Genomic DNA, 115343 nt, shown 5'->3' with positions numbered 1-115343 from the left:
TGATAACGAAGAGGTCCAAGGTTCAAGTCCTTGTAGCCCCACCAGTTCTCCGGAACAGCACGACAATTCCATCCCGTCGCCGATCACCTCGGTGGTACTCGGGGCCTTAGCTCAGTTGGTAGAGCGCCTGCTTTGCAAGCAGGATGTCGGGAGTTCGATTCTCCCAGGCTCCACTCGCATCAGCCCCTGGTTGCCGACTCCGTCGTCTGCCCAGGGGCTTCGTTCTGTGCCCATGCGCGCCGCCGCCCCTGCGGCGCGATCGTCGCGGGCGGCTCGGTCGGCCAATCTGCCTGCGGGTTGCTTCTTGTCGAGTGGTCACGACATGCCGCGTGTGGTTGGCCGAGGTGGTTGGAACTGTCGTCTGCGCGTCGTCTGAGCGACAGGTTGCGACCTCTCGGTGGCTGCCCCGGGGCGTGTTGCGCAAGCGCATGGCGGACGGGAGGCGCGGGGTCAGGCCGGTCTGCGCCTCCAGGCAGGTAGGTGGGCGCGCTCCAGGCCGGTCGTCGTGCGCGGGTCTGTGGACGCCAGGCCCGGGGAACGACGAAGGGCCCCGGCAGCAGCCGGGGCCCTTCGTACGAACCGGGAGGTCAGGCGGCGGGCTTCTCCGCCGTGTCAGCGTCGTCGGCGACCCACAGGTCGTCGTCGGCGCGGAGCGTCTGGTACGCGGCGTACGCAGCACCGGCGACGGCGACGACGCCGACGATGATGAGTGCGACTCCGCCGAAGCCGAGACCCTTCTTCTGCTGCGACGGGACGTACTTCGCAGCGGCCTTCTTGGCCTTCTTGCCCTTCTTCTGGGCGTTCTTCACGATCTTCTTGACCCGGGGGTCCTTCGCGAGGTCGGTCACGCTCAGCACCGAGCCAGCGGTCGAGACGAGTCCGGGGACCACCTCGGACTGGAACTTGTGCGAAGCGCTCTGCGCTGCCGAGGTGGCAGCGTGCACGCCGGTGGCGAACGCGGGACGGATCCCGTTGTCGATCGCGTTCTGCACGCGGGGTGCGATGTCCTTGCGAGCTGCGTCCGCGGCGTTCGACCGGGCCTCAGCCAGGATCGCGTTCGCGTGCTCGAGGACCTTGCGCTGCTCGCCGAGGAGCGAGGCGGTCTGGCCCTTGAGCTTCTTGATCTGCTTCCGACGCTTTCGCGGGATCTCGATCGTCGTCATCTGGTACCTCCATCGGATCGGCGTGACCCCATCCTGCCACCACACTGCCTGACAGGTCACGGAACCGCAGCTGTGCAATCCGTCCGCGGTCAGGAGTACATGCGAGAATCGGAACATGTCTCTGCACACCGCTGTCGCAACGATCCACACCAACAAGGGCGACATCCGCGTCAACCTGTTCGGCAACCACGCACCGAAGACCGTCAAGAACTTCGTCGACCTCGCCACGGGCCAGCAGGAGTGGACCCACCCCGGCACGGGCAAGGTCTCGACCGACAAGCTCTACGACGGCGTGATCTTCCACCGCATCATCAAGGACTTCATGATCCAGGGCGGCGACCCGCTCGGCCAGGGCATCGGTGGCCCCGGGTACCGCTTCGACGACGAGATCTCCCCGGAGCTCACGTTCCAGAACCCCTACATCTTCGCCATGGCGAACGCCGGCATCCAGGGCGGCCGCGGCACCAACGGCTCGCAGTTCTTCATCACCACGGTGGCGACGCCGTGGCTGCAGGGCAAGCACACCATCTTCGGTGAGGTCGCCGACGACGAGTCCCGCGCGGTCGTCGACGCGATCGAGGGCGTCCAGACCGACGGTCGTGACAAGCCCGTCGAGGACGTCGTCATCCAGAGCATCGACGTCGAAGGCGTCTGACCAGCACGTGACCGACCAGGCGTACAACCCGAACAACACCTGCTACCGGCATCCGGACCGGCAGAGCTTCGTGCTCTGCCAGCGCTGTGGGCGGACGATCTGCCCGGAGTGCCAGACGCCGGCGGCAGTCGGGGTGCACTGCCCGGAGTGCGTGCGTGAACAGCGCGCACAGTTCGCAGCGAACCGCCGAGCGTCCGGAGCCCCCAGCGGGCTGACGGTCGCTCGGCGGCGTTTCGCCATGCTCGACCAGAAGGGCACGACCGTCATCGTGGCGATCACGGTGGCGATCTGGTTGCTCGACCAGGTCAGCGGGCGGTTCTTCACGAGCTTGCTCGCCTACAACTCGTTCCTGCTGCCGACGCAGCCCTGGCGTGTGGTGACCTCGCTGTTCGTGCACTCGGGCATCTTCCACATCCTGTTCAACATGTGGGCGCTCTGGATCTTCGGTCGCATGCTCGAGAACATGCTCGGCACCTGGCGGTTCGTGGCGCTGTACTTCATCACGGGGATCTTCGGGTCCATGCTCGTCACCTTCCTGGCGCCGGGGACGACCGTGCTGGGTGCTTCGGGTGCGATCTTCGGGCTGTTCGCCGCGTTCTTCGTGCTGCAGCGCAGCCTGGGGAACAACGCCGTGCAGCTCCTCGTGCTCATGGGACTGAACCTGGTCATCGGGTTCCTGCCCGGCGTCAACATCTCGTGGCAGGCGCACGTCGGCGGGATCATCGGCGGCTTCCTGATGGGCTTCGTCTTCGCACAGACGCGCAACATCCGGAAGCGTCGGCTGCAGATCGCGCTGATCATCGGCGCGGCGGTGCTCGGCATCGCGCTCACCGCTGTCGGGTACGCGGTCACGATCGGCTGACGCGGCCACAACGCTCCCCGAACGCCCCGTCGCACTGCGGCGGGGCGTTCGTCGTTCCCAGGGCTGTCCGCGTCCTGCTCATCCACAGCTGTCCACAGCGGCACTGGGAGTTATCCACAGGTGTGGAGAAGTTGGTGAGTTACACCAGTGTGATTATCCCCACTGTGGAATCGGTTGTGGATAACTCCGGGGTCGGGGTGTGGATGACGGTGTGGAGAGTGGGGAAAAGTGTGGAGAACGGCGGGATCCTCGAGGATGTGCGTTCCCGGAACGCCCGAGCTTGTGGAGAACGACGACGCCCGCCGCACCTTGCGGTGCGACGGGCGTCGGGAGGACAGCGGGCTGGGGGTCAGCGCCAGCGGGTGGTCATGAGGAAGCCGACGAACATGATGCCGAAGCCGACGACGATGTTCCACGAGCCGAGGCTCGGAACCGGCAGCGTGGCGTTCGAGATGTAGAAGACGATCACCCACACCAGACCGATGAGCATGAAGCCGAACATGACCGGCTTGAACCACACCGGGTTGGGGGCGTCCCCCGCGGTGTCGACCGAGTCAGCTCGGGTCGTCCGGGCGGGCTTGGTGCGGTCCTTGTCCTTGGCCATGGCCGGTATCCTACCGTGACCACGTGTGTGGATCGGCCCGCGGACCGCCGCACACATCTCCCACGAGTACGGTGAACCGCCATGACCAGGATCCTCGTCGTCGACAACTACGACAGCTTCGTCTACACGCTCAACGGGTACGTGCAGCAGCTCGGCGCCGAGACCGACGTCGTGCGCAACGATGCCTTCCCCGAGTCCGAGATCGCCGACCGCATCGCCGAGTACGACGGCGTGCTGCTGTCGCCCGGCCCGGGAACACCGGCGGCTGCCGGCGTCTCGATCCCCACGGTGCACGCGGCCATCGCCGCCGAGACCCCGCTGCTCGGTGTCTGCCTCGGACACCAGGCCATCGCGGAGGCACTCGGCGCCACGGTCACGCACGCCGAGGAGCTCATGCACGGCAAGACCTCCGAGGTCGACCACGACGACAGCGCGCTCTTCGCCGGCGTCCCGCACCCCTTCACGGCCACGCGCTACCACTCGCTCGCGATCGTCGACGGCACCGTCCCCGACGAGCTCACCGTGACCGCGCGGACCGAGGGCGGGGTCATCATGGGCGTCCAGCACCGCGCGCACCCCGTGTTCGGCGTGCAGTTCCACCCCGAGTCGGTCCTGACCGAGGGCGGGTACCGCATGGTCGGCAACTGGCTCGAGACCACCGGGCTGTCGGGAGCCGCCGAACGCGCCGCCGACCTCGGGCCGCTCATCGCGACGCACCGCGCCTGACGAACGCCCGCGGCGGCAGACGCCGTCGTGTCATCGAGACGCCGCCGGATCCGGCGGCGTCTCGTGCATTCGGGGGCGTCGTGCCGACACGACGGCGTCTTCCGGCACTGGACCGCACCGTCTGCGTGACGTGCCGTCGGTTGCGGGCGTGCGCCCTGCCTCCAGGCCGTCAGGAGCGAAGGCGACGAGCGGACGTGCCTGTGGGCACGGAGGACGGACGGGAGGCCCGTCACCCGTCCGTCAGGTCGGTCGCGTCAGGAGACGGTCGGCTCAGCGGCCGTCGTCGCCCTGGTCGTCACCGCGATCGTTGTTCGCGCTGTTGCCGCCGCTGTCGTTGTTGTCGTTGTCGTTGTTCGACGACGGTGCCTTCGGCGGCGCCGCAGCTCGCGCGCAGTAGGTGAGCGTGACGGCGCTGCCCTGGGCGACGTCTCCGGCAGGGGTGTCCTGCTGGGTGACGAGTCCGCCGGTGCACGAGTAGGACGGCGCCGGGTTCACGGTGAGCCCGAGCTGCTCGACGGTGGCCTTCGCCGCCGAGTACTGCTGCTGCGTGACGTCGGGCAGCTGCACCTTGCCGTTGGAGATCGTGAGGTTGATCACGATGCCCTTGGTGTGCAGGGAACCCGACTCGGGGTCGGAGCTCAGCACGGTGCCCTCGGGGACGTCGGCCGAGTAGTCGCTCGAGATCGCGCCGAGACGGAACCCGGCGTCGTCGAGGGACTGTTGCGCAGCCGCTTGCGACTGCCCGTTGAGCTCGGGCACGGGGACGCGTTCCGGGCCGAGGGAGACCACGACGTTGACGTTCTGGTTGCGCCCGACGTTCACCCCGGAGCCCGGGTCCGTCCGGATGACGGTGCCCTTGTCGACGCTGTCGGAGTTCTCCTCGACCTTGACGGGCTTGAGGTCCTTCTTGTCGAGGGCACTGGCCGCGGCGCTGTAGGTCGACCCTGCCACGTTGGGCACGCTGACCGAGGACGACACCGGCGGCTTGCCCGGCTGCAGGTTCGCGACGAAGAACACCACGGCGACGATGACCGCGACGGTGAGCAGGATGCCGACCCAGATCCACGCCACCGGGGGACGGTTCTGCGTGCGCTGCGGTCGGTGCTCGGCGGTGTCGTCGTCGAGTTCACGGAACGCCGATGCGGCGTTGGTCGTCGTGCGGGGGTCGACGCCGAAGAGCACGGTCGAGGCGTCGTTCGCCGCGTTCTGCTGCTGCTTCTTCGTCGACGCGGGCACCCGGCCGGCTGCGGCCTGCTGCAGGTCCGAGCGGAACTCGGCCGCGTTCTGGAACCGGCGCGTGCGGTCCTTGACCAGGGCGTGGAGGGTCACGGCGTCGAGGGCCGGGGACACGTCGGGCGAGATCGTCGACGGTGCGACCGGCTGCTCGCTGACGTGCTGGTAGGCGACCGCCACCGGGGTGTCCCCGAGGAACGGTGCACGACCGGTGAGGAGCTCGAAGAGCACGACGCCGGTGGAGTAGAGGTCGGTGCGGGCGTCGACGGTCTCGCCGCGGGCCTGCTCCGGTGAGAAGTACGAGGCGGTGCCGAGGATCGACGTGGTCTGCGCGACCGTCGCCGAGGTGTCGGTGATGGCCCGGGCGATGCCGAAGTCCATGACCTTGACCTGGCCGGTGTGGGTGACCATGACGTTGGCGGGCTTGATGTCACGGTGGACCACGCCGGCACGGTGCGAGTACTCGAGCGCGGTGAGGATGCCCTCGGTGATGCGTACGGCTTCGTCCGGGGCGACGGCGCCCTCCGCGATGATGTCGGAGAGCGGACGGCCCTCGACGTACTCCATGACGATGAAGGGGACCTGCACCTCGGCGCCTGACGGCTCGGACACCGTCTCTTCGCCGGCGTCGTACACGCGGACGACGGTGGGGTGCGCCATGCGTGCAGCGGCCTGGGCTTCCTGCCGGAACCGCGTGCGGAAGGCCGGGTCGTTGGCGAGGCTCGGCTTGAGGAGCTTCACCGCGACCTTGCGGCCGAGGCGGGTGTCGTTGCCGAGGTGCACGGTCGCCATGCCGCCCCGACCGATGACGTCACCGATCTCGTAGCGATTGGCGAGGAGCGTGATCCCCGCGGTCACACCTTCTGGCACGTACTCCTCCGTCTGTTCGTCCGGGCTAGTGTACGGCAGCACCACCTGGTGAGACGCTGGTCAGGGAGGGGTCGACCGAACCGTTACCGAACGGTGTCGACAGTCCCCGTCCGGGGGTCGTTCACAGGTCGTCTTGCGGGGTCTCGGTGGGGTTGATCCCGTCGTCCGGGTTGGTCGTCTCCTGGTCCGTGGGCTCGGTCCACTCGACCTGCGCGCCCGGCGAGGACGCGGAGACCACCGAGGAATCGGACTGCGGCGACTTGCAGGTCACCTTGTACGACAGGGTCACCTTGCCGTACTGGGCGCCGGCGACGGTCACCGCGGTACCGGAGGTGGAGCCGGAGCTGCTGCCGTTCGAGGGGACGGTGCCGTTGTCGATCGTGTACGTGTAGCTGACGTCCGAGTACCCGGCGGGGCAGCTCGTGTACGCGGGCCAGCTGAAGGTCACACGACCGGACTCGCTGACGGTCCCGCCGGTGGCACGCTCGGGCGCCGCTGCGGTCAGCACGTCGCCGAACGCCTTGACGGTGACGAGGGTGCCGGGAGCCAGGCTGCCCTCGGGGCTGAGCGACTCGACGGTGCCGACCTGGTCGGACGACGTGGCGTTCGACCCGGCGACGACCTCGGCCTGCAGGCCCCGCGCGCGGAGCTGGTTCGCGACCTGCTCGGCGTTCTGCCCCTGGTAGTCCGCCGCCGAGACCGTGACGCGGGTCTCGGTCGGCTCGGGGGACGGGGTCTGCGTGGGCGTGCGGGTCGGCTTCGGCGCGCTCGAGGACTTCGTGGGCTCGGGTTCCGGGGCGTTGTTCGCGTTCAGGGCGTACGCGGCGCCGGCGGCGAGGGCGAGCACCACGATGATGCCGACGACCCACCAGATCCAGGCGCGCTTCTTCTTCGGTTCCTCGGGCTCGTCGGAGACGGGCGAGCGGGGGGTGCCCGGTCCGCCGGCCATCGCTCCGGCCTGGGTGCCGAGGAGTGCGGTCGCGGCGTCGTTCCCCTGGCCCTGGGGCGGGTTGAACGCGACGGTGCCGTTCTGCGCGATCGCGGGGACGGCCACGGTGGCTGCGGCGACGTCACCACGGCGGAGCGCCTGTGCGGCGCGGGCGAGGTTCGCGGCCGTCGCGGGACGGTCGGCCGGCTTCTTCGCGATGCACGAGATGACCAGGGCCGAGACGGGCTCGGGGATGTCCCCGGGCAGCGGCGGCGGCTGCTCGTTGATGTGCGCCATCGCGATCGCGACCTGCGACTCACCGGTGAACGGACGACGACCCGCCAGGGCCTCGTACGCGACGATGCCGAGCGAGTAGATGTCGGTCGACGGCGAGGCGGGGTGGCCGCTCGCCTGCTCGGGCGACAGGTACTGCACCGTGCCCATCACCTGACCGGTCGCGGTGAGCGGGACCTGGTCGGCGATTCGGGCGATGCCGAAGTCGGTGATCTTGACGCGGCCGTCGGGCGTGATGAGCAGGTTGCCGGGCTTGATGTCGCGGTGCACCAGGCCGACCGCGTGTGCGGCCTGCAGGGCGTTCGCGGTCTGCGCGACGATGTCGAGCACCTTGTCGACCGGGAGCGTGTGCTCGCGCTCGATCATGGTCGACAGGGCTTCGCCGGGGACGAGCTCCATCACGAGGTAGGCACTGCCGTCCTCCTCGCCGTAGTCGAAGACGTTGGCGATGCCCTCGTGGTTGACGAGGGCGGCGTGCCGGGCCTCGGCGCGGAAGCGCTCGAGGAAGCCGGGGTCACCGAGGTACTCGTCCTTGAGGATCTTGAGTGCGACGGTTCGGCCGATGACGAGGTCGGTCGCCTGCCACACCTCGCCCATGCCGCCGATGGCGACCCGGGAGGAGAGCTGGTACCGCCCACCGAAGGTGAGTCCGCTGGTGGGTCTCATTTGTTCAGCACCGCCTCCATGACTTTCTTCGCGACCGGGGCCGCGACCGTGTTGCCGACTCCGGACTGCCCGAGCCCGCCGCCGTTCCCGACGACGACCGCGACGGCCACCTCCGGGTCCTTGGCGGGGGCGAACCCCGTGAACCAGAGCGTGTAGGGATCGCCGGTGCCACCTTCGGCCGTGCCGGTCTTGCCGGCGACGTCGACACCGTCGATCTTGGCATTGGTACCGGTCCCCGCGCTCACGACGCTCTGCATGGCCTCGGTGAGGTCAGCGGACTCGGAGGACGACAGCGGATCACTGTACTGCTTCGGGGAGAAGGACTCGACCGTCTTCAGGTCGCTCGTGGTGATCGAGTCGACGAGTGAGGGCTGCATGACCTTGCCGCCGTTCGCGATGCCGGCCGACACCATCGCCATCTGCAGCGGGGAGACCCGGACGCTCGCCTGGCCGAAGGCGCTCAGCATGAGCTGGGCCGTCGAGTCGACGTCGGGGTACTGGCTGGCGGTCGCCGCCATCGGGATCTCGATCGCGTCGCCGAAGCCGTACTTGTCGGCCATGCTCTTGATCGCGTCGTACCCGAGCTTCTGGCCGAGTTCGGCGAACGGGATGTTGCACGAGTACTGGATGGCCGTGCGCAGCTTGACCTTGTCGCCGCCGCCGCAGGTGCCACCCTCGGCGTTGTTGATGTACGAGCTCGTACCGGGCAGCTGCAGTCGCGACGGGTTCGGGAACGTGGAGTCGAGGTTGTACTTGCCACCCTCGAGTGCCGCCGAGGCCACCACGAGCTTGAACACCGATCCGGGGGTGTACAGGTCGCCGCCGATGGCACGGTTCTGCAGCGGGGCGGTGTCGGCCCCGAGCAGCGCGTCGTACTGCCGCTTGACCTCGGCCGTGTCGTGCGAGGTGAGCGAGTTCGGGTCGTAGCTCGGCTTCGACACCATCGCGAGGATCTTGCCGGTCTTCGGCTGGATCGCGACGACGGCGCCGCTGTTGGTGCCGAGCGCGTCGTACGCGGCCTGCTGCACGTCCGGGTCGATGGTCAGGTTGACGTTGTCGCCCTGGACGTCCTGGCCGGTGAGGATCGAGTTGAGGTTCTGGAAGAACGAGGCGTCCGAGTTGCCCGAGAGCACGGTGTTCTCCGCGCTCTCGATGCCGGTGTTGCCCTGCCCGATCGTGAAGTACCCGGTGACCGCGGAGTACAGGTCGCCGTTCGTGTACTTCCGCTGGTACTGGTACTGGTCGTCCACCGGGGTCGACTCGGCGATCGGGCTGCCGTCGACGAGGATCGCGCCGCGCTTGGTGGAGTAACTGTCCAAGATGGTTCGGGAGTTCCGGGAGTCGGCGCGCAACGAGTCGGCCGCGAAGAACTGGATCGACGTCGTCGACACGAAGAGTGCGACGAACATGAGCACGATGACGGTCGAGACACCGCGGAGCTGTCGGTTCATCGACGACGCTCCTTCCTGGTCGCGCGCGCAGACCGCCCGCTCGCGGCGGGGATCGCGCCCTGCTGGACGCGTTGTTCGGCTGGGATGGAATCGGTGAGTCGCAGCAGCATCGCGGCGATGATCCAGTTGGCGATGAGCGAGGAACCACCGGCGGCCATGAACGGCGTGGTCAGACCGGTCACCGGGATGATCCGGGTGATGCCGCCGACGACGACGAACACCTGCAGGGCGATGATGAAGCCGAAGCCGACCCCGAGCAGCTTGCCGAAGTCGTCCTGCGCCATGAACCCGACGCGGATGCCACGCGAGGCGAACACGATGAAGAGGGCGAGGATCGCGAAGACGCCGATCAGGCCGAGCTCTTCACCGAGCGACGCGACGATGTAGTCGGCGTTGGCGACCGGCGTGATGTACGGCCGGCCCTGCCCGAGCCCCGTGCCGGTGATCCCGCCGTTCGCGAAGCCGAACAGGCCCTGCACCAGCTGGTAGCTCGCCTGGGTGTCGCGGCTGAAGACCTCTTGGTTGAACGGGTCGAGCCACTGTTCGAAGCGACCGCGGACGTACTCCAGGACGCTCTGCGCGACGAGGGCGCCACCGATGAACAGCGTGAGACCGATCGCGACCCAGCTGATGCGTGCCGTGGCGACGTAGATCATCACCAGGAACAGGCCGAAGTAGAGCAGGGCGGTGCCGAGGTCGCGCTGGAACACCAGGACGGCCATCGCGGCGCCCCACATGACCAGGATCGGGCCGAGGTCACGGGCACGCGGGAACGTCATGCCGAGGAACTTCTTGCCGACGATCGACAGCGAGTCACGGGCGGTGACGAGGTACCCGGCGAAGAACAGCGCCATGGTGATCTTCGCGAGCTCACCGGGCTGGAACGAGAACGGGCCGATCTTGATCCAGACACGCGCGCCACCGATGTTCGTGCCGATCCCCGGCAGCATCGGCAGGAGCAGCAGGACGATCGTCAGCGCCATGAAGATGTACCGGTACCGCTGCAGGAACCGGTGGTTCCGGACGGCGACGAGCGTGATGATCGCCAGGACCATCGCGAGCATCGTCCAGACGATCTGCTTCACGCCGATGGCGTCCCAGCCGGACAGGCCGTTGTGGACGTCGATGCGGTAGATCTCGGCGATGCCGATGCCGTTCAGGACGAGCGCGATCGGCAGGATGAACGGGTCGGCGTTCTTCGCCACGACCCGCAGCACCACGTGCATGACCAGCGCGAGGCCGAGGATGCCGCCGCCGACCCAGAGCACCGACTGGTCGAACAGCCGGCCCTTGGTGCCGAGCTGCACGAGCACCATCGCACCCGCGCAGATGCCGCACGCGATGACGAGCAGGAAGAGCTCGAGGTTCCGCGCGCGGGCAGGCTCCCGGAGCTTGATCGTGATCGCCTGGGTGAAGGACTGGGCGGCCGTGGCGTTGCTCATCGCGCGCTCCGCGTGGGGCTCGGCGACGGCGAGCGGGTCGGCGAGGGCGACGGGGACGAGCTGGCGTCGCCGTCCCCACCGGTGCCGGCCTGGTCCTCACCGGTCGCGGCGGCCTTGCGCAGGCGCTCGACGATGTCACGGGCGTCGGAGAGTGACTGCGCGTTGATCGTCGAGCGGACGTTCTCGCGGGTGTAGTCCGGCAGCGACGAGACCGTGATGTCGCTGTCCTCGTACACGTCCGACAGCGCCAACGGCCCGATCGACTGCTGCACGCCCTTGTAGATCGCGACGGTGCCCCGGTCGGTGCCGACGTAGTAGTGGTCCTGCGTGATCCGCCAGCCGACGAACACCGCGCCGACGAGCACCGCGACCGCGACCACGAGCGCGACGGTCCAGGACACCCGACGACGGATGCGACGTCGGCGGTCCTCGGCGATGAGCTCGGCGAAGAACTGGTCGGACTCGGGTTCGAAGTGCGAGTCCTCGGGGGCGGTGGTGACCTTGAGCGGGTGCAGCAGGATCGTGGGGAGGCGGATCGGCTTGCGGCCGGTCGACGCCTCGAAGGTGAGCGGTGCCGCGGCGGAGCCGACCGTGGTGGCCGCGTCGTCGTCGTCCTCGGGTTCGGTGTCCGTGACGTCCATCACCACGACGGTGACGTTGTCGGGGGCGCCGTGGTCGAGCGTCTCCTTCACCAGGCGCTGCGTGACCTGGTTGGCGTCCATGTTCGAGGCCAGGGCGTGGCGGATGCGTTCTTCGGCCAGGTACGAGGACAGGCCGTCGGAGCAGAGCAGCCAGCGGTCGCCCGGCTGGATGTCCATGATCGCCGTGTCGACCTCGGGTGCGGCGTCGACGTCGCCGAGCACGCGCATCAGCACGGAGCGACGCGGGTGGACCGCGGCTTCCTCCGGCGTGATCCGGCCGCTGTCGACCAGCCGCTGGACGAAGGTGTGGTCCGACGTGATCTGCTGCAGCTCGCCGTCGCGGTGACGGTAGATGCGGGAGTCGCCGATGTGCGCGATCGCGATCTGCTCGCCGACGCGGATCATCGCGGACACCGTGGTGCCCATGCCGGTGAGCTCCTGGTGCTCGAACACGGTCTCGGTGATCAGCTGGTTCGCCGCGATGAGCGCCGACTGCAGCGCGAACTCGGCGTCGTGCGCCGACGGGAACTCGCGGTCGACCTCGCGGATGCGTCGGATCGCTATCGCCGAGGCGACGTCACCGCCGGCGTGGCCGCCCATGCCGTCCGCCACCGCGAACAGGTGCGCCCCGGCGTAGCCGGAGTCCTGGTTGTTCGCGCGGATGCGCCCCACGTGGGACACAGCGGCGCTCAGCGTGCGAGCGGTCATGCCGGGTTACCGCCGCAGCTCGAACGTCGTCGTCCCGATCGTGATGGGCGTGCCCTCTGCCACGAGGACGGGAGCGCTCACCTTCTGACCGTTGACGAAGGTGCCGTTCGTGGACTCGAGGTCGGTGAGGAGCCAGCCGTCGGCGCGGAGGTCGAGGCGGGCGTGGTTGGTCGAGGTGTAGTCGTCACGGATCACGACGTTCGACTCGCTCGAACGCCCGATCGTGATGGGGCCGCCACCCAGCGGCATCTCCATGCCCTCGCGCGCACCCTCGGTGATGACGAGTCGGGCCGCGGCCGGCGAGGCGGGCCGTTGCCCACTGCTCGGTTGACCGATCACGTCTGTGAAGGCACCGCTCGAGGCGGGCCCGGGGGCCGCCGCAGCGGGGACGGTGGGGGTGCTGGGCCCGGACGGCGCCGACTTGGGATCGGTCGGGATCGTGCGGACGCGCTGGCCGAAGAGATCGCTGCGCAGGGCGAACACGATCACGAAGACGAACAGCCAGAGCACCGCGAGGAACGCGAAGCGCAGGACGAGCAGGGTCAGGCCTGTGGTCATCGAGCACCTCCGTCGTTCTCCGGGATCACCCGGAACACCATACGGGTACGACCGATCTCGATGGTGGAGTCCGGCTCAACGATCGCCTGCTGGAAGTGCTGACCGTTCAGTTTCGAGCCGTTCGTGGAGCCGAGATCGGTGGCCTGGGCGTGCTTGCCGTCCCACAGCACCTCGACGTGCTTCCGGCTCGTCCCGGTGTCCGCGATGGTGATGTCCGCGTCGCTGCCGCGCCCGATCACCGTGCGCCCGCGGTGCAGTCGGTGTCGCTGCGAGCCGATGTCGAGCACCGGGATCCAGGCCACGTCGCGCTGCACGGTGGTGGAGTCGACCTGCAGGATGCCCGTCGAGAGCGTGCCGTCCTGCTGGAGCCGGATGGTGACCGGGCCGGAGAACGAGTAGTTCTGCGCGACGGCGTGTTGGTGCACCATCTGGGTCAGTTCGTCGATGAGCGGGCGACCGACGTCGTTCATGCGCGTGCAGTCCGGCGGTGCCAGGCGCACGGTGAACTCGTTCGGCACGAGGATGCGCTCGCGGGAGACCACCGCGGCCTTCGTGTCGAGCTCGCGCCGCAGGGCGCTCGAGATCTCGACGGGCTGCACCCCGGAGCGGAAGGTCTTCGCGAACGCGCCGTTGACGGCGCGTTCCAACCCTCGCTCGAAGTTGTCCAGCAGGCCCATGCGTCTCCCGTGTCGTCGGTCGTCAACCACTGCATGGTAGTGGTTGGCGTTGACACCCGTCTGTGCGTGGTAGTGTTTCGGGGCTGGCGCGAGTGGCGGAATTGGTAGACGCGCACGGTTCAGGTCCGTGTGCTGGAAACGGCGTGGGGGTTCAAGTCCCCCCTCGCGCACCAGGCGAAAACAGGAAAGGCCCCGGAGGAATCCGGGGCCTTTCCTGTTTCTCGGCGCGGGCCGGGGACGGCGTCGACGCGTCCGGCCTCAGCCCCGGTCGGCGTCCGTCGTGTGGTCGGCATCCGGCCTGGAGGCACGGCTCGGCCCCGACACGCCGGTTCCGTCGAACCCGTGGTCGGCTCTCCGGGCCTGCTGCGGGGCGAAGAACGGGCGCGCGCTGGGCAGGAACAGCAGGACCGCGGCGACGACCGACAGCGCGATCGTCAGGACCGCGAGTTCGCCGCCGGTGACGCTCAGGAGCGCGCGGAAGGCCGCGACGACGACGAGCACGATGCGCGCGACGCGGGAGCCCGCGGCCATCCGGAACACCGCCCACGTCACCAGGGCCCAGAGCACCAGGGCGACGATCCCGGCGAGGACCGGCGCTTGGCCGACCGCCGCGTCCGTCGCGAAGAACTGGAGCACCGTGGCCGCGACGCAGGCTGCCACCCACACCAACCACAGCACGAAGGACACGGTGACCACCTGCGGTCGGTCCGGTCGTCGGAGGATGAACGTCCTGGTCATGCTGCACCGTCCTCTGCCGCTCCCTGGTGCGGCACGTCGAGCGTACCGAGCGGACGGGGTCCTGCCGAGGTGCCCCGCTACGGTGACCGGGTGACCGACGAACGCTCCACCGTCCAGCGTCCCGGAGTGGACGTCCCCGACGACCGCGGTCGGACGGGCCTCGACGCCGTGGGCCGTGCCCTGGACCGCAACCCGGACGTCGTCGTGCGGGACGTCGAGGTGGTGTCGAACGGGTGGCACGTGCTCCGCCGCACGACCCTCGACGTCCGGCGCCGTGACGGTCGGTGGGACCGGCAGCAGCGCGAGACCTACGACCGCGGGAACGGTGCGACGGTCCTGCCGTTCGACGCCGAGCGCGGCACCGTCCTGCTCACGCGGCAGTTCCGGTGGCCGGCGTACGTGAACGGACACCCGGACGGGATGTTGATCGAGGCCGCGGCGGGACTGCTCGACGAGGACGACCCCGAGACCGCGGTCCGGCGTGAAGCCGCCGAGGAGCTCGGCATCCGGCTCGGCGCGCTCGAGCACCTGGGCGACGTGTTCATGAGCCCCGGTTCGGTCACCGAGCGGGTCCACTTCTACCTCGGCGCGTACACGCCGACCGACCGGGTCGAGGCCGGGGGCGGCATCGAGGACGAGGGCGAGGACATCGAGGTGCTCGAGGTGCAGCTCGACGAGGCGCTCGCGATGGTGGCGGACGGTCGGATCGCCGACGGCAAGACGATCATGCTGCTGCAGTGGGTGGCAATGCGGTCAGTGGCACTGCGGCGGGTGTCACCCCGACAGGGCTGACCCGTCCAGGCCCACCGCTCGTGCGATCGTCGTGCGGACCAGGGCCTCGCGGGTCGGGCGGTCGAGGTAGTCGACCAGGGCGTACCCGTTGGTGGCGTCGACGAGCGCGAAGAGCAGGCGTCCGACGCCGTCCGGGTCGTCGGTGTGCAGCACACCCGCGCGCACCCCGTCGACGACGACCGTGGTGGCGAGGCGCTGCCAGTCGTCCATGACGTCCCGTGCCGCGGTCGCCAGTGCCGCGTTCGTGCGGCCGATGCTCCACGCGTCGGCCCACAGGGTGGCGACGTCGTCGCGGGCGGGATCGGCGATGCAACCGAGCAGGGTGCGGAGGCCGGAGACGGGGTCGGGCGCAGCGGCGACGATCGCGCGGACCTCGGCGACCTCGGCGTCCGCGACGGTGCGGAACGTCTCGCCGACCAGGTCCTCCATGCTCGGGCGGTAGTGGGCGACGAGCGAGGGCGCGACCCCGATCACGGCGGCGACCCCGCGGAGCGTCACCGCCGCGAGGCCCTCGGCACGCGCCAGTTCGACGGCGGCCGCCGTGATCTGGGATCCGCGTTCGGCCGGGCTCAGGCGCCGGCGGGCCGGTGTCGACGGCATCGTCCCACCGTATCCGCGCATCACGCGCCCTCGACCACGAAGGCTGCCCAGAGGTCGGCCCGGGTCGAGAAGACGGAGAGGTCACGGTCGAGGAGCCGACCGGCGTGCTCGATCCGGGCGCGGGCGGTGTGCCGGTGGATGCCGAGGACCCGTGCGGTGCGGTCGTACTCGCAGTTCTCCTGCAGCCAGGTCCGGACGGTGCCCGTGAGCTCGGTGCCGGCGGTGCGGTCGTGGTCGAGCAGTGGCGCGAGGAAGGCGCGGGCGACGGCACCGGCGTCCACGTCGACGTGGGCGAGGTGGGCGAGCACCCCCTCTCGGGCGAGGTCGCCGAACTCGGTGGTGCCCGGGCGTCCTTCACGACGTCGGTCGAGTGCCTGCACGGCCTCGGTGCGGGCGCGCCCGAAGGACCGGTACGCGGCGCCGTCGGACAGGCCGGCGCGCAGGTCGAAGCGGTCGACGAGTTCGGCGACGATCCCGGTGTCGTCCGCGTTCACGCAGAGGAACACGGCGTCGTCGACCGCGAAGAACAGGTGCCCCGGACGGTCCTGCACCCACAGTTCGAGCAGGTCCACCACGGTGTCGAGGTCGTGGTCGGGGACGTCGACAGCGGCGATCCGGACGGGTTCGGCGGGCAGCGGCCCCCACACCTCGCGGGACGTCGCCTGCACCACCTCGGGTTCGCCGACGGACAGCATCGTGAGGAGTCCTGTCCGCAGGAGTCCCCGGGCACGGGCGAGCTCGCGGTTCTGCTGCAGGGCGAGGCCGGCCAGGGCGATCACGGCCGTGACGACCTCGCGTCCGGCCCGGTCGAGTGCTCCGCCGTTCGCGATCGCGAGCACGCCGCTCAGGTGCCCGCCGCTGCCGAGCGTCTGCAGGGTGTACCCGACGCCCCGGTCCGTGGCGACCGGCAGGCTCGCCCGCTGCCCGGAGCGCAGCAGCCGCAGTGCCTCGGTGCGCAGGAGGTCGAGGTCGGCAGCGGGCAGCCCGGCGGCGGGGTGTCCGCGGTCGAGCCGCCCGGAGACGTCGAACAGGCCGACCCACCCGTCGAGCTGCCGGGACAGCTCGGCGATGGTCGCGCCGAGTCCGTCCGGTCGCATCGCGGCGAGCGAGATGGCGCGCTGCGCGGCGAGGGCCCAGGCACCGCGCGCGTTGGCGTCCCGCGCGACCGCTTCGGCGTTGGCCTGCGCGACCGCGATGAAGGACGTCTCGTAGGGCACCTCGAACAGCGGCAGTCCGTGCCGGGTGCAGGCGGTGACCAGGACGTCGGGGGTGCCGGCGCGGACGACCTCGGTGCCGAACCCGAGCGCCACGACACCGCGGTCCACGAGCCGGCGGACGTAGGCCTCGGCGACGTCGTCGCGGACGTCGGCCTCGGCACCGAACTGCGTGCCGGTCGTGAGCAGCCCCTGGCCTTCGGCGAGGAACGGGGTCGGGTCCTCGAGGTCCGAGCTGTGCAGCCAGGACAGCGGGGCATCGAGGGCGTGCTCGTCCGCGTCGGTGAGCGGGCGCAGGTGGAGTTCACGCCGGTGCAGCAGGGAGCGCAGCGTTGCGGGCATGCGGTCACCCTATCCACCGGGTCGATCCGCCCGGGGGTCGATGTACGCCGTGGACAGTACGAGTGTGCGGTGGTGGCTCCTACCATCGCGGCATGTCCTCCACCGCAGCGTCCGCGACCCGAGCGACCACCGGCGGCCCGTCGCTGCCCCAGGAACGACGGCTCGTCACCGCCGTCCCGGGTCCGCGATCGCAGGAGCTGCTCGCCCGGAAGGCCGGCGCCGTCGCAGCCGGGGTCGGCGTCGCCGTGCCCATCGCGGTCGTCGCGGCCGGTGGCGGCGTGGTGGTCGACGCCGACGGCAACTCGTTCGTCGACCTCGGGTCCGGGATCGCCGTGACGTCGGTCGGCAACGCCCACCCCGGCGTGGTCGCCGCCGTCACCGAGCAGGTCGCCGCCTTCACGCACACGTGCTTCACCATCGCCGCCTACGACGGGTACGTCGCCGTGGCCGAGGCGCTCAACCGGCTGACCCCCGGCGACCACGAGAAGCGGACGGCGCTGTTCAACTCCGGGGCCGAGGCCGTCGAGAACGCCGTCAAGATCGCCCGGAAGCACACCGGTCGGCAGGCCGTCGTCGTGTTCGACCACGCCTACCACGGCCGCACGAACCTGACGATGGCGCTGACCGCGAAGAACCAGCCCTACAAGAACGGCTTCGGGCCGTTCGCACCCGAGGTCTACCGCGTCCCGATGTCGTACCCGTTCCACGACGGGCTGTCGGGGCCCGAGGCGGCGAAGCGTGCGATCAGCCAGATCGAGAAGCAGGTCGGCGCCGAGAACACCGCCGCGGTCCTGATCGAACCGATCCAGGGCGAGGGCGGCTTCGTCGTCCCGGCACCGGGGTTCCTCACCGCACTGTCCGAGTGGGCCACCGCCAACGGCGTCGTGTTCATCGCCGACGAGGTGCAGACCGGGTTCGCCCGCACCGGGGCGATGTTCGCCAGCGAGCACGAGGGGATCGTGCCCGACGTGGTCACGACCGCGAAGGGCATGGCCGGCGGACTCCCGTTGTCCGGCGTGACCGGGCGTGCAGCGATCATGGACTCCGCCCACGTCGGCGGCCTCGGCGGCACCTACGGCGGCAACCCGATCGCCTGCGCCGCAGCCCTCGCGGCCATCGACGCCTTCGAGCACGACGGACTCGTCGAGCGCGCCGGGGCGATCGGTGCGGTCCTGCTCGACGCCCTGCGCAGCGCTCAGGCCGACGACCCCCGCATCGGCGACGTCCGCGGCCGCGGTGCGATGGTCGCGATGGAGCTCGTCGACCCCGCCACCGGTGATCCAGACCCCGGGCTCACCGGACGGGTGGTGCGGTACGCGTTCGAGCACGGGGTCATCGCCCTCACGGCCGGCACGTACGGCAACGTCGTCCGCTTCCTGCCCCCGCTGTCGATCGACGACGACCTGCTCCGCGACGGCCTGACCGTCGTCCTCGACGGGCTGGCCGCGTCGTGAGCGCGACCATCCCCGCGACTGCCTGGCCCAGCGTCCCCGACGCCACCGGACCAGCAGCCGAACAGGCGGTGCTCGACCGCGTCCCCACGGGCCTCCTGGTCGACGGTGTCTGGCAGCCGGCGGCCGACGACGCGACCTTCGCCGTCGTCGACCCTGCGACCGGCGAAACACTCCTGCACATCGCCGACGCCTCGCCCGAGGACGGCCGGAAGGCGCTCGACGCCGCCGTCGCCGCACGGCACGGCTGGGCGACCACGCCCCCGCGGCAGCGCGCGGAGGTGCTGCGCCGCGCCTTCGACCTGCTGCAGGAGCGACGCGAGGAGTTCGCGCTCCTGATGACGCTGGAGATGGGCAAGCCCCTGGCCGAGGCCCGCGGCGAGGTCGCGTACGGCGGCGAGTTCCTCCGTTGGTTCTCGGAGGAAGCGGTCCGCATCGGCGGTTCGTACGGCACCAACCCCGAGGGGACCGGCCGCGCCACCGTCGCGCACAAGCCCGTCGGGCCCGCGTTCCTGATCACGCCGTGGAACTTCCCGTTGGCGATGGCGACCCGCAAGATCGCTCCGGCGCTCGCCGCCGGCTGCACCGTCGTCGTGAAGCCGGCCGAGCTCACGCCGCTGACAACCTTGCTGTTCGCCGACCTGCTCGTCGAGGCCGGTGTGCCCGCCGGGGTCGTCAACGTCGTCCCGACCACCCGGGCCGCCGACGTCTCCGCGCCCGTCATCGCCGACCGCCGCCTGCGCAAGCTGTCCTTCACCGGTTCCACGCCGGTCGGACGCACACTGCTCGGCCAGGCGGCGCAGAACGTGCTCCGGACGAGCATGGAGCTCGGGGGCAACGCCCCGTTCCTGGTGTTCGCCGACGCCGACCTCGACCTGGCGGTGGAGGGCGCGCTCGCCGCGAAGTTCCGGAACACCGGCCAGGCCTGCACCGCCGCGAACCGGTTCCTGGTGCACGAGGACGTCGCCGACGAGTTCACCCGCCGGGTCACCGAGCGGGTCGCCGCGATGCGGGTCGGCCGGGGGACCGAGGACGGCGTCGCGATCGGGCCGCTCATCGACGCCCGCGCCGTGGACAAGGCGCACCGCCTGGTCACCGACGCGGTCGAGCGCGGGGCGACGGTCCGGACCGGCGGGCACCCGGTCGACGGGCCCGGCACCTTCTACGCGCCGACCGTCCTGACCGACGTGCAGCCCGGCAGCGCGATCCTCGACGACGAGATCTTCGGGCCGGTGCTCGCGATCCGCACGTTCCGCTCCGAGGACGAGGCCGTGGCCGCCGCGAACGACACCGAGTACGGTCTGGTCGGCTACGCGTTCACCGAGGACCCGGCACGGGGGCAGCGCCTGATGGAGCGGCTCGAGACCGGCATGCTGGGGCTGAACACCGGGGTCGTGTCGAACGCCTCGGCACCGTTCGGCGGCGTGAAGCAGTCCGGCCTCGGTCGCGAGGGCGGCGGCGAGGGCATCGCCGAGTACCTCGAGACCATGTACACGCTCACCCCGGACCCGTTCCGGCACACCGACAGCACCACGACCGCACAAGGAGCAGCTCGATGATCGAGAAGGACGTCGTCGTCATCGGAGCCGGTGTCGCCGGTCTCACCGCCGCGAACCGCCTGCGGGCCGCCGGCCTGCGGGTCGCCGTGCTCGAGGCCCGCGACCGCGTGGGGGGCCGCACCTGGACGAACGACATCGACGGGGTGACCCTGGAGATCGGCGGGCAGTGGGTCTCGCCCGACCAGACCGCACTGCTCGAGACCCTCGACGAGCTCGGCCTGCAGACGTACGACCGGTACCGCGAGGGCTCCAGCGTCTACATCGACGCCGACGGCACCCGGACCGAGTACACCGGCGACATCTTCCCCCTGCCCGAGGCCACGGCAAACGAGATCGAACGGCTCGTCACCGTCGTCGACGAGTACGTCGCGAAGGTCGACCCGGCGCGCCCCTGGGAGACCCCGGACGCGGCCGCCCTCGACGAGGTCTCGTTCCGCGCCTGGCTGCACGACCTGAGCCCCGACCGGGTCGCGACCGACAACGTCGAGCTGTTCATCGCCGGCGCCATGCTCACGAAGCCCGCGCACGCGTTCTCGGCGCTGCAGGCCCTGCTGATGGCGGCGTCCGCCGGCAGCTTCACCAACCTGGTCGACGCCGACTTCATCCTGGACAAGCGGGTCGTCGGCGGCATGCAGCAGGTGTCCGAGCGGCTCGCCGAGCGCCTCGGCGACGACGTGCACCTGAACGCACCGGTCCGGACGCTGCGCTGGGGCGACGACGGGGTCGTCGCGCTCGCCGACGGCGGGATCGAGGTGCACGCCCGACAGGCCCTCGTCGCGGTGCCGCCGCCCCTGTACTCGCGGATCTCGTACGAGCCGCCGCTGCCCCGACGCCAGCACCAGCTGCACCAGCACCTGTCGATGGGCTTCGTGATCAAGGTGCACGCCGTCTACGACCGTCCCTTCTGGCGTGCGGCGGGCCTGTCCGGCACCGCGTTCAGCCCGTACGAGGTCGTGCACGAGGCGTACGACAACACCTCGCACGGTTCCGAGCAGGGCACCCTGGTCGGGTTCGTCTCCGACCAGCACGCCGACGACCTGTTCGCGCTGTCGACCGAGGAACGGCGGGCCCGTGTGCTCGCCTCGCTGGCGCACTACTACGGTGACGAGGCCCTGTCGCCGGTCGTCTACTACGAGAGCGACTGGGGCACCGAGGAGTGGACGCGCGGCGCCTACGCGGCGAGCTTCGACCTGGGCGGGCTCGTCCGCTACGGCGCCGACCAGCGTGCCGCGGTCGGTCCGATCCGCTTCGCCTCGAGCGACCTGGCCGGGCAGGGCTACCAGCACGTCGACGGTGCCGTGCGCATCGGTCGCGAGGTCGCCGAGGAGATCCTGGCGGTCGTTCCGCAGGCCGCTGCGACACGGTAACCGCCTCGGTGGGTCACGGCTGGGTGACCTGTCCAGGTACTGACGTACCCAGGCGCTCGCGCGTACCGTCCGGGCCATGAGTGACGCAGCGAACGGGTCCAGCGACCCCACGAAGGACCAGGAGCAGTACACCGAGGACCTGCCGGACGGGTCGCCCACGGGCGACGCGACGGAGGACCCGCAGCAGGACAGCGACACGGACTCGGGCGGCGAGCCCGCCGACCCGCAGCAGTAGCGGCGACCGACGGACGGACGGGAGGCGCGGTGCCAGCTGGCACCGCGCCTCCCGTCCGTCGTGGGGCCGGCTGCAGCACACCGGCGTCTTGATCGGACGCAGTCAGGTCAGCGAGACGCCGCCGGATTCGGCGGCGTTCTCCGCGTTGCGCGGTGTCGAAACGTGACGACGGAGTCTTGCGATCGCGATGCGCTCCGCTGATGACCAGACGGACGGGAGGCCCGTGGCGGATTCGCCACGGGCCTCCCGTTCGCGGTCCCGTCAGCCCAGGGCGACGAGCTGCGCCGCCGCCGCGGGTCCCGCCGAGGCGATTGTGCTCCTCGCGACCGCCGCAGCGTCGTTTGTGCGCGGCGCGGTCCTGCCGGTGGACGGCGGGCGGATTGCGGTCTGAGACCGGACCACGCGCGACCGGACCAGGTGACGGACGGAAGGCGCGGTGCCGGCTGGCACTGCGACCTCCGTCATCTAGGACGAAGCGAACTCGAGGCATCTCGACGACTCCATGGACGTGTCGCCACTCGAGGGTGCCGACGTTGCCCTGCACCAATCGAACCGAAGAGGACGGTCGTACCACCGCCAAGGAGGAGGGATCCTGTCGTGAGCCAGAATGTCTCCACCCTGCTGATCCTGCGTGCCTCTGACTGGTCGGTGTATGAGACCACAGGCGAGTACCCAGCGGGCGGGCCCTCTAATGGGCCTTCGCGAGAGATGGCAGAAATTACACCTGCATTGAGGATCGCCTCGCCGGTTTCGTCCACTATCTCAATCTTCCGGTCCAAGGCAGCGATCGGATAGCGATTGATAGCGATGCCCCCGATGCGCGAAATCGCTAAGGCATTCGAGGGCAATGTGTGTATTACGGGCTGTCGAATGAGGTGTTGCGATCCCGATGATATCGAGTTCGCAATCCCAGGGGTGATCTCAAGTCGAATCAGAGGTTGCTTCACGCCAACGTCTGCGGGACGGCTGATATGAAATGGTTCGTCGACGCGAATAGCCAAGTACTCGGTGTTCGCTGGGCCGTCTGCGGCGAAGACTTTGAGGCGTGATGATTTCGCTGTAAGGACCCGTAGTGACTTTTTCCGTGGCCCGCCGTAGTACAGCGTCGCTGGTGACGGCGCGGAGGCAAAGTCGATTCGGGCTGTGAGCCGTTTGATGTGCGCTTCGGCAAGATTGAAGTACAACCACTTCGGCTCCAGGCACTCCGCCGCGGTATTGCAATCGAAAAGCAGCGAGTCAGCTGGGCTCTGGATCTCGATTGCATAGGTATTGCGTGGACGGGGGCCCAGGTGCGCCTCGGTTACGATAGTGGCGTTCAATCGCTGTCGAGTAGATGATGTGACCTCAATTGAGGAGGCCCGCACTCCAGCGACTTTGGTCCCGTTGTTCGTCGATGTGACGGCGTGTGGTGGCCCGGGGTCAGTGAGCACATATGAGAATCCAGCGAGCGCCCCAAGCACTACGAGTATCGCGCCAAGTCGCCAGTGCACGGGTGGATTTGAGGTGGAGGTTCTTCGTAGGCCACTCTCGGCTCGTGGGCTTCCGTGGTCGACCGATCGGTGTCTCGATGTTGGTTTGGCTACGAGGAAAATCATTGCAATCAGGAGGGCCAGGCTGCGCACCCGTACACCGTAGCATGTCAAATATCAAGAGCATCGCTATTGTTCTGTTCCGCTGAACGCCTGGCGTTGTTTCGGGGGGAGAGACGTAAGACGGTGACTATCGGATCAGGGCCTGCCGTCGAGCCAAAGTAGTCGACCGCTACGCCCCCAACAGCGTCGGTGAGCCGATGCGGATCAGCTTCTTGTTCACGAACTCGTCGGCCCCCAGGGGGCCGAGCTCGCGGCCGAAGCCGCTGCCCTTGACGCCACCGAACGGCAGCTCCGGACTGTCCGCGCCGACGATGTTCACGTAGACCATGCCGGCCTCGATCCGGTCGGCGACCCGGAGTGCCTGGTCGGCGTCGGTGGTGAACAGGTACGAGCCGAGGCCGTACGGGGTGTCGTTCGCCAGGGCGATCGCCGCGTCCTCGTCGGCGACGCGGTACACGGTGGCGACGGGGCCGAAGAACTCCTCGCGGTAGGCGTCGTTGTCCGGCGTGACGTCGGTCAGGATCGTCGGCAGGAAGGCGTTGCCCTGGCGGTCGCCGCCCGTGACGACGGTCGCACCCTGGGCGACCGCGGCAGCGAGCTGTTCCTGCAGCCGGTCGGCTGCGGCCGGGGACGACAACGGGCCGAGTTCGGCACCGGGCACGCTCGGGTCCGTCGGTTCGACCGCCGACATCGCCGCGGTGAACTTCGCCAAGAACTCGTCGTACAGGCCGTCGACCACCAGGAACCGCTTCGGGGCGTTGCAGACCTGGCCGTTGCCCTCGAGCCGGGTGGTGACGGCGGACTCGACGACGGCGTCCAGGTCGTCGGTGGACAGCACGATGAAAGGGTCGGAGCCGCCGAGTTCGAGCACCACCTTCGTCAGGTTCCGGCCGGCGATCTCGGCGACCGCGGCACCGGCGCGCGCCGAACCGGTGAGCGAGACACCCTGCACGCGCGGGTCGGCGATGACGTCGGCGACCTGGTCGTTCGTCGCGAACACGTTCGTGTAGGCCCCGGCCGGGAAGCCGGCGTCGTGGAAGATCCCCTCGATGGCCAGGGCGGACTCCGGGCACTGCGGTGCGTGCTTCAGCAGGACGGTGTTGCCGATGACCAGGTTCGGGCCGGCGAACCGGGCGATCTGGTACGCGGGGAAGTTCCACGGCATGATGCCGAGCACGACGCCGATGGAGGCCTTGCGGATGAACGCGGACCCCTCGGACCCGTCCGCCAGGGTGATCGGCTGGTCCGCCAGGAACGCCTCGGCGTGGTCCGCGTAGTAGTCGTAGATGTCGGCGCAGAAGTCGACCTCGCCCTCGGCCTGGTCGATCGGCTTCGCCATCTCGCGCACGATCGTGGCGGCGAGCTCGGCGTGCCGCTCCCGGTACAGGTCCGCGACCCGGTGGAGCAGGGCCGCACGGTCGGCGACCGTCGTCGTCCGTGACCACTCGGTGTGGGTGCGGTCGGCGACTGCGACGGCGTCGTGCAGCTCGGCGTCCGTGATGGTCGGGTAGGTCTCGAGGGTCGTGCCCGTGGTGGGGTCGGTGACGGCGTACATGGCGTCCTCTCGTGGTGGCCGGTCAGGCCTGGTCGGTCAGCTGCTTGTTCACACCGGTGACGGGCTGGTTCTCGTCGAAGCCCTTCGGTGCGACCCGGAAGCCCTTGGTGATGACGAGCAGGTAGACGAACCCGATCGCCGCCCACACTCCTCCTGCGATCAGGGCGTCGGCATGGAGCTGCGACCAGAGCACCCCGGTCAGGAGCATCGCGACTCCGGGCAGCACGATGTAGCGCCAGCGGTCGCCCGCCGTGTGCCGACGCCCGTTCCGGATCGCGAAGTGCACGATCACGGTGGCGTTGACGAAGGTGAACGCGATGAGGGCGCCGAAGTTGATGTAGGCCGCGATCGTGTCGAGCGAGAAGCTCATCGCCAGCAGGGTGACCGCGCCGACGAAGACGACGTTGAACACCGGGGTGTGCGTGCGGGGGTGCACGTAGCCGAAGACCCGCTTCGGCAGCACGTTGTTCCGGCCCATCACCATGAGCATGCGGGCGACGCTGGCGTGCGACGCGAGACCCGAGGCGAGCGCGGCGACGAACCCGGCCGACACCAGGACCGCCTGGAACACCGGGCCGCCGACGAGCAGGCCGATCTGGGGGAGCGGGTCGTCGGTGAACTCGCCGAACGGTGCGTTGGTGGGGAAGCGGAGCTGGGCGAAGTAGGCGGAGACCAGGAAGATCGCGCCGCCGAGCAGGACGGTCAGCATGATCGCCTTCGGCATGATGCGGATCGACTTCGCCTCTTCCGTGTACATCGTCACGGCGTCGAAGCCGATGAACGAGAAGCACACCACCGTCGCCCCGGTGAGCAGGGCCGACATCGTCACACCGTCGTGCACGAAGGGTTCGGCGCTGACGATCGTGCCCGCACCGGCACCGTGGGTGAGCTCGATGACGGTGAAGACCACGAACGCGATCATCGCCAGGACCGCGCCGATGAGCAGCACCATGTTCAGGTTCGACGTGCCGCGCATCGACAGGCAGATCACCGTCGTCACGAAGACCGAGTAGACGACGACGGTCACCCACGGCGGCAGCCCCGGGAACACCTGCTCCAGGTAGAGCCGGATGATCAGGGCGTTCACCATCGGCAGCAGCAGGTAGTCGAGCAGTGACGCCCAGCCCACCATGAAGCCGAGGTTCGGGTGCATCGACTCCCGGACGTACGTGTACGCGGAACCGGCGGCGGGGTAGACGCGCACCATCTTCCCGTAGCTGATGGCGGTGAGCGCCATGATGACGAGTGCGATCAGGTACGCGCTCGGCACCGCGCCGTCGGTCTGCCCGGAGACGATCCCGAAGGTGTCGAACACGACCGTCGGGGTCATGTAGCCGAGGCCGAGTCCGACGATCGCCCAGAGCCCGAGGCTCCGCTTCAGCGACCCGCCGCGCACCGGTGCTGCCGGCGCGGTGACCGCGATCGGTGATGCCATGTGACTTCCCTGCTCTTCGGGGCCGGGCAGCGTCGCCCGGATCAGTTCGGAGCACCATACCGACGGGTCGGCAGTGGGCGGACCGGCCGCGGTGTACAGGTGATCGGGACCCGCTGTACACCGCGGCGGTGGTTCAGGCCACCGGTTGCTGCTGCGTGATGCAGTGCAGCCCACCACCCCGCGCGAACACCTGTCGCGCGTCGATCGAGCGGACCCGTCGGCCCGGGTACGCCTCGGCGAGGATGCCCCTGGCACGGTCGTCAGCGACCGGGTCCCCGAACGCGCAGGCGATCACGGCGTCGTTCACCACGACGTGGTTCACGTAGTTCCAGTCCACCGGTCCACCGTCGTCCGACAGCGTCGAGGGGGCCGGCAACTCGATGATCGTCGCGTCGGTCGCCTGCTCGAGCGCTCGCCGGATCTGGGGCATGACCAGGTGGTCCGGGTGGCCCGCATCCGGCTGGGCGTGCAGCAGGACCGTGCCCGGATCCGCGAAGGTCGCCACCATGTCGACGTGCCCCCGGGTGCCGAAGCCGTCGTAGTCGCGCGTCAGACCGCGGGGCAGCCAGATCACCCGTGTGGCGCCGATCGTGCGCGCCAGCTCCAGCTCGACGCGTTCCCGGTCGGCGTACGGGTTCCGGCACGGGTCGAGCTGCACCGTCTCCGTCACGAGCACGGTGCCGGCGCCGTCGACGTGGATCGCCCCGCCCTCGTTCACAAGCAGCGACGGGATCCGGCTGGCTCCCGCAGCACCGGCGACCGTGGCGGCGACCGCGGCGTCACGCGTCCAGGTCGACCACGGGTTCGCGCCCCAGCCGTTGAAGACCCAGTCGACGGCACCGAGCGCACCGGTCACGTCGTCGACGACGAACGTCGGGCCGATGTCGCGCATCCAGAAGTCGTCGAGCGGCGCCTCGAGCACGTCCACGCCGGACGACAGCAGGCGACCGGCATCCGCGCGTGCGACCGGGTCCACGACGACGGTCACCGGCTGGTGCTCGCTGATCGTGTTCGCCGTGGTCGCCCAGGCCAGGCGCGCGGCCTCGGCGCTCGCCGCGTCGTCGCCGAGCGTCAGGCCGGGGCGCGGGAACGCCATCCAGGTGCGTTCCTGCGGAGCCGTCTCGGGAGGCATCACCCAGGTCATGCGCGCGCCTCGCGTCCGGTGGTGGTCGGTTCCACGGCCAGGGCTGCGTCGATCGCGTCGCGTGCGCCGTACGCGTGGCGTTCCTCGTCGACGGGTTCGACGAGTCCGGCGTACAGGTCGGGGCGCCGGGTCACGTAGAAGGGGAACAGCCGGAGCCACTCCGTCCGGGCGTCGAGGTCGAGGTCGGCGACGAGCACCACGCTCGCGTCACGGGGAGCCTCGACGAGCACGCGGCCGAACGGGTCCGAGATGAACGAGGAGCCGTAGAACGTGATGTCGCCCTCGTCGCCCCACCGGTTCGGCACGACCATGAACTGCCCGGCCGTGATGCCGTTCGCCACGATCACCCGCTGCCAGATCGGTGCGGTGTCGAAGTCGGGGAAGGTCGGTTCGGAGCCGATCGCCGTCGGGTACACGAGCACCTCGGACCCGGCGAGGCCGTAGGACCGGGCCACCTCGGGGAACCACTCGTCCCAGCACGTCGGCAGCCCGAGGCGCGCGCCGAGTCCGGCCGGCTCGTACACGGGGAAGGCATCGTCGTCGGTCCCCGGGCGGAAGTACGTGTCCTCGTGGTAGCCGGCGCTGATCGGGATGTGGGTCTTCCGTGTCCGGCCGACCAGGGTGCCGTCGGGAGCGACGAGGACGGCGGTGTTGTAGCCGCGGGGGTCGTCGGGCTGGTCGTCGTCGTCCGGCCGCTCGTACAGCGACGCGTGCACGAACACCCCGTGCTCGATCGCCTGGGCACGCGCGAAGGTGACGGTCGGACCGTCCTGCAGCGACTCGGCGAGGTCCTTCGGGGTCCCGCTCGCCGGGGTGTCACCCGGGTAGCGGCGCAGCGTGAGTTCGGGCAGGAACACCGCGGTGGCTCCGTTCGCTGCGGCGGTTGCGATGCCGTCGGCGAGCTGGGCCAGGTGCTCGTCCGGGTCGGGGAGCCACCGCATCTGCACGAGGGCGACGCGGAGCGATCTGCGGGGTGCCCCGGTTTCGGCGTGCAGCGGCGACGGGATCGAGGGTGCGGTGACGACGTCCATGCGCCATTGTTGATCGCATGGTCAACTAGCGCAAGACCTTCAGCTGATGATGTTGACCGCGCGCGAGATGACCAACGCCAGCAGGATGAACCCGCTGAGCGCCTGGTACGCCATGATCGTCTTCGCCCGGACGGTCATCGGCATCGTGTCCGTCGGGCTGAACGCCATCATGTTCGTCATCGCCACGTAGAGGTAGTCGAGGTAGACCGGCCGCCAGTCCGCGGTCTTCGGGTCGGTCTCCTGCGGGAACTGGAAGTCCGCCTCGGCCGTCGACCACAGTTCGGGGCGCCGCCGTGCCACCGGACCCCCGCGGTCGAGTTCCCAGTAGACGAGCCCGAACACGATGATCGTGCTCACCCAGACCTGCAGCGCGGTGAGCAGCACCGCCGCACCGTCCGCGTGGCCGCCGAGCAGCTCGGTGATGGTCCGGATGACGGTGAGCTGACTGGCGACGGTGAGCAGGGCCGCCAGGGCGAACGACAGCCACCGGGACCATGTGGTCTCGCGCGTCAGACGCCGCGGGTTGAAGACGATGAGCGGCGTGAGCAGCAGGACGCCCAGGACGGGCACCACCCACGACGGGAAGAACAGCACCTCGTCGGGCAGGAACAGGCTCAGCGCCAGGTTCACCAGGACCGCGACGGCGACCGGTGCCCGGTGTTCGTGTCGCGGTCGGGTCCTCGTCGGGGTCACGGAGCGAGTGTCGCACGGGCCGACACCGTGGACAGCGGGTCGGCGAGCGAGAGCGGCTCGACCTCGGTGCCGAGCAACCGCCCGGCCGCCCGCAGCCCGGACAGCAGCGCACCGTGCACCGTCGCCGGGTCGTCGCTCCACGTGGCCTCGCCGGCGAGCTGCACCCGACCGGACGGGGTGCCGAGCAGGTCGTGGTCGTCGGTTGACGCCCCGACGTGCAGGTACGAGTACGAGCCCCGCGAGAACGGGTCCTCTGCCCACCGGGTGATCCGGAACGCCTCGGGCTGGGGGACGGACGGGCCGAACATCTTCCGCAGCGCCGCCACCCCCTCGTCGACGACCATGGCGTCCGGCAGGGTCTCGAGCCGACGGGCTCCGGCACCACCGACCAGGGCGGCGAGCACCGGCGCACCGGTCACCCGGGACATGTCGTACCAGGAGTGCCAGTCGACACCGGCGGACCCCTGCTGCCGGATCACCCACGAGTCGCCCCAGAACCGTGTGGGGAACCGCAGGAACACCTTGTCGTAGGTGCCCATCCCGAGCCGGTCGAGGGCTCCGGTCACCGGCGCGGACAGGGGCGGGTCGAAGACCACGTCGCCGGCCTGCAGCACCCCGAGCGGCACGGTGACGACCACCTGCGGGGCGGCGACGGTGGTGCCGTCGGCGAGCCCCACGGTCACGGAGTCGCCGGCCTGGGTCACCGACCGCACGACCGACGACAGCCGGACGTCGAGCCCCTCGGCCAGCGCGCGGGCGTACTGGGCGTAGCCGCCGGGGAACACCACCTCGTCACCGGGGACGTGCTCCTCGTCGAGTCCGTGCGCGTCGAGGACGGTCACGGGGGCACCGCAGAGGTCCTCGGAGCGGTGGGCCGTGTACTCGCGGACGCGTGCGGCTCGGTCGCCCTGCCACCGCAGCGAGTGGAGCACGGTGTCGACGGCGGCCGCGTAGGTCGAGGGCGGGGGCGCTTGCGCGACGACGGCGTCGAGGGCCGCGTCGACGGTGTGCAGGTCCGCCACGAACGCCGACGTGTCCTCGGCGGAGAGTGCGGCGCCGGACGGGTCGTGCCAGGCGATCGGCCGGCCGTCGAACTGGAAGCTGCCGACCGTGAACTCCACGGTGTCGATGCCGAACGCCGACGCCAGGGCCCAGAGCGGGTTGCCGTCGACCCCGTGGATCCACGAGGCGCCGAGGTCGACCGGAACCCCGAGTGACGCGTCGGTCCAGGTGCGCCCGCCGATCCGGTCGCGGGCCTCGAGCACGACGACCCGCTGCCCGCCCAGTGCGAGCGCCCGGGCGGCGGCGAGCCCGGCGACCCCCGCCCCGACGACCACGACGTCGGCGTCGAGACCGGCAGCCATCAGTGTCCTCCGGTCAGCGGTGCCATCAGCCGGGCCGCCAGACTCGGCCGCCCGGTCAGCGCTTCTTCGCGGTCGGCGAGGTCGGTCGCGACGAGTCCCGCGTTCGCCCCGAGGAACCGCAGCGGCTCGGGCTCCCAGTCGGGCGATCGGTGGTTCACCCACGGCAGCGCGGTCAGTGCCGTCGACTCCCCGCGCACGAGGTCGGCGAGGGTCCGGCCGGCCAGGTTCGTCGTCGACAGACCGTCCCCGACGTACCCGCCGGCGCTGCCGACGTGGCCGTCCCAGGTCACCGAGGCGCACCAGTCGCGCGGCACCCCGAGCGGGCCGCCCCACGTGTGGGTGACCGGGGCGTCCGCGACGACGGGGAACAGGTCCACCAGGGCCCTCCGCAGGTGCTCGAACACCCGCGGCACCCGGTCGTACCCGGGCGTGATCGAGGATCCCCAGTGGTAGCGGGCTCCGCGACCGCCGAACGCCAGCCGGTCGTCGGCCGTGCGTTGCCCGTAGACGAGCAGGTGCCGGTAGTCGGAGAACGTCTGCCCGTGCTCGAGCCCGATGCGCTCCCACGCGGACGCCGGCAGCGGGGCCGTCGCGATCATCAGCGAGTACAGCGGCAGGATCCGCCGCTTCGTCTGCTCCAGCTGGGCGCCGTAGCCCTCGACCGCGATCACCACGGCGCCCGCCGTGACGGTGCCGCGCGACGTGACCACACGCCCGCGATCCCACGACGAGACGGGCGTGTGCTCCGCGATGCGGACGCCACGGGCCTCCAGGGCGGCCGCGAGGCCACGCACCAACGCGGCGGGCTGCACGCGCGCGCAGTCCGGGGTCCACGCGACCCCCGCCGATCCGGCGGCGTCACCCGGTCGAGCGGCCCGCCACGTCACGTCGTCGCCCCATGTCGCGGAGGACGCGACCTCGTCGTGGGCGGCGCGCTCCTGCACGGCGGAGCGTGCGTACAGGACGGTCCCGCCCTTCACGTAGTCGCAGTCGACCTCGGCTTCGGCAGCTGCGCGGCCGACCTCGTCGACGGTGTCGCGCATCGCTGCGCGGAGCGCGAGGGCGGCGTCCCGCCCGTGCTCCTCGGCGATCGCGGAGGCGGACCGCGGGAACAGCGCCGAGCACCAGCCGCCGTTCCGACCGGAGGCGCCGAAGCCGGCGATCTCGCGTTCCAGGACGACGATCTGGAGGCCCGGGTCGGCCTGGTGCAGGTACCACGCGGTCCAGAGACCCGTCAGTCCACCGCCCACGATCGCGACGTCGGCCGTCGTGTCGCCGTCGAGCGGCGGCCGGGGCGTCAGGTCGTCGCGTCCGGTGGACGCGAGCTGGTCGAGCCAGAACGAGACGCCCCGGTAGCCGCTCACGGTCAGATCTTCGTCCAGGCCTCGGACAGGACACTGCGCAGGATCGACGTCATCTCGCGGAACTCCGGCTGCCCGATCGTCAGCGGCGGTGCGAGCTGCACGACGGGGTCTCCGCGGTCGTCGGCCCGGCAGTACAGCCCCGCGTCGAACAGCGCCTTCGACAGGAACCCGCGCAGCAGCCGCTCGGACTCGTCGTCGTCGAAGGTCGTCTTGGTGGCCTTGTCCTTGACGAGCTCGATGCCGTAGAAGTAGCCGTCACCGCGGACGTCCCCGACGATCGGCAGGTCGAGCAGGGTGTCGAGCTCGGCGCGGAAGAGCGGGGCGTTCTGCTGCACGTTGGTGAGCAACCCCTCTTCCTCGAAGATGTCGAGGTTCTCCATCGCGACGGCGGCCGACACCGGGTGCCCGCCGAACGTGTAGCCGTGGTAGAAGGTCGTGTCCCCCTTGGAGAACGGCTCGAACAGTCGATCGCTGATGATCGTCGCGCCGATCGGGGAGTACCCGGACGTCATCGCCTTGGCGCACGTGATCATGTCCGGCACGAAACCGTAGGTGTCGCAGGCGAACATCGTGCCGATCCGGCCGAAGGCGCAGATGACCTCGTCCGAGACGAGCAGCACGTCGTACTCGTCGCAGATCTCGCGCACCCGCTGGAAGTACCCGGGCGGCGGGGTGAAGCAGCCGCCGGAGTTCTGCACCGGCTCGAGGAACACCGCGGCGACGGTGTCGGGGCCCTCGAACTCGATCATCTCGCGGATCCGCTCCGCCGCCCAGAAGCCGAACTGCTCCTCGGTGCCCCCGGGGAAGCCCATCTCCTCGGCGCGGTACGAGTTCGTGTTCGGCACCCGGAAGCCGCCGGGGGTCAGGGGCTCGAACATCTCCTTCATCGCCGGGATGCCGGTGATCGCCAGGGCGCCCTGCGGGGTGCCGTGGTAGGCGACCGCGCGGGAGATCACCTTGTGCTTCATCGGCTTGCCCTGGAGCTTCCAGTAGTACTTCGCGAGCTTGAAGGCCGTCTCCACCGCCTCGCCGCCGCCCGTGGAGTAGAAGACCTTGTTGAGGTCACCGGGGGCGTGCTCGGCCAGCCGGTCGGCGAGCTCGATCGCGGCGGGGTGCGCGTACGACCAGATCGGGAAGAAGCTCAGCGTCTCCGCCTGCTTCGCGGCCATCTCGGCCAGGCGCTTCCGCCCGTGCCCGGCAGCGACGACGAACAGGCCGGACAGCCCGTCGATGTACTCCTTGCCGTGGCTGTCGTAGACGTGGTGGCCCTCGCCGCGCACCATGATCGGCACGTCGGCGCCGGCCTGGTTCGCACCGTGCCGGGCGAAGTGCATCCACAGGTGGTCCCGGGACTTCCGCTGCAGATCGGCGTCGTCGACCGGTGCGAACGGGTCGTAGGAGTGGAGGCGGGCGGCCGGGCCCGTCGAGGTCCGGCCTGTGGCCTGTTCGGAGATGGTCATCGCGTTCCCCAGTCGTAGAGCTGTTTGCGGAGTTGCAGGTAGACGAAGGTCTCGGTGCCGGCGACGCCCGGGATGGCCCGGATGGTGCCGTTGAGCAGTTCGATCAGGTCGTCGTCGTCCTCGCACACGACCTCGACCATCAGGTCGAAGCTGCCGGCGGTCATCACGAGGTAGTCGACCGCCGGCAGCTGTTCCAGGGCATCGGCGACGGTTCGGGTGTCGCCGCTGACCCGGATGCCGATCATCGCCTGGCGGTGGAAGCCCAGTTGCATCGGGTCGGTGACCGCGACGATCTGCATGACGCCGGTCTCGGTCAGCTTCTGCACGCGCTGCCGGACCGCCGCTTCACTGAGACCGACGGCCTTGCCGATCTCGCCGTACGGGCGGCGCCCGTCCGCCTGGAGTTGTTCGATGATCCGCTTCGAGGTGTCGTCGATCGGTCCCGGACGTCGTGGTGCTGCCGCCATGCCGGACAGCATGGCAGCGCGGTTCGGGGTGCGCAAGGGATTCCGTTGTGAACTCCGTGTTTCGCGACGATTTCCGTTGTTACAGTTCTCCACAACCTCCGGATCCTTCTTCCGCACCGCCGGAATCCGTGTCAGGATCACCGCCATGCTGGACGCACAGAGCACGGCGACGGCGGACACCGACACCCGGGTCCTGCGGAACTTCGTCGGTGGTACCTGGGTCGAGTCGACCGCCGACACCACGTTCGACCTGGTCGACCCGACCGACGAGCACGTCTACGGCACGTCCCCGGTGTCCACCCCCGCCGACGTCGACGCCGCCTTCGGTGCGGCCGCGACCGCGTTCGAGACCTGGCGCCGCACCACCCCCGGCGAACGGCAGCTCGCCCTGTTCCGGATCGCCGACGCGATGGAGCAGCGGGCGTCGGAGTTCGCCGACCTCGAGTCGCTCGACACCGGGAAGCCCCGCGCCACCCTGGTCGAGGACGAGATCCTGCTGTCCGTCGACCAGATCCGCTTCTTCGCCGGGGCCGCCCGGAACCTCGAGGGCCGGAGCGCCGGCGAGTACATGACCGACCACACCTCGTTCGTCCGGCGTGAGCCCATCGGCGTCGTCGCCCAGGTCACCCCGTGGAACTACCCGCTCAACATGGCGGTGTGGAAGTTCGCGCCGGCGCTCGCCGCGGGGAACACCACCGTGCTCAAGCCGAGCGACACGACACCCCTGTCGACCCTGCTGCTCGCCGAGGTCGCCGCCGAGTTCCTGCCGCCGGGGGTCCTGAACGTCGTCGTGGGGGACCGCACCACCGGCGCCGCGATGATCGACCACCCCACCCCGCAGCTCGTGTCCATCACCGGGTCCGTCCGTGCCGGCATGGAAGTCGCGCGCGCCGCCGCCGGTGACCTCAAGCGCACCCACCTGGAGCTCGGCGGCAAGTCACCCGTGATCGTGTTCGACGACGCGGACATCCCCTCGGCGGTGGCCGGGATCGTCGCCGCCGGGTTCTTCAACGCCGGACAGGACTGCACCGCCGCCACCCGGCTGCTCGTGCAGGACGGCATCCACGACGAGTTCGTCGAGGCGCTCGCCGCAGAGGCACGGCTCAACGCGAGAACCGGGTCGGACGGTCATTACGGCCCCGTCAACAACGCGAACCAGCTCGCGCACGTGCAGTCGTTCCTGGACACGCTGCCCGACCACGCGACGATCGAGCTCGGCGGTGCACGACAGGGCGACCGCGGGTACTTCCACGAGGCCACGATCGTCGCCGGCCTGCGCCAGGACGACCGTGCCGTGCAGCAGGAGATCTTCGGTCCGGTGCAGACCGTGCAGCGGTTCTCGACGGAACAGCAGGCCCTGACGTGGGCGAACGGCGTCGAGTACGGCCTGGCGAGTTCGGTGTGGACGACCGACCACGCGCGGGCGATGCGCTTCGCCCGCGACCTGGACTTCGGCTGCGTGTGGATCAACACGCACATCCCGATCGTCGCCGAGATGCCGCACGGCGGGTTCAAGCACAGCGGGTACGGCAAGGACCTGTCCCAGTACGGCTTCGACGACTACACCCGCATCAAGCACGTCATGTCCTACATCGGCTGAGGCCGACCACCCCCTGGAGGCACCATGGCAATGACCGGAACGTTCGCCGAATCGGGAGCCGATCTCCGGCTCGACCAGATCACGAAGTCCTTCCCCGGCCACACCGCGGTGGACAGCCTCGACCTGACGGTGCCCGCGGGCTCGTTCTTCGCGTTGCTCGGCCCGTCGGGCTGCGGCAAGACGACGACCCTGCGGCTCGTCGCCGGGCTCGAGGAACCCACGAGCGGCACCATCACCATCGGCGGTCAGGACGTCACCGACACGAAGCCGTACCAGCGGCCCGTCAACACGGTGTTCCAGAACTACGCGCTGTTCCCGCACATGAGCGTGCTCGACAACGTCGCGTTCGGGCTGAAGCGCCGGCGCATCCCGGACCCGATGACGAAGGCCACGGAAGCGCTGCGGCTCGTCGAGCTCGAGGGGTCGGCGTCGAAGCGCCCTGCCCAGCTCTCCGGTGGCATGCAGCAGCGCGTCGCCCTGGCCCGCGCGATCGTGAACCGGCCGGCCCTGCTGCTGCTCGACGAGCCCCTCGGCGCCCTCGACCTGAAGCTCCGCCACCAGATGCAGCTCGAACTGAAGACGATCCAGGCCGAGGTCGGGCTCACGTTCCTGCACGTCACCCACGACCAGGAAGAGGCGATGACGATGGCCGACACGGTCGCCGTCATGAACGGCGGTCGGATCGAGCAGATGGGCAGCCCGCAGGACCTGTACGAGCTGCCGCGCACGGCGTTCGTCGCGAACTTCCTCGGCCAGTCGAACCTGCTCGAGGGCGAGGTGCGCGGCACCGACGCCGGCCTGCTCGTCGTCGCGACCGCGGCCGGCTCCATCGCGGTGCCGGCCGACCGAGCCGTCGCCACGACCGGTCGCGTCGTCGTCGGCGTCCGGCCCGAGAAGCTCAAGATCCGCACCGCCGAACCCACCCCAGAGGCCGGACGGAACATCCTCGGCCCCGGTCGGGTCGTGGACGTCTCGTTCTCCGGCGTCAGCACCCAGTACCTGGTCGACGTGCCGGGCGCCGGGCGCGTCTCGGTGTTCGCGCAGAACTCGAAGGGCGGGCCGCGGATCGCGACCGGCACCGAGGTCTGGCTCACGTGGGGCGTCGACCACGGTTTCGGCCTGGAGGCGCACCCCGCGTCCGACGCGACCGTCACCACCCAGGACGACCCGGGCCTCCAGGCCGTCCCCGCCACGGCAGGATCGCTCGCGTGACCGGCGCGGTGCCCGGTCCGGACCTGCTGCGCGGGCTGACGTCGGCCCGCGTCAGCCGACGCGGCCTGCTGGCCGGCGGCGGGGCCGCCGCGCTGGCCGCCCTGCTCACCGGCTGCAGCATCAAGGGCTCCGCCGCCGCCGGCGCCGAGGACACCGTCGACTGGGCGGCGTTCTGGAAGGACGCGAAGGCGACCGGCACCCTGAACTTCGCGAACTGGCCGCTGTACATCGACTCCGACCACGGCAAGTCCGAGTCCCTGGCGCTGTTCAAGAAAGAAACCGGCATCGCGGTCGACTACCAGGCGGTGATCCAGGACAACGCGACCTTCTACGCGACCGTCTCACCGATCCTGCGGGCGCACGGTGCGACCGGCTACGACCTCGTCGTCATGACGAACGGGTTCGAGCTGACCCAGATGATCAAGAACGGGTTCGTGTGCGAGCTCGACCACTCGCGGCTGCCGAACTTCGCCGCGAACGCCTCGGACTCCGTGAAGGACCCCATCTACGACCCGGGCAACAAGCACTCCGTCGTGTGGCAGACCGGGTTCACCGGGCTCGCCTACAACCCGAAGTACACCGGGCGGAAGATCACCTCGCTCAAGGACCTGCAGGACCCGGCCTTCAAGGGGCGCATCGGGCTGATGAGCGACAACACCGAACTCGGGTCGCTCGGACTGCTCGCGCTCGGCATCGACCCGGAGACCTCGACCCCTGCCGACTGGCGGAAGGCCCAGGCCTGGCTGCGCGAACTGCGGCCGAGCGTCACCGGCTTCTACGACCAGAGCTACATCAACCGGTTGGAGAACGGCGACACCTGGATCACCCAGGCGTGGTCGGGCGACGTGTTCCAGGCGCAGCAGTCCGGGTTCCCCGACCTGGAGTTCGTCACGCCGGAAGAGGGGCAGATGACCTGGCACGACAACATGCTCATCCCACGGCAGGCCGAGAACCCGGTGTCGGCGCTCGAGTGGATGAACTTCTACTACACGCCGAAGGTCGCCGGGATCGTCGAGGACTGGGTCAACTACGTCTGCCCGGTGCCCGCGGCCGAGGACTACGTGCGGGACGAACTCGACGACGCCACCGTGGCGGACAGCCCGCTCGTGTTCCCCTCTGCGGACGTGCTGGAGCAGTCGCACGAGTTCCGGGTGTTCGAGAACTACGACGAGTACTCGGAGTGGAACGGCATCTTCAACGCGGTGGTGCAGTCGTGAGCGCGGTCGGGGTGGCGCCGGGGCTCGGTCCCGGTGGTCCTGGTGGTTCCGCCGGTCCTTCCGGTTCCGCGCCGGTGCGCCGGGGGCGCCGTCGGAGCACACCGTTCTTCCTGGCGCTCGTCGGCACCGCGTACCTCTGCGTGTTCTTCGTCATCCCGCTGGTGTCCGGGCTGATCGTCTCGCTCATGACCGGCAACCCGGACGACGGCTACACGTTCACCTGGAACTTCGGGATCTACGGCTCGCTGTTCGTCGACCCGCAGGTGCCCTACCTGACGTTCCTGCTCCGGTCGCTCTGGTACGGCGCCGCCGCCACGATCGCCTGCATCATCGTCGGGTACCCGGTGGCGTACTTCATCGCGTTCCGGGTGTCCCCGCGGTGGAAGAACCCGCTGCTCATGCTCGTGTTCATCAGCTTCCTGGTGTCGTTCATCATCCGGACCGACATGTGGGCGTTCGTGCTCGCGTCGCAGGGGCCGGTCGTCACGACGCTGCAGGCGCTCGGGCTGGCCGGCAAGGACTTCCACATCCTCGGCACTGGCGGCGCGGTGATCTTCGGTGACGCCTACAACGACCTGGCCTTCATGGTGCTGCCGATCTACGCCGCCCTCGAGCGCATCGACCCTCGACTCGGCGAGGCCGCCAACGACCTGTACGCCGGCAAGTTCCGGGCGTTCTGGCACACCACGCTGCCGCTGTCCCGCTCGGGCATCTTCGCCGGGGTGCTGCTCGTCTTCATCGACAGCGTCGGCGACCCGGTGAACTCGGCCCTGCTCGGCGGCACGAACACGTACACGATCGGTCAGGCGATCCAGGACGCCTACTCCGGCAACCAGCAGTACAACGTCGCCGCAGCCCTGTCGACCGTGCTCATGGTCGTGCTCGGCATCATCCTGTTCATCTACGCCCGCGTCTCCGGAACCGACGACCTCGAGGACCTCGTATGACCGCCGTCGCACCGTCCCGATCCGCCGCCGCTCCGGCCTCGCCCGTGACCGGCTCGGTCGCCGGCCGCCCGCGTCGTCACGGGGTGAACCGCCGTGGGCCCTGGCTCGCCATCGTGTACTGGGTGACGATCGCGATCACCCTGGTGCCGATCGTCTACATGATCGTGTACTCGTTCAACGACGCCCCCACCAACCGGCTGTCGTTCGCCTGGAACGGTTTCACGACCTACTGGTACGCGAACCTGGTGAACGTGTCCGGGCTCGGGGCGGCCTTCGTCACCTCGGTGGTGGTCGCCTTCCTCGCCGCGGTCATCTCCGTCGCGATCGGGTTGCCCCTCGCGCTGGCCCTGGAGCGGTACCGGTTCCCGGGTCGCGGCGTCGTGAACACCGTCGTGTTCGCCGACATCGCGGCGCCGTCGATCGTCGTCGGTTCCGCGTCGCTCTCCTTCTTCCTGTCGGTGGGGCTCGGCACCGGGTTCCTGACCGTGCTCATCACGCACGTGGCGTTCGACGTCGCCTACGTGGTGGTCGTGCTGCGGGCCCGGATCGCGGGAACCTCGCGTGCACTCGAAGAGGCCGCGGGTGACCTCGGGGCGACACCGTTCCAGGCCTTCCGGCTCGTCACCCTGCCGCTGCTGGCGCCGGGCATGCTCGCCGCCGGGTTGCTGGCGCTGGCGATGTCGATCGACGACTACGTGATCACCTCGTTCGTCGCCGGGCCCGCGGTGACCTTCCCGCTGTTCGTCTACGGCGCCGCGAAGGCCGGGATGCCGCCGCAGGTGCTGTGCTTCGGGACGCTCGTGTTCGCGGTGGGGCTGCTCGTCGCGCTGCTGAACGGGGCGCTCAACCGGCGGCTGGCGCGGACGCGGGGGTAGGGCCGGCACGCACGGTGCGGGGTGCGCGATCGGCGCGGGGCGCACGGTGCGAGGTGCGTGAGCTGGTGTGGGGTTGGCCGCGTGGTGCGCGCTTGTAGTGGCGCACGGTGCTTGAAAGCTCGCACGGGGTGAAGAGGTGCGCACGGTGCGGAGGGGAGGCGTGTGGCGGGCTGGTGTCGTGCCTCCCGTCCGCCTGTGCGTGGCGTCCACAGCACGGTGCGGGGTGCGTGGGCTGGTGCGGGGTTGCGCGCGTGGTGCGCGCTTGTGACCGGGCACGGTGCGTGGAACCTCGCACGGGGTGAAGAGGTGCGCACGGTGCGGACGGGAGGCGCGTGGCGGGCTGGCGCCGTGCCTCCCGACTGCGGGTGGTGCGTCCACCGCACGGTGCGGATTTCGCGGGCCGGTGCGGGGTTGGCGCGGGGCGCACGGTGCGAGGTGCGTGGGCTGGTGCGGGGTTGCGCGCGTGGTGCGCGCTTGTGGCGGCGCACGGTGCGTGGAACCTCGCACGGGGTGACGCGCCTCGCACGGTGCGGGCGGGAGTTCAGTGCTCGTGACGCTCGGTGGACGTGCGTGTTACGGGCACGAGTCAGGCGGTGTGCCGCAGTGCGCACCACAGCCGCCGCGCGTAGGTTCCAGCCATGAGTGCAGAGCTGACGCTCGGCGCCGAGGAAGAGCTGCACCTCATCGACCTCGAGTCCGGCCGACTTTCCGCGAAGGCCCCGCGCCTTCTGCCCAAACTGCCCACCGACCGCTTCGGCGCCGAGCTGCAGCGCACGACGATCGAGACGAACACCCCGGTGGTGCGGACCCTCGACGACCTGCGGCGGGTGATCGTCGACCTGCGCAGTGAACTCAGCGCCGCGATCGCCCCGGCCGGGGTCACCATCGCCGCCGTCGGCACCGCGCCGAGGTCGGAGTACGCCGACTTCGAGCTGAGCTCCGGCGGTCGGTACGGCCGGATGCAGGAGCAGTACCGGATGCTCGTCGACGAACAGCTCATCTGCGGCCTGCAGGTGCACGTCGGGGTGAGCGACCGCGACCTGGCGGTGCTGATCGCTCAGCGGGTGGCGCCGGTGCTCCCGGTGCTGCTCGCCCTGAGCGCGTCGAGTCCGTTCTGGAACGGGCAGGACACCGGGTACGCCTCGTTCCGGAGCATCATCTGGCAGCGGTGGCCGTCGGCCGGCAGCTTCGGTCCGGTGGAGGACGCCGCCGAGTACGACCGGGTGCTCGACGACCTGATCGCCTCGGGCGTGATCGCCGACAAGAAGATGGCCTACTTCGACGTGCGGCCGTCGTCGCACGCGCCGACGCTCGAGCTGCGGGTCTGCGACGCGACGCCGGTGGTGGACGACGCCGTGCTCATCGCCGGACTCTTCCGCGCCGCGGTGCGCAAGGCCGAGAAGTCGGTCGTGTCGGGTGCCGAGTGGCACCCGCGCAGCGAACCCCTGCACCGTGCAGCGATGTGGCAGGCCGCCCGCTCTGGGTTGAGCGGGGAACTCGTCGGCTTGGGGCAGCACCCCGAACGGCTGCCCGCCGAGGTCGCGGTGCGCCAGCTCGTGTCCCGCCTGCGCCCGGAGCTCGAGGAGCTCGGCGACTGGGGGACGGTGACGGAGCTGCTCGACGCGACCCTGGCCCGTGGCAACTCCACCGACCGGCAGCGCACCGCCTACGCCGAGCGCGGGGAGATGGACGACGTCGTCGCCCTGGTGGTGGAGGACACCGCGGGACTCCCGTCCGGACGCGACGAGGACCCGGTGGTCCCGATCCCCGGGTACCGCGTCCGCGCCGGTGACGAGGCGGTCGGCCCCGGGGCGCGCCCCCGTCCGGCGTTCCGTGACCTGGCGGCGTTCTTCGACGGCTGGGACGCCGAGACCGCGATCGAGCGCTGCACCGCCCGCGACGTCTGGACCCGCGAGCACCACGTCGGCTTCGTGGTGGACGGCGGTGCGCAGGCGTTCGGCTGCGACCTGGTGCCCCGGACGATCAGCGCGTACGAGTGGTCGCAGCTCGAGCGTGGCCTGGGGCAGCGTGCCCGCGCGATCGAGCTGTTCCTGCGTGACGCGTACGGCGACCGGCGGATCGTGGCCGACGGCGTGCTGGACGCGGAGCACTTCGTCGGCGCGAAGGGCTGGGACCCGGATGCCACCCGGCTGCCGGCGACCGCCGTCCGTGCGCCGGTGCTCGGGTTCGACCTGGTGCGCAACGAGTTCGGCGGCTGGCGGGTGCTCGAGGACAACGTCCGCTCGCCCTCGGGCGTCGCGTACGGCATCGCCCTGCGCGAGCTGATGGACGACGTCGTGCCGGACGCCCCGCGCCCGGCGCACCTGCGCGACCCGCACGGCGTGATCGACCGGCTGCGCCAGACCCTCTGCACGAACACCACCGCGGTGACGGGCGCGACCGACCCCGTGATCGCGCTGGTCAGCGACGGCCCCGCCGCTGGCGCGTGGTTCGAGCACCGCAGGCTGGCCGACGGGGCCGGGTTGCGCCTCCTGTCCGGGTCGGACCTGGACGTCCACGACGGACGCGTGGTCGACGCGACGACGGGCGACGTGCTCGACGGGCTGTACCTGCGGATCGACCGCGACGTGAGTGCGCTGACTGCGGAGCACGCTCCGGACCTCGGTGCGCGGATCCTCGACGCGGCGGAGGCAGGACGCGTCTACCTGGCGAACGCGCCGGGCAACGCGCTGGTCGACGACAAGGCGATGTACGTCACCGTGCCGGACCTGATCTGGTTCTACCTGGACGAGAAACCCCTGCTGGCATCGGTGCCGACGTACCGCACGAGCATCGAGGTCGAACGGCTGTCGGTCCTGGACCGCGTCGGGGAACTCGTCACGAAGCCGGTCGACGGCGAGGGCGGACGCGGGGTCCTGATCGGACCGAGCGCGAGCGCCCCCGAGGTGGCCGAGCGACGGCGCGAGATCGCGGCCGACCCCGCCGGGTGGGTGGGGCAGGAGGTGGTGCAGCTGTCCTCGCACCCGACGATCGGACCGGCCGGGCTCGACCCGCGGCACGTGGACCTGCGGGCCTTCGTCTACGCGACGGGGACCGGACCGGACGACGTGCACCTGGCCGACGTCGCCCTGACGCGCGTCGCGCCCGAGGGCAGCATGGTCGTCAACTCGTCGCAGGGCGGCGGCGCGAAGGACACGTGGATCGTCGGGAACGCCCCGGCGGACACCGAACCCGCCCCGGCGGACACCGAGGGAGAGCGCTGATGTGTGGACTCGCGGGCGAGATCCGGTTCGACGGCCGAGCGCCGGACGTCGGGGCGGTCGCCCGGATGACCGGCTGCATGACGCACCGCGGCCCGGACGGCGACGGCCTGTGGGCTCGCGGCCCGGTCGCGCTCGGGCACCGACGGCTGTCCATCGTCGACCTGTCCACCGCGGGCGCGCAGCCGATGGTGCTGGCCGAGGCCGGGCTGACGATCGCCTACAACGGGATGGTCTACAACTACCGGCAGCTCCGCGACGAGCTGCACGGCAAGGGGCACCGGTTCGCGTCGACGTCGGACACCGAGGTCATCGCCCTGGCGTACGCCGAGTGGGGCACCGCGTTCGTCGACCACCTGATCGGGATGTTCGCCATCGCCATCTGGGAGCACGGCAGTGGCCGACTGGTGCTGGCGCGGGACCGGCTCGGCATCAAGCCGCTCTACGTCGCGCCCGTCCCGGGTGGGCTCCGGTTCGCGAGCTCCCTGCCCGCGATCCTGGCCGGCGACGCCGGCAGCGGAGGCAACGGCAGCACGAGCGGCAGCGGCGGCACGAGCTCCGGGGGCATCGACACGTCCGTCGACCCCGTCGCCTTCGCCTCGTACATGAGCTTCCACTCGATCGTCCCCGCACCCCGCACGATCCTGGCCGGCGTCGGCAAGCTCCCGCCCGCGACCGTCCGCGTGATCGACCCCGACGGCACCACACACGACACCGTCTACTGGGAGCCCCGCTTCGAGCGTGACCCCGCCAGGGCCGGCTGGTCCGAGCGGGACTGGGAGCAGGCGTTCATCGGCTCGCTCCGCACCGCCGTCGAGCGCCGGATGGTCGCCGACGTCCCCGTCGGGGTGCTGCTCTCCGGCGGGATCGACTCCTCGCTCGTGGTCGGGCTGCTCGCCGAGGCCGGGCAGCAGGACCTCGCCACGTTCAGCATCGGGTTCGAGGCGGCCGGCGGCGAGTCCGGCGACGAGTTCGAGTACTCGGACCAGGTCGCGAAGCACTTCGGTACCGACCACCACCGCATCCACATCCCCTCGTCGCGCCTGCTCGACGGCATCGACGGTGCGGTCGCCGCCATGAGCGAGCCGATGGTCAGCCACGACTGCGTCGCCTTCTACCTGCTGTCGCAGGAGGTCTCGCAGCACGTCAAGGTGGTGCAGTCCGGCCAGGGCGCCGACGAGGTGCTCGCCGGGTACGACTGGTACCCGCCGCTCGCCGACGTGCCGCGCGACCAGGCCGCCGAGGCGTACCGCTCCGTGTTCATGGACCGCCGGTGGCCGGCGCTGCAGGGCCTGCTCGGGGAGCGGTGGAAGAGCGACGACGACACCCCGTCGGCGTTCGTGGACCGCCAGTTCGCACGGCCGGGCGCGGAGACGAGCGTCGATGCTGCGCTCCGCAGCGACACGACGATCATGCTCGTCGACGACCCGGTGAAGCGGGTCGACAACATGACGATGGCGTGGGGGCTCGAGGCCCGCGTGCCGTTCCTGGACCACGAGTTCGTCGAGCTCGCCGCCGCGATCCCACCGTCGATGAAGCTCACCGACGGCGGCAAGGGCGTGATGAAGCGCGCCTCGCGCGGGATCGTGCCCGACGCCGTCATCGATCGCAGCAAGGGCTCGTTCCCGGTCCCCGCCATCCGGCAGCTCGAGGGCCCGTACCTGGAGCGCGTCCGCGACGCGCTGCACGCATCCGAGGCGCGCGAGCGCGGGCTCTTCGACCCCGCCACCGTCGAGCGGATGCTGCAGGACCCGAACAGCACCAGGACCGCGATCGGCGCGAACGCGCTCTGGCAGCTCGGCCTGATCGAGATGTGGCTGCAGCAGCAGGGGGTGCGGTGACCGTGGGTTCCGTCCGGACTGGAGGCGCGCAGGGCGTCGCGTCGTCGGCCACCGTCGAGCCGTCGGTCACCACCAGGGCCGCGGCCGACCTGGGTGCGCAGCTCACCGCCGCCTGGGGGTCGTGGGGACCGACCATGACCCGGAACGCCCGGCGGGTGGCGTTCGTGAGCGACCGGCACGGCACCCCCGAGGTGTTCGTGCAGGACGTCGTCGTCGACGGCGAGCTGCCGGAACCGGTGCGGATCGCGCTGTCCGACGACCCCGTGATCCGGGTGTCGTGGTCGTCCGACGGGGAGTGGCTCGCCGTCGCCATCGCGACCGACGGTGGCGTGAAGCAGCAGGTCTGGGTGGTGCGGCCGGACGGCTCCGACGCCGCGCAGATCGCCGGCTCGCGGTACCAGCACGCCGAACTCGGACCGTGGAGCCGCAGCGGACACCGGGTCGTCATCACCCTGCCGTCGACCGAGCCCGAGCAGCCGGCCCGTGCGTACCTGGTCGACCCGGTCACCGGGGACCGCGACGACCTGGCCGTGGGGGAGCTCATCCACATCCTCGACCTGTCGGTGGAGGAACGGCTCGTCGTGCTGAGCGACGGGCAGCGCGGCCAGGAGTTCGTCGTCGTGGTCGACCGGCTGACCGACGAGAGCCATGCCCTGTTCGCCGACGACCCCGACGGGTCCGCCGAGATCGCGTTCCTGCGGCCCTCGCCCGCGAGCGAGACCAGTCCGCTCGTCGCCTACGTCGCCACCGAGGCCGGACTGCCCCGCCGCGGACTCGTCGCGCAGCCGGTCGGCCCGCACGGCTGGCGCGGCACACCCCGACGGATCGTCGAGCGCGACGACGCCGAACTCGAGTACCTGGACGCCGACGACGCCGGCCGCACGCTGCTGCTCGTCTGGAACGTCGACGGCCGGAGCGAACTCGACCTCATCAACACGCACGACGCCTCGCGTACCCCGGTGCCGGACCTGCCCGGGTACGTCGTCACCGACCCCGTGCTCAGCCGTGACGGCCGGAGCGTGCTGCTCGCCGTCGAGGGGCCGACCCGTCCGCGCGAACTGTGGCGGCTCGACACGAACGCGCTGACCTGGAGCCGGGTCACCGACGTCCCGGTGCTGCCGGACGTGCAGCTGGTCGAGCCGACGCTCGAGCGGTTCGCCGCCCGTGACGGACTGGAGCTGACCGGGTGGCTGTACCGGGCCGTGGAGCCGACCGCGTCGGTGGCGGGAGCCGACGTCGGAACGCATGTCGGGCCTCCCGGCCGCGCAGCGCTCGTCCACCTGCACGGCGGACCGGAGTCGCAGGAACGACCCACGTTCTCGCCGCAGCACCAGGCGCTCGCCGCCGCGGGGGTGACCGTGTTCGCACCGAACATCCGAGGGTCCTCCGGGTACGGCCACGAGTTCGTGCACGCCGACGACCTGGCGCTGCGGTGGAACGCGCTCGCCGACGTCGTCGACTGCGCGCGGTTCCTGGTGACCAACGGGTACGCAGAGCGTTCCCGGGTCGCCGTCGAGGGGCGGTCGTACGGCGGGTACGCGACCCTCGCGTCGTTGGCGTTCACGCCCGAGGTGTTCGCGGCCGGGGTCGCGGTGTGCGGGATGAGCGACTTCGCGACCTTCTACCGGGACACCGAACCGTGGATCGCGGCTGCTGCCGCCACGAAGTACGGCCACCCCGTCGAGGACGAGGCCCTGCTCGCGGCACTGTCACCGATGCGCGCGATCGACGACGTCACGGCGCCGCTGCTCGTCGTGCACGGTGAGCTCGACACGAACGTGCCGATCGGTGAGGCGCACCAGGTGGTCGCGGCGCTGCGGGAGCGGTCGCACGACGTGGAGTACCTGGAGCTCGAGGGTGAGGGGCACGAGTACCGGCGGGCGGCGTCGCAGGCGCTGCTCGTGCGGCGGATGGTGCAGTTCGTGGCGGCGCGTTTGGGGTAGGCGGGGCGGGCGGGGCGCTCGGTCTGGTGCGAGGTTCCGTACTCCGTGCGGCGCACGTGCCCCCGCACCGAGTACGGAACCTCGCACGGGCCGTCGGCCCCCTCGCACCGTGCGAGCCGCGGCACGGCGTCACCGGGTGCAACGATGCGTCGGCGGCGCTCGCCGCGGGCGGAGAATGGTGGGATGACGACGACTGCGCCGACCTCGACCGCGCTGCCCCGACCCGGAGAGGTCCTCGTGGCCTCGACAGCGGACGTCGAGCAGGTCGTCCACCGTGCCACGAACCAGTACGCCTCCGGTGTCGTCGCAGACACCGCCGGGTGGGCGGACGGCGATCGTCGGCGGATCGAGGACCTCGGGTTCCGCGGCGGGGACTCCCGCGGCGAAGCGCTCCGGACCCTCGACCTGACCATCGCCGACGACGGCACCCCGACGCGCATGCTCGACGCACCCGCCATGGCCGCGCTGAACAGCCACCACGCGCGGTTCGCCGAGCGGCGTGGCGACGTCGTCCGCTACCAAACCGACGTGTCGGTGTGGACGGGGATCCCCGAGCAGCCCACCGCGCAGGACTGGGAGGACGTCCGGGCGCTGCTCGGGTCGGGCGGGATGCTCGGCGTCGGTGCGGCTGCCGTCCTGCCCGAGGGGTGGGAACTCGTCGAGGGTGCCGGCGGCGTGCAGCTGACCGGCGAGGCGATCGAGGGTGCGCCGGAGCCCGAAGCCGTCGTGCTGACGCCTGACGACGTGCCGGAGATGACCGCCCTGGTGGAGCGGACGAAGCCGGGGCCGTTCCTGCCGCGGACGATCGAGCTCGGCACGTACCTGGGCATCCGGCGGGACGGGCGGCTCGTCGCCATGGCGGGGGAGCGCCTGCACCCGCCGGGGTGGACCGAGATCAGCGCGGTGTGCACGGACGAGGCGTACCGGGGGCAGGGGTTCGGGCGGCGGCTCGTGCTCGCCGTCGCGCACGGGATCCGGGAGCGTGGGGAGACCCCTCTGATGCACGCGGCCGCCGGGAACACCGGGGCGATCGGGCTGTACCAGCACCTCGGCTTCCGACTGCGGGACCGTGGGGCGCCGCGGTTCGTGTGGGTGCCGTGAGCTGCGTTCCGGTCTGACGGGTCAGAACGCGGCGAGGGCGCGGTGGAGCATGTCGTGGCCCTGGGCCTCGAAGCCCTCGTCGCCGACCGCGTATGCCCAGGTCGCGGTGCCCACTGCTTCGCGGAGTTGGAGCCAGCGCCACGCGTCCGGAGTGCGCGGATCGTCGCCGTACCCGTCGAAGAACGCCGCCTCGAGGGCGGGATCGTGCTGCCAGTGCAGCACCGCGAGGCGGGTGAGGTCGAAGGACGCGGGGCGCCAGCCGAAGCGGCCGAAGTCGATGACGCGGAGCCTGCGGTGCCGGTCGTCGCGGTCGTCGCGGGCGTCGTCGTCCACGATCCAGTTGCGCGGGTGGAAGTCGCCGTGGGTCGGGACGAGGGACTGCGTCGTGCGGTCGGTCGGGAGTGCCCGCAGTGCTGCTCGCGCGCGGGCGACCACGTCGTCCGGGATCCGGTGCGGGGCGTCGAGCGCGGCCAGTGCCTTCGCCTGCTCGTGCAGTATGAACGTCGGGTCGTGGCGGGTGTCCTGGTCGTGCAGCCGTCGGAGCAGTGCTCCGGCCTGTCGGTGGACATCGGGGTCGTGCTCGTCCGGGGTCCCGAGGGCGAGGTGCCCGGGGACGCGTTCGAGCACGAGGACGCGGTGTTCCTCGTTCGCGGCGACGAGGGCACCGGTGTCGCCGATGGCTCGGAGGGCGGCGGTGGCGGTGCGGTGTGCTTCGAGCTCGCGGGGGAAGTGGGTGTTGGTCGGGCCGGAGGCCTTCACGGTGAAGCCGTCGTCGCCGGCCCGGACGTGCAGGACCCTGGTGTCGAGGAGCCCCCATGACTCGTCGGCCACGACGACGGCATCGTGGAGTGTCTGCTGCACGAACGCGACCTGGTCGTCGTCGAGTCCGGTGTCCCCCCAGTGCATGGCGGCACGATACCGTCCTGCTCCGCTGATCGTTCCGGGCCGGTCCTTATCGGTTCCGCCGTCGAACTTTCGACCCCCTCATCTGGGGGCGCAGGCGTGAGAGAAGCTCCGTAACGTTCTGTCTGGTTGCACAGCACCGTCGCAGGGACTGGTGAGCTGCAGCAGCCGCAAGAGGGGTTTCTTTAGCGTGTTCGCTGCGTCGTGGTCCGGTCGAGTTCGTGGAGTGATGCTGGCAGTGGTGACGTTGGTCGCCCTGCTGGGTTCGTTGTTGGTGGTGGTGTCGCAGCCGACACCGGCACAGGCCGTAGTGACCGGGACGGGCGGGCAGTACGTGCCGATGCCGTCCAACGCACGTGTGCTGGGCGGTGCGACCGAGAAGGGCGTGTTCCGCACCGTGAAGGTCGCCGGAGTAGCCGGACTGCCGTCGTCGGGGATCGGCGCGGTGACGATGATGGTCACCATCGCTGACCCGTCGGGGTCGGGGCAGCTGCAGATGCGCGCCGACGATGCTGACACGACGACGCTGATGATGATCTACAACTCCGGTGTCGGCGGGAACACGTCGAACACGAGTCTGCTCGCGGTCGCGGACGACGGCACGATCCAGGTGCGGACCGAGACGGCGCAGTCGAAGGTCGTCATTGACGTCACCGGCTACTACACGTCGACGAAGAACGGCGTCTCTGCCGGTGGGTTCGTGGCGATGTCCCCCTCCCGCGTGCTCGACTCCCGTGGCGGCATCGGTGCCGCGCAGGGGCAGATCCCCGCAGGTTCGCAGCGCACCATCCAGGCGACCGGGTCGAACGGCATCCCCGACGGTGCCGCAGCGGTCGCGGTGAACATCATCGTGATCAACCGCGAGGCCAAGGCCGGCTACGTCCGTCCCACCCCGACCGGTGAGACCCGCAGCACGGGTGTCCTCAACTACAACTCCGTCGAGGGCCAGTCGACCGCGATGAACGCGCAGGTCGCGTTGAACGCCGACGGCAAGTTCAGCATCGACACCGCTGAGGACGGCGGCAAGATCGACCTCGTCGTCGACATCCAGGGCTACTTCCTCAAGTCGAACCCGGGCGGTGGCTTCACCCCGCTGAACGGTCGACTCATCGACACCCGCAACGGTGGGAGCATCGCTTCGGGTGCCTCGTTCACGGTGCAGGTCGGCGGTGTCCAGGGCGCTCCGACGGTTGAGGGCGGCTTGTCGGCTGCTGCGGTGACGTTCACCGCGGTGAACGACAGTGGCGCGGACTCGTACGCGAAAATGTGGGCTGACGGGGCGGCTGAGCCGGAGTCGTCCGCGATCAGTTCAGACCGGACGTCGAAGATGACGAACACCGTGGTCGCGCCGGTCGGTGCGAACGGGAAGATCCGCATCAAGAACATGGGCACGGGGGCGATGAACTACCTCGTCGACCTGCAGGGTGCCTACAACTCGCTCCCCGGCGGCCCTGGCAACACGAACCGGACCGGCAAGCGGACGTCGGCGACGACGCTGCCGTTCCCGATCACCGATCAGACCAGCGCGTCCGTCGATGTCGGCACCGGCAACCTGCTGGTCACCATGACGGCGATGAGCCTGCCGGGCGTGACGCAGAACACCACGATCGGCGCCGCGTACAACTCGCGCAGCACCACCGTCGGTGACACCAACACGATGGACGCGAATCGGTGGCAGTACGCCCTGGCCGGCGCCGGGGATCTCACCGCCAACGCAGCCGGTGTCATCTACACGGACGCCGTCGGGACGGCGTGGCAGTTCCGTCCGTCCGGGGCGCAGGGTGCATTCACAAGCCCGGCCGGTCTGCAGCAGACCCTGACCCGCGTCGACAACAGCACGACGCACGAGTACACGCTGAAGGGGTGGACGTCGAACTCGACGACGCACTTCAACCTCGCGGGCCAGCCCACGTCGATCGTGGACCGGAACAAGAACCAGATCAGCTTCAACTCCGACGAGCCCGGCTTCACCCTGAAGTCCCTCGTCTCCACCGCCGGTGTGGCGGGGGCGCGGACGGCGAACTCGTCGTACGCGAATGGTGTGCAGACGTTCTCGCAGACCAGCGGTTCGAGCTCGCGGAGCGTGTCGTGGACGAAGAACAGCACCGGCGACATCACCACGTACACGGACGCGCTCGGCAAGAAGACCACGTTCGGGTACACCAGCGGGGACCTCACCTCGATCACGGCACCCGAGGGTGGCGTGACGGCGTTCACGTACGACTCGTCCGACCGGATCACGAAGGTCGAGCAGCGCAACACCACCGCCGGCTCCCCGGGTACCGCTGTGACGCGGTTCTCGTTCAAGGACGACACCACCACGCTGGTCGCGGACCCGCGGTCGGACCAGTCGATTGCGGTCGCCGACGCCAAGCACACCACGTACACGCTCTACGACACCGACCTCGTCAAGAAGGCCGTCGACGCGGCGAACCGTGAGCAATCCAAGACGTACAACCCGGCGAACAACGGGGTCGCGACGTCGCAGGTCGGCGCTGACGGAGCTGACGGTACTGGCACGACGACGAACAAGTACGACAAGAACGACGGTCAGTCGTTGACGCAGTCCCAGTCCAGCTCCGGATCGACATCGACAACGGACTACGGATCAGGCGCGGCGACGGCGTACCTGCCGTCGAAGGTGACGTCGAGTTCGAAGACGTCGACGTCGATGGGCTATGACGGTGTCGGCAACCGGACGTCCTCGCAGTCGGGTAGCGATCCCGCGGCCCTGGCCGAGGTGGCGTACAACAAGAAGGAAGACGGCGACAAGTACGCCTGGGGTGCGGTGAAGACCGCGACCGCTCCTGGGAACAAGGGCAACCCGACGAAGTACTTCTACGACACTCACGATCAGCTCGGCTCGATCACCCCGCCCACTGACACGACGCTCGGTGAGCAGAAGTACTCGTATGACGACTTCGGCCGGGTGCGCAATCACACCGACGGTGGCGGTGGGGTCACCACCTACACGTACGACAACAACGACCGGCTCCTGACGACGGAGTTCGACGACGGCACCGCGACGGTGACGAACACGTACGACGGCAACGGGAACCATCTCACCGAGACCTCCGCCACGGGCACCATCACCAGCACGTACGACCAGCGGAACCGGCTCACCTCCACGGTGAACACCGCCGGCGGCGGCACCGTGTCCTACGACTACGACCTCGCCGGGAACACCGTCAAGGTCACCGACGCACAGGGCACCGTCACGCACGAGTACGACCCCTCCGAGGTGCTCACGTCGACGACGTACCCGACGAACTCCGGTACGGCGAAGCAGCTGTACAAGACCGACGATCACGGCCGCCGCACGGACACCTGGCTCAATGCAACGCCGAACCCGGATCCCGCAAAGGACCCAGAGGTGTGGGCATCGCACCAGAAGCTGACCTACGACAAGTCCGGCAAGGTCACCCGCGTCCAGGCCTCGGCCGACAGCGCAGCCCCAAAGGTCATCGTCGACACCACCTACTGCTACCTCGAGGGTGTCGCCATCGGTTCGGCGTGCACGGCGACGGACGGGACGAACGACCGTGACCGGTTGCAGTGGCTGAAGGACAACATCAGCGAGCAGACCACCGAGTACGACTACACCACCAAAGCCTCCGACGGCACCACCTCGAACACGACCCGTCTGCAGAAGGCGACCCAGGCAGGCGGCGACACCAACAGCACCTGGACGTACACGTACGACTCAGCGGGAAACCGGCTCACCGAGACCGTGACAGGGGACCGCAGCACGTCGCAGGCGTTGAAGTTCAACGCTGTCGGTCAGATCACCAACAACGGGTACTCGTACGACGGCACCGGCAACATGACCGCCGCACCGGGCGCGACCTTCACCTACAACGGTGCTCAGCAGATGACGTCGTCGACGAAGGACGGTAAGAAGACCACCTACGCCTACGCGGGCGCGGACATGAACCGTCTCCTGTCGCAGCGAACCGAAGACGGGGCCGAGTACCGGTACACGTACGGGAAGGGCCTCACCTCCCGCGAGGTCTCCGGTAGTGGCGTTGCCTCCGTGCTCACGGACCCGTCGACCGGTCAGCCGTTGAACCTGCGAACCACGGACGGCGCCACATCGATGTGGGTCCTCGACGGCATCGGCAGCCCCGCCGCTGCGATCGCCGACACCGGGAAGAAGGCGTACACCGTCAGCTACGACCCCTATGGGACAGAAGTAGTGACCGCCGGTGAGGACAGCCAGCAGTGGAAGCAGAACCCGTTCGGGTTCAAGGGCGGCATCCGCGCCGGTGAGGACAACAGCCTGACCAAGTTCGGCTACCGCTGGCAGACAGCGACCACCGGCGGCTGGACACAACGCGACACGCTGGACTCGCCCCTCGACCCGAGTAATGCCAACCGATATGGCTTTGCCGGCGACGATCCCATCAACAACTCGGACCCCACGGGGAAGTACACTACTCAAACGTTCAGCCTCTGCGTAATCCTGTGCTACAACTACGGAACGGTTTACGCTGATGGCCATACGGGATATTCGTACGGCGTTAGTCTCTCAACCAACGTCGGGTTCAGCTCATCAATCAACTACCAGGCAGGCAGTGGGCTTGGAGGTAGTAAGGTGGCGGATGCAAGTTGCAACCTCGGGGGCACTACGTATGGCGAAGAGTATCCACTCGACTCAGGGAGCAATGGAGGCAGCTATGTCGGCCGGGAAGTCACTCGAGGATTTGCAAATATCGATTATGGTTGCGACGTAGGGATTTCATACTCCTATGCAGGATGAACAAACATATGTCGATCCACCAAGAGATTCAGGTCGGCATCTAAATGAATTAGCCGTTCTTGCTTTTATCTTAGCGTTTTTCGTCAACATTGTCGGGCTCATTCTTGGAATTCTCGCGCTGCGCCAAATCGCTAGAAGTGGTGAGAGGGGGCGTAAGTTGGCGATAGCGTCTATAGTTGTCGGCGGTGTACTTGCACTTGCGTTTTTCGGTGGGGCATTTCTCGTTTTTTCGTCCGTTTTGAGTCAGCACGGATGCACTTACCCCTGTTGAAGGGTGGTTAGGGTGTGTGAGCGTCACCAAGGCGCGCCATCGTGGCGTCCGGCGGGGGCGTCAATTCTCACCGGCCTGCCGGGTTGACCGGGCAGCTCACCGAACTTGTCGAGGGAGGCACCGGCAAAGCGTCTGGCGTACACGTACGACGCGGCCGGGAACCGGATCACCGCCAAGCGTGGCGGCAACGTCGCGAGCTCGCAGACGCTTACGTACAACACGGTCGGGCAGATCATTTCTGACGGGTACGCGTACGACGGTGTCGGCGACATGGTGAAGGCGCTCGGGCAGACGTTCACCTACAACGGCGCGCAGCAGATGACGTCCTCCACGAAGGACGGTGTCACCACCCGCTACGAGTACGCCGGCGGCGACATGAACAAGCTGCTCTCGCAGGCCACCGACGGGGAGCCGAGTACGACTACACGTATGGCACTTCCGACTCCAATGGTGTCCCCGTGATCGCCAGCCGCACCATCGCCGGCACCGGCACCGGCACCGGCACCGGCACCGGCACCGAGTCAGTCATCAGCGACCCCGGAACGGGGCAGCCGCTTGACCTGCAGGCAGGCTAGAAGCGGCCGTGCCCGTTCGGCCATAGGCCCCACTAGGAGAACGCAGTGAACTTCTTCAACGCCAAGCGACCAATCACAGTCATCGTCCTCGGAGTGGTGTTTGCCGCCTGTGGCGTTTTCTACGGTTCGTCGCCCTCCGAGTCGGGAGCCCGGCCGATTCAGCAGATCGTCATCGCGGTCATCCTCGTGCTGATCGGTCTGCTTTTCGTTGTGCAGGGGGTGGGCAGTAAACGCAGGTAGCGATGGGGATGCCCATCATCGTCGGCGGTCTCGCTGACCCATCGGCTATCGAGGCGCTTGTGTCCGGCGGTCGAGGAGGAGGTAGGTGAGCGTCGCGAGGGTGAGGGCGGCCGCGATCGCGAACATCGTGCGGCCGCCGAGGTCGAGGAGGGTGCCTGCGATAGCGGTACCGACTGAGGAGCACGCGACCTTGATACCGGCCATGCTGACGAAGATCTGCGCCTTTGCGCTGGGTGGTGAGAACGCTGCCCGAGCGGCGAGGCCCGCGGTGAAGAGAACCCCGGTCGCGACGCCGAGGAGCCCGAACGCAGCAGCACCGATGGGGACGGAGAAGATTGTCAGCCCGAGCGCGAACCCGACTGCGACGGTGATGTCGCTGCGGTCAGCACCTTCCGCGAGCCGGGCGGCCGGGAGCAGACGCTGCATCGGAGCTCGGCCGCTAGTTCATGTCACCGGCGCGTGGTTGCGGCACGGGCCTCGAGGGCTTCAAGAGGCAGCAGCCGATTTGTTCCCCGCGGGCAACGCGCTGCGGTCAGCTAACAATTGACATAACTCCGCCATATCGGCGCGTGAGGAGCGGCAATCGAGCAACCCCATGGGCGACATGAGCGCGAGGGCGGGCCGATGTCGAAGAAGGCGACAGCTCGTGATGGTGCAGCGTGGACCGGGGTCCGCGCACCGAGCCCGAGTCGTGGATTCTCTAGGATCGACCCATGTCCACGACCATGCCCGGCTTCGGGACGGAACGCATCACGCAGCTCGGCCTGCGTGACCGCGTCTACGACCGGGTGCTCGAGGTCCTGATGGGCCACGACGTCGAACCGGGCATGCGGCTGTCGATCGACGGCCTCGCCCGCTCCCTCGGGGTATCGCCGACCCCGGTGCGAGAAGCCCTCGTGCAACTCGAACGCACCGGCCTCGTCACCCGTGAAGCGAACAAGGGCTACCGGGTCTCCCCGCCCCTGGCCGGCGACCAGCTCGAGGCCCTGTTCGACGCCCGGCTGATCGTCGAGAGCGGCGCCGTCGAGCTCGCGGCCCGCGGCGACGTCGACGGCCTGCGCGAGCGACTCGCGGCAGCGCTCGACGAGCAGGCTGCGGTGGCCGCCGAGGTCGCGTCCGTCGGTGCTGCGCACGCTCCGGAAGAACTGATGGCCCGCTTCTTCCGCAGCGACTGGCAGTTCCACCAGCTGATCTTCGACGCGACACGGAACCCGTTCCTCGAGGAGATGTCCGAGATCATCACGACGCGCGTGCACCGCATGCGGCAGATCGTCGAGGGTGGCGGGGACGACACGGATCGTGCGGTCCAGGAACACCGGGCCATCCTGGAGGCGCTGGCTGCGGACCCGACGTCGGCCGTCGCCGCGATGCGGCTCCACATCGACGCCGTCCGGTTGCGTTCGCGCGCGGACGCGTCCCACACGAGCTGAGGCGGAGGGGTTGCGTTCCGGCGTCGTCCGAGTATCTTTCCTATAGGAAAGAGGTTCAAGGCTGAACCACCACGACATGCAAGGGAGCATTCCGTGACCACTCCACAGGACTGGGTCGACCAGGATTGGGATCCCACCACCTGGACGTCGGGGACCTGGCCGATCGCCGCCTGCCTGCACGGGTTCGCGCAGGTCACCCGTGACGGGACGGCCTTCCACGACGCCCCCGCCGAGGTGTGGGACGAGGTGTTCGGGCAGATCGAGGCCGTCGGCTTCTCACTCGCCGAACTCGCCGACAGCCACATCCGGCCCGCAGACCTCGAACCCTCGCGTCGCGACGAGCTGTTCGCCGTCGCGAAGTCGCACGGCATCGGCATCCCGTCGGTGCACCTGCAGCGCAAGAGCGTCATCCAGCCCGGGCACGAGGACGAGAACCTCGCCTACGCCCACCGCACCATCGACGCGGCGGCCGAGTGGGGCATGCAGGTCTTCTCGACGGGGCTGCACCAGCCGTTCACCGACGCCCAGAAGCGGGCGCTCTGGTTCTGGACGGCGCCGGGCCCGAAGGACCCCGACGACCCCGAGGTCTGGAACGCCGCGGTCAAGCGACTGCGGGAGCTCGGCGAGCACGCTGCGAGCGTCGGGCTGCCGATGGCGCTCGAGCTGTACGAGGACACGTACCTCGGCACCGCCGACAGTGCGGTCCGCCTGGTCGAGGAGATCGGGCTCGACAACGTCGGGCTGAACGCGGACGTCGCGAACCTCATCCGTCTGCACCGTCCGGTCGAGGACTGGCGGGAGCTGTTCGCGAAGACCATGCCGCACACGAACTACCTGCACGTGAAGAACTACACGCGTGACGAGGCCGGCGACGGCAGCTGGGCGACGAGCGCGCCGAGCACGATGGAGACGGGCCTCATCAACTACCGCCAGGTCCTGCGCGACGCCGTCGCCGACGGGTTCCGCGGGATCGTCATGACCGAGCAGTACGGCGGGGACAGCCTCGGCGTCTGCGCCACCAACCAGCAGTACATCCGATCCGTCCTCGCGACGACGAAGCTCGACGCGACGGCGACCCCGACCGCAGCAACCAGCACCGAAGGAGCAATCCGATGAGCACCCTCGACATCGCCGTCGTCGGGTCCGGCTACATGGGCGGTGGGATCGCCCAGGGCCTCGCCCTCGCCGGCCACACCGTCCGGATCGCCGACGTCTCGGCCGAGATCGCCCAGCAGAACCTGGAGCGGCTGCTCGGCGAGACCGCGCAGTTCGTCGCCGACGGGCTGTTCCCCGAGGACGCCGTCGAACGGGTCCGCGCACACCTGAGCGCTGCCGAGTCGATCGAGGCTGCCGTCGCCGACGCGGACTTCATCGAGGAGGCCGTGCCGGAGAAGCTCGAGATCAAGCACGCGACGCTCCGCCGCATCAGCGAGGCTGCCCGCCCCGACGCCGTGATCGGCTCGAACACCTCGACGATCCTGATCGAGTCGCTGGCCGAGGCGGTCGTGGGCCCGGAGCGATTCCTCGGCGTGCACTTCTCGAACCCGGCACCGTTCATCCCCGGCGTCGAGCTCATCCCGCACCCGACCACGAACGAGCACGCGATCGAGGTCGGCGAGACCGTCGTCGCCGCGACCGGCAAGCAGTCGGCGCGGGTGAAGGACTCCACGGGGTTCGTCCTGAACCGCCTGCAGTACGCGCTGTTCGAGGAGGCCACGAAGATCGCCGACGAGGGCATCGCGAGCCCCGACGACATCGACACCATCGTGCGGACCACGTTCGGGTTCCGCCTGCCGTTCTTCGGCCCGTTCGCGATCGCCGACATGGCCGGACTCGACGTCTACGCGTTCTGCTTCGAGTCGCTGCAGACCCGCTGGCCCGAGCGCTTCGCCACTCCGCCGTCGCTGCAGCAGCACGTCGACGCCGGTGAACTCGGCACGAAGTCCGGCGCCGGGTACCTCGAGGTCCCGGCCGACCGGACGCCCGAGCTCGTGGCCTACCGGAACAAGGCGTACGTCGCGATGCAGAAGCTCCTCGACGAGCTCGGCCCGGCACCGATCCACTGAGGCGGGACACCATGAGCGACCAGAACCAGTCAGCGGGCCAGCACCGGGACCGCACCGTCGTCCTCACCGGTGCCGCCTCACCGCGGGGCATCGGCCGCGCCACCGCCCACCACCTGGCCGAGGCCGGGTGGGACGTCGGGGTCATCGACCTCGACCAGACGGCGAGCGAGCAGGTCGCCGCCGAGATCCGGGAACAGCACGGCGTGCGGGCCGTCGGCGTCGGTGCGAACGTCGCCGACGAGTCCGCCGTCCGTGCGGCCTTCGACACGATCGAGGCCGAACTCCGGCCGATCACCGCACTCGTGAACCTGGCCGGGGTGTCGTCCGCGCACGCCTACCTCGACCTGCCCGAGGGGGAGTGGCACCGTGTGCTGTCGATCAACCTCGACGGCGTGCACTTCGCCAGCCTGCGGGCGGCGGAGTCGATGGTGCGGTCGGGTTACGGGCGCATCGTGAACCTGTCGTCGGTTTCTGCCCAGCGCGGCGGCGGCACCTTCAGCAAGACCCCGTACACGGTGGCGAAGGCCGGCGTGATCGGCCTGACCCGTGGCCTGGCGCGCGAGCTCGGCCCGCGCGGCGTCACGGTCAACGCGATCGCCCCCGGTCCGATCGACACCGACATCATGGGCGGCACGCTGTCCGAGGAGCGGAAGACCGAGATGGCCGCCGACGGCGTCCTGCCGCGCATCGGCACCCCGCGGGACATCGCTGCCGCCATCGCGTACCTGATCAGCGAGGACGCCGGATTCGTCACGGGCCAGACGCTCAACGTCGACGGCGGCCTGTACATGCACTAGGGCCAGCCGCCCACGGAACGCGCGCCGACCGGGCGACGCGATCCGTGCCTCCCGTCCGGACGACCGAACCGACCGCCGGACGCCAGAACGACCGCACCGTGCTCGCAAAGGAGCGAACCCGTGTCACTACCCCCTGCCCCCGCGCTCGGGTCGACGAACGACCCCGGCCTGAAGTCCGCCATCGGCAAGGCGACGAAGCACCTCATGCCGATGCTCGTCATCCTGTACTTCGTCGCGTTCCTCGACCGCACGAACGTCGGTTTCGCCGAAGAGGCCCTGCGCGTCGACCGCGGCATCTCGGACGCCGCCTTCGCCCTGGGCGCCGGCATCTTCTTCATCGGCTACGCGATCTTCGAGATCCCGTCGAACCTGCTGCTCAAGCGGTTCGGTGCGCGCTTCTGGCTCGCCCGCATCGCCGTCACGTGGGGCATCGTCGCCGCACTGTTCGCCTTCACGACGAACGACACGATGTTCATCATCCTGCGCTTCATCCTGGGTGTGACCGAGGCCGGGTTGTTCCCGGGCGTGATCATGTACCTGTCCGAGTGGTTCCCGAACAAGGTGCGCGTGCGAATGTTCGCGATCTTCTACCTGGCGCAGCCGTTCTCGCAGATGATCGGCGCCCCGCTGTCCGGCGGCCTCATCAGCGTCGGTGACCAGGTCACCCCGTTCCACGGCTGGCAGGTCATGTTCGCCGGCGAGGGGATCCTCGCGGTGCTGGCGGGCATCGCGGCCCTGGTGTTCCTGACGAACAGTCCGCAGCAGGCGAAGTGGCTCGAACCGGGCGAGAAGGCGTCGCTCACCGCGGCCATGGAGCGCGAGGACACCGCCCGCAGCGAGGACGGCCCGAAGGGCATCTGGCGCGCGATGGCGAGCGGGCGCGTCTGGTACTTCACGATCATCTACTTCTGCCTGCAGGTCGCCGTCTACGGCACGACGTTCTACCTGCCGCAGCAGGTGTCCTCGCTGCTCGGGCAGGACGTCGGCTGGCAGGTCGGTCTGGTGTCCGCGATCCCGTGGCTCGTCGGGCTCGTCGCCTGCTACCTGATCGGGTCGCGGGCGGACTCCGTCGGACGCCGCCGGCGCTGGGGCACGCTGTTCTACGTCACGACCGGCCTGTCGATCCTCGGCTCGGCGTGGGCGGGTGCGAACGGGCAGCCCGTGCTCGGCATCCTGTTCATCACCCTGGCCGTGGCGAGCTTCCTGGCCGTCGGCCCGATCACCTGGGCGTACCCGACGGCGTTCCTGACCGGTGCCGCGGCCGCCGCGGGCATCGGCCTGATCAACTCACTCGGCAACCTCGGCGGGTTCGTCGCCCCGATCATGCGCACCGCGATCAACGAGGTGGTGCCCACCGACAGCGGTGCGTTCGGCATCGTCTCGCTCGGCGTCCTGGCGTTCGTCGCCGCGGTGATGATCTTCTGCACCAAGTTCTTCCGCGGGGCCAAGGCCGACGAACTGCTCGACACCTCGCACGTCCGCACCACCGACCCGAAGGGCAGCAAGCGATGACCAGACTGTTCAACGACCCGGCGGACTTCGCCGACGAGGCGACCGACGGTTTCGTCGCCGCGAACGAGCGGTGGGTGCGCGGGGTGCACGGCGGGGTCGCCCGTTCCACCACGAGCCCCGACGGCACGGTCGCGGTCGTGATCGGTGGCGGCTCGGGGCACTACCCCGCGTTCGGCGGGCTGGTCGGGCACGGCCTGGCCGCGGGTGCCGCGATGGGCAACCTGTTCGCCAGCCCCAGCGCCCAGCAGGTCACCGGGGTCGCGAAGGCCGCGGAGCACGGGGGCGGTGTGCTGCTCAGCTACGGCAACTACGCCGGTGACGTCCTGAACTTCGACGCCGCGGCGCGCACGCTCGAGGCCGACGGCATCCCGGTGCGGACGGTCCGCGTCACCGACGACGTGACGAGCGCGCCCGCCGACGACCGCGCGAAGCGCCGCGGCATCGCGGGTGACCTCTGCGTCTTCAAGGTGGCCGGCGCCGCCGCCGAGCGCGGGGACGACCTCGACACGGTCACCGCCGTCGCCGAACGGGCGAACGACCGGACGCGCAGCTTCGGCGTCGCGTTCTCCGGGTGCTCCCTGCCGGGCGCCGAGGAACCCCTGTTCACGGTGCCCGAGGGCCGGATGGCGGTCGGCATGGGCATCCACGGCGAGCGTGGCATCGACGAGACGGACGTGCCCACCGCGGACGGGCTGGCCGAGCTGCTGGTGTCCCGGCTGCTCGACGAACTGCCCGACGGCGTGGCACTCGAGGGCCAGCGGGTGGTCCCGATCCTGAACGGCCTGGGCTCGGTCAAGTACGAGGAGCTCTTCGTCGTCTACCGCTCGGTGCAGCGGCGCCTGGCGGACGCCGGGGTCGTCATCGTGGAGCCCGAGGTCGGCGAACTCGTCACGAGCTTCGACATGGCCGGGGTCTCCCTGACGCTGTTCTGGCTCGACGACGAGCTCGAGGACCTCTGGGCAGCACCCGCGGACACGCCCGCCTACCGCAAGGGCGGTGCGGTCGCCGAACAGCGCGTCGACCCGTCCACCGTGGCGGCGGACGCCGAGGGCGTCGGCATCGGCCCGGCGACCGACGAGTCCCGTGCGGTCGCCGAGCAGGTCGCCGCCGGGTTCGCCGCGGTCCGCGCCGTCCTCGACGAGCACGCCGACGAACTCGGCCGCATCGACGCCGTGGCCGGCGACGGTGACCACGGCATCGGGATGCAGCGCGGATCGCACGCCGCCGACGTCGCAGCCGCCGACGCGGTCAGCCGCGGTGCCGGTGCCGGCACCGTCCTGCTGATCGCCGCGGACGCCTGGTCCGACAAGGCCGGCGGCACGTCCGGTGCGATCTGGGGTGCCGCCCTGGAGGCACTGGGTCGCGTGGTCGGGGACGACTCGCGTCCGTCGGGTGCCACCGTCGCGCGGGGGGTCCGCGCGGCCACCGAGGCCGTGCTCGCGTTCGGCGCCACCGTCGGCGACAAGACGATGGTGGACGCCCTGGTGCCGTTCGACGAGGTGCTCCGCACCCGGCTCGACGCCGGGGCGGCGCTCGCCGAGGCCTGGGGCGACGCCGTCCGTGCCGCCCGCGAAGCCGCCGACGCCACGGAGTCCCTCGTGCCGAAGATGGGCCGGGCGCGGACGCACGCCGACCAGGCCGTCGGCACCGCGGACCCCGGCGCGCTGTCCTTCGCCCTCGTCGTGGAGACGGTCGCCCCGTGATCACCGTCGGGGTGTCGCTGAAGACGTACTTCTCGCACGCCCGGACGCTGTCGTGGGCGGCCGAGGTCGCGGACATCGCCCGGCGGCACCCCGCGGTGCGCTCGGGAGCGGCGACGCTGTTCGTGGCGCCGACGTTCCCGGCCCTCGTCCCGGTGCGCGACCTGCTCGCCGGCACCGGTGTGCAGCTCGCCGCGCAGGACCTGTCGTGGGCCGACGCAGGCGCGTTCACCGGCGAGGTCTCCGGCGCCGAACTGCGGGAGATCGGCGTCGACCTGGTCGAGATCGGGCACGCCGAACGGCGCTCCCTGTTCCACGAGGACGACGCGACGATCGCGGGGAAGGTGCACGCGGCGTTCCGGAACCACCTGCGTCCGCTGGTCTGCGTCGGGGAGCCGGACCGGGCCTCCGATCCGACCGAGGCCGTGGCGGCGGTGACCGCGCAGCTCGACCGGGCCGTCTCGACCGCCGTCGCGGACGGTCTCGCCGGCCCCCTGACCGTCGCCTACGAACCGGTGTGGGCGATCGGCGCACCGGCACCCGCGCCGGACGAGCACATCGTGGCGGTGCTCGCCGGGATCGAGCAGCACCTCGCCACCCGGCCCGAGCTGCACGGCAGCACCGTCCTCTACGGGGGCAGTGCCGGACCCGGCCTGCTCACGCGGGGGCGGGGCCGGATCGGCGGGCTGTTCCTCGGACGGTTCGCCCACGACCCCGCAGCGGTCGAGGCGATCCTCGACGAGGTCGCGGCGCTCAGCTGAGCTGGTCGCGGACCGGCCGTGGGGCGCGACCGAGCATCTCGCCGAGCAGCGGATCGGTGCCGGCGAACAGGCCCCGCTCGGCGGCCTGGTACATGCCGAGCAGGAACCCGACCATGTGCGGGTCCTGCCCCGCGGCCAGCGCACGGGCACACCACTCGTCCTCGCCCAGGGCCTCGAACCCGATCGTCCGACCGGACACCTCGGACGCCTGCCGAGCCAGGCCGGCGAACGTCGGCGCGTCCGGAGCGGTGAGCGTCACCGGCCCGTCGAACGGCTGATCGGCGAGCAAGATCGCGGCGGCTGCCTCGGCGGCGTCCTCGCGGGCGGTCCACGACACCGGACCGTCGACGGGGACGGACACCGTGCCGGTCTCCTGCCACGGTCCCGTCATCCAGGCGGCGCTGTGCGCGTAGAAGCCGTTCCGCAGGCTCGTCCACGGCAGCCCGGAGTCGCGGAGCAGGTCCTCGGTGGCGGCGTGGTGCGCGGCGGGCACGAAGGGCGAACCATGCGCGGCGCCCTGGTGGCTCGTGTACAGGACCCGGCCGACGCCAGCGTCCACGGCTGCGTCGACCGCGGCACGGTGCAGCGCGACGGCGTCGGCGGCCGGGTCGCTCGACGAGACGAGCAGGAGCTGATCGGCGCCCGCGAAGGCCGCCGGCAGGGTCTCCGGTTCGGCGTAGTCGCCGCGGCGGACCTCGACGCCGCGGTCCGCGAACCGCTGTGCTCGGGCCGGATCACGGGTCACCACCGCCAGGTCGGACGGCGCGAGGTGCTCGAGCAGGTGGTCGGCGGTCGCGCCGTTGAGGGCTCCGGTAGCCCCGGTGATGACGATCATGACTTCTCCGTATCGATGGAAACAGTGAGTCCGTAGCGCTGGTAACACAGTGATAGCACAGATCCGTTATCGTTGTTCCGTGATCGAGCAGGGAAGCCAGCGCGACGAGACGCGTTCACGCATCGTCGAGGTCGCCGGCACCATGCTGCGTGAACGCGGTGCCGCGGCGGTGACCACGCGCGCGGTCGCGGACGGCGCAGGTGTCCAGGCACCGACCATCTACCGGCTGTTCGGCGACAAGGACGGTCTGCTCGAAGCGGTCGCCGAGCACGCGATGGCGACGTTCTCGGCGATGAAGGCCGACGCCGTCCGGGCTGCTCGTGACGAGGCGACCGATCCCGTCGAGGACCTGCGCACCGGGTGGTCGATGACGATCGGCTTCGGGCTGGCGAACCCCGACCTGTTCGTGTTGTTGAGCGACCCGGAGCGCGGCCGTCGGTCGGCGGCCGCCCGCGCCGGTACCGCGCTGCTCGCCGAACGCATCCGGCGGGTGGCCGAGGCCGGACGACTGGCCGTGCCGGAACACCGCGCGGTCGAGCTCGTGCACGCGGCCGGCACCGGTGCGGTGCTCGCGATCCTGGCCGCTCCGGCGGACGAGCGGGACCCGTCGATCGCCGACGACGTCCTCGACGCGGTGCTCGGGCGGATCCTCGTGCCGAGTGGGCCGACGACGGACGACGGCGGCGCGGCCCCGGGTGGTCGCGGTCGGGGGACTGACGCCGTGACGAGCGCCGCGATCACGCTCCGTGCCGCTGCGACCCGGCTCGATCGACTGTCGGCAGCCGAGCGGACGATGCTCGCGGAGTGGCTCGACCGGATCGCCGCGGACTAGTCCTCGCGGGTGCCCGCCAGCCCGTGGTCGTGGGCGTAGACGACGAGCTGCACGCGGTCGCGCAGCGACAGCTTGCCCAGGATGCTCGAGATCTGGGTCTTCACCGTCGACTCGGTGACGTACTCCTTCGTGGCGATCTCGGCGTTCGACAGGCCGCGGGACGCCCACCCGAACACGACGCGCTCCCGCTCGGTCAGGGTCGCGAACTCCGGCGGCTGCGGTGCCGGGGCCCGTGCCACGTCGGTGCCGAACAGCTGCGCGAGGTCGTTCGGGGCGATGACCGAGCTGCCCTCGTGCACGGCACGCACCGCGGCGAACAGGAACGGCGGCGTGGTGTCCTTGAGCAGGAACCCGCTGGCGCCGAGCCGGATCGCGGTCGCCGCCGCCGGGTCGAGCCCGAAGGTGGTGAGCACGACGACGCGCGGCAGCGGACCCGGGACGGCGCCGGAGTAGAGCTGCCGGACGGTCTCCACGCCGTCCATGCCGGCCATCCGCATGTCGAGCAGCACCACGTCGGGGTGCACCTCGGGGATGAGTGCGAGCGCTTCGGCCCCGTCGGAGGCCTCACCGACCACCCGCATGTCGTCCTGGGCGTCGAGCACCACCCGGAGCCCCGCGCGGAACAGCGCCTGGTCGTCGGTGAGCAGGATCCTGATCGGTTCGGTCATCGGACGGGTCCCCCTTGGACGTCGAACGGGATGCGGGCGCGTGCCGTGAACACGTCGTCCAGCACGGCGGCGTCGAACGACCCACCGAGGGCGCCGAGGCGCGAGTCCATGCCGTCGATCCCGCGGCCCGAGCCGGCGGTGGTGCCGTCACCGGCGACGTTCTCGACCTCGAGCACCAGGTCGGCGTTCCGCCAGGTCTCCCGCACGACGACCGGGTTGCCGGGGGCGCCGTGGCGCAGGGCGTTCGTGAGCATCTCCTGCAGCACGCGGCGGGCAGCGGTGCCGGTGTCCGGGCGCAGGGCCAGCGGGACCCCGCGCACCGTGCGGTCGACGTCGACCCCGGCGTCGCGGATGCCCTGCACGATCTCCTCGAGCGACCCCGGGCCGGTCGCCTCGGCGGAGCCGTCGATGTGCCCGAGGACCTGTCGGACCTCGACCAGGGAACTCCGGGCGGTGCTCGCGATGGTGGCGCTGACCGCTCGGATGCGCGCCTCGTCGTCGAGGAACGGCACCGAGTCGGCCTGCGCGATGATGACCGCGAGCGAGTGGCCGACGACGTCGTGCACGTCGCGGGCGATGTCCGCGCGGATGCGTTCGGACTCGGCGACGTCGATCGCGCGGGTGGCGGTGGCCTCGGCCTCGGTGGCGACGGCCTCGGCACGTGAGGCTGCGGCCTCGGCGTCGGCACGGCGCTCCGACTCGCGGTCGCGGGAGCGGAAGGCCCGGACGGCGACCCCGCCCGCCCAGACCCCGAGCAGCGCGGTCACCGGGGCGGCCATCGCCAGGAACGCCTGGTCGCGCGGGCCGTTGATGAGCACGAGGAACCGGAAGCCGGTCGACGCCAGGTAGACCGTGGCCCCCGCTCCGGCGACGACCGCGAGCACGCCGGAGACGACGACCTCGGTGCGGGTGCCCACGACCGCGGCGGTGCCGATCACGACGAACAGCGCGAGGTCCACCAGCGACGGGCGCTCGCCGCCGCCGACCTGGATCACCCCGAGGACGACGACCATGGCCATCGCGGCGGACGGGGAGATGCGGCGCAGGGCGATCGCCACCGAGGCCGACAGCACCGCGGCGAGGCTGGCGTGCTCGAGCTCGAGGTCGATGGGCAGCAGGAAGACGAACGCCGACAGGACCGCCCAGGCCACGTCGATGACGATCGACCGGGTGGCGAGCGGCCGGATGAACGTGCGCCGGTCCGTCACGGCTCGATCATCGCATGCCGCCCACGCCGGGCAGCGCGGACCGACGTCACGCGCCCGCGGTCATGGCGGCGAGGGCGATGACGGTCGTGGTGACGATCGCGGCGCAGAGCAGCAGCGTGGCGATCGTGTGCTTCGTCGAGGACTCCATGTCACCAGACTCGTGGCCCGGAGTCGCCGGGGCATCGGGCGCAGGGGCGAAGCGCTTCGTCCCTGCGGGTGAAGCGAGGGGTGATCACCCGGTACTCGGGGATCAGACGACGACGGATCCCAGCTGGCGGTGCGCGATCGAGACGGACTCGCCGGACACCGCGTTCAGCGGCGACGACAGGAACGCGACGAGGTCGGCGATCTGCTGCGGTGTCGAGTCGCCGGGGCCCCCCGGGCGGACCTCGGCGGACGGGGTGTCCGTCACGGTCCCGGGGTTGATGACGTTCACCGTGACCCCGGTGCCCGCCACGTCGTCGGCCAGGTTCTTCGCGATGACGCTCACCGCCGTGTTCCGGAGCGAGGCCGTGATGTTGCCGGAGAAGTAGGCGTTCTGCCCGCTCACCACGACCACGCGGCCGAACCCGGCCTCGCGCTGGGCCGGGAGCACGGCGTTCGCGACGCGGAGGAACCCGAGCGCCTTGCCGTCGATCGCGTCGAGGACCTGCTCCGGGTCGGACTTCCGGGCCCGGTCGAGGGTGCTCGCGCTCGGGGCAGCGGTCACGACCAGCACGTCGATGCGCCCGTGCCGCTCGAGGACGGCGGCGATGCCTGCGTCCACCGACTCCTGCGAGGCGGTGTCGATCGGCACGCTGCCGTCGGAGTCCTCGGCGCTGCGGGATGCGACGACGACGGTCGCCCCCTCGGTGCGGAGGCGGTGGGCGACGGCGGTACCGATGTACCCCTTGCCTCCGACGACGAGTGCGACACGGTTCTTGAGTTCGAGGTCCACGCGGCCACGCTATGCCGGGACGGTGCGGTCTGCCCGCCCGTCGCGCACCGGAGCCCCCACCCGATGGCGGGCAGGAGCTCCGGTGGTCAGATCGCGATCAGCAGTACTTGCCGGTCCACGAGGCACCGGTCAGGGCCCCGTAGTCCGGATTGGCGTACAACGTCGTCTCGCCGGCCGACAAGCACAGGCTCTTCGACGTGTACGTGTACTTGACGGTGATCTGGACCGGGTCCGACTTGCAGTTGTTGTAGGTGCCCTTCTCGTAGTGTCCGTCGTCCCCGCCGCCGATGTTCCCCGTCGTGATCGGGTAGAAACCGCACGGTGACGCGGCGTTCGCGGGACCGGCCACTGCCAGCGACCCGCCGAGCATCATGGTGGCGGCGAGTGCCGTGCCACCGATCTTCGTCCAGAGCTTCATCGCTCTCCCCCTAACAGCTTCCGACCTTGCTGGCCCCTGAGATCTGCTTGTCGTTCTCGGTGAATCCCAGTCGGACGTCGCCGGGCTGGACGCAGTAGTTCTTGCTCCCGCCCTTCATCGTCACCTTGATCTTCACATTGCCGCTGCCGCAATTCCCGTAATGCGCGACCTGGCGCTGACCACTGAACGGCGATATCGACCCGACCACTGGGACGTTGATCGCGAAGGTCGAATCGTAGTCCTCGATCTCTTCGCTGTACCCGCAGACCATCGCGCTCGCCGGCGCTGCGGTGACGGTACTCACACCGACGACTCCGCCGAGTGCGAGTGCGGCGGCCGCACTCCCCAGTGCTGCCTTCCGGATTTTCTGATGCAGATGCATTCTTCCTCCCCTCTGCGGGACTGCGGTAGGCTGTCCGCGCAACGAATTGTGCATCGTGCCCCGAATTCCGTTCGTGGAATTCGGAACAACAACGAACTTACTCTTGAAGAATCATCACGCAAGCCCGCCAGGTGTGCATGCGGTGGGTATCGCAACGGAACGAGGTGGACATGGGCTCACGATCAGCTGGCAATGTCGCGACGATCATCGCCGCAGGGTGTTTGGTACTGCTCCTCGTCGTCGTCTGGCTCCGCGGACAGCAGTCGATCGGAGACGGGTTCGCGATCCCCGTCGTGTCCGTACTCGTTCTCGGGTTCACCGGCTGCACGGTGTGGGCCGGGGTCGTCGCCTTGCGTCGACGCGGGAGAGGACGCTGACGCCCGTCTGCGCGATCTGGCTTTCCTTGGGACGGCGCTGAGGCGGTCGCGCCGACCATCGCACACGGACCCGCTCGATCGACGGGCACCCGCTGGAGTGAAGGAGAGCCACGTGTACTTCCACAAGCAGGAACTGCAGTTCAAGGCAACGCCCGACAAGCCCGACGCGATCTACGCCCGCAAGCTGCAGGAGGTGCTCGGTGGCCAGTACGGAGAGATCTCCGTCGCCATGCAGTACCAGTTCCAGGCGTGGAACATGCACATCCCCGGCAAGTACCGCGACATGGTGTTCGGCATCGGTGCCGAGGAGATGGGCCACGTCGAGATGCTCGCGACGATGATCGCGCAGCTGCTCGAGAAGTCCCCGCTCGGCATCACCGAGGACGCGCTGCAGGACGACCCCACGGTCGCCGCGATCGTCGGCGGCACCGATGTCCAGCACGCGATCGTCGCCGGTGCGGGTGCCCGCCCGGTGGACAGCAACGGCAACCCCTGGCAGGGCTCGTACATCACCGCGAGCGGCAACCTGCTCGCCGACTTCACGGCGAACGAGAACGCCGAGATGCAGGGTCGTGTGCAGGCCGCCCGGCTCTACCACATGACCGACGACCACGGCGTGCGGGACCTGCTGTCCTTCCTCATCGCCCGCGACACCATGCACCAGAACATGTGGGCGACCGCTGCCGCCGAGCTGCGCGAGAAGGGCGTCGAGGGCTTCCCCGTCCCGAGCAACTTCCCGCAGTCGAAGGAGAACCAGGAGGTCAACTACCAGTACCTCAACTTCTCCGACGGTGCCGAGGCGAAGAACGGCCCCTGGGCGAGCGGCCCCTCGTTCGACGGCAAGGGCGAGTACTCGTACCACGACGGCCCGACCACCTCGGTCCCGATGCCCCCGCCCACGCACCCCGACGTCCGGCTCTACGGCACCACCGAGCTGCCGAACGTCGTCGAGAAGACGGCCGGCCTGGTGCAGGACAAGCTGAACAAGGAGTAGTCCCGACGGTCGCCCACGCGACCGACGGAACGACAGGAGGCCCGGCGCACGACGTGCACCGGGCCTCCTGTCCGTCAGGTGGTCACCGCACCGACGGGGCGGACCCGCCCACGGTCATCAGTGCGCCCGTCTCGGGTTCTTCGTCACGTGGTGCCTCGAAGATGCCCGAGTACGCGCGGACCGCGCTCCACCCCGCGATCAGCAGGGCCGTGCCGAGGACCGCCGCGACCCAGGGCGCCAGGAGCGACTGCTCGAACAGCCGGGGCGCGGCGATCCAGGTCAGGAACGTGCCGGTCAGGCTGCCGGTGGCCCCGAGGAGCAGGGCGGTGCGCCGGTCCAGGCTCGTCAGCGCGAGCGCCGCGGTGACGACGAGGACCGCGACCACCGCGTTCAGCAGGACGGACGTCATCGCTCAGCTCCTCACTCGGCAGCGGTGCCGGAACTGACCGCGAGCTGCTCGGACGCGCCACCGACGGTGACGGCGATCTTCCGCGGCTTCGCGGACTCCTTGACGGGGATCGTGACGCTCAGCACGCCGTTGTCGTACCCGGCGGTGATGCGCTCGGCGTCCAGGCCGTCGCCGAGCGTCAGCTGCCGGACGAACGTGCCGGGCTGGCGCTCACGGGTGAGCCACTGCGAGCCCTCGGGCGCGCCCAGGGTGCGCTCGGCGCGGATGGTCAGGACGGAACCGTCCACGTCGATGTCGACCGAGCCCGGGTCGATGCCGGGCAGGTCGACGTCGAGGACGTAGTGGTCCCCGGTGCGGTACAGGTCCATCGGCATCGAGCGCGGTCCGGCGGCGGTGCCGAGGAGCGAACCCGCGAGTCGGTCGAGCTCGCGGAACGGATCGAAGTTCATCGTCATCGAAATCAACTCCTTCGTGGTTCTCGTTGAGTCCCCTCGACTCAACTGCCACCGTTTTAGCACTCGACTCTGGTGAGTGCCAAAAGATCGCTCGGAGGACGCCGAGAACTCAACCGAGCAGGGGCTCGAGCCGTGCGACCGCCGTCCGCAGGTGCACCAGGGCCTGGCCAGGGGACTCCACCCGGGCCGCGGGCGCGGACAACGTCAGCCCCGCCACGAGTTCACCGCGCTCGCCGCGGACGGGCAGGGCCAGGCACCCGAAGCCCCGCGCGAAGGCACCGACCTGCGACGCCGAGGCGCCGCCGGCTGCCTGCAGCCGTCCCATCGCGCTCGACCCTGGTGCCGATCGCAGGGCGGTCGCGTCGAGGAGCGGGAAGTCCGGGTCGACGTCGACGTCGCAGATCCCGTCGGCGTCGTACCGGGCCAGGTGCACCCCGGCGCGGACCGTCGAGCGCACGTCGGACAGCACGGACCGGACGGCGCGGGGGAGCGGTGGGACCGACGGGGCCGCGGCCGGGGCGACGCCGGCGAGCTCGGAGACCTTGTGCCCCAGTGCGAAGCCACGCAGGTCCGGCAGCCGCACCAGGTACTCGTCCTCCACGAGCAGCGTGATGAGCCGGTAGGTGGTCGCTCGCGGCATCCCGAGCGCGTCCGAGATCTGCTGGGCGGTGACGCCCGGCCCGGCGTGCGCGACCGCCTCGAGCACCGCGAGGGCGTTCTGGATCGCCTTCGGCTGCCGCGCGCGGAGACCGGGTTCGCTCACCGCACCCCCGTCCCGTGGCCGGGTCCGGCGGACGACCGGGAGGCGCCCAGCAGGTCCGCCTCGACCGGCACGTCGTACACCGCCCGGCTCCGACCCCGTCGCCAGGGTCGCCGACGGGTCGCCACCAGGAACGTGACGACGACCGCGGTGACCGCCCCGACGGCGAGGACGACGGCCGGCCACCGGGGCGATGCGGCCTCGACCCCGGCGTAGGTGAGCAGCACGGCGGTGAGCAGGACACCGGTCGTCACCGCGGTGGTCGCCACCCCGGTCGTCAGCTCGCCGATGCGTCGCAGGAACACCGGAGCCGCGAAGCACGTCATCGCGTACGCCGTCAGGTACCCGAGTGCCGCGACGACCAGTTCGGCCTCCATCAGGGACCAGGTCGGGATGCCGGTGAGGAGACCGAGGACGGGCAGCGCGGTCAGCACCGAGCACGCCAGCACGCCCGCGACGAAGGGTGTCCGGAACCGGGGCGACGCCCGCCCGAGCGCGGCCGGCAGCACCCCTTCACGGCCCATCGCGAACAGCACCCGGACGAGCGCCGTCGTCGAGGCGATCGCGCACGCGGCGAACGAGGCGGCGATCCCGAGGTCGAGCGCCCACCCGACCCACTGCATGCCGAAGGCCGTGGCGAGCTCGTTGACCGGCGACGCGCTCGTGGCGAGGTCGGCGCCGATCGCGGCGAACCCGGTCTGCTGGGCGGCAGCGCTCACGACGTAGAGCACGCCCGCGACCAGGACGGTCCACGAGATCGCGCGGGGGATCGCCTGGAACGGGCGCCGGGCCTCCACGCCGAGCACCGACGCGCTCTCGAACCCGACGAAGGCGGTGACCGCGAGCGCCGTGCCCACCGCGAAGGGCGCCGGTGCGGTCGGACCGAGTGCGAGGGCGGACGTGTCGACGGGCTGCAGCCGTGCGACCAGGGCGACGATCAGCACGACGATGACGGCGACGGACAGGGTCTCGACGAGCAGGGTGAGGCGCGTCGACAACCGCACCCCGAGGGCGATGACGGCGAACACCGCGGCGCCCATGGCGGTGATCACCACGACCGTGACCAGGGAGCCGGTACCGGCCAACGGGACGAACCGGGACAGCAGGTAGTCGAGGTAGTAGCCGCTGCCGGTGAGCGAGAACATCGCGATGAACCCGTAGCCGAGCAGCAGTGCGGCGCCCGCGACCACGCCGGCCGCCGGCCCCAGGCCGAGCGAGACGTAGGTGTAGAGCGAGCCGGTGCCCGCCACGCGTCGGACGAACTGGTTCACGGTGCGTCCGACCAGGAACGACAGCGCCATCGCGGCGAGCAGGGACCACGTCGCGCCCTGCCCGGCGACGGTCGCGACGAGCACCGGGATCGTGGTGGCCGCCGCCGACGGTGCGACCGCCGACACCGACTGCGCCAGCACGTCGACCGGGCCGACGCTCCGCCGGGACAGCCCGTCGACGGGGGAGCGCGTGCCGATGCCCGGCACCCGGGGCGGGTCGGCGATGGCACGGTCGAGCGCGGTCATGCGGCAACGGTACGGGCGCTGCGTTGCCCCGGTGTCTCGGTCGTGTTTCGCGGTGGTCTCGGGCAAATGAGACGCCTCGTCCGGGCCGTCCCATTCGGGTGCGTGCGGGTTTCACACCCGTGGAACGGGGGCGCAACGGCAGCGCGGGACCGTGGTCCCACCCCGACCCAGTCACCCGAACCGGAAGGCCACGATGTCCAGCATCACGAAGGACCCCGCGTCACTCGGAGCCGTACCCGCACCCCAGCGGACGATGCGCGGCTCGCTCGGCGTCACCGCGATCGTGTTCATGGTCGTCGCGGCCGCCGCCCCGCTCACCGTCGTCGGCGGTGCCGCCCCGCTCGGCATGCTGCTCGGCAACGGCGTCGGGTTCCCCTCGCTCTACGCCGCGTCCGCCGTGATCCTGCTCCTGTTCTCGGTGGGGCTGGCGGCGATGACCCGGCACCTGCCACGACCCGGCGCCTTCTTCACGTTCGTGGGTCACGGGCTCGGTCGTCCGGCCGGTGCGGGGGCGGCCACCCTGGCGCTGCTGACCTACACGACGATCCAGGTCAGCGTGCACGGCTACATCGGGTACCTGCTCGGGGTGACCGTCACGGGCCTCGGTGGGCCGGACATCCCCTGGTACGTGTGGTCCCTGGTCGTCGTGGCGCTCGTCGGGGTGCTCGGCTACCGGCACATCGACCTGTCGAGCAAGGTCCTCGGCGTGCTGCTCGTCGGCGAGGTCGGGATCGTGCTCGTCCTGGTCGCCGCGATCGTGTTCCGCGGCGGTGCCGACGGGCTCTCGCTCGCGCCGTTCGAACCGACCCACGTCATGTCCGGCTCACCCGGCGTCGGCCTCATGTTCGCGATCGCGGCGTTCATCGGGTTCGAGGCGACCGCGATCTTCCGCGACGAGGCGAAGGACCCGGAGCGCACGATCCCCCGGGCCACCTACACCGCCGTCATCGGCATCGGCGTGTTCTACACGCTGGCGTCGTGGGGACTCGTGATGGCCTGGGGTCCGGACGGCGTGCTCGCCGAGGCCGCGAAGGACCCGGGCGCGCTCATCCTCACCACGGCGGCGCAGTACATCGGCACCGCGGGCGAGGCCGTCATGAACGTGCTGCTGCTCACGAGCATGTTCGCCTGCGTCCTGTCCTTCCACAACGTCATCACCCGCTACCAGCACTCGATGGCGAACGCCTCGCTCCTGCCCGGTCGTCTCGGCAGCGTGCACCGCAAGCACGAGTCGCCGCACGCCTCGAGCGTCGTGCAGACCGTCACCGCCGCCGTGCTCATGGTCCTGTTCGCCGTCCTCGGCCTCGACCCGGTCCTGCAGGTCTTCAGCTGGTTCGCCGGCGTCGCCACCCTGGGCGTGGCGATCCTGATGGCCGCGACGAGCCTCGCCGTCATCGTCTACTTCCGCCGGAACCGCGCCGACCGCCGCATCTGGAACACCGTCATCGCCCCGGTCCTGGGGTTCGTCGGGCTCGTCGCCTCGGCCGTCCTGATCTGGGCGAACTTCCCGACGCTCGTCGGCGACGTCGACGGTTCCGGAGCGAGTGTCTTCGGTGTCGTCAGCACCGTGCTCACCGGCCTCGTCGTGGTCGTGCCCGCCGTCGGCGTGCTGCAGGCCGTGGTGCTGCGCCGGCGCGACCGCCGCCGCTACGACCAGATGCTCGACCGTCTCGCCAGCGACGGCTGACCGACCCACCCGACCCGCGCCTCCAGACCGAACCGAAGGAACCACCAGCATGACCCTCACCGATCCCGTCACCGCCACCACCCACCCGCTCGCGAACCTGAGCCCCGACGAGTTCACCGCCGTCCGCGACGTCGTCACGGCGCAGCCGGACTGGACCGACACCACGCGCTTCGTCTACGTCGGCCTCGACGAGCCGCACAAGCAGCAGGTCCTGGCCTGGCAGGCCGGCGACGGTCCCCTGCCGGACCGCCGTGCCCGCGTGATGCTCCTCGACATGGCGACCGGACGTTCCACCGACGGCGTCGTCTCGATCACCGACCGGATCGTCCTGTCCACCGACGTGCTCGACGGGTCCCGTGGACAGCTGCCCGTCCTCATCGAGGAGTTCGACGCCGTCGGCGAGATCGCGAACGCGGACGAGCGCTGGGTCGCCGCCCTGGCGAAGCGCGGCCTGACGCCGGACGAGGTGAAGTGCGTCCCGCTGTCGGCCGGGTACTACGACTACCCCGAGGAGGAGGGGCGCCGGATCCTCCGCGTGCTCGCCTTCCGCCAGGACCACCCCGCCGACCACGTCTGGGCGCACCCCGTGGACGGCCTGTCCGTGTACGTCGACGCCGCCAACCGTGCGGTGACCCGCATCGTGGACGTCGCGGAGATGCCCGTGCCCGCCACGTCCGGCAACTTCGACGACCCGGCGGTGCAGGGCGAACCGCTCGACCTCAAGCCGATCGTCATCACGCAGCCCGAGGGGCCGTCGTTCTCGGTCGACGGCGAGTTCGTCGAGTGGGCGAACTGGCGGTTCCAGGTCGGGTTCGACGCCCGAGAGGGGCTCGTGCTCCGGCAGCTGTCCTGGCAGGACGGTGCGCGGCTGCGGCCGATCGTCTACCGGGCCTCGATCGACGAGATGCTCGTGCCCTACGGTGACCCGTCGCCGGTGCGGTTCTGGCAGAACTACTTCGACACCGGCGAGTACCTGTTCGGACGCTTCACGAACTCGCTCGAGCTCGGCTGCGACTGCGTCGGCGAGATCAAGTACTTCGACGCCGTCCTGGCCGACGAGCTCGGCAACCCGCAGACCATCCGCAACGGCATATGCATGCACGAGGAGGACTTCGGCACGCTGTGGAAGCACGGGGACATCTACACCGGTTCGCAGGAGGTCCGGCGCTCCCGTCGGCTGGTGATCTCGTTCTTCACCACCGTCGGCAACTACGACTACGGGTTCTACTGGTACCTGTACCTCGACGGCACGATCGAGTGCGAGGCGAAGCTCACCGGTGTCCTCTTCACCTCGTCGTACCCGGGTCGGACGGAGTCCGGGGCGGACTACCCGTACGCCTCCGAGGTCGCGCCCGGACTCGGCGCCCCGTACCACCAGCACCTGTTCTCGGCGCGGCTGGACATGATGGTCGACGGGCTGTCGAACGCGGTGGACGAGGTCGATGCCGTCCGGGTCCCCGTCGGCCCGGGCAACGAGCACGGCAACGCGTTCACGAAGTCGGTCACCCGGCTGTCGTCCGAGTCGTCCTCCGGCCGTCTCGCCGACGCGTCGAAGGCCCGGACGTGGTTCATCTCGAACACCGAGGAGCGCAACCACCTCGACCGCCCCACCGGGTACGTGCTGTACCCGCAGGACGCCCCGGTGCTGCTCGCGGACGACTCGTCGTCGGTGGCCGCACGCGCCGAGTTCGCACGGAAGCACCTGTACGTGACGCAGTACGACCCGGCCGAGCGCTTCGCCGCCGGGGACTTCGTGCACCAGAACCCCGGCGGGGACGGCGTCGCCCGGTACGTGCAGGGTGACCGTCCGCTCGACGGCGAGGACATCGTGCTGTGGCACACCTTCGGCCCCACGCACTTCCCCCGGCCCGAGGACTGGCCCGTCATGCCCGTCGACTACGCCAAGTTCACGCTCAAGCCGTACGGGTTCTTCCCGCGGAACCCGGCCCTGAACGTGCCGGCGTCGATCGGGGCGGCCGCCGGGTCGCACTGCTCGCACCACGTCTCCGGCGCCGTCGAGGCCGCACACGACGCAGCCGAGCACCAGCACGACCACGGGCACGGGCACGGGGACGGGCACTGACGTGACCGATCTGCTCGGGCTCGCGGCCATCGTGCCGGCGTCGGCCGGGGCCTGCTGCACGGTCGGGGCGTGGCGCCCCGGCCGTGCGGTCGACGTGGTCGCCGCGGTCGCGATGGTGGCGGCGATGGTCGACGGGGCGTTCGGACCCCGGGTCCTGCCGGGTGTCCTCTGGTTCCTGGTGCTGGCGTTCCTCGCCGTGGTGGTCGCCGGGGTGCACCGGTTGCAGTCCACGTCCGCCTGGAGGCGCGGGTCGGCTCAGCCGCCGGGCGTGGCCTCCGCACACGGCCGGTACGGGCGACTGCACGCTGCCCTGGGCCTGCTCGTGATGGGTGCGATGGGTGTCGGCATGGCGCACGACGCCGGCGCCGCGGGGACGCACCAGCACCTCGGGGTGGTCGCGGTGACGTGGCAGGTGGTGCTCGGCGGGTTGACCCTCGGGTACCTGGTGCTCACCGTCCACATGCTCCGTGACGGCGTCCGGCGACGTTCGCGTCCGCTGCCGCTGGTCGAGACCCTGGCGATGGGGGTCGCGGTCGCGGTGATGTCCGCGGCGATGGTCTGAGGCGCGTGCCGCGAGCCGCCGAACCGTTCGGCGCGCAAAACGTACACAGTGCGAATGGTTCGTTGAACTGACCGTTCACTTTGTGAAAGAGTTCAGCCGTCCGCAGGGGACACACGGCAAGCAAGAAGGGCGGGACACGACATGCACAGCACGTACTCCGGGATGCCTCGGACGGCACGGATCGGTGGCAGCCACACCCGCGTCGGTCTCACCGACCCGGCGATCATCGACGCGTACGTCGAGCGTCGCATCCAGGACCCCTCGCTGCTCGCCGGTCGTTCCGAACCGTCCTACGCGGACTTCTTCAGCACGCCTGCCGTTTAGCAAGGAGCGCATGACCCCATGCCGTTGACCGTCGTCCGTCGAGAGCACGTCCACCTCTACGCCCGCGAACCCGAGTCCGGGGTCGCGAAGACCGCCGTCGACGCGCTGCTCCGCCTGCAGCACGCCGAGGACCAGCAGATCGAGTCCGCCCGCATCGAGAGCGGCCTGTCGAAGAACGAGTTCCTCGCCGTCCGGTACATGCTCCAGGCACACCGGGACGGCCGCACGATGGGGCCGAAGGACCTCGCCGTGATGCTCGCCGTCTCGAACGCCTCGGTCACCAAGATCGTCGACGGGCTCGTGCAGAAGGGCCTGCTGTCCCGCACGGCGCACCCCACCGACCGTCGTGCGCAGGTGCTCGCCCCGACCGACCAGGCCGCCGAGAAGATCGACGCCTCGTACGCGCGCTTCCACGCGGCCGTCGTCGAGGTGCTCGAGCAACTTCCCGACACGGACAACGCCGTCCTCGCCGACTCGCTCACGAAGATCGTCGACGCGCTCGCCGCGGGCGCGCCCGCGCCGGTCGACGAGTACACGGTCGACGACCAGGACTGACGCGAGCGCGCCCGGCTGACGCGACCCGGCGGCTGCGACGCGACCCCGATACGGACTGGAGGCCCGTGGTGCGCCCGCCACGGGCCTCCAGTCCGGACGGTGGCGAGAAAACCTTCCAGCGGTAAGTTGGGTGCATGACCCACCCCGCGGACGATGCCGACGCGGTCCAGCCGCGCCGCGGCGGGTACCGCAAGGGCGCCGAGCGGCGCACGCAGATCCTCGACGAGATGATCCGCATGGTCGCGGAGCAGGGGGTCGACGCATCGTCGCTCCGCTCGGTGGCCGAGGCCCTCGGGATCACGCACGCGGCACTCCGCCACTACTTCCCGAGCCGCGACGAACTGCTGCTCGCCGTCTACCGGGAGCACGAGGTCCGCGAGCAGGGCGCGCCCGACCGGATGAAGTCGGCGATCGGCGACATGCGCGAGAGCGCATCGCGCAACCGGGCCGTGCCGGGGCTGGTGCAGCTGTACACGACCCTCGCGGCCGACGCCGTGCAGGAGGGCCACCCGGCCACACGCGACTTCATGCGCGAACGCTTCGCCCGCCTGCGCGCCGAACTCGCCGAACTGATCGAGGCGGACCAGGCGAGTGGCCGGATCCGCGCCGACCTGGACCCGGTCGACCTGGCGAGCCTGAGCATCGCGGCATCCGACGGGCTGCAGGTCCAGTGGCTGCTCGACCCCGACGCCGTCGACGGCGAGCGGGTGCTGCGGCTGCTCGAGCAGCTCGTCCCGCCGGTGCGCTGAGCGGCCAGGGGTACGCCCAGACCGCCGGTGGCACAGCGACCGGCCGGTAGAAGGGCAGCATGACCACTTCCACGCGCACCCCGCTCGGCGTCACGCTCGTCGACGGGGGCGCCAACGTCGCCCTGTTCTCGAGCACCGCCGAGCGGGTCGAGTTCTGCACCTTCGACGACGACGGCACCGAGCACCGCACCGAGCTCCGCAACCGCACCGGCTACACCTTCCACGACGTCGTCCCCGGCGTGAGGGTCGGCACCCGCTACGGCTTCCGCGTGCACGGTGCGTGGGACCCGGCGAACGGCCTGCGTCACAACGGCGCGAAGCTCCTGCTCGACCCCTACGCCACCGCGATCGACGGCACCTACGAGTGGGGCCAGGCGCTCTTCGGTCACGACATGAACGAGCCCGAGCAGATCGACGAGACCGACTCGGCCAGCGCGATGCCCAAGTCCGTCGTCGCCGACCGGTCCTTCGACTGGGACGGTGACACCCTGCTGCGGACCCCGCTCGCCGACACCGTCGTGTACGAGGTGCACGTCAAGGGCTTCACGAAGCAGCACCCGGACGTCCCCGAGGAGATCCGCGGCACCTACGCCGGCATGGCCCACCCGGCGGCGATCAAGCACCTGACGGACCTCGGGGTCACCGCGGTCGAGCTGCTGCCGACGCACCAGTTCGTGCAGGACTCGACGCTCCTCGACAAGGGCCTCCGCAACTACTGGGGCTACAACAGCATCGGCTTCTTCGCGCCGCACGACGAGTACTCGTCCTCCGGCACCGCCGGGCAGCAGGTCGCCGAGTTCAAGGCGATGGTGAAGGCCCTGCACGCCGCGGGGCTCGAGGTCATCATGGACGTCGTCTACAACCACACCGCCGAGGGCAACCACATGGGCCCGACGCTGTCGTTCAAGGGGATCGACAACCAGTCGTACTACCGGCTGGTCGAGGGTGACGAGGCGAACTACTTCGACACCACCGGCACCGGCAACAGCCTGAACGTCGGGCACCCGGCGGCCCTCGGACTCATCATGGACTCGCTCCGCTACTGGGTCGAGGAGATGCACGTCGACGGCTTCCGGTTCGACCTGGCCACGACGCTCACCCGCCAGGACGGCGAGGCCGAGAAGCACTCCGCGTTCCTCGACATCATCCACCAGGACCCCGTGCTGCGCGAGGTCAAGATGATCGCCGAGCCGTGGGACACCGCCGGCTACCAGGTCGGCGGGTTCCCGGCCGACTGGTCCGAGTGGAACGGCAAGTACCGCGACGACCTGCGCGCGTTCTGGCGCGGCGACGAGGGTGCGCTCGGCGACGCCGTCCAGCGGGTCCTCGGCAGCCCCGACGTCTACGAGGGCTCGCGGCGTTCCCCGCTGTGCTCGATCGACTTCGTGACCGCCCACGACGGTTTCACCCTGGCCGACCTGACGATGTACGCCGACAAGCACAACGAGGCGAACGGCGAGGACAACAACGACGGTGAGAGCGACAACACCTCGTTCAACGGCGGCATCGAGGGCCCGACCGACGACGGCGCGGTGAACGACTACCGCGACCGGCAGCGCCGCAACTTCCTCGGCACCCTGCTGCTCTCCGCCGGCGTGCCGATGATCCTGGGTGGCGACGAGCTCGCCCGGTCGCAGGGCGGCAACAACAACGCGTACTGCCAGGACGACGAGATCTCGTGGTTCGACTGGGCCGCGGCCGACCAGGACCTGCTCGCCTTCACCACGGCGGCCATCGCGTTCCGTCGGCAGCACCAGGCGCTGCGTCCGGAGTGGTTCCGCACCGCACCGGGTGACTCGGCGTCGACGGTGACCGTGCTCCGTGCCGACGCCGCCGGGTTCGAGGACGGCGACTGGGCGGACGGCGGCAACCGGGCCGTGACGCTCGTGCTCCACCAGGGCGACGACACCGTGGCCGTGCTGCTGAACGCGTCGGACACCACGGTGGAGTTCACGCTGCCGGAGCGTCCGGGTGGGGGCAGCTGGTCCCTCGGGCTGTCGAGCGACCCCGACCAGGCCGTGGTGGGCGACGCGGCGACGCTGCTCGTGCGCGACGCGTCCTTCACCGCGCTGGTCTGAGGCGCGAGCTCGCGGGCGCGGTTTCGCTTGGTGAGCAGAAATGGTCGGGTTCCCGTTCGGGACCCGACCATTCCTGCTCACGAAGTGGTGCGCGTGGTGCTCGCGGCGCTCCTAGGCGTTCGCGCCCGCGGTCAGCACGGCTGCCGCGGGGTCGAAGTCCTCGGGCAGCGGCGGGACCGCGTCCACGGTCGACGTGATGTCGACGGCGGAACCCGACTCGGCCGCGTCACGGATGCCGAGCAGCACGTCGAGCACGTGCAGCGCGACGGCGCCGGAGGCACGCTCGGGGCGGTCCTCCGCGATGGCGCGGGCGAGCTCGACGACACCGGTGCCACGGCCCCAGGTGGAGCCGACCGCTTCGAGCGTCTCGGGCTCTTCCTGGCCGTAGCGCCAGAGCTGCGACGAGCCCTCGAACGTGTTCGGGTCCGGCAGCGAGATCGTGCCGAGCGTGCCGTTGATCTCGACGAAGCCCATGCGCGGCAGGGCGTGCTGGAACGAGAACGTCGACTGGGCGGACTGCCCGCCGGCGAACTCGATCAGGGCAGCGTGGTGCGTCGGGACCTCGACCGGGAACGTCTCGCCGGCGCGGGGGCCGGACGCGATCGTGCGACGGTCGAGCGACTTCGACGAGACGGCCTGCACGCGCGAGGCGGTGCCGAACGCGTGCACCAGGGTCGTCACGTAGTACGGACCCATGTCGAACAGGGGGCCGGCACCGGTGGCGAACAGGAAGTCCGGGTTCGGGTGCCACGCCTCGGGTCCGGGGACGTGGAACAGCGTCGTCGCGGACAGCGGCTCGCCGATGTCACCGCGGGCGATGGCCCGGAGCGCCGTCTGGATGCCCGCGCCGAGCACGGTGTCCGGAGCGGTCGCGACGCGCAGGCCCTTGGCCTTCGCCGACTCGAGCACCGCGGCGGCCGACGCGTGGTCGGTCGCGATCGGCTTCTCGCTCCAGACGTGCTTGCCGGCGTCGATGATCTGCTGGTCGACCTCGGCGTGTGCGGCCGGGATCGTCAGGTTGATCACGATCGAGATGTCGTCGCGGGCGAGGAGTTCCTCGACCGATCCCGACGAGGCGACGCCGTACTCTGCCGCCTGGGCAGCAGCGCGGTCGAGCAGCACGTCGGCGACGAAGCGGACCTCGACGTCGGCGAACTTGGTCAGGTTCTCGAGGTACTGGGTGGAGATGTTGCCGGCACCGATGATGCCGATCCCGACACGGCTCACTTGTCGTTGTCCTTGAGCCAGGTGAGGGACTCGGTGATGCCCTCGAAGACGTCGCCCTTGTACGCGTCGAACTCGACCACGCGGATCGCCTGCGGTGCGGCGCCGAGGATGGCGGTCACGTCGACGTCGCCCTGACCGGCCGGCGTCTGGTTCTCGAAGGCGCGCTGCAGTGCCTCGGGCACGATGAGGGCGCTCTCGGACGAGGGCAGCGCGGTGCGGATGTCACCGTCGACCTTGCCGTCCTTGACGTGGATCGCGACGACGCGGTCGCCCAGGCCCTTGAGCACGGCAGGGGCGTCGGCGCCACCGACGGTCGCCCAGAAGGTGTCGACCTCGAGGACGGTCTCCGGCGACAGCTGCGACACGAACAGGTCGTAGACGGTGCGGCCGTCGACCTTGTTCGTGAACTCCCACTGGTGGTTGTGGTACCCGAACTGCAGGCCACGGCCGGCGGCCTCGGCGGTCAGCTCGTTGACGCGCTCGGCGATCTTCGCGACGTCGTCGGCGGTCTGCCAGCGGTCGGTCGGGATGAACGGGTCGATGACGGTGCGGATGCCGAGGCGCTCGGCGGCGTCCCAGATCGGCGCGGTGTCCTCGGCGTCGATCACGGCGACGTGGCCGGACGGAGCCTTGAGGCCGGTGGCCGCGAACGCACGCTCGAGGTCGGTGGCGCGCTCGACGAACGCGTAGGGCTCGACGTTCTCGTACCCGATCTCGGCGACACGGGCGATGGCCTTGTCGAGGTCTTCGGCGATGGCGTCGCGCAGCGAGTACAGCTGCACAGAAGTGGTGGGCATTGCAGAGGCTCCTTCGATCCTGTCTGGGTGTCGCGGCCCGTCGAGGAGCGATGCTCCGCGGCGAGATCGATGACGACGCTACCCCAAAAACCACCCGGTGTGTAGTTTTTGCTGCCCCGTGTGACGACCCCGGTGTTGCGGACAACACGTGTCGATGTATGCTCGCGTCGGAAAAACCTTGTCAGGCAAGGTTTTCATCGACTCAAGGAGGCGTCATGAGCACACCCGAACCCGGCAGCCCGGCACTGCTCAACCCGGAAGAGGGCATCACCCAGCCCGTCAGCACGGTCAAGGTGGGCATCGGCTACCAGATCGCCCTGTTCCTCGGGCAGTTCGGCCTCTTCGTCGCGCTCATGGCGCCCGTCTACGTGAGCATGCAGCTCAAGGCGCAGGCCCTGGTCGGCGACGACGCCGCGAACGTCATCGGCTCGGTGCTGCCGATCGGCGCGTTCGGTGCGCTCATCATGAACCCCCTCGCGGGTGCCCTGTCCGACCGCACCCGCACGCGCTGGGGCCGTCGTCGCCCCTGGCTGCTCAGCGGCGTCGTGGTCTTCGCGATCGCCCTCGCCTGGATCGCCTACTCGCCCGACGTCCTCAACCTGACGCTGGCCTGGCTGCTCGCCCAGCTCGCCGCGAACGCCACGCTCGCCACCCTGCTCGCGAGCTTCGCCGACAACGTGCCGCAGCTGCAGCGCGGCCGGTCCTCGAGCATCATCGCGCTCGCGCAGAACATCGCCGTGCTCGCCGGCACCTACCTGTCGGTCTTCTTCGTCGCGAACCTGCCCGTGCTGTTCATCGCGCCCGGCATCCTGGCGATCATCCTGGTCGCCGTGTACGCTGTCGTCGCCCGTGACGACCTGCCGACCTACACGCTCAAGAAGTTCACGTTCCTGAACCTCGTCGCGTCGTTCTGGACGAACCCGGTCAAGAACCCGGACTTCGCGTTCGCCTGGTGGTCGCGCTTCCTCATCATCCTCGCGACGTTCATGTTCACGACGTACCGCCTGCTCTACATGCAGGAGCACATCGGCATCGAGAAGCCGAAGGACGCCACGGCCGCCGTCGCCTTCGGCGTCCTGCTCTACACGATCGCGCTGCTGGTCAGCGCGGCCCTGTCCGGCTGGGCGTCGGACAAGCTCGGTCGCCGCAAGGTGTTCGTCGGCGGGTCGACGGCGATGTTCGCGGTCGGGCTCGTCGCGCTCGCGCACGCCGACACGGTCACCGGCTTCTACGTCGCCGAGGTCATCATGGGCTTCGCCTACGGCATCTACTCGGCCATCGACACGGCGCTCGTCGTCGACGTGCTGCCGAACGCCGACCGGCCCGGCAAGGACCTCGGTGTCATCAACATCGCGAACGCGCTGCCGCAGTCACTCGCGCCGGCGATCGCCCTGTTCTTCCTGAAGGTCGGGTCCGACGGAGCCGCCGACAACTACGAGCTCATGTGCTGGGCCGCCGGGGCGATCGCCCTCATCGGCGCACTCGTCGTGATCCCCATCAAGCGGGTGCGGTAGCGCCCCCGTCGCGCAACGCGACAAGAGGAGGACGGGAGGCCCGTGGCGACGCCGCCACGGGCCTCCCGTCCGTCTGCCTGGTTGCGTCAGCCGGCCCCGATAGCGTGATCCACATGCTCGTCGCCGCCCCTGCCCCGTTCGACACCCCCGCAGGCCGCATCGTCGGGGCGGTCGACGGCGACGTGGTGCGGGCGCTCGGGATCCCGTACGCGCAGGCCGAACGGTTCGCCCCGCCGCAGCCGATGCCACCGTTCGATGGCGAGCTGCACGCGTCCACCCCGTCGCCGGTCGCACCGCAGCCGCACGAGGAGTTCGTCGACCTGCTGCTCAACCCGATCCAGGGCATCGAGGTCGACGAGCACTGCCAGCGGCTCTCGATCACGCTGCCCGCCGACGTGCGGCCGGACGAGCAGCTGCCCGTGATGGTCTGGATCCACGGTGGCTCGTACGTCATCGGCGGCGGCGACCTGCCGATCTACGACGCCCGCGACCTGGTGACCGAGCAGCGCGTGATCGTGGTGTCGGTCACGTTCCGGCTCGGCGTGCTCGGGTTCCTCGGTGACGGCGAGACGATCCCGGCCAACCTCGGGCTGCTCGACCTGGTCGAGTCGCTGCGCTGGGTGCACGCGAACATCGCTTCGTTCGGCGGCGACCCCGACCTGGTCACCGTCTTCGGGCAGTCGGCCGGCGGGGACGCAGCTGCGCACCTGATGATCAGTGCCGGCGCCGAAGGGCTCTTCCGCCGTGCGATCATCCAGAGCGCTCCGCTCGGGCTGTCCCGCCGTCGGGCACGGATGAACCGCGCGATGGTCCGGGCGGTCGGCACCGTGCACGCCGACACCCCGCTCGAGGACCTGCTCGACCGTCAGGCACTCGGCACCCGGGCCGCCGCGCCGTACGGGCTCGCCGCCGGCATGCCCTTCGGCACCCAGTACGGCTTCGCGCCGCTGCCCGCCGAGCGTGACCTCGACGCCGCGTGGAGCCGGGTCGCCCCCGACGTCGACGTGCTGATCGGGTCCGGTTCGGACGAGGCCGGCATGTACGTGCCGCTCGTGCCCGGCCTGCGTCGGGTCACCCGGTCACGGGTGCTGCGGTCGGCCCTGCGGTGGTGGGTCGTGCGTCCGCTGTCCGACGTCATCTACGGCCGCGATGCCCGACGGTTCACCGAACGGCACCGACGCGCCGGCGGTCGGGCGACCTCGTACCGACTGCACCGCGGTGTCACGAGCGCCCCGACCGGGGCCGTGCACATGAGCGACCTGCCGCTGCTGCTCGGTGGCCGCGAGGCCTGGGCCGGCACCCGGTTCGTCCCCGAACGCGACTGGCCCGAGGTCGAGCGCCGCGGCCGGGCGTTCCGGGCGATCTGGGCCGACTTCGCCCGCACCGGCGAGGTCCGGGCCCCTGACGACGAGACGCTGACATTCGACCGCGGCTGACCGGGAGCCGGCGACGGAGGCCTCGCCCCCTGAACTGGCGGTCGCGGGCCGCTGACCGGCCCCGCACAATCGTCAGCATGCCCACGACCGACGTCGACCTCCGCGCACGCATCGTCGCCGGGGCGATCAGTGCCTACCGAGCCGGGGACTTCCACCGTGTCGGGCCCGACGAGGTCGCCGAGCACGCCGGGGTCACGGCCGACGAGTTCCACCGGGCGTACCCGATGTGGGAACTCCTGGTGGTCGCGGTCATGGACAAGTGGAACAACGGCAGCCGACGCGAGCTCTGGCCGATCGCGGAGCGGGACGGCACGGTCGCCTACCTGCGTGCCCGTCTCGCCGCGGGCGTTGAGGATCCGGCCCTCGTGCGCCTCCGGGTCGCCGTGCTCAGCGCCGCCTCGAACCCCGACCACCCCGCCGCCGGGTGGTTCCGCACGCAGTACACGCGGGCGTTCGAGGACGTCACCCTCGCCCTGGTCCGCGACGTCGTCGCTGGCCGAGAGTCCCGTGGCGCCTCGCCCCGGCACGCCGCCGAGCAGCTCATGGCGCTGTACGAGGGGCTCCAGCTGCAGTCCGTCATCCGTGACGACGGGGAGCCGCTCAGCGCCTTCGACCGGGCGGTCGCCCGGATGCGTGTCGGCTGGGCGGCGGCACGCGTCGACGCCTGATCCGGGTCGGGCGCGCACGTCGGGTCCGGTTGGCCGGGAGGCCCATGGCGGCGGCGACTCGCGCCTGCCGGCCCGGGGAGTGGTCGCGACACACCGCACGTGCAGCGTCGCGCGGTCACGTTCCGTCGTCTGCGGGCGGCGGGGCCGACGGTCTGTGACCGCTCGGCGTGCGGGCCGCGGGGTGTCGTGACCGGTGGCGGGCTGGCGGAGCGTCCGCACCACCCCGGTCCACGGCCTGGAGGCCCGGCGCGGCTGGCAGACGTCGGTGCACCCACCTGGCATGGTCGGCCCATGGAGTACACGGACTACGACACCCGGCTCGCCGCCTACGGCGTGATCACGGACGGTGACCGCGTGCTCCTGGCGAAGCTGCGTCACCCCGACGCGGGCACGTGGACGCTGCCGGGCGGCGGGGTCGAGTTCGACGAGACCGTCGAGCAGGCCGTCGTGCGTGAGATCCGCGAGGAGACCGGGTACGAGGCCCAAGCCGGTGCCCTGCTCGGGGTCCGACACCACATCGTCCCCGCCGAACGCCGCATCCACGCCAACGGTCGCCCGATGAAGGCCGTGCAGGTGGTGTTCCGGGCGACGATCACCGGGGGAGCCCTGCGGCACGAGCTCGACGGCTCGACCGACGAGTCGCGGTGGATCCCCGTCGCCGAGCTCCCGCACCACCGCCACGGCCTGCTCGTGCCGATCGCCCTCGGCTGGGCGGGTGCCCTGTCCCGCTGACCGCGTCAACCCGCGGCCTGCTCGGTCATCGCTCACCCAGCAGGGCGGAGATGCTGTCCAGCCAGTTCTGCGTGAGGTACTCGTCCGTGAACAGGTCCCGCCACTGCTCGGTCGGCGCGAACTCCCGCTCGTCCAGGTTCCACTCCGCGCGGACCCTCGCCCGCTCCGCCAGGAGTTCCCCGCGGGTCCATTGCCGTCCCAGCACCTTCGTCATGGCCGTCCTCTCGTCGGTGAGAGGACGGTAGGACGATCAGCAGCGCCGACGCGAGCTTTCGGAATACAACATGTTCACTCCTCGATGACGCTGAGGACGTTGCCCGACGGGTCGGTGAACCAGGCGATGAGCGGGCCGCCCTTCCGGTTCACACCCCGCTCGTCGGTCACCCCCTCGTACTGCAGGAACACGACGCCCTTCGCGGTGAGCTCGTCGACCGCGGCGTCGATGTCCGGCACCGGGAAGTTCAGCACCGTGAAGGCCGCCGGTTCGTGACCCGGGCCCTTCGGGTAGACGAGCACCTGGTGTCCACCGCCGAGCTGCAGGAAGAGCATGCCGTGGTCCTCGGTGACCTCGACCCCCAGGACGTCCTCGTAGAACGCCTTCGCCTCGGGCACGTCGCGCACCGAGAACCCGCTGAACGCCTTCGTCGCATCGACCATGCGGCAAGTGAACCACCGCGGCCCGGCGTCGGTGCGCTCTGCGAGGATGAAGCCGTGAGCGACTCCGGCACGACCGTCGACCAGGCCGTCGAGCGCGCCGTCGAACTGGCCCGTTCGAGCCGCCGCACCGTGCTCGGGATCGCCGGAGCACCGGGCGCCGGCAAGTCCACGCTCGCCCGCCGCATCGTCACCGCCGTCGACGACCGCCTGGGTGCAGGCACCGCTGTGCAGGTCCCGATGGACGGCTTCCACCTGTCGAACGCGGCGCTCGACGCCCTCGGCCGGCACGACCGCAAGGGCGCGGCGGACACCTTCGACGCCGACGGCTACGTCGCGCTCGTCCGCCGACTCGTCGCCGCCGACGAGGACGTGGTGTGGGCGCCGGACTTCGACCGTCGCGTGGACGAACCCGTGGCCGGCAGCATCGCGGTACCCCGCGCCGCCCGACTCGTGGTGTCCGAGGGCAACTACCTGCTCGACGACACCGCACCGTGGTCGGCGCTGCCGACGCTCTTCACCGAGACCTGGTTCTGCGCCGTCGCCGACGACGTGCGGCTCGACCGCCTGGTCGGACGACACATGCGGCACGGCCGCGACCACGACGCCGCCCGGGCGTGGGCGGTGGAGGTGGACGGCGTGAACGCCGCGAGGGTCGCGCCCACGGTGATCCGGGCCTCCAGGACGGTGTGGACGTGACCACCGACCAACGCGACCGTCGACGACCACCAGGCGACCCCGACAACGACGTGACCCCGACCACCACGACGCACCGACACCGACCCCGACACGAGGAGCGACCATGACCATCGCCATCACCGGAGCGACCGGCAACATCGGGGGCGCCGTGAGCGCGGCGCTCGCCGCGGACGCCGTGCCGTTCCGGATGCTCGTGCGCGACGCCTCCCGTGCGCCGGAACTGCCCGGCACCGAGGTCGCCGTCGCGACCTTCGCCGACGCCGACGCGAGCCGAGCGGCGCTCGAGGGCGTCGAGGTCCTGCTCATGGTCTCGGCGGCCGAGGCCCAGGACCGCCTCGACCAGCACCGGGCGTTCGTCGCCGCGGCGGCCGACGCGGGCGTGCGGCACGTCGTCTACACGTCGTTCCTCGGCGCGGCTCCCGACGCGACCTTCACGCTCGGACGCGACCACTGGGCGACGGAGCAGGCGATCCGCGAGAGCGGGATGGCGTTCACGTTCCTGCGCGACAGCTTCTACCTGGACTTCGTCGAGGACCTGGTCGGCGAGGACGGCGTGATCCGCGGGCCGGCCGGCGACGGCGCCATGGCCGCGGTGGCCCGTGCCGACGTCGCCCGGGTCGCGACCGCGGTGCTGCACGACCCGGATGCCCACCGTGACCAGACGTACGAGCTGACCGGCCCCGAGGCGATCACCCTGGCCCAGGCGGCGGCGATCGTGTCCGAGGTCCGCGGCCGGACGGTCAGCTACCACCCGGAGACCCTCGACGAGGCGTACGCATCACGTGCGCAGTGGAACCCGGAGCCGTGGCAGGCCGACGCCTGGGTGAGCACCTACACGGCCATCGCCGAGGGGGCGCTCGCGCACGTGTCCGGTGATGTCGAGCGCATCACCGGGCGTCCGCCGATGTCCCTGCGCGAGGTGCTCGCCGCGAGCTGAGCCGTGGTGGCGGTGCGCACCGGGTCCGACGGACGGCCCGGGCAGCCCGCAGTGCCACACGGTCCAGGCGATGCCGTCCGCCCGGCGCGGCTGCATCGGCAGGCGTGCGTGCCGGGTGCCGCTGGTGAGTGCTCGGCAGCCCCCGGCCAGTGCGGCGCGCAGGACCGGGTCGGTGCGGGGCGCGTGGGCCTCGACGACGAGGACGCGCAGGCCGTCGGCGATCCTCCGGCGGATCTGGTGCGTCGTGAAGACGGGCACGGTGCCCGAGAACCCGCCGTCCGTCAGCACTGGCAGCCCGGTCGCGTCGATCACGGGTGCGGAGATGTGCCACGTGTCCGTCATGAAGAGCGGTTCGTCGTGCCGGTACCCCTCCAGGCGTCGCGCGGTCGCGACGAGCCGGCTGAGGGCACGCGGGTAGGGCGTCGACCCGCCCCACGGGTCCGGGCGCGACACGTGGAAGACGTCCGGGCTGCCGACCGGGATCGGCCAGCGCGCGGGCCACGGCCCGACCGACGCGTCGACGCCGCTGCCGTCGCGGGTCGCGTCGAGGGCCTGCAGTGAGAACGCGGCGGGTCCGGCGACGAGCGCGAGCCCGGCTGCCAGCGCGATGACCGTCCGGGAGGCCCGGTGCCGGTCCGGCCCGCGCGTCGCCTCCCAGCGGGGTCGCCGCCACACCGCCACCAGCGTCGCGACGACGGCGACCGTCGAGACGGTGATCGCGGGCACGGCGAGCACGCTCGGCATCGCGGTGCCCCGAGCGAGGAACACCACCCATCCGAGCTGCGCCACGGCGAGGACGACCGGGAGCGCCCGGAGCCCTCGAGCCTGCGCCCGGACGAGCCCGACCGCACCGCGCCACCCGAGGGCTGCGAGCAGGGCGAGCTGCACGCCGATCGCGGCGACGTAGGCGGTGTGCGGCACCGCGGCCACCGAGAGCACGGCCGCCGCGGTGGCGAACCAGACCACCAGGACGGCCAGGGTGGCAGCTCCGGCGCGGGTGTCGAAGGCGTGCCCGAACGGGGAGCCGAGGGTGCCGGGTCGCTCCGCACGGCGGCGGACGAGCACAACGGCCGCGACCACCACGCCGAACACCGCCGCGGGCAGGAGCCAGGCGACCTGTGACGCCAGGTGCGGTCCGAGCAGCTTGCCGAACCCGGCCGGACCACCGCGCCAGGTGTGCGGACCGAACGGCACCGTGAACGACCGGACGGACCCGGGCACCGCGCCGGGCAGGAACCGGTCGATGCCGTTGTACCCGAACACCATCGCGAGCGGACTGTCGTCGGTGGAGCCGTCCGCCCACGGCCGCGAACCCGACGGCGTGAGCGCCAGCGCGGTGACCCACGACACCGACGCCAGGACCGCGACGATCCCGAGCACCCCGGCACGGACCACCCGGGTGCCGAAGCGGAAGGGACGGCCGTCGTGTCGGGCCGAGGCCAGCAGGGTGCCGAGCAGCAGCGCCGGCAGGACGAACCAGGCCTGCACCATCTTCGCCTGGAACCCGACGCCGACCGCCAGGCCCGCGGTGACGAGCGGCCACCAGCGCCCGGTCAGTGCCGCGTGCTGCCAGCACAGCAGGGCGACGGCCAGCGCGGCGGTGACCATGCCGTCCTCCATCGGGTGCGCGAACATCGACACGAAGACCGGCGTCGATCCGGCTGCTGCGGCAGCGACGAGGCCCGTCCCGACGCCGGCCCAGCGGAGTCCGACCAGGGAGCAGGCCCACAGGGTGACGAGCCCCTCGACGACCTGCGGGAACGCGAGCGCGGCGGTGGAGTGCCCGAACAGCCGGATGCTCAGCGCCTGCGGGACGGCGAAGCCGCTGAGCTTGTCGAGCGTCACCGTCGCGGAGGGGTCGAACGCGCCCGAGAACAGCGCCGGCCACGACTCGGACATCGACCGCGCCGACGCCTGGTAGAAGCTGAAGTCCCCGCCACGGCCCAGGTTCCAGGCGAGCAGCACGGTCATGCCGGCCGCGATCACGAGCAGGGTGAGCCGTGCTGCGAGCGGCTGGTCCCGCCACCGGGCGGGTCGTCGGATGTCCACTCTCCGGACCTTGGCCGTCCGGGATGACGACCGGCCGGGACCGTGCCGCCAGCTGGCCCCGAAGCCGGTCCGCGCGCTGAGGGGTCGTGCGGGTGCGGCCCCCGTCGGTCAGCGCCTCGGGGGTCGAGCCGGAGCGGGGTCTCAGCCGGCGTCCGGGTTCGGGGTCAGGACACCCGTCGCGCGGCGAACGTCCCGACGACACCGAGGGTGAGCACTGCGACGAGCACGACGAGCAGCGGTGCCGTCCAGTTCCCCGTCGCACCGTGCAGGGCACCGGCGACGAGCGGCCCGGCCGACCCGAGCAGGTACCCGCCGCCCTGCACGAACGCGGACATCCGGCGGGCGTCGGCGTCGCTCGAGACGATCCGCACGATGACGATGAAGATCACGGTGATGCCACCGCCCTGGGCTGCGCCGCCGAGCACGGACCACAGCAACCAGAGCTGCGGGGCGAACAGCAGCCCGAGGGGCATCGCCAGCCACAGGGTGCCGACCAGGGCGATGATCGCCGCCGGACGCCACCGGGTCGCGAGCAGCGGGACACCGAGCGCCCCGACGACGGCCAGGATCTGGAACACCGACGAGCTCGCGCCCGACGACGCCTTCGAGAAGCCGATCTCGTCGTGCAGCAGCGTCGGGATCCACGCGGTGAGGGCGTAGTACGAGAACGCCTGGCCACCGAAGGCGAGTGTCAGGCCCCAGGTGATGAGCCGTCGTGCCGGCCGGATCGGTTCGGCGGCGGCGACCCGTGCGGCCTCGGCGGCGCGGGCGGTCCGGATCGCCCCGGTGTCGAGCACCTGGTCGATCGGGCCGGTGACGGGCAGCGGTTCGTCCCGCTCGGACGGCAGCGGACGTCGCCAGGCGGCGCGAGCACCGACCGTGTAGGTCCAGGCAGCGGCGGCGATGAGTGCGAACACCGCCCAGATCGCGATGGCGACCGGCCACCCCCACAGTGCGGCCAGGGGAGCGGTGCCGAGCGACGTGATCATCGACCCGACGTTGAGCGCCGACGTGTAGACGCCGGTGACCAGGCCGACGCGTTCCGGCGAGGTGTCCCGCCGGATGACCACCGGGATCACCACGTTGCCGATCGTGATGCCGATGCCGATGACCGCGGTGCCGATCAGCAGCGCCGCCGACGAGGGCATCGAGCGCACGACGGTGCCGACGAGCACGATGACGAGCGACAGGGACACCGCGCGCTCGGGGTCGGCCTTCGCGATGACCCAGCTGGCGAACGGCGTCGCGAGGGCGAAGCACAGCACCGGGATCGTCGTCAGCAGCCCGGCGATCGTCGCGGTCAGGCCGAGGTCGGCGCGGACGTCCCCGATGACCGGGGCGGTCGCGACGATCGGGCCGCGGAAGTTCAGGGCGATCAGGACGATGGCCGCCGGCAGCAGCCAGGCGGCGCCGCGGAGGCCCCGGCGTGCGACGTCGTTCATGCGGACGGCGTCGCGGACGGCAGCAGGATCGGCAGCAGGTCGAGCGGGGTGGCGGCGCGGGCGATGGTGCCCTCGGCCTCGTCGGGGGAGCCGTAGCCCCACTCGGCGAAGACGACCGGGACGCCGTGCACGGTCGCGCCCTCGACGTCGTGCTTCCGGTCGCCGATCAGCACCGGGCGGCTGGTGTCGAAGCCGTGGGCCTCGAGGCGTCGCAGTGCCTCTTCGACGACGTCGGCCTTGCTCGACCGCACCTCGTCGTCGCTCGCACCGGTGATGATGTCGATGTCCCCGGTGAGCCCGTAGTGCTCGAGGATGTAGGTCGCCGGGGTCTCCGGCTTGCTCGTCGCCGTCGAGATCGGCAGCCCCGCCTGGTGCAGGGTGCGCAGCACGACGTCGATGTCCGGGAACATCGCGGAGTCGAGCGCCCCGTGCGAGAAGTAGTGCTCGCGGTAGACGGCGAGGGTGCGGTCGGCCAGTTCGTCGTCCATGCCCATCGCGATCCGGAACGTGTCCATGATCGGCGGGCCCACGAACGACATCAGGGTGTCGCGGTCCGGCACCGGGACGCCGACGGTGCGGAAGGTGTGCGTCAGGCTCTCGAGGATGCCCGGCGCGGAGTCGCTGATGGTGCCGTCGAGGTCGAACAGGATGGCGGAGAACGGGCTGGTCATGTCCTGTCCACCCTAGCCGGGACGTGGCGGCGACCATCCGGGATCCGTCGGCGGCGGGGCGGGGCGAGCCGCGCCTCCAGGCCCGACGGCCGGACGGCCGGACGGCCCGATGCGGCTCAGAACAGGCGGGTGTGGCCGCCCTCGATGCCGCGCATCGCGTCGTAGTCGAGCACGAGGACGCGGATACCGCGGTCCTCGGCGAGGGTGCGTGCCTGCGGTGCCACCGTCTGCGCTGCCAGCACGCCCTGCACCGGGCGCAGGTGCGGATCGCGGTTCATGAGCTCGAGGTACCGGGTGAGCTGCTCGACCGCGTCGATGTTGGCGTTGCGCTTCATCTCGACAGCGACGCTCGCCCCTGCGTCGTCACGGGCCAGGATGTCGACCGGCCCGATCGCCGTCATGTACTCGCGGCGGACCAGGGTGTGGCCGTCACCGAGGAGCTCGATCTGCTCGGCCAGGAGTTGCTGCAGGTGCGCCTCGACCCCGTCCTTCACCAGGCCCGGGTCGACGCCCAGGTCGTGGGTCTCGTCGGACACGACCTCGTACAGGGAGACGATGAGCTTGTCCTGCGTCTTCTTCTGCGTCACCGTCCACACCTGGGTGATGCCGGCGACCGACTGTTCCTCGTCCGGCTCGGTGATCTCGATCGAGCAGGGCGGGCTCATCCAGTTCAGCGGCTTGTAGCTGCCGCCGTCGGAGTGCACGAGCAGGGAGCCGTCCGCCTTGAGCATGAGCAGGCGGGTCGCGAGCGGCAGGTGGGCTGAGAGCCGGCCCGCGTAGTCGACGGAGCACCGGGCGATGACGAGACGCACCCCGGAAGCCTAACCGGCGTCGTGTGATCGGCCGGACGAGGCGCGCAGCCTGTGCAGCCCGCACGGATTCACATGCCCGTAACGACGCTCTGCACATGTACCGCAATCCGAAGCCGTCCTACCGTGGCTGACACCCCGATCGGCCCACGCCGACACCCCTCCCCGAGGAGCCACGATGGCCAGCGAGACCGCAGTGTCAGCACCACGAACCCCCCGTTCCGAGTCGGTCGCCGTCGACGACTACTCGCTCAGCCGAGTCCCGATGTCCGCGCGCTACGGCTGGTTCCAGGTCGCCGTGCAGCGCTTCGGGCAGATCTCGGCCCTGTCCCAGTTCCTGCTCGGTGCGACGCTCGGCTTCGGCATGAGCTTCTGGGACGCCTTCTGGGCGATCACCCTCGGCGCCGTGATCCTGGAGATTGTCTCGGTCCTCGTCGGCGTCATCGGCGTCAAGGAGGGCCTGAACACCTCGGTCATCGCCCGCTGGACCGGGTTCGGCAAGGCCGGCTCGGCGCTGGTCGGACTGGCGATCGGGCTGAGCCTGATCGGCTGGTTCGGCATCCAGTCGGGTGTCTCGGCGGCCGGCCTCGTCTCGATCCTGCCGATCCTGCCCGCCTGGGCGTGGTCGCTCGTGTTCGGGCTGCTCGTCACCGCGATCGTCCTGCGCGGGTTCCACTCGATGCAGTGGCTGGCGAACGTGACCGTGCCGCTGTTCCTGGTGCTCGTCGGCTGGGCGGTCATCGTCGAGCTGAGCCGGCACTCGATCGCCGAGCTCGCCGCGCGTGCCCCGGCCGGTCCGGAGCTGAGCTTCGTGGCCGGCACCACCCTGGTGGCGGGCGGGTTCATCGTCGGTGCGGTGATCACGCCGGACATGACCCGCTTCAACCGGTCGGTCGGCGACGTCGTGAAGCAGACGCTGCTCGGTGTGACCCTCGGCGAGTACGTCATCGGCCTGGCCGGTGTCCTGCTCGCCCACGCCGTCGGATCCGCGGACATCACCCGCGTGATCACGTCAAGCGTCGGCTGGGTCGGCATCCTCGTGATCCTGCTCGGCACGTTCAAGATCAACGACTGGAACATCTACAGCTCGAGCCTCGGCGTCACGAACTTCATCGACGCGGTGTTCGGCAAGCAGGTGAACCGCGGGCTCGTGACGCTCGTGATGGGCGTCGTCGGCTCGGTGCTCGCCGCGGTCGGGTTCCTCGGGGCCCTGACACCGTTCCTGTCCGTGCTCGGGGTCGTCTTCCCGCCGATCGCCGGGATCATGGTGGCGGAGTACTTCGTCGTGAAGCGCTGGCGCCGCGAGCTGAGCGACGCCGAGAACATCCCGGCGACCTCGCCCACCTGGGTGCCGGCCACCCTGGTCATCTGGGCGGTCGCCTCGCTCATCGGGTACTTCGTCGCCGTCGGCATCCCGTCGATCAACTCCGTGGTCATCGCCTTCGTGCTCTACGTGGTCGCCGGCAAGGTCGGGCTGATCCGCGGCGTCGGGGTCAGTCGGACCGAGGCCGCGCCGGCTGCCACCGAGGCCCCGGTCGCCGAAGCACCGGCCACCCCCGCCGCCTGACCCGGGCGCTCCCCGAACGGCCGGTCGCGTCGCCGCACCCCTGATCCGCGCGACGGCGCGGCCGGTCCCCACTCCACGAACCAGCACCACCCCGCGAACACCCCGCACCCGCACCACCGCACCCGCACCCGCACCACCGAAGGGAACCCCCATGCGCATCGGCATCGACGTCGGCGGCACCAACACGGACGCCGTCCTGATGGACGGCAGCACCGTCCGTGCGGCGGTCAAGCGGTCCACCACCCCCGACGTCACCTCGGGCATCGTCGCCGCGCTCGACGGTCTGCGCGAACAGCACGCCTTCGGCCCCACGGACATCGACGGCGTGATGATCGGCACCACCCACTTCATCAACGCCCTGGTCGAGGCACGCGGCCTCGCCCCGACCGCCGCGGTCCGCCTGGGCCTGCCGGCGACGGCGTCGCTGCCGCCGTTCACGGACTGGCCCGCCCACCTGGTGTCGGCCGTGCACGCACAGCCGTTCCTGGCCCACGGCGGCCACGAGTTCGACGGCCGCGTCATCTCGGAGCTCGACCCCGAGGAGCTCAAGCGGCACGCCGGTGCCATCGCGGCCGCGGGCATCCGTTCCGTCGCGATCTCGTCGGTGTTCTCCCCGATCAACGACGAGTTCGAGCAGCGTGCGCAGGAGATCATGGCCGCCGAGCTCGGGCCGGACGTGGCGTTCTCGCTGTCGTCCGAGATCGGTCGCATCGGCCTGCTCGAGCGCGAGAACGCGACGATCATCAACGCGGCGCTCCGCGAGCTCGCCGACCGCATCGTCGACGGGCTGTCCGGTTCGGTCACGGGCAGCGGCATCGACGCGCCGCTGTTCCTGAGCCAGAACGACGGCACCCTGATGGACGTCGAGTACGCCCGGCGCTACCCGGTCGCGACGTTCGCCTCGGGCCCGACGAACTCGATGCGCGGCGCAGCGGTGCTGTCCGGCTTCGACACCTGCGCGGTCGTCGACGTCGGCGGCACGACGAGCGACGTCGGCGTCCTGACCGCGGGCTTCCCGCGTGAGGCCACGGGCGAGGTCGCCGTCGCCGGCATCCGCACGAACTTCCGGATGCCCGACGTCCTGTCCGTCGGCATCGGCGGCGGCTCCCGCATCCGCGAGGACGGCAGCGTCGTCGGGCCGGACTCCGTCGGGTACCGCCTGACCGAGGAGGGCCTGGTCTTCGGCGGCACCACCCTGACCGCCACCGACGTGGCCGTCCGCGGCGGGCGTGGCGCGATCGGGGACCCGTCGCTCGTCGCCGGGGTGCCGGCCGAGGTCGCCGCCCGCGCGCTCGACGTCATCGCGGAGCGCGTCGCCGACATCGTCGAGCGGATGCGCACCTCGTCCGACCCGCTGCCCGTCGTGGCGGTCGGCGGCGGCTCGGTGCTGCTGCCGGACACCCTGCCCGGACTCGGCACCGTGCACCGCCCGGAGCACTACTCGGTCGCCAACGCCATCGGTGCGGCGATCGCGCAGGTCAGCGGCGAGGTCGACAAGGTCTACGCGATCAGCGACGGCCGCCGGTCCGCCGTGGTCGACGAGGCCCGGCAAGAGGCGGTCGACCGTGCCATCGCGGCCGGCGCCGACCCCGGCTCGGTGGACATCGTCGACTTCGACGAGGTCCCGATCCCGTACCTGCCGGGCAACGCGACGCGGATCCGCGCCAAGGCCGTCGGCGACCTGGCACTCGGGGCGCTGGTCCGATGAGCGCCACGCAAGCCGCCCCCACAGCACCCCTCCTCACCGCCATCGGCGCCGACTGCTCCGCCCTCGCCCGCGGCGCCGCGATCCTCGGCACCGGCGGCGGCGGTGACCCCTACATCGGCCGCCTGCTCGCCGAGGCCGCCGTCCGCGCCCACGGCCCGGTCGAGATCGTCCAGGTCGAGGACCTGCCCGACGACGCCGTGGTGCTCTCGGTCGCGATGATCGGCGCCCCCACGGTGATGGTCGAGAAGCTGCCGTCCGCCGGCCAGTTCGCCGAGGCCATCCGCAGCCTGTCGGCGTTCCTCAACGTGACCCCGACCCACCTGGCCTGCATCGAGGTCGGCGGCGTGAACTCGACGACCCCGATCGTCGCCGCGGCCGAGCTCGGCCTGCCCCTGGTCGACGGCGACGGCATGGGCCGCGCCTTCCCCGAGGTGCAGATGGTGCTGCCGACCCTGTCCGGGGTCAGCGCGACACCGATGGCCCTGGCGGACGAGAAGGGCAACACCGTCGTCTTCGACACGGTCGACAACCGGTGGGCGGAGCGGCTCGCCCGCACGGCGACGGTCGAGATGGGCTGTTCCGCGATCACGGCGCAGTACGCCATGTCCGGCGCGCAGGTGAAGGAGTCGTTCGTCCGCGGCAGCCTGTCGCTGAGCGTCCGGCTGGGTGAGACGCTGGTCCGCGCACGCAGCGAGAACGCGGACCCCGTGACGGCGGTCACCGAGGTGCTCGGCGGCACGGTCGTGTTCGAGGGCAAGGTCGCCGACATCGAGCGCGAGACCGTCACCGGGTTCGCCCGTGGCACGGCCCGCATCGCCGGTTCCGGCAGCGACACCGGCCTGGAGGCGGTGCTCCGGTTCCAGAACGAGCACCTGCTGGTCGAGGTGGCCGGCCAGGTCCGCACCACGGCTCCCGACCTCATCATCACCTTGGACGCCGAGACCGGCGAGCCGATCACCACCGAGGCCCTGCGCTTCGGCGCCCGCGTCCGGATCGTCACCGCACCGGCCGACGAGCGCTGGCACTCCCCGGACGGCCTGCGCCTGGCCGGCCCGCGGTACTTCGGCTACGACACCCCCGCGGTCCGCCACGACGGCACCACGAGCGCGGGCGAGACGAACACGGGAGCGCACCGATGAGCTGGATCCTCGACGTCGACGACCTGCCCGACCTGGCCCGCGGCGCCGCGCTGCTCGGCACCGGCGGCGGAGGCGACCCCACCATCGGGATGCTCCTGGTCCGTGCCGCGATCGAACAGCACGGCCCCGTCACGATCCTCGACCCGTCCGAGGTGCCCGACGACGCCCTCGTCATCCCCACCGCGCAGATGGGCGCACCGACCGTGGTGCTCGAACGCATCCCGGCCGGACCGGAACCCCTCGGCGCCCTCCGTCGGCTCGAAGCCCACCTGGGCCGGACGGCGACCGCGACGATGCCCATCGAGTGCGGCGGCATCAACTCGATGATCCCGCTGCTCGTCGGCGCCACCGGCGGCCTGCCCGTCGTCGACGCGGACGGCATGGGCCGCGCGTTCCCCGAGCTGCAGATGGAGACCTTCTCGGTCTACGGCGTCCCCGGCAGCCCGCTCGCGATCAGCGACGAGAACGGCCACGGCGTCATCATCGAGACCGGCACGGACAACAAGAAGATGGAGTGGCTCGCCCGCGGGGTCACCATCCGGCTCGGCGGCGTCGCCTACATCGCCGAGTACGCCATGTCCGGCCGCCAGGTGCGGGAGACCGCCGTCCCACGCACGCTCTCCCTGGCACTCGCCGTCGGTCGGGCCATCCGGGTCGCCCGCGAAGCCCACCGCGACCCGATCGACGCGCTCGCCGAGGCCCTCGGCGCGACGATCTACACGCACCTGCGCGAGCTGTTCGACGGCAAGGTCGTCGACGTCGAGCGCCGCACGGTCGACGGGTTCGCCCGCGGTCGTGCCACCGTGCAGGGGACCGACGGCTCCGAGCTCGAGCTCCGGTTCCAGAACGAGAACCTCGTCGCCCGGCGGGACGGTCAGCTCGTCGCCGTCGTGCCCGACCTGATCTGCGTCCTCGACGCCGAGACCGCCGAGCCGATCACCACCGAACGCCTGCGGTTCGGGCAGCGCGTGCGGGTGATCGGGATCTCGACCCCCGACCTGATGCGGACCCCGGAGGCGCTCGCCGTGTTCGGGCCGTCGTGCTTCGGGCTCGACGAACCGTTCGTCCCGGTCGAGGACCTGCACGAGCACGTCCGCCCGACCGCCCCGGCGGTCGGCTGACGAACGGCCGCGCGCCGACCCCGGCGCCCGGCCCAGGCACCCGACCACGGCAGCAGAATGGACCCATGGACCAGGGTGAGCGGCGGGGCGGCGGTGTGGCGGGCCTCCAGGCCGACGACGCGACCGTCTTCGGACGCGGCACCGCCCTGCTCGGCTGCGGCGGTGGCGGCCGCGTCGACCACATGGTCAGCGCACTCCGCTTCGCACTCGGCGACCGCAGCGTGCCGGTCGTCGACCTCGACGACCCCGCGCTCGGCTCGGTGGTGGCCGTCGGGCTGATCGGGTCGACGACCGTGCTCGAGGAGAAGATGCCGAGCGGCGAGGAGCTGCCGGCCGCGCTCGCGGCGGTCGAACGCTGGACGGGCGTCCGCGCCGACGCCGTCGTCGCCGCGCAGATCGGCGGCGTGACCGGACCGGCCGCGGCCCTCACCGCCCACGCCGCCGGACTGCCGCTCGTCGACGCGGACCTGGTCGGCCGCGCGGTCCCGCGCATCGACCAACTGTCGGTCTTCGTCGGCCCGACCACGACGGTCACGGCAGCCGCGGCCACCACGAGCGGTCTGCGGATCGTGGTCGACGCCCGGCACCCCCACGACGTCGAGACGGTCTGGCGCGAGGCCGTCTCGCACAGCGGCGGCTGGGCGGCCTTCGCGATCGGTCCGGTCCCGGTGGCGCTGCTGCGCGAGCGGGCCGTCGTCGGCAGCGTGCAGCGCGCCCTCCGGATCGGACGCGCAGCCGGCGGCGCACGCGACGCGGCGGAACTCGCCGCGCTCATCGGCGGCCGCGTCGTCGCGCAGGGCCGGGTCATCGACGTCCAGCGCGAGGGGGACGCGCTCGCGTTCGTGCGCAGTAGCTTGGCCATCCGCGACGCCGGCACCGGCGCGCTCGCCCGGGTCGAGGCGGGCAGCGAGTACGTGCACTGCCTGGTCGACGGCCTGCCGGTCGCCAGCACGCCGAGCGTCATCACCGTCGTCGACGCGCGCTCGCTCGCGCCGGTGGCGACCGACCGCACGCGGGTCGGCAACGAACTCGCGGTGCTCGTGCTGCCGTCGGCGCCGTGGTGGTGGGCGGACCCCGACCGCACCGCGCGCATGGGGCCGCGGGCGTTCGGCATCGACGCGGACGTCGTGCCCGAGGCCGTGGGCCAGGTGCTCGCGTGAACGCCGTCGGCGACCTGCTCCCGCTCCTGCCGCCCGGCACCCGCCTGCTCGTCGGCCCCGGCAGCACCGCGGTCCGCAGCGTCCGCGGGGTCGTGGGGACCCCGGACCAGGTCGGCCGGTCCCTGGCGCAGGGTGACGACGTCGTCGTGCTGCTCACCCCCGTCGACCGCGCGGACGCGCGCTTCGACGTGCTGCTGCGCCGGGCGTCCGCGGCCGGCACCACACTGCTCGTCGTCGACGGGGCACTGGAACTCGGCCCCGGCAGCACGACGCTCGCCGACCGGCTCGGTGTCGCCGTGCTGGCGACCCCGGACCCGTGGGCGACATCGGTCCGCCTGCACGAACTCATCGGCACCGGGATGGGTCCGGCGGCCCGGGCAGCCCTCGACGCCTCCCGCGTCGCGCTCGACGCCGGCCCCGAACTCGACGACCTGTTCGCCCGGCTCGACCGCTCGCTCGGTCACCCGGTGCGGTTCCTCGACGCCTCGGGCCTGGCACTCCGCGGAGCCGCCGTCGACGACGCGGCCCGCACCGTGCTCGTCCGCCGCGCCGGCACGAGCGACGTGCTGACCGCCGAGGGCGTCGACGAGACGCTCGTGGCGATCCCGGTCGGCACCGGCATCGGACCGCGCGCCTGGCTGGCCGTCGGCCTGCCCGTCCCGATCGCCGCCGAACAGCAGGTGGTCGCGAGCGCCCTGCAGGTCGCCGCCGTCGCCGTCGGGCACCGGTTGCTGCTCACCCGGCTCGACGACGAGCGCGACGCCCGCTACCGGATGGCGATGCTCGACGAACTCCGTGCGGCCGACGGGGCGCCTGCGCCACAGCTCGTGCAGCGGACCATCGCCGCCGGGTGGCGGCTGGACGCCTGGCACGTCGGTGCGCGCGTGGTCGCGCGGCAGGGCGTCGACCTGGTCGCGCTCCGCCAGCAGGTCGACGCCGCGGTGCGCGCCGAGGGACTCGACGCGGTCGTCGTCGAACAGGCGGACGGCTGGGTGCTGTGGCTGTCGGAACCCGACGAACCCGGCCGGGAGGCAGTGGCCGACATCGCGGGTCGGCTGCGGCGCGCGCAGAACACGCTCCGCACCACCGTGGAGACCAACGTGGGCGTCGGCAGTCTGCAGGCGGGCCCTGCCGGGCTGGTGCGGACGCTCGGCGAGGCGGGCGACGCCGCCCGTCTGGCCGCCAGCCGTCCGGAGTCGGGGCACTTCGTGCACGTCGACCGGCTCGGGCTCGCGCAGCTGCTGCTCGCATGGACGCAGACGGACACGTTCCTGCCGGCCTCGCGGCAGTTGCTCGCACCGCTCGAACGCGGTGGCGGTGCGCTCCTGACGACGCTCGCCGCCTACCTGGACGCGGAGTCGTCGATCGCCGAGACCGCAGCGGTGCTCGGGGTCCACCGGAACACGGTGTCCGACCGCATCGCGCGGGTGGAGCGGCTGCTCGGGGTCGCCCTGTCCGACCCGGAGACCCGGCTCGCCCTGCACCTGGCGACGCGGGCGCGGGCCGGGGACGGCGGCTGAGGGCGGGCTGCGTCAGCTGCGGCTGGTCTCGCTCGTCTCGTCGGTCTGGCTGGCCTTCTCGGTCTCGCGCTTCGTCGTCCTGCTCGTCTTGGCGGTCCCGCGGGCGGGCCGGGCGGCGGCGCCGGTCTCGCGCGCTGCTCCCGAGGCCAGGCCGGCCGCGATGATGAACACGAACACGATCAGCAGCGCCCCGAGCAGGCCGATCTCCTCGCCGAGGAACCCGATCAGGGGCGGTCCGGCCAGGAACGCCACGTAGCCGATCGTCGCGACGGCGCTGACCTTGGCGGCCGCGGTGCGGGGGTCGTCGGCCGCGGCGGACATGCCCATCGGGAAGCCGAGGCTGGCACCGAGGCCCCAGAGCACGACGCCCACGATCGCGAGCGGCACGTTGTCGATGAAGATGAGCATGCCGAGGCCGACCACCGCGACGGCGGCGCTGATGCGCAGGATCGGCACGCGGCCGAACTTGTCGATCAGCGGGCTGCCGGCGACGCGGCCGGCGGTCATCGCGGCCAGGAAGACCGTCAGCACGGCAGCACCGCCGGCGTTGTCGAGCCCGTGGCCGTCGATCATCGCGAGGGGCAGCCAGTCGTTCGCGGACCCCTCGGCCAGCGCCATGCCGAGCACGATCACGCCGATGAGCAGTGTGGAGGGCTGTGCCCAGACCTGCCAGCGGGTGAGCGGCGTCGCGACCGGGCTGGTGTCGGTCGACACCGGCTGCTCGAAGCGGTGCTCGTCCTGGAACTTCGCGACGGCGACGAGCATGGCGGCGCTCGTGATGACGACGAGCACGATGAAGTGCCACGAGACCGGGATCTCGAACCGCTCGGCCAGCGCACCGAGGCCGGCACCTGCGAGCGTGCCGAGGCTGAACGCGGCGTGGAACAGCGGCATGATCGTGCGTCCGCCGGCCTTCTCGGCGGCGGCGCCGGAGACGTTCATCGACACGTCGCACAGGCCGTTGCCGAAGCCGAACGCGATGAGCGCGATCCAGATGGCGGCGAAGCCCCACCCGAGCGTGACCGCGACCCCGGCGAAGATCATCCCGACCGCCAGGCACGCCGCAGCCACCTGCACGCCCCGCCTCGCACCGAGCTTCGCGACGATGTGCCCGGCGAAGGTCAGACCACCGATCGAGCCGACGGCCATGCCGAGCACGAGCAGGCCCATCTCGAACGTGCTCGCCCCGAGGGAGTCGCGGACGCTCGGGATCCGGCCCAGCCACGTCGCGATGTCGAGCCCGGACAGGGTGAACACCACGAACACCGCGATGATCCAGGCCTTGGTGGTCGGGACGGTGCGGGTGGACGGCGTCGTCATGGTGGTTCCCATCGTGCTGCGGCGCGCGCGGTGCTGCGCGTTCTGGTGCGTGTCGGTGCTGGTCTTGCGGCTGTCGAATCGATTCGACTGCTCGTTCCGGCTACGCTAACGGGCGATGGACGAACCGGCAACAGGACCCGGCGCGTCGCCTTCCCGCGGCGGCGTCACCCGTTCGTCGCGCCCGACGCTGGCAGCGGTCGCCCGTGCTGCCGGTGTCGCGCCGTCGACGGCCTCGCTCGCGTTCAGTGGTCTCGGCCCGGTGTCCGAGGACGCCAAGGCCCGCGTGCTCGCCGCCGCTGCCGACCTCGGTTACGGCGGCCCCGATCCCCGTGCCCGTTCGCTGCGCCGCGGTCGTTCCGGCGTCATCGGCGTCGTGATGGACGAGCGCCTGAGCGATGCGTTCCGTGACCCGGTCAACGTCCTGACGCTCGACGGCATCGCCGAGGTCGCCGGTGCCGCAGGTGCCTCACTACTGCTCGTCCGGAGTCCGCTCGACGACGAGCAGGGTGCCGGCCCGTTGGTCGACGCCCCGATGGACGCCGTCGTGCTCGTCGGGTGCAACGTCCGGATCGACCCCGCCGTCGCCGTGCTGCGTCGTCGGCAGATCCCCGTCGTCGCGATCGAGGCGGACGAGATCGAGGGCGCTGTCCCCGTCCAGCTCGACAACCGCGATGCCTCACGCCGTGCTGCCGAGTACCTGCAGGAGCTCGGGCACCGGGACGTCACCGTCGTGACCCTGCCCCTCGATGCCGCACGCCGCCGTGGACCGATCGACGCAGCCCGGCAGGCCGAGGGCATCGCCTTCACCACCCTCGAACGCCTGCGTGGTGTGCGCCAGATCTACCCGGACGCCGTCGCGATCGAGACCGCCGGCAGCTCGGTGGAAGAGGGGCGCCTCGCCGGCACCGAACTCTTCGCGCCGGACGGCCCGCGCCCCACCGCCGTCATCGCGCAGAGTGACCTGATCGCCGTCGGAGTGATCTCGGCTGCACTCGATGCCGGACTCCGTGTGCCCGAGGATGTCAGCGTCGTCGGCTTCGACGGCATCACCGTGGACGACAGCCTGCTCCACCGCACCCCGATCCGGCACCTGACCACCCTGGTGCAGCCCTTCGTGCAGAAGGGCCAAGCCGCCGCCCGTGCCGCCCTGGCCATGCTCGAGGGTGCGGAGCCGCAACCGGCGTCGTTTACCTCGGAGTTGCGGGTGGGGGACACGACGGGGCCGCCGCCCGGCGGAGGTTCGGATTGACGCCAGCCCACATCCGACAGACGTGTGGCATTGGGCCTAGACCGTTGCACAGTCCAGAGGCGGAGGTGCTCTGACTGACCCCAGAATCACACTTGTCCGACCGTCCGTCGGTGCCGTGATGTGATGTCGATGCGCAACCAGCCTCGACACCTATGATGTTGACTTTGTTGGCGTTGGCGTTGGCGTTGGCGTTGGCGTTGGCGTTGGCGGGCGCAGGGGCTTTTAATCCCCGATGCTCCAGAAGGATCACCGCGTACGCGTCGGTGTCCGGTGTACTAGTCGCCGCTGGCGTGGGCAGGCCAAGCACGCGACTACCCCGTCTTCGCGGACAGTTCCGCCGTCATGCTCCAGCCTCGATTCTCCTTCCAGGACAACGTCACCCAGCACCCTTTCGCTTTCTTATCGGCAGGGTGCACGAAGACGCCGACGATGGTCGTAACGACAGCATCGTTATAGGTGACCTTGGCACCCGGTTTCAGAAGCGGCTCGCAGACCTTCCACGCTTTGACCGCTTCGGAACGTTGGTCCGGTGTTACCGCAGACACGAAGCGACCCTCGTCGTGATCCTTCAAGCCCTCGACCGCCGCTTGTCTCGCTGCGACCTCCGAAGCGTCCGAAGGTTCACCTCCGACGTCTGTAGGGACGTTGTGTCCTGAGCAACCGACCAGTGCGATTGCCGCGAGGATCCCGACGCTCGCGATCAGAGTAGTGCGTGAGTGATTGCGTGCAGGCTTCATCTCAAATTCCGTAAGGATTGACGTAAAAAGGTGGTGACATTCGAGGCTCCAAATGCGACCACGTGTGACCGGAACCGAAAATCGCTTCGTTCCTAGTGTTGTGCGAATGCTGCGAGACGTAGATGTTGCTCCCGGTCACCTTTGTGACAACTGCAGCGTGGTCGATAGAACTCTTTCCGCCGCCGTTGAATGCCGCATAGGCGAGGTATCCGAGCTTGACGTTGCTTCTACCAACACTCACCCCGCCGTGGCTCATCTGGAAGTTGTAATTCTCGGGTTGGTGCCCCCATGACATGGAGTAGAAAATATTCTTTCCGAACGCCCGGTCGAGGAACCATCGATTCGCATCGTGGGATATGTGCGTCGTGATTTCGTTGCCGACCATGTTCGCCAGGCCGCCCCAGTGCAGAGCCCGCGAGACGAAGTTGGTGCAGTCCGGGCTGAACCAGTTCGAGCTGTGCGGTTCTGTGGAGTAGCGCAACGCCCAATTCGCTACGCCCGAGAGGTTGACCTTCGGGCCGGTGACGCCCATCCCGGTGCGTGCGAACGTGTGAGTGGTTGCAATTTTCGCATTGATGTTGCCTCCGGTCGGGCCTCGATACATCACGGTGCTCGCGCTGGTGGGATCTGGTCCGGCGCTTGCGGCCCACCCAGCTGCATCTTCAGCTGTGTCGGTGCTGGAGGTCGTGGTCGGCTGGAGGAGCGCGTCCTGGTCTGCGTAGCCCCCGAGTGACGCCTTCGTCCCGTGGACCGTGAAGAGGTACGCTCCGGCGTCGTCAGACTCTCCGTCCACATCTACGGCGGGCCCGCCGCTCGTGTCGACGGTTGTGAACGTCCGTGTCGCGGTCGCGAAGAGGGTTACTCCCGCGGCTGTTGGTACTGCCAGCGTGTCCGTCAGTCTTGTGATGTCGTGGGCGTCTGACTGGTCGTTTTCGGATTCTGTGGCGAACTCGTCGAGGTAGCTCGTGCCAAGGAGCCCGAGCGCGGGCGTCACGATGGTTGCAGTAGATGTGGCCCCGATTGCGTCTGAAGTACTTGTCTCGCTGCCGCTTGCCAACTTGCTCTCCGCGTCGACGAGGTTCTGCAGCGCGTTCACGTAGAGGCTGGGGTTGTTGATGACGGCCGCCGGAGTCGTCGAACTCGAGATGCTCGTCGTTCCTGATCCTGCGGTGTTGTTGGCAGCGACGCTCACGGTGTATGCGGCGCCATTCGTGAGTCCTGTGAATACAGCGCGAGGTTCGCCGACTGTTTTGGTGGCTACCGTCGAGCCAGCTGCATCCGACACAGACACCGTGTACGAGGTGATTCCGTCCGTCGCTCCGGTCGTGTCGTACCACCCAGTGCGGATCGGTGAAGCCCAGGCGGCGATGAGTCCGCCGTCGCCACCGGTTGCTTTGAGGGCTCGGATTGGACCTGGGGCGTCCGCTGGGATGTAGTTGATGGTGATCGATGCAGGGCTGACCGCAGAGGTGGGCCCGTAGTAGATCTCTCCTGTTGCTCCGGTCGCCGTGTTCGTTTCCGACAGAACGGCTCCAAAATTGCCGACTCCGTCGCTGTCGTACCAGTCATTTACAAGCGAGGTGATGTCGTACGCCGTGGTGGACGGTGCTTCAGGGAACGTTAACGGCGTGTCGACTTGGATAGCGGCAAGAGCTGCGCCGGTCGCTGCCGACGATGTGTTCTCGGTTGCTTGCGCGATGGACAATGTCCCGCTCGAGCATGCTGTGCCGTAGCATCCGCTCGGCGTGATGTTCAACGACGCGGAAGCGATGGTCGCGCCTGCTGGGATGGTCGACAGGTCGGCGTGGAGTGCAGTTGCGTGATCAGCGTTTTCAGCGTCCATACCGAGTGCGATCTCGCCCGAGTTCAACGGGCAAGGTGAGCCTGAGCAATCCCCCTGCCCCTCGGGTGCACTCGTGGTACTTATGCCATCCCCAGAGATGGTGAGTCGCTGCGTCTTCGAGGCGGCAGCCGTTGTGGGAGAGCCGACCACGAATGAGTGCCTAGCCGAGGTGGCTTGCGCCGCGCACGCGTCGTCCTGATAGGCGTGTACCCACCACGTGAAGGTGGCTCCAGGTGTTGCGTAGGCTGGCGGCAGATGAAATGTCATCGCCGCCCCGTTGTCCACGGTCTCCGTAGCAGTTGGTGAACCGTCGACGGCTTTGCCGGACGAGTCAACGACGTATATCTGACCGTTGATCGGGTCTGCCAATGAGTTCGTGAGGACAGCCGACAGCACCGGATCCCCTTCGGACGCACCGACAGTTGCGCTCGGAGCGTCCGCAGCTTGCCCGAGGATGCTGTCAGTGTCATTGGCGCACATCGTGGAGGCTCCGCCGGCGTACCAGCCCTCGATGTCGACGACGTAGTCGACTGTGGCGCTGCTGAGGTTGTGAATCTCGATTGCGCCGTCCAGCCCGACGGGGACAGTGTTGGTGTTCGACCGGATCGAGTTCGGTGCGTACTCAACGTCGGAGATGTTCGGTTCCGCTGTGCCGTCAGCCCACGCACGCGCGAAGCCAGCAGTGTCGTTCGAAGCGTGGATCGCGGTGAGGTCCGCCACTACGGAGGACAAACCGTCCGCAGTGCTAGGGACACCATGAGTGCCACCGAGCGGCACGGTTACCGTCTTCCCCGCAGCGATCGACACGTGCGGTTTGACGCGACTGTCAAAAGCACGAGCCGCCCCTGCGGTGAATGATCCCGCCGTTGAAGACCCCGGGACGAAGTACCCCTCGATGTCGACGTTCACCTTGATGGCTGAACCAGCGCGGTTCCACACTTCGAGCTTCCCATCCGAGCTCAGCGGGACATGGGCACTGATCGCTGTTGCGACATCAGTTGCCCCGGGGAAATGCAGGGACGTCGCAGGCGGGCTGGAGCCTGCCGGTCCGGGCGAGATGTAGCCGTGGGTGGTGCCTTGGTTCTTCACCACGAAATCTGCCACCACCGCGGTCGCGTTCGACGGAATCCCGTTGACCCCGGTTACCTGAATCGTGAAGTTGCCACTCGCTGCGACCGGCTGTTCGCCGACGTACCGCTTACCTGCGATCGCCACATAACCACCGGTCGCGGACGGATCCGTGGAGTAGTAACCTTCCACGTCAATGACGAGCTGTGTCGATGCGTCTGCCCGCACCTGGACCGTGCCGTCACTGTTCACCGCCACATCCGCCTCGTTCGAGGTTGATCCGAGGCCGCCACCGTCGAATGTGCCGACGACCGTTGCGGCGGTACTCGCGTTCGGGCGGGCGGTGACCTGGCCGAGGCCGCTCGGGCTCACCTCGATCACATTCAACGCCACGGCAGTCACTGAAGACGATGAGGGGATACCGAACTTCCCGGTCACCTGGACCGTGCGCCAGGCGTTTGCCGGCATCGCAGTGGTGTAGCCGCCCGTGCCGTCTCGGGTGTCGAGGATGCGGCCAGCTGTGGAGACGAATTGCGCGCCAGAAGACACCGCGGCGGCAGCAGAGCCTCCGGGCACCACCAAGACGGCGGCAACAAGCGCTGCAACCAGGGCTGCGGCGACAACAAGAAAGCGTGTTGACGTGAACATGCGGCTGAGGCGCATCAGAATCCCCTTGCTCCACCTGGGGTCTCCTCGGCGGCTCGATGCCAGCAAAGCGTAAGAGGGCGCCGGGAATCCATGAGCGCCCCCACAGCCCACGCCGTAAGTCCCGATGCTGGTCAGAACCTCAGCCGCAGTGCTCGGAACACGTTCGATCGCCAGCGTCATGGTCGCAGCCATGCTCACTGCTTGTCTGACCGATCGGCTGGTGCAGCAGATCATGCGACGGAGGTCGCTGCACCCGCGGCGCTTCTCTCGAAGATGACGTCGTAGCCACCTGTGGGTTAGTCACCGAGAGAATTGGAACGCTAAGCGAGACCGATCACCGTCAGGCGCCAGGTAAGGCCGTCAAGGCGACGCAGCGTTTCCACGGGGACGAGCACTGACTCGATGGTCAGCCCCGCCGCACCCCGAGCCCCACCACCGCAACCAGGTTCACTGCACTCCCGACCAAGAACCCCGTTGTCCCGCCCGCGACACCGGCGACGGGTCCGAGCAGCGCCATGAGCCCAGCCCCGACGACGAACCCGGCGACCGAGGCAAGGGCGACCTGGCGTGAGCGTCCGGCTGCGAGCAGCAACGCGGCGGGCACGAGCCCGACGGTGAACACCCACACCGCGACCATCAGGTACCGCAGGTCCGCGACGGCAGCGGCGCCCTCGGCGGGGTAGACGATCGGCAGGAACCACCCGGCGAGCAGGGCGACCAGGCCGAAGACGACGGCGGAGGCAGCACCGAACCCGACGACGAGCAGCAGCGCTCCGCGGGAGCGCAGCGATCCACCATCGGTCCGGTGCGCGAACGCCGGCACGAGCACCTGCCCCAACGCCTGCCCGAGCATCGACGCCGGCGTCGCCAGGGTGAAGGCGGCCGCGTAGACACCGGCGTCGTACGCCGACGACGTCACCTGCGCCGAGATCATCGTCAACTGCAGCAACCCGTTCGAGGTCACCACCGCCAGCACGTTCCACGCTGCGAACCCGAGCACCCCGACGGCGGGTTCGCGCGAAGCCGGCGCGAAGCTGTTCCCCCGCGGCCAGCAGGCGATCGCGAACACCGTGTACCCGATGGCCAGGGGCAGCAGCACGAAGGGCTCGAGCCGCGCGACGCACGCCACCACGAGCAGCCCGAGCGCCAACACGCTCGTCACGGAGTCCCACAGCGCGACCCGTGGTGCCCGGTCGTAGCCGAGCTGCGCACCGCGGGCGTAGCAGTAGAGGCCGTAGCCGACGACGACCGCGGCGCCACCGAGCACCATGCCGGGGCCGTTGCCCCAGGCCAGCGCGATCGGCACGGTGACCGCGGCGAGCACCACGCTCGACACCAGCATGGACACCCCGAGCAGCCGGTTCACCGCGGCGTCCGAGCGCCGACCCCGTAGTGCGATGGCCAGGAACCGCGACGCGGTGTTGCCCGCGGCGTTCGGCCAGAGCAGCGCGACGAACACCGAGAGCGACAGCAGCGCCGTGGTCTGCCCGAGGGTCTCGGTGCCGAACACCCGCCCGACGACGACGGTCACGAGCAGCTTCGCGACTCCCTGCACCCCGATGCCGACCGTGGCGAGCACGGCCGACGAAGCCACCGAGGACGACGGGCCCGCAGGCTCAGCAGACGAGGCAGACGAGGCAGACGAGGCAGACGAAGCAGGCCGAGCCGAAGAAGACCCGCTCACCGCGCCAGCGCCTGTTCCACCCAGCCGCGCCGGTGCGCCCGCACCCCGAGCGTCACCGCCCGGACCCCGATGTACCCGAGGGCGAAGGCCGCCCACAACCCCGCGAGCGTCCCCCCGGCCCACCAGAGCAGCGGCAGGTACACGACGAGGTTCACGCCTCCGGCGATGGCCAGGTACCGCGCGTCCCCGGCACCGATCAGCACCCCGTCGAGCACGAAGACGTACCCGGCGACGGGCATCCCGACGGCGATGAGCACCAGCACGACGGGCAGGGCGTCCCGCACCGCCTGCGAGTCCGAGAACACCGGCCCGAGCACCCCGCTCACCGCCAGGGTCAGCACCCCGAGCAGCACACCGCCGGCGATCCCGAGCAGCACGAGCCGTCGCGTCACCAGTCGCACCCGCTCCGGGTCACGTCCGCCGAGTCCGTGCCCGACGAGCGCCTGCCCGGCGATCGCCAAGGCGTCGAGCGCGAACGCCAGCGTCGAGAACACCGTCAGCCCGACCTGCGTCGTCGCCAACCCGGTGGTCCCCAGCCCGGCAGCGGCCCCGACGGTCGCGAGCATCGCGATCCGCAGCGACGCGGTCCGCAGGAACAGCCAGGCCCCCGACCGCAGGGCCCGGGCGACGCCCGAGGCGCCGGGTCGCAGCGGCGCCCCCGACGACCGAGCGGCCCGCACCGCGATGCGCACGTAGACGACGGCCATCGCCCACTGCACGATGACGGTGCCGGCGGCGGATCCCTCGACGCCCCAGCCGGCGCCGTAGATCAGGACGGCGTTGAGCAGCCCGTTCGCGACGAACCCGATGGTCGCGACGACGAGCGGGGTCTTCGTGTCCTGCAGCCCACGCAGCAGCCCGGTCGAGGCGGTGACGACCAGGATGCCGGGCAGCCCGATCAGCGAGATGGTCAGGTACGCGGTCGCGGCGGCCGACACCTCGGCCGAGGCGCCGAACAGGTCGACGAGCGGCCCGGCGAGCGGCCACCCGACCAGCGCCAGCACCACCCCCAACACGAGCGCGAGCCACATCCCGTCGATGCCCGCGTGCACGGCTCCGCGACGGTCGCCACCACCGAGCGCCCGTGCCACGGCCGGGGTCGTCGAGTACGCCAGGAACACCAGCAGCCCGGTCACCGTCGACAGCACGGCACTCGCGAGCCCGACGGCCGCCAGCGGCGTCGCCCCGAGGTGCCCGACGAGCGCGGTGTCGGTCAGCAGGAACAGCGGCTCGACCACGAGCGCTCCGAGCGCGGGCACCGCCAGTCGCACGATGTCGCGGTCGACCGCGCGCCGCTCAGCGGTCACAGCGGGTCGCGTCGGTCGGTGCACCGACCCATTCTGTCGGCGATGCCGACCCGTCGTGGTCACCAGGCGGGGTGGGCGCGACCCCGCGACGGACTGGAGGCCCGTGGCCGTGTCCGCCACGGGCCTCCAGTCCGGTGGTCCCACGTCCTCGGGCTTGCGCCACGGACGACCTCGCTGCGCGACGAGCCGATCCGCGGGCGTCTGTAACGCTGGAGCCATGACCGGACACTCCAGAGTGTGAAGGACGAACAGGACGACGGCCCGCTGTGGACGCGAGCGGTCCGTGATGACGGGGCTGCGTTCGCCGCGCTGTTCGACCGGCACCGACCGCGCATCTACCGACGGGCGTTGAGCCTGACGGAGAACTCGCACGACGCCGAGGACATCACGGCGGCGGCGTTCTACGAGCTCTGGCGCAAGCGCAAGAACGTCACCCTCGTGGCCGGTTCCGTCGCTCCGTGGTTGCTGGTCACGACGGTCAACCTGACCCAGAACCACCGACGCGCGGCGGCGCGGTACCGGAAGCTCCTCGACGCACTCCCTCGAGATGATTCCCACGCTCCAGCCACGGACGCCGAAGACCTCGAGGCCCGTGAACGCCTCAGGACGACGATCCGGGGACTCGCGCCGCAGGACGCCGCGCTGCTGGTGCTCACCGGGGTCGAGGAGATGCCGGTCTGGCAGGCCGCGCAGGCGGTCGGTCTCAAACCGCCGGCGGCACGCGTGCGGTTGCACCGGATGCGGCAGCGCCTGCAACGCGACCTGCACGACCTCCGTCCCAGTGTCCGCAACGCACCGGAAGGCACCTACTGATGAGCATCGACATGAACCCCGACGCTGCTGCAGCGGTCCGCTCGGAGCTGGCCGCCATCGGGACACGACGGAGCGTCCTGCAGCGCCAGCAACGACGAGCACGCCTCGGCGTCTCGATCGTCTCCGTCGCAGCGATCGCGGTGACGACGAGCGCCGCCGCCCTGGTCGTCGCCGGGCTCCCGGGGACCACGACGACGGCAGCAGTCGGGCGCACGACCACTGCGACGCACATCGGTCCCGCACTGATCGACATCGGGGAGGCTCCCGACACCGCGGGTGCCGTGATCGTCGACATCACGTGCCGCAACGACGTCGGCATGGTCCGGGTCCTCACCGTCGGAGGGGGCGCATCCGGCCTGAGTTGTCGGGACGAAGGGACGATGCGCGTCGTCGACGGCCGGCTCCCGGAGCGAGGGACGACGACGTTCAGCATCGAAGCGTCGGCGGGGACGCGGTGGACGGCGACGCTGCAGTACGCCACCGCGGTCACGTCGGATTGGGCGGTCAACGACAAGGGCCAGACCTACGGAGTCCCGAACGCGTCGGGTCACCCGGATCTGGTCCCCGGGAGGGCGGACAACGGCCGCAAGGGCTGGGTCTTGTGGAGCGAGCCGGACGGCGGCGACGTGTACGAGTCCGACGGCACGACCGTGGTCGGGCAGTGGACCCCGGGGGTCGCCGATGAGGTCCCACTCGATCAGCGGTACATCGACGAGCAGGAGTCCGTGCAGACCGCGACCCCGTCGCCCAGCGCGCCCCGCTGAACCGGGCGAGGAGCGTGTGCGGACCGGAGCGACCGACTGGGGGGCGTTCCGGTCCGCAACGCACCCCGTGACGGACTGGAGGCCCGTGGCCGTGTCCGCCACGGGCCTCCAGTCCGGTGGTCCCACGTCGTCAGGCCGGACGCGCGTCCCGGCCGACCACTCGCGTCAGTCTGCGCGCGGTTCCGCGGGGACGGCGCCGGTGGCGGCGTGCGCGGGGTCGGCGGCCTCGGTCGAGGGCTCGTCGGTGCCGCGGGCCCGGCCGATGACGTCCATCAGGTGGTAGACGACGATCGCGGCGATCGTGCCGACGATGATGCCGCCGAAGCTCGCCTGGCCGAAGGTGAACGTGAAGTTCGCGATGCCGATGATCAGGGCGATGCCGGCCGTCAGCTGGTTCTTCGGCTTCGAGAAGTCGACGCGGTTCTCGACCCAGATCCGGATGCCGATGATGCCGATCAGGCCGTAGAGCGCGGTGGTGGCGCCGCCGAGCACGCCCGCGGGCACCGAGGAGATGACGGCGCCGATCCTCGGCGACAGGCCGAGCAGGACGGCCGCGATGGCGGCGACCCAGTAGGCGGCGGTGGAGAAGACGCGGGTGGCGGCCATGACGCCGATGTTCTCGCCGTAGGTGGTGGTGGCGGAGCCGCCGCCGACGCCGGCCAGCACGGTCGAGATGCCGTCGGCGAAGAGCGCGCGACCGGTGAGCGGCGTGAGGTCACGGCCGGTCAGCTGCCCGACACCCTTGACGTGGCCGACGTTCTCGGCGACCAGTGCCAGGACGACCGGCACGAACGCCAGGTAGATCGGGAGCTGCGACGGGTCGAACGCGGGAGCGGTGAAGTCCGGCAGACCGATCCACGGCTTGTCGCCGACCTTCGAGAAGTCGACCTGACCGCCGATGAGCGCTGCGACGTACCCGACGAGCACACCGATGACGATCGACAGGCGGCCGATCAGGCCCCTGAACAGGACCGTGACCAGGATGATCGTCGCGAGGGTGATGACCGCGATGACCGGGGCTTCCGTGAAGTTCTTCCGGGCCGACGGCGCCAGGTTGAAGCCGATCAGGGCGACGATCGCGCCCGAGACCACCGGGGGCATCAGCCGGTCGATCCACCCGGCGCCGGCCAGGTGCACGACGAGCCCGACGATCGCGAGCAGCGCGCCGACGACGATGATGCCGGACAGGGCGAGCGGGATGCCGCCGATCTTGGTCGCCGCACCGATCGGGGCGATGAAGGCGAACGACGAGCCGAGGTAGCTCGGCAGGCGGTTGCCCGTGATGAGCAGGAACAGGATCGTGCCGATGCCGCTGAACAGCAGCGTCGTCGACGGCGGGAACCCGGTGATCAGGGGCACCAGGAACGTGGCGCCGAAC

Annotated in this window: 98 protein-coding genes, 3 tRNA genes and 1 pseudogene (2 of these 102 cut by a window edge); 55 read left to right on the top strand and 47 right to left on the bottom strand. The window is 70.5% G+C overall.

Annotated features, from left to right (window positions below):
* Positions 1-44, top strand: a tRNA-Ile gene (locus DEJ02_RS07455) (it extends 33 nt beyond the left edge of the window).
* Between the two features lie 56 nt (positions 45-100).
* A tRNA-Ala gene (locus DEJ02_RS07450) sits at positions 101-173 on the top strand.
* Positions 174-587: 414 nt separating this feature from the next.
* On the opposite strand, the gene DEJ02_RS07445 is transcribed toward DEJ02_RS07450, so the two are convergent.
* Complete coding sequence (locus DEJ02_RS07445) at positions 588-1163, bottom strand: hypothetical protein (RefSeq protein WP_111022496.1); 576 nt, start codon at positions 1161-1163, stop codon at positions 588-590.
* 115 nt (positions 1164-1278) lie between these two features.
* Between DEJ02_RS07445 and DEJ02_RS07440 the strand changes: the two genes are divergently transcribed.
* Together DEJ02_RS07440 and DEJ02_RS07435 are read left to right on the top strand one after the other, a co-directional pair.
* Complete coding sequence (locus DEJ02_RS07440) at positions 1279-1818, top strand: peptidylprolyl isomerase (RefSeq protein ID WP_111032516.1); 540 nt, start codon at positions 1279-1281, stop codon at positions 1816-1818.
* 238 nt (positions 1819-2056) lie between these two features.
* The gene (locus DEJ02_RS07435; RefSeq protein WP_258378685.1) at positions 2057-2680 is read left to right on the top strand and encodes a rhomboid family intramembrane serine protease; all 624 of its coding nucleotides are present in this window, start codon (positions 2057-2059) and stop codon (positions 2678-2680) included.
* A 349-nt stretch (positions 2681-3029) separates the two neighbouring features.
* Here the strand turns inward: DEJ02_RS07435 and DEJ02_RS07430 are convergent, their stop codons facing one another.
* Positions 3030-3284, bottom strand: coding sequence for a cell division protein CrgA (locus DEJ02_RS07430; protein WP_071404137.1), 255 nt, complete (start codon positions 3282-3284; stop codon positions 3030-3032).
* A gap of 81 nt (positions 3285-3365) precedes the next feature.
* Between DEJ02_RS07430 and DEJ02_RS07425 the strand changes: the two genes are divergently transcribed.
* Positions 3366-4010: an aminodeoxychorismate/anthranilate synthase component II gene (locus DEJ02_RS07425; RefSeq protein WP_111022494.1), complete on the top strand. Its 645-nt coding sequence runs from the start codon at positions 3366-3368 to the stop codon at positions 4008-4010.
* 270 nt (positions 4011-4280) lie between these two features.
* On the opposite strand, the gene pknB is transcribed toward DEJ02_RS07425, so the two are convergent.
* The 7 genes from pknB to DEJ02_RS07390 form a co-directional block, all read right to left on the bottom strand.
* On the bottom strand, positions 4281-6113 hold the full coding sequence (pknB, locus tag DEJ02_RS07420; RefSeq protein WP_258378684.1) for a Stk1 family PASTA domain-containing Ser/Thr kinase: 1833 nt from the start codon (positions 6111-6113) through the stop codon (positions 4281-4283).
* Positions 6114-6234: 121 nt separating this feature from the next.
* The gene (locus DEJ02_RS07415) at positions 6235-8001 is read right to left on the bottom strand and encodes a serine/threonine-protein kinase (protein WP_111032513.1); all 1767 of its coding nucleotides are present in this window, start codon (positions 7999-8001) and stop codon (positions 6235-6237) included.
* Complete coding sequence (locus tag DEJ02_RS07410) at positions 7998-9452, bottom strand: penicillin-binding protein 2 (RefSeq protein ID WP_110863675.1); 1455 nt, start codon at positions 9450-9452, stop codon at positions 7998-8000. The genes DEJ02_RS07415 and DEJ02_RS07410 overlap by 4 nt, the downstream gene beginning before the upstream one ends.
* Entirely contained in the window at positions 9449-10894 is a 1446-nt protein-coding gene (locus DEJ02_RS07405) for an FtsW/RodA/SpoVE family cell cycle protein (RefSeq protein ID WP_071404142.1), read from the bottom strand. Before DEJ02_RS07405 ends, DEJ02_RS07410 begins: the two co-directional genes overlap by 4 nt.
* Positions 10891-12243: a Stp1/IreP family PP2C-type Ser/Thr phosphatase gene (locus DEJ02_RS07400; RefSeq protein ID WP_111032512.1), complete on the bottom strand. Its 1353-nt coding sequence runs from the start codon at positions 12241-12243 to the stop codon at positions 10891-10893. The genes DEJ02_RS07405 and DEJ02_RS07400 overlap by 4 nt, the downstream gene beginning before the upstream one ends.
* 6 nt (positions 12244-12249) lie before the next feature.
* On the bottom strand, positions 12250-12801 hold the full coding sequence (locus tag DEJ02_RS07395; RefSeq protein WP_071404144.1) for an FHA domain-containing protein: 552 nt from the start codon (positions 12799-12801) through the stop codon (positions 12250-12252).
* On the bottom strand, positions 12798-13478 hold the full coding sequence (locus tag DEJ02_RS07390; RefSeq protein WP_017887797.1) for a DUF3662 and FHA domain-containing protein: 681 nt from the start codon (positions 13476-13478) through the stop codon (positions 12798-12800). The genes DEJ02_RS07395 and DEJ02_RS07390 overlap by 4 nt, the downstream gene beginning before the upstream one ends.
* An 86-nt stretch (positions 13479-13564) precedes the next feature.
* Between DEJ02_RS07390 and DEJ02_RS07385 the strand changes: the two genes are divergently transcribed.
* Positions 13565-13651, top strand: a tRNA-Leu gene (locus DEJ02_RS07385).
* Positions 13652-13736: 85 nt separating this feature from the next.
* Here DEJ02_RS07385 and DEJ02_RS07380 read toward each other — a convergent pair.
* Positions 13737-14216, bottom strand: coding sequence for a hypothetical protein (locus DEJ02_RS07380; protein WP_071404146.1), 480 nt, complete (start codon positions 14214-14216; stop codon positions 13737-13739).
* A gap of 90 nt (positions 14217-14306) precedes the next feature.
* On the opposite strand from DEJ02_RS07380, the gene DEJ02_RS07375 reads away from it, so the two are divergent.
* Positions 14307-15008: an NUDIX domain-containing protein gene (locus DEJ02_RS07375; RefSeq protein WP_111032541.1), complete on the top strand. Its 702-nt coding sequence runs from the start codon at positions 14307-14309 to the stop codon at positions 15006-15008.
* Here DEJ02_RS07375 and DEJ02_RS07370 read toward each other — a convergent pair.
* Positions 14991-15608 carry a TetR/AcrR family transcriptional regulator gene (locus DEJ02_RS07370; protein WP_181440294.1) on the bottom strand — a complete coding sequence of 206 codons (618 nt, stop codon included), beginning with the start codon at positions 15606-15608 and terminating at the stop codon, positions 14991-14993. The two genes, DEJ02_RS07375 and DEJ02_RS07370, sit on opposite strands and share 18 nt — an antisense overlap.
* Positions 15609-15628: 20 nt before the next feature.
* Positions 15629-17164 carry a PucR family transcriptional regulator gene (locus DEJ02_RS07365; RefSeq protein ID WP_111032510.1) on the bottom strand — a complete coding sequence of 512 codons (1536 nt, stop codon included), beginning with the start codon at positions 17162-17164 and terminating at the stop codon, positions 15629-15631.
* A 92-nt stretch (positions 17165-17256) separates the two neighbouring features.
* Between DEJ02_RS07365 and gabT the strand changes: the two genes are divergently transcribed.
* The 4 genes from gabT (at position 17257) to DEJ02_RS18435 (ending at position 21776) form a co-directional block, all read left to right on the top strand.
* Positions 17257-18618 carry a 4-aminobutyrate--2-oxoglutarate transaminase gene (gabT, locus tag DEJ02_RS07360; RefSeq protein ID WP_111032509.1) on the top strand — a complete coding sequence of 454 codons (1362 nt, stop codon included), beginning with the start codon at positions 17257-17259 and terminating at the stop codon, positions 18616-18618.
* Positions 18619-18686: 68 nt separating this feature from the next.
* Entirely contained in the window at positions 18687-20174 is a 1488-nt protein-coding gene (locus DEJ02_RS07355; RefSeq protein WP_111032540.1) for an NAD-dependent succinate-semialdehyde dehydrogenase, read from the top strand.
* The gene (locus DEJ02_RS07350) at positions 20171-21541 is read left to right on the top strand and encodes an NAD(P)/FAD-dependent oxidoreductase (RefSeq protein ID WP_111032508.1); all 1371 of its coding nucleotides are present in this window, start codon (positions 20171-20173) and stop codon (positions 21539-21541) included. The genes DEJ02_RS07355 and DEJ02_RS07350 overlap by 4 nt, the downstream gene beginning before the upstream one ends.
* Before the next feature lie 76 nt (positions 21542-21617).
* On the top strand, positions 21618-21776 hold the full coding sequence (locus tag DEJ02_RS18435) for a hypothetical protein (RefSeq protein ID WP_155896911.1): 159 nt from the start codon (positions 21618-21620) through the stop codon (positions 21774-21776).
* Between the two features lie 1761 nt (positions 21777-23537).
* Here the strand turns inward: DEJ02_RS18435 and DEJ02_RS07340 are convergent.
* The 9 genes from DEJ02_RS07340 to DEJ02_RS07300 all read right to left on the bottom strand — a co-directional run bounded on the left by DEJ02_RS07340 (position 23538) and on the right by DEJ02_RS07300 (position 33893).
* Positions 23538-24923, bottom strand: coding sequence for an NAD-dependent succinate-semialdehyde dehydrogenase (locus DEJ02_RS07340; RefSeq protein WP_111032507.1), 1386 nt, complete (start codon positions 24921-24923; stop codon positions 23538-23540).
* Between the two features lie 22 nt (positions 24924-24945).
* Positions 24946-26358 carry an APC family permease gene (locus DEJ02_RS07335; protein WP_111022484.1) on the bottom strand — a complete coding sequence of 471 codons (1413 nt, stop codon included), beginning with the start codon at positions 26356-26358 and terminating at the stop codon, positions 24946-24948.
* A 133-nt stretch (positions 26359-26491) separates the two neighbouring features.
* Positions 26492-27502 carry an agmatine/peptidylarginine deiminase gene (locus tag DEJ02_RS07330; protein WP_111032506.1) on the bottom strand — a complete coding sequence of 337 codons (1011 nt, stop codon included), beginning with the start codon at positions 27500-27502 and terminating at the stop codon, positions 26492-26494.
* Positions 27499-28533, bottom strand: coding sequence for a nitrilase-related carbon-nitrogen hydrolase (locus DEJ02_RS07325; RefSeq protein WP_111032505.1), 1035 nt, complete (start codon positions 28531-28533; stop codon positions 27499-27501). The genes DEJ02_RS07330 and DEJ02_RS07325 overlap by 4 nt, the downstream gene beginning before the upstream one ends.
* 39 nt (positions 28534-28572) lie before the next feature.
* Positions 28573-29226 carry a DUF1345 domain-containing protein gene (locus tag DEJ02_RS07320; RefSeq protein ID WP_111032504.1) on the bottom strand — a complete coding sequence of 218 codons (654 nt, stop codon included), beginning with the start codon at positions 29224-29226 and terminating at the stop codon, positions 28573-28575.
* Positions 29223-30590, bottom strand: coding sequence for an NAD(P)/FAD-dependent oxidoreductase (locus tag DEJ02_RS07315; protein ID WP_111032503.1), 1368 nt, complete (start codon positions 30588-30590; stop codon positions 29223-29225). Before DEJ02_RS07315 ends, DEJ02_RS07320 begins: the two co-directional genes overlap by 4 nt.
* Complete coding sequence (locus DEJ02_RS07310) at positions 30590-31954, bottom strand: FAD-binding oxidoreductase (protein ID WP_111032502.1); 1365 nt, start codon at positions 31952-31954, stop codon at positions 30590-30592. Before DEJ02_RS07310 ends, DEJ02_RS07315 begins: the two co-directional genes overlap by 1 nt.
* 2 nt (positions 31955-31956) lie before the next feature.
* Entirely contained in the window at positions 31957-33414 is a 1458-nt protein-coding gene (locus DEJ02_RS07305) for an aspartate aminotransferase family protein (RefSeq protein ID WP_111032501.1), read from the bottom strand.
* Positions 33411-33893: an Lrp/AsnC family transcriptional regulator gene (locus tag DEJ02_RS07300; protein WP_035809531.1), complete on the bottom strand. Its 483-nt coding sequence runs from the start codon at positions 33891-33893 to the stop codon at positions 33411-33413. Before DEJ02_RS07300 ends, DEJ02_RS07305 begins: the two co-directional genes overlap by 4 nt.
* A 133-nt stretch (positions 33894-34026) precedes the next feature.
* Here DEJ02_RS07300 and DEJ02_RS07295 point away from each other — a divergent pair, with 133 nt between their 5' ends.
* The 9 genes from DEJ02_RS07295 to DEJ02_RS07255 all read left to right on the top strand — a co-directional run bounded on the left by DEJ02_RS07295 (position 34027) and on the right by DEJ02_RS07255 (position 47838).
* Complete coding sequence (locus tag DEJ02_RS07295; protein ID WP_111032500.1) at positions 34027-35481, top strand: gamma-aminobutyraldehyde dehydrogenase; 1455 nt, start codon at positions 34027-34029, stop codon at positions 35479-35481.
* Positions 35482-35511: 30 nt separating this feature from the next.
* Positions 35512-36693 carry an ABC transporter ATP-binding protein gene (locus tag DEJ02_RS07290; protein ID WP_027466951.1) on the top strand — a complete coding sequence of 394 codons (1182 nt, stop codon included), beginning with the start codon at positions 35512-35514 and terminating at the stop codon, positions 36691-36693.
* Positions 36690-37910, top strand: a complete 1221-nt coding sequence (locus DEJ02_RS07285; protein WP_204166168.1) for a PotD/PotF family extracellular solute-binding protein — start codon at positions 36690-36692, stop codon at positions 37908-37910. Before DEJ02_RS07290 ends, DEJ02_RS07285 begins: the two co-directional genes overlap by 4 nt.
* A gap of 74 nt (positions 37911-37984) precedes the next feature.
* The gene (locus DEJ02_RS07280) at positions 37985-38857 is read left to right on the top strand and encodes an ABC transporter permease (protein ID WP_111032499.1); all 873 of its coding nucleotides are present in this window, start codon (positions 37985-37987) and stop codon (positions 38855-38857) included.
* Entirely contained in the window at positions 38854-39732 is an 879-nt protein-coding gene (locus tag DEJ02_RS07275; protein WP_111032498.1) for an ABC transporter permease, read from the top strand. The genes DEJ02_RS07280 and DEJ02_RS07275 overlap by 4 nt, the downstream gene beginning before the upstream one ends.
* Positions 39733-40370: 638 nt before the next feature.
* On the top strand, positions 40371-42956 hold the full coding sequence (locus DEJ02_RS07270) for a carboxylate--amine ligase/circularly permuted type 2 ATP-grasp protein (protein WP_111032497.1): 2586 nt from the start codon (positions 40371-40373) through the stop codon (positions 42954-42956).
* Positions 42956-44794 (top strand): N-acetylglutaminylglutamine amidotransferase, encoded by a 1839-nt coding sequence (locus DEJ02_RS07265; protein WP_111032496.1) that lies wholly within the window; start codon positions 42956-42958, stop codon positions 44792-44794. Before DEJ02_RS07270 ends, DEJ02_RS07265 begins: the two co-directional genes overlap by 1 nt.
* Entirely contained in the window at positions 44791-46737 is a 1947-nt protein-coding gene (locus tag DEJ02_RS07260; protein WP_111032495.1) for a prolyl oligopeptidase family serine peptidase, read from the top strand. The genes DEJ02_RS07265 and DEJ02_RS07260 overlap by 4 nt, the downstream gene beginning before the upstream one ends.
* A 183-nt stretch (positions 46738-46920) precedes the next feature.
* Positions 46921-47838, top strand: a complete 918-nt coding sequence (locus DEJ02_RS07255; protein WP_220038369.1) for a GNAT family N-acetyltransferase — start codon at positions 46921-46923, stop codon at positions 47836-47838.
* Positions 47839-47859: 21 nt separating this feature from the next.
* On the opposite strand, the gene DEJ02_RS07250 is transcribed toward DEJ02_RS07255, so the two are convergent.
* Positions 47860-48744 (bottom strand): aminoglycoside phosphotransferase family protein, encoded by an 885-nt coding sequence (locus tag DEJ02_RS07250; protein ID WP_111032494.1) that lies wholly within the window; start codon positions 48742-48744, stop codon positions 47860-47862.
* A 238-nt stretch (positions 48745-48982) separates the two neighbouring features.
* Between DEJ02_RS07250 and DEJ02_RS07245 the strand changes: the two genes are divergently transcribed.
* From DEJ02_RS07245 to DEJ02_RS07230, 4 genes are all read left to right on the top strand, one after another.
* On the top strand, positions 48983-53500 hold the full coding sequence (locus tag DEJ02_RS07245; RefSeq protein ID WP_181440293.1) for an RHS repeat domain-containing protein: 4518 nt from the start codon (positions 48983-48985) through the stop codon (positions 53498-53500).
* Positions 53490-53771: a DUF4190 domain-containing protein gene (locus DEJ02_RS07240; protein ID WP_111032492.1), complete on the top strand. Its 282-nt coding sequence runs from the start codon at positions 53490-53492 to the stop codon at positions 53769-53771. Before DEJ02_RS07245 ends, DEJ02_RS07240 begins: the two co-directional genes overlap by 11 nt.
* A gap of 105 nt (positions 53772-53876) precedes the next feature.
* Entirely contained in the window at positions 53877-54233 is a 357-nt protein-coding gene (locus DEJ02_RS07235) for a hypothetical protein (RefSeq protein WP_111032491.1), read from the top strand.
* 158 nt (positions 54234-54391) lie between these two features.
* Positions 54392-54586 carry a hypothetical protein gene (locus DEJ02_RS07230; protein ID WP_111032490.1) on the top strand — a complete coding sequence of 65 codons (195 nt, stop codon included), beginning with the start codon at positions 54392-54394 and terminating at the stop codon, positions 54584-54586.
* A 45-nt stretch (positions 54587-54631) separates the two neighbouring features.
* Here DEJ02_RS07230 and DEJ02_RS07225 read toward each other — a convergent pair whose 3' ends face one another.
* Positions 54632-55012, bottom strand: coding sequence for a hypothetical protein (locus DEJ02_RS07225; RefSeq protein ID WP_111032489.1), 381 nt, complete (start codon positions 55010-55012; stop codon positions 54632-54634).
* A 287-nt stretch (positions 55013-55299) separates the two neighbouring features.
* Here DEJ02_RS07225 and DEJ02_RS07220 point away from each other — a divergent pair, with 287 nt between their 5' ends.
* From DEJ02_RS07220 to DEJ02_RS07190, 7 genes are all read left to right on the top strand, one after another.
* Complete coding sequence (locus DEJ02_RS07220) at positions 55300-56016, top strand: GntR family transcriptional regulator (protein ID WP_017887786.1); 717 nt, start codon at positions 55300-55302, stop codon at positions 56014-56016.
* A gap of 93 nt (positions 56017-56109) precedes the next feature.
* The gene (locus DEJ02_RS07215; protein WP_111032488.1) at positions 56110-57132 is read left to right on the top strand and encodes a sugar phosphate isomerase/epimerase; all 1023 of its coding nucleotides are present in this window, start codon (positions 56110-56112) and stop codon (positions 57130-57132) included.
* Complete coding sequence (locus DEJ02_RS07210; RefSeq protein WP_111032487.1) at positions 57129-58082, top strand: 3-hydroxyacyl-CoA dehydrogenase family protein; 954 nt, start codon at positions 57129-57131, stop codon at positions 58080-58082. Before DEJ02_RS07215 ends, DEJ02_RS07210 begins: the two co-directional genes overlap by 4 nt.
* A gap of 11 nt (positions 58083-58093) precedes the next feature.
* Positions 58094-58879, top strand: coding sequence for an SDR family NAD(P)-dependent oxidoreductase (locus DEJ02_RS07205; RefSeq protein WP_111032486.1), 786 nt, complete (start codon positions 58094-58096; stop codon positions 58877-58879).
* A 120-nt stretch (positions 58880-58999) separates the two neighbouring features.
* Complete coding sequence (locus DEJ02_RS07200; RefSeq protein WP_035809316.1) at positions 59000-60391, top strand: MFS transporter; 1392 nt, start codon at positions 59000-59002, stop codon at positions 60389-60391.
* Positions 60388-62094: a dihydroxyacetone kinase family protein gene (locus tag DEJ02_RS07195; RefSeq protein WP_111032485.1), complete on the top strand. Its 1707-nt coding sequence runs from the start codon at positions 60388-60390 to the stop codon at positions 62092-62094. The genes DEJ02_RS07200 and DEJ02_RS07195 overlap by 4 nt, the downstream gene beginning before the upstream one ends.
* The gene (locus tag DEJ02_RS07190) at positions 62091-62852 is read left to right on the top strand and encodes a triose-phosphate isomerase family protein (RefSeq protein ID WP_111032484.1); all 762 of its coding nucleotides are present in this window, start codon (positions 62091-62093) and stop codon (positions 62850-62852) included. Before DEJ02_RS07195 ends, DEJ02_RS07190 begins: the two co-directional genes overlap by 4 nt.
* Here the strand turns inward: DEJ02_RS07190 and DEJ02_RS07185 are convergent.
* Complete coding sequence (locus DEJ02_RS07185; RefSeq protein WP_111032483.1) at positions 62845-63687, bottom strand: NAD(P)H-binding protein; 843 nt, start codon at positions 63685-63687, stop codon at positions 62845-62847. The two genes, DEJ02_RS07190 and DEJ02_RS07185, sit on opposite strands and share 8 nt — an antisense overlap.
* A gap of 79 nt (positions 63688-63766) precedes the next feature.
* Between DEJ02_RS07185 and DEJ02_RS07180 the strand changes: the two genes are divergently transcribed.
* Positions 63767-64519: a TetR/AcrR family transcriptional regulator gene (locus DEJ02_RS07180; RefSeq protein ID WP_258378683.1), complete on the top strand. Its 753-nt coding sequence runs from the start codon at positions 63767-63769 to the stop codon at positions 64517-64519.
* Here the strand turns inward: DEJ02_RS07180 and DEJ02_RS07175 are convergent.
* From DEJ02_RS07175 to DEJ02_RS07155, 5 genes are all read right to left on the bottom strand, one after another.
* Positions 64516-65187 carry a response regulator transcription factor gene (locus DEJ02_RS07175; protein ID WP_111032482.1) on the bottom strand — a complete coding sequence of 224 codons (672 nt, stop codon included), beginning with the start codon at positions 65185-65187 and terminating at the stop codon, positions 64516-64518. The genes DEJ02_RS07180 and DEJ02_RS07175 overlap by 4 nt on opposite strands.
* The gene (locus DEJ02_RS07170) at positions 65184-66395 is read right to left on the bottom strand and encodes a sensor histidine kinase (RefSeq protein WP_258378682.1); all 1212 of its coding nucleotides are present in this window, start codon (positions 66393-66395) and stop codon (positions 65184-65186) included. Before DEJ02_RS07170 ends, DEJ02_RS07175 begins: the two co-directional genes overlap by 4 nt.
* A 250-nt stretch (positions 66396-66645) precedes the next feature.
* Positions 66646-67332, bottom strand: coding sequence for an SDR family NAD(P)-dependent oxidoreductase (locus DEJ02_RS07165; RefSeq protein WP_111032481.1), 687 nt, complete (start codon positions 67330-67332; stop codon positions 66646-66648).
* A 97-nt stretch (positions 67333-67429) separates the two neighbouring features.
* Entirely contained in the window at positions 67430-67750 is a 321-nt protein-coding gene (locus DEJ02_RS07160) for a DUF6355 family natural product biosynthesis protein (RefSeq protein WP_111032480.1), read from the bottom strand.
* A gap of 10 nt (positions 67751-67760) precedes the next feature.
* The gene (locus DEJ02_RS07155; protein WP_111028791.1) at positions 67761-68132 is read right to left on the bottom strand and encodes a DUF6355 family natural product biosynthesis protein; all 372 of its coding nucleotides are present in this window, start codon (positions 68130-68132) and stop codon (positions 67761-67763) included.
* 489 nt (positions 68133-68621) lie between these two features.
* Here DEJ02_RS07155 and DEJ02_RS07150 point away from each other — a divergent pair, with 489 nt between their 5' ends.
* The gene (locus DEJ02_RS07150; RefSeq protein WP_111022461.1) at positions 68622-69503 is read left to right on the top strand and encodes a manganese catalase family protein; all 882 of its coding nucleotides are present in this window, start codon (positions 68622-68624) and stop codon (positions 69501-69503) included.
* Between the two features lie 82 nt (positions 69504-69585).
* Here DEJ02_RS07150 and DEJ02_RS07145 read toward each other — a convergent pair whose 3' ends face one another.
* From DEJ02_RS07145 to DEJ02_RS07130, 4 genes are all read right to left on the bottom strand, one after another.
* Positions 69586-69912, bottom strand: a complete 327-nt coding sequence (locus tag DEJ02_RS07145; RefSeq protein ID WP_111032479.1) for a hypothetical protein — start codon at positions 69910-69912, stop codon at positions 69586-69588.
* Between the two features lie 11 nt (positions 69913-69923).
* Positions 69924-70367, bottom strand: coding sequence for an Hsp20/alpha crystallin family protein (locus DEJ02_RS07140; protein ID WP_111032478.1), 444 nt, complete (start codon positions 70365-70367; stop codon positions 69924-69926).
* Positions 70368-70476: 109 nt separating this feature from the next.
* Positions 70477-71130, bottom strand: a complete 654-nt coding sequence (locus DEJ02_RS07135; protein WP_258378681.1) for a helix-turn-helix domain-containing protein — start codon at positions 71128-71130, stop codon at positions 70477-70479.
* Positions 71127-72644 carry an APC family permease gene (locus DEJ02_RS07130; protein ID WP_111032477.1) on the bottom strand — a complete coding sequence of 506 codons (1518 nt, stop codon included), beginning with the start codon at positions 72642-72644 and terminating at the stop codon, positions 71127-71129. Before DEJ02_RS07130 ends, DEJ02_RS07135 begins: the two co-directional genes overlap by 4 nt.
* A gap of 193 nt (positions 72645-72837) precedes the next feature.
* Here DEJ02_RS07130 and DEJ02_RS07125 point away from each other — a divergent pair, with 193 nt between their 5' ends.
* The 7 genes from DEJ02_RS07125 to glgX all read left to right on the top strand — a co-directional run bounded on the left by DEJ02_RS07125 (position 72838) and on the right by glgX (position 80682).
* The gene (locus tag DEJ02_RS07125; protein WP_111032476.1) at positions 72838-74331 is read left to right on the top strand and encodes an APC family permease; all 1494 of its coding nucleotides are present in this window, start codon (positions 72838-72840) and stop codon (positions 74329-74331) included.
* Between the two features lie 49 nt (positions 74332-74380).
* Positions 74381-76414: a primary-amine oxidase gene (locus tag DEJ02_RS07120; protein ID WP_111032475.1), complete on the top strand. Its 2034-nt coding sequence runs from the start codon at positions 74381-74383 to the stop codon at positions 76412-76414.
* Position 76415: 1 nt separating this feature from the next.
* Positions 76416-76976, top strand: coding sequence for a hypothetical protein (locus DEJ02_RS07115; protein ID WP_111032474.1), 561 nt, complete (start codon positions 76416-76418; stop codon positions 76974-76976).
* 141 nt (positions 76977-77117) lie between these two features.
* Positions 77118-77300, top strand: coding sequence for a hypothetical protein (locus DEJ02_RS07110; RefSeq protein WP_071248776.1), 183 nt, complete (start codon positions 77118-77120; stop codon positions 77298-77300).
* 18 nt (positions 77301-77318) lie between these two features.
* Complete coding sequence (locus DEJ02_RS07105; RefSeq protein WP_111032473.1) at positions 77319-77855, top strand: MarR family winged helix-turn-helix transcriptional regulator; 537 nt, start codon at positions 77319-77321, stop codon at positions 77853-77855.
* Positions 77856-77989: 134 nt separating this feature from the next.
* The gene (locus DEJ02_RS07100; protein WP_111032472.1) at positions 77990-78604 is read left to right on the top strand and encodes a TetR/AcrR family transcriptional regulator; all 615 of its coding nucleotides are present in this window, start codon (positions 77990-77992) and stop codon (positions 78602-78604) included.
* A 59-nt stretch (positions 78605-78663) separates the two neighbouring features.
* Positions 78664-80682 carry a glycogen debranching protein GlgX gene (gene glgX / locus DEJ02_RS07095; protein ID WP_111032471.1) on the top strand — a complete coding sequence of 673 codons (2019 nt, stop codon included), beginning with the start codon at positions 78664-78666 and terminating at the stop codon, positions 80680-80682.
* A gap of 111 nt (positions 80683-80793) precedes the next feature.
* Here the strand turns inward: glgX and DEJ02_RS07090 are convergent, their stop codons facing one another.
* Both DEJ02_RS07090 and DEJ02_RS07085 read right to left on the bottom strand, forming a co-directional pair.
* Positions 80794-81909 (bottom strand): Gfo/Idh/MocA family protein, encoded by a 1116-nt coding sequence (locus DEJ02_RS07090; protein ID WP_111032470.1) that lies wholly within the window; start codon positions 81907-81909, stop codon positions 80794-80796.
* Entirely contained in the window at positions 81906-82706 is an 801-nt protein-coding gene (locus DEJ02_RS07085; protein WP_181440292.1) for a sugar phosphate isomerase/epimerase, read from the bottom strand. The genes DEJ02_RS07090 and DEJ02_RS07085 overlap by 4 nt, the downstream gene beginning before the upstream one ends.
* 215 nt (positions 82707-82921) lie before the next feature.
* On the opposite strand from DEJ02_RS07085, the gene DEJ02_RS07080 reads away from it, so the two are divergent.
* The 4 genes from DEJ02_RS07080 to DEJ02_RS07065 all read left to right on the top strand — a co-directional run bounded on the left by DEJ02_RS07080 (position 82922) and on the right by DEJ02_RS07065 (position 87056).
* Complete coding sequence (locus tag DEJ02_RS07080; protein WP_111032468.1) at positions 82922-84220, top strand: MFS transporter; 1299 nt, start codon at positions 82922-82924, stop codon at positions 84218-84220.
* A gap of 113 nt (positions 84221-84333) precedes the next feature.
* Positions 84334-85656 (top strand): carboxylesterase family protein, encoded by a 1323-nt coding sequence (locus DEJ02_RS07075; RefSeq protein ID WP_111032534.1) that lies wholly within the window; start codon positions 84334-84336, stop codon positions 85654-85656.
* 77 nt (positions 85657-85733) lie between these two features.
* Positions 85734-86324: a TetR/AcrR family transcriptional regulator gene (locus DEJ02_RS07070; protein WP_071404439.1), complete on the top strand. Its 591-nt coding sequence runs from the start codon at positions 85734-85736 to the stop codon at positions 86322-86324.
* A gap of 291 nt (positions 86325-86615) precedes the next feature.
* A complete protein-coding gene (locus DEJ02_RS07065; protein WP_027466986.1) occupies positions 86616-87056 on the top strand; it encodes an NUDIX hydrolase in 441 nt (146 codons plus the stop codon).
* Positions 87057-87081: 25 nt separating this feature from the next.
* Here the strand turns inward: DEJ02_RS07065 and DEJ02_RS07060 are convergent, their stop codons facing one another.
* On the bottom strand, positions 87082-87270 hold the full coding sequence (locus DEJ02_RS07060) for a hypothetical protein (RefSeq protein WP_111032467.1): 189 nt from the start codon (positions 87268-87270) through the stop codon (positions 87082-87084).
* Positions 87271-87344: 74 nt separating this feature from the next.
* On the bottom strand, positions 87345-87713 hold the full coding sequence (locus DEJ02_RS07055) for a VOC family protein (protein ID WP_181440291.1): 369 nt from the start codon (positions 87711-87713) through the stop codon (positions 87345-87347).
* Between the two features lie 54 nt (positions 87714-87767).
* On the opposite strand from DEJ02_RS07055, the gene DEJ02_RS07050 reads away from it, so the two are divergent.
* The gene (locus tag DEJ02_RS07050) at positions 87768-88409 is read left to right on the top strand and encodes a nucleoside/nucleotide kinase family protein (RefSeq protein ID WP_111032466.1); all 642 of its coding nucleotides are present in this window, start codon (positions 87768-87770) and stop codon (positions 88407-88409) included.
* Between the two features lie 103 nt (positions 88410-88512).
* A complete protein-coding gene (locus DEJ02_RS07045) occupies positions 88513-89346 on the top strand; it encodes an SDR family oxidoreductase (protein ID WP_111032465.1) in 834 nt (277 codons plus the stop codon).
* Between the two features lie 1353 nt (positions 89347-90699).
* Here DEJ02_RS07045 and DEJ02_RS18635 read toward each other — a convergent pair.
* The 4 genes and pseudogenes from DEJ02_RS18635 to nucS all read right to left on the bottom strand — a co-directional run.
* Positions 90700-91245, bottom strand: a pseudogene (locus DEJ02_RS18635) (ArnT family glycosyltransferase); the annotation flags it as partial.
* 314 nt (positions 91246-91559) lie between these two features.
* On the bottom strand, positions 91560-92837 hold the full coding sequence (locus tag DEJ02_RS07035; protein WP_111032463.1) for a CynX/NimT family MFS transporter: 1278 nt from the start codon (positions 92835-92837) through the stop codon (positions 91560-91562).
* Positions 92834-93508: an HAD hydrolase-like protein gene (locus DEJ02_RS07030; protein WP_017887755.1), complete on the bottom strand. Its 675-nt coding sequence runs from the start codon at positions 93506-93508 to the stop codon at positions 92834-92836. Before DEJ02_RS07030 ends, DEJ02_RS07035 begins: the two co-directional genes overlap by 4 nt.
* Before the next feature lie 116 nt (positions 93509-93624).
* Entirely contained in the window at positions 93625-94320 is a 696-nt protein-coding gene (gene nucS / locus DEJ02_RS07025) for an endonuclease NucS (RefSeq protein WP_017887754.1), read from the bottom strand.
* A 175-nt stretch (positions 94321-94495) separates the two neighbouring features.
* Between nucS and DEJ02_RS07020 the strand changes: the two genes are divergently transcribed.
* The 6 genes from DEJ02_RS07020 to DEJ02_RS06995 all read left to right on the top strand — a co-directional run bounded on the left by DEJ02_RS07020 (position 94496) and on the right by DEJ02_RS06995 (position 102532).
* Positions 94496-95884 carry a cytosine permease gene (locus tag DEJ02_RS07020; RefSeq protein WP_111022444.1) on the top strand — a complete coding sequence of 463 codons (1389 nt, stop codon included), beginning with the start codon at positions 94496-94498 and terminating at the stop codon, positions 95882-95884.
* Positions 95885-96035: 151 nt separating this feature from the next.
* The gene (locus DEJ02_RS07015; protein WP_042538007.1) at positions 96036-97592 is read left to right on the top strand and encodes a hydantoinase/oxoprolinase N-terminal domain-containing protein; all 1557 of its coding nucleotides are present in this window, start codon (positions 96036-96038) and stop codon (positions 97590-97592) included.
* On the top strand, positions 97589-98731 hold the full coding sequence (locus DEJ02_RS07010; RefSeq protein WP_258378680.1) for a DUF917 domain-containing protein: 1143 nt from the start codon (positions 97589-97591) through the stop codon (positions 98729-98731). Before DEJ02_RS07015 ends, DEJ02_RS07010 begins: the two co-directional genes overlap by 4 nt.
* Positions 98728-99852 (top strand): DUF917 domain-containing protein, encoded by a 1125-nt coding sequence (locus tag DEJ02_RS07005; protein ID WP_111032462.1) that lies wholly within the window; start codon positions 98728-98730, stop codon positions 99850-99852. The genes DEJ02_RS07010 and DEJ02_RS07005 overlap by 4 nt, the downstream gene beginning before the upstream one ends.
* A gap of 65 nt (positions 99853-99917) precedes the next feature.
* Positions 99918-101012 carry a DUF917 domain-containing protein gene (locus DEJ02_RS07000; RefSeq protein ID WP_111032461.1) on the top strand — a complete coding sequence of 365 codons (1095 nt, stop codon included), beginning with the start codon at positions 99918-99920 and terminating at the stop codon, positions 101010-101012.
* Positions 101009-102532 carry a helix-turn-helix domain-containing protein gene (locus DEJ02_RS06995; protein ID WP_111032460.1) on the top strand — a complete coding sequence of 508 codons (1524 nt, stop codon included), beginning with the start codon at positions 101009-101011 and terminating at the stop codon, positions 102530-102532. Before DEJ02_RS07000 ends, DEJ02_RS06995 begins: the two co-directional genes overlap by 4 nt.
* A gap of 12 nt (positions 102533-102544) precedes the next feature.
* Here the strand turns inward: DEJ02_RS06995 and DEJ02_RS06990 are convergent, their stop codons facing one another.
* The gene (locus tag DEJ02_RS06990) at positions 102545-103852 is read right to left on the bottom strand and encodes an MFS transporter (RefSeq protein WP_258378679.1); all 1308 of its coding nucleotides are present in this window, start codon (positions 103850-103852) and stop codon (positions 102545-102547) included.
* A 115-nt stretch (positions 103853-103967) separates the two neighbouring features.
* Here DEJ02_RS06990 and DEJ02_RS06985 point away from each other — a divergent pair, with 115 nt between their 5' ends.
* On the top strand, positions 103968-105101 hold the full coding sequence (locus DEJ02_RS06985) for a substrate-binding domain-containing protein (RefSeq protein WP_111032459.1): 1134 nt from the start codon (positions 103968-103970) through the stop codon (positions 105099-105101).
* A 311-nt stretch (positions 105102-105412) separates the two neighbouring features.
* Here the strand turns inward: DEJ02_RS06985 and DEJ02_RS18285 are convergent, their stop codons facing one another.
* The 4 genes from DEJ02_RS18285 to DEJ02_RS06970 all read right to left on the bottom strand — a co-directional run bounded on the left by DEJ02_RS18285 (position 105413) and on the right by DEJ02_RS06970 (position 112388).
* Entirely contained in the window at positions 105413-105838 is a 426-nt protein-coding gene (locus tag DEJ02_RS18285; RefSeq protein WP_146249235.1) for a hypothetical protein, read from the bottom strand.
* Position 105839: 1 nt separating this feature from the next.
* Positions 105840-109589 (bottom strand): amidase domain-containing protein, encoded by a 3750-nt coding sequence (locus DEJ02_RS06980; RefSeq protein WP_181440290.1) that lies wholly within the window; start codon positions 109587-109589, stop codon positions 105840-105842.
* Positions 109590-109803: 214 nt separating this feature from the next.
* Positions 109804-110991 carry a lipopolysaccharide biosynthesis protein gene (locus DEJ02_RS06975; protein ID WP_111032457.1) on the bottom strand — a complete coding sequence of 396 codons (1188 nt, stop codon included), beginning with the start codon at positions 110989-110991 and terminating at the stop codon, positions 109804-109806.
* Positions 110992-111077: 86 nt separating this feature from the next.
* Complete coding sequence (locus tag DEJ02_RS06970) at positions 111078-112388, bottom strand: MATE family efflux transporter (protein ID WP_111032456.1); 1311 nt, start codon at positions 112386-112388, stop codon at positions 111078-111080.
* Positions 112389-112625: 237 nt separating this feature from the next.
* On the opposite strand from DEJ02_RS06970, the gene DEJ02_RS06965 reads away from it, so the two are divergent.
* Together DEJ02_RS06965 and DEJ02_RS06960 are read left to right on the top strand one after the other, a co-directional pair.
* A complete protein-coding gene (locus tag DEJ02_RS06965) occupies positions 112626-113201 on the top strand; it encodes an RNA polymerase sigma factor (RefSeq protein WP_111032455.1) in 576 nt (191 codons plus the stop codon).
* Positions 113201-113965 carry a hypothetical protein gene (locus DEJ02_RS06960; protein ID WP_111032454.1) on the top strand — a complete coding sequence of 255 codons (765 nt, stop codon included), beginning with the start codon at positions 113201-113203 and terminating at the stop codon, positions 113963-113965. Before DEJ02_RS06965 ends, DEJ02_RS06960 begins: the two co-directional genes overlap by 1 nt.
* A 165-nt stretch (positions 113966-114130) precedes the next feature.
* Here the strand turns inward: DEJ02_RS06960 and DEJ02_RS06955 are convergent, their stop codons facing one another.
* Positions 114131-115343, bottom strand: the 3' portion of a protein-coding gene (locus tag DEJ02_RS06955) for a uracil-xanthine permease family protein (RefSeq protein WP_111032453.1). Its footprint extends 125 nt past the window's final position; the window shows 1213 of its 1338 coding nt (coding positions 126-1338); its start codon lies off the right edge, out of view; it ends in the stop codon at positions 114131-114133.

This window comes from Curtobacterium sp. MCLR17_042, from assembly GCF_003234695.1.
In the GTDB taxonomy this organism is placed as follows: domain Bacteria; phylum Actinomycetota; class Actinomycetes; order Actinomycetales; family Microbacteriaceae; genus Curtobacterium; species Curtobacterium flaccumfaciens.
The sequence above is the reverse complement of the archived record's forward strand: the minus strand, read 5'-3'. Positions and strand labels throughout refer to the sequence as shown.

Excerpts from the sequence above, each read along its gene's own strand:
- DEJ02_RS07365 (WP_111032510.1), bottom strand. The coding sequence starts at position 17,164 with ATGCCCGCAACGCTGCGCTCCCTGCTGCACCGGCGTGAACTCCACCTG.
- DEJ02_RS06960 (WP_111032454.1), top strand. The coding sequence starts at position 113,201 with ATGAGCATCGACATGAACCCCGACGCTGCTGCAGCGGTCCGCTCGGAG.
- DEJ02_RS07325 (WP_111032505.1), bottom strand. The coding sequence starts at position 28,533 with ATGGACGTCGTCACCGCACCCTCGATCCCGTCGCCGCTGCACGCCGAA.
- DEJ02_RS07030 (WP_017887755.1), bottom strand. The coding sequence starts at position 93,508 with ATGACCAGCCCGTTCTCCGCCATCCTGTTCGACCTCGACGGCACCATC.
- DEJ02_RS07250 (WP_111032494.1), bottom strand. The coding sequence starts at position 48,744 with ATGCACTGGGGGGACACCGGACTCGACGACGACCAGGTCGCGTTCGTG.
- DEJ02_RS07120 (WP_111032475.1), top strand. The coding sequence starts at position 74,381 with ATGACCCTCACCGATCCCGTCACCGCCACCACCCACCCGCTCGCGAAC.
- DEJ02_RS07205 (WP_111032486.1), top strand. The coding sequence starts at position 58,094 with ATGAGCGACCAGAACCAGTCAGCGGGCCAGCACCGGGACCGCACCGTC.
- DEJ02_RS07160 (WP_111032480.1), bottom strand. The coding sequence starts at position 67,750 with ATGAAGCTCTGGACGAAGATCGGTGGCACGGCACTCGCCGCCACCATG.
- DEJ02_RS07390 (WP_017887797.1), bottom strand. The coding sequence starts at position 13,478 with ATGGGCCTGCTGGACAACTTCGAGCGAGGGTTGGAACGCGCCGTCAAC.
- DEJ02_RS07255 (WP_220038369.1), top strand. The coding sequence starts at position 46,921 with ATGACGACGACTGCGCCGACCTCGACCGCGCTGCCCCGACCCGGAGAG.
- DEJ02_RS07105 (WP_111032473.1), top strand. The coding sequence starts at position 77,319 with ATGCCGTTGACCGTCGTCCGTCGAGAGCACGTCCACCTCTACGCCCGC.
- DEJ02_RS07075 (WP_111032534.1), top strand. The coding sequence starts at position 84,334 with ATGCTCGTCGCCGCCCCTGCCCCGTTCGACACCCCCGCAGGCCGCATC.
- DEJ02_RS07225 (WP_111032489.1), bottom strand. The coding sequence starts at position 55,012 with ATGCAGCGTCTGCTCCCGGCCGCCCGGCTCGCGGAAGGTGCTGACCGC.
- glgX (WP_111032471.1), top strand. The coding sequence starts at position 78,664 with ATGACCACTTCCACGCGCACCCCGCTCGGCGTCACGCTCGTCGACGGG.
- DEJ02_RS07125 (WP_111032476.1), top strand. The coding sequence starts at position 72,838 with ATGTCCAGCATCACGAAGGACCCCGCGTCACTCGGAGCCGTACCCGCA.
- DEJ02_RS07130 (WP_111032477.1), bottom strand. The coding sequence starts at position 72,644 with ATGACCGCGCTCGACCGTGCCATCGCCGACCCGCCCCGGGTGCCGGGC.
- DEJ02_RS07445 (WP_111022496.1), bottom strand. The coding sequence starts at position 1,163 with ATGACGACGATCGAGATCCCGCGAAAGCGTCGGAAGCAGATCAAGAAG.
- DEJ02_RS07430 (WP_071404137.1), bottom strand. The coding sequence starts at position 3,284 with ATGGCCAAGGACAAGGACCGCACCAAGCCCGCCCGGACGACCCGAGCT.
- DEJ02_RS07155 (WP_111028791.1), bottom strand. The coding sequence starts at position 68,132 with ATGCATCTGCATCAGAAAATCCGGAAGGCAGCACTGGGGAGTGCGGCC.
- DEJ02_RS07425 (WP_111022494.1), top strand. The coding sequence starts at position 3,366 with ATGACCAGGATCCTCGTCGTCGACAACTACGACAGCTTCGTCTACACG.
- DEJ02_RS07085 (WP_181440292.1), bottom strand. The coding sequence starts at position 82,706 with ATGCCCACCACTTCTGTGCAGCTGTACTCGCTGCGCGACGCCATCGCC.
- DEJ02_RS07080 (WP_111032468.1), top strand. The coding sequence starts at position 82,922 with ATGAGCACACCCGAACCCGGCAGCCCGGCACTGCTCAACCCGGAAGAG.
- DEJ02_RS07185 (WP_111032483.1), bottom strand. The coding sequence starts at position 63,687 with ATGATCGTCATCACCGGGGCTACCGGAGCCCTCAACGGCGCGACCGCC.
- DEJ02_RS07045 (WP_111032465.1), top strand. The coding sequence starts at position 88,513 with ATGACCATCGCCATCACCGGAGCGACCGGCAACATCGGGGGCGCCGTG.
- DEJ02_RS07010 (WP_258378680.1), top strand. The coding sequence starts at position 97,589 with ATGAGCGCCACGCAAGCCGCCCCCACAGCACCCCTCCTCACCGCCATC.
- gabT (WP_111032509.1), top strand. The coding sequence starts at position 17,257 with ATGTCCTCCACCGCAGCGTCCGCGACCCGAGCGACCACCGGCGGCCCG.
- DEJ02_RS07350 (WP_111032508.1), top strand. The coding sequence starts at position 20,171 with ATGATCGAGAAGGACGTCGTCGTCATCGGAGCCGGTGTCGCCGGTCTC.
- DEJ02_RS07370 (WP_181440294.1), bottom strand. The coding sequence starts at position 15,608 with ATGCCGTCGACACCGGCCCGCCGGCGCCTGAGCCCGGCCGAACGCGGA.
- DEJ02_RS07410 (WP_110863675.1), bottom strand. The coding sequence starts at position 9,452 with ATGAACCGACAGCTCCGCGGTGTCTCGACCGTCATCGTGCTCATGTTC.
- DEJ02_RS07005 (WP_111032462.1), top strand. The coding sequence starts at position 98,728 with ATGAGCTGGATCCTCGACGTCGACGACCTGCCCGACCTGGCCCGCGGC.
- DEJ02_RS07055 (WP_181440291.1), bottom strand. The coding sequence starts at position 87,713 with ATGGTCGATGCGACGAAGGCGTTCAGCGGGTTCTCGGTGCGCGACGTG.
- DEJ02_RS07295 (WP_111032500.1), top strand. The coding sequence starts at position 34,027 with ATGCTGGACGCACAGAGCACGGCGACGGCGGACACCGACACCCGGGTC.
- DEJ02_RS07305 (WP_111032501.1), bottom strand. The coding sequence starts at position 33,414 with ATGACCATCTCCGAACAGGCCACAGGCCGGACCTCGACGGGCCCGGCC.
- DEJ02_RS07395 (WP_071404144.1), bottom strand. The coding sequence starts at position 12,801 with ATGACCACAGGCCTGACCCTGCTCGTCCTGCGCTTCGCGTTCCTCGCG.
- DEJ02_RS07175 (WP_111032482.1), bottom strand. The coding sequence starts at position 65,187 with ATGACCGAACCGATCAGGATCCTGCTCACCGACGACCAGGCGCTGTTC.
- DEJ02_RS07270 (WP_111032497.1), top strand. The coding sequence starts at position 40,371 with ATGAGTGCAGAGCTGACGCTCGGCGCCGAGGAAGAGCTGCACCTCATC.
- DEJ02_RS07275 (WP_111032498.1), top strand. The coding sequence starts at position 38,854 with ATGACCGCCGTCGCACCGTCCCGATCCGCCGCCGCTCCGGCCTCGCCC.
- DEJ02_RS06990 (WP_258378679.1), bottom strand. The coding sequence starts at position 103,852 with ATGACGACGCCGTCCACCCGCACCGTCCCGACCACCAAGGCCTGGATC.
- DEJ02_RS07210 (WP_111032487.1), top strand. The coding sequence starts at position 57,129 with ATGAGCACCCTCGACATCGCCGTCGTCGGGTCCGGCTACATGGGCGGT.
- DEJ02_RS07020 (WP_111022444.1), top strand. The coding sequence starts at position 94,496 with ATGGCCAGCGAGACCGCAGTGTCAGCACCACGAACCCCCCGTTCCGAG.
- DEJ02_RS07300 (WP_035809531.1), bottom strand. The coding sequence starts at position 33,893 with ATGCTGTCCGGCATGGCGGCAGCACCACGACGTCCGGGACCGATCGAC.
- DEJ02_RS07435 (WP_258378685.1), top strand. The coding sequence starts at position 2,057 with ATGCTCGACCAGAAGGGCACGACCGTCATCGTGGCGATCACGGTGGCG.
- DEJ02_RS07265 (WP_111032496.1), top strand. The coding sequence starts at position 42,956 with ATGTGTGGACTCGCGGGCGAGATCCGGTTCGACGGCCGAGCGCCGGAC.
- DEJ02_RS07145 (WP_111032479.1), bottom strand. The coding sequence starts at position 69,912 with ATGACGTCCGTCCTGCTGAACGCGGTGGTCGCGGTCCTCGTCGTCACC.
- DEJ02_RS07440 (WP_111032516.1), top strand. The coding sequence starts at position 1,279 with ATGTCTCTGCACACCGCTGTCGCAACGATCCACACCAACAAGGGCGAC.
- DEJ02_RS07015 (WP_042538007.1), top strand. The coding sequence starts at position 96,036 with ATGCGCATCGGCATCGACGTCGGCGGCACCAACACGGACGCCGTCCTG.
- DEJ02_RS07140 (WP_111032478.1), bottom strand. The coding sequence starts at position 70,367 with ATGACGATGAACTTCGATCCGTTCCGCGAGCTCGACCGACTCGCGGGT.
- DEJ02_RS07315 (WP_111032503.1), bottom strand. The coding sequence starts at position 30,590 with ATGGCTGCCGGTCTCGACGCCGACGTCGTGGTCGTCGGGGCGGGGGTC.
- DEJ02_RS07035 (WP_111032463.1), bottom strand. The coding sequence starts at position 92,837 with ATGAACGACGTCGCACGCCGGGGCCTCCGCGGCGCCGCCTGGCTGCTG.
- DEJ02_RS06985 (WP_111032459.1), top strand. The coding sequence starts at position 103,968 with ATGGACGAACCGGCAACAGGACCCGGCGCGTCGCCTTCCCGCGGCGGC.
- DEJ02_RS07335 (WP_111022484.1), bottom strand. The coding sequence starts at position 26,358 with ATGGCATCACCGATCGCGGTCACCGCGCCGGCAGCACCGGTGCGCGGC.
- DEJ02_RS07110 (WP_071248776.1), top strand. The coding sequence starts at position 77,118 with ATGCACAGCACGTACTCCGGGATGCCTCGGACGGCACGGATCGGTGGC.
- DEJ02_RS18285 (WP_146249235.1), bottom strand. The coding sequence starts at position 105,838 with ATGAAGCCTGCACGCAATCACTCACGCACTACTCTGATCGCGAGCGTC.
- DEJ02_RS18435 (WP_155896911.1), top strand. The coding sequence starts at position 21,618 with ATGAGTGACGCAGCGAACGGGTCCAGCGACCCCACGAAGGACCAGGAG.
- DEJ02_RS07070 (WP_071404439.1), top strand. The coding sequence starts at position 85,734 with ATGCCCACGACCGACGTCGACCTCCGCGCACGCATCGTCGCCGGGGCG.
- DEJ02_RS07065 (WP_027466986.1), top strand. The coding sequence starts at position 86,616 with ATGGAGTACACGGACTACGACACCCGGCTCGCCGCCTACGGCGTGATC.
- DEJ02_RS07415 (WP_111032513.1), bottom strand. The coding sequence starts at position 8,001 with ATGAGACCCACCAGCGGACTCACCTTCGGTGGGCGGTACCAGCTCTCC.
- DEJ02_RS06980 (WP_181440290.1), bottom strand. The coding sequence starts at position 109,589 with ATGGCTGCGACCATGACGCTGGCGATCGAACGTGTTCCGAGCACTGCG.
- DEJ02_RS07290 (WP_027466951.1), top strand. The coding sequence starts at position 35,512 with ATGACCGGAACGTTCGCCGAATCGGGAGCCGATCTCCGGCTCGACCAG.
- DEJ02_RS07060 (WP_111032467.1), bottom strand. The coding sequence starts at position 87,270 with ATGACGAAGGTGCTGGGACGGCAATGGACCCGCGGGGAACTCCTGGCG.
- DEJ02_RS07405 (WP_071404142.1), bottom strand. The coding sequence starts at position 10,894 with ATGAGCAACGCCACGGCCGCCCAGTCCTTCACCCAGGCGATCACGATC.
- DEJ02_RS07330 (WP_111032506.1), bottom strand. The coding sequence starts at position 27,502 with ATGACCTGGGTGATGCCTCCCGAGACGGCTCCGCAGGAACGCACCTGG.
- DEJ02_RS07340 (WP_111032507.1), bottom strand. The coding sequence starts at position 24,923 with ATGTACGCCGTCACCGACCCCACCACGGGCACGACCCTCGAGACCTAC.
- DEJ02_RS07400 (WP_111032512.1), bottom strand. The coding sequence starts at position 12,243 with ATGACCGCTCGCACGCTGAGCGCCGCTGTGTCCCACGTGGGGCGCATC.
- DEJ02_RS07380 (WP_071404146.1), bottom strand. The coding sequence starts at position 14,216 with ATGACCAGGACGTTCATCCTCCGACGACCGGACCGACCGCAGGTGGTC.
- DEJ02_RS07100 (WP_111032472.1), top strand. The coding sequence starts at position 77,990 with ATGACCCACCCCGCGGACGATGCCGACGCGGTCCAGCCGCGCCGCGGC.
- DEJ02_RS07220 (WP_017887786.1), top strand. The coding sequence starts at position 55,300 with ATGTCCACGACCATGCCCGGCTTCGGGACGGAACGCATCACGCAGCTC.
- DEJ02_RS07195 (WP_111032485.1), top strand. The coding sequence starts at position 60,388 with ATGACCAGACTGTTCAACGACCCGGCGGACTTCGCCGACGAGGCGACC.
- DEJ02_RS07000 (WP_111032461.1), top strand. The coding sequence starts at position 99,918 with ATGGACCAGGGTGAGCGGCGGGGCGGCGGTGTGGCGGGCCTCCAGGCC.
- DEJ02_RS07240 (WP_111032492.1), top strand. The coding sequence starts at position 53,490 with ATGCAGGATGAACAAACATATGTCGATCCACCAAGAGATTCAGGTCGG.